Source organism: Rhizobium sp. F40D2 (genome assembly GCF_051810745.2).
Taxonomy (GTDB): domain Bacteria; phylum Pseudomonadota; class Alphaproteobacteria; order Rhizobiales; family Rhizobiaceae; genus Rhizobium.
On the sequence record NZ_CM131436.1, the window covers coordinates 4,327,639 to 4,439,044 of the forward strand.

Annotated in this window: 115 protein-coding genes and 9 pseudogenes (2 of these 124 running past the window's edge); 38 read left to right on the forward strand and 86 right to left on the reverse strand. The window is 60.1% G+C overall.

Going from position 1 to position 111,406, the window contains the following annotated elements:
* Window positions 1-377, forward strand: the 3' portion of a protein-coding gene (locus ACS4RS_RS21060; RefSeq protein ID WP_439009404.1) for a UvrD-helicase domain-containing protein. It extends 2,563 nt beyond the left edge of the window; only the last 377 of its 2,940 coding nucleotides appear in the window; its start codon lies off the left edge, out of view; the stop codon is at window positions 375-377.
* Window positions 378-425: 48 nt separating this feature from the next.
* Window positions 426-587 (forward strand): annotated as a pseudogene (locus ACS4RS_RS21065) (transposase domain-containing protein); the annotation flags it as partial.
* On the opposite strand, the gene ACS4RS_RS21070 reads toward ACS4RS_RS21065, so the two are convergent.
* The 3 genes from ACS4RS_RS21070 to ACS4RS_RS21080 form a co-directional block, all read right to left on the reverse strand.
* Complete coding sequence (locus tag ACS4RS_RS21070; protein ID WP_449313811.1) at window positions 526-1,497, reverse strand: recombinase family protein; 972 nt, start codon at window positions 1,495-1,497, stop codon at window positions 526-528. The pseudogene ACS4RS_RS21065 and the gene ACS4RS_RS21070 overlap by 62 nt on opposite strands.
* Window positions 1,498-1,715: 218 nt before the next feature.
* Window positions 1,716-4,121, reverse strand: a complete 2,406-nt coding sequence (locus ACS4RS_RS21075) for a hypothetical protein (RefSeq protein WP_449313812.1) — start codon at window positions 4,119-4,121, stop codon at window positions 1,716-1,718.
* Window positions 4,118-5,629, reverse strand: a complete 1,512-nt coding sequence (locus ACS4RS_RS21080) for a hypothetical protein (protein ID WP_439009399.1) — start codon at window positions 5,627-5,629, stop codon at window positions 4,118-4,120. The genes ACS4RS_RS21075 and ACS4RS_RS21080 overlap by 4 nt, the downstream gene beginning before the upstream one ends.
* A 744-nt stretch (window positions 5,630-6,373) precedes the next feature.
* On the opposite strand from ACS4RS_RS21080, the gene ACS4RS_RS21085 reads away from it, so the two are divergent.
* The 3 genes from ACS4RS_RS21085 (at window position 6,374) to ACS4RS_RS21095 (ending at window position 7,595) form a co-directional block, all read left to right on the forward strand.
* A complete protein-coding gene (locus tag ACS4RS_RS21085; protein WP_439009398.1) occupies window positions 6,374-6,523 on the forward strand; it encodes a hypothetical protein in 150 nt (49 codons plus the stop codon).
* A 221-nt stretch (window positions 6,524-6,744) separates the two neighbouring features.
* Entirely contained in the window at window positions 6,745-7,200 is a 456-nt protein-coding gene (locus ACS4RS_RS21090) for a hypothetical protein (protein WP_439009397.1), read from the forward strand.
* Window positions 7,176-7,595, forward strand: coding sequence for a hypothetical protein (locus ACS4RS_RS21095; RefSeq protein WP_439009396.1), 420 nt, complete (start codon window positions 7,176-7,178; stop codon window positions 7,593-7,595). The genes ACS4RS_RS21090 and ACS4RS_RS21095 overlap by 25 nt, the downstream gene beginning before the upstream one ends.
* Before the next feature lie 50 nt (window positions 7,596-7,645).
* Here the strand turns inward: ACS4RS_RS21095 and ACS4RS_RS21100 are convergent, their stop codons facing one another.
* The 3 genes from ACS4RS_RS21100 to ACS4RS_RS21110 form a co-directional block, all read right to left on the reverse strand.
* Window positions 7,646-8,077: a hypothetical protein gene (locus ACS4RS_RS21100; protein WP_439009395.1), complete on the reverse strand. Its 432-nt coding sequence runs from the start codon at window positions 8,075-8,077 to the stop codon at window positions 7,646-7,648.
* Window positions 8,078-9,245: 1,168 nt separating this feature from the next.
* Window positions 9,246-9,371 carry a hypothetical protein gene (locus ACS4RS_RS21105; RefSeq protein WP_439009394.1) on the reverse strand — a complete coding sequence of 42 codons (126 nt, stop codon included), beginning with the start codon at window positions 9,369-9,371 and terminating at the stop codon, window positions 9,246-9,248.
* Window positions 9,361-9,831 carry an N-6 DNA methylase gene (locus ACS4RS_RS21110; protein ID WP_439009393.1) on the reverse strand — a complete coding sequence of 157 codons (471 nt, stop codon included), beginning with the start codon at window positions 9,829-9,831 and terminating at the stop codon, window positions 9,361-9,363. Before ACS4RS_RS21110 ends, ACS4RS_RS21105 begins: the two co-directional genes overlap by 11 nt.
* A gap of 527 nt (window positions 9,832-10,358) precedes the next feature.
* On the opposite strand from ACS4RS_RS21110, the gene ACS4RS_RS21115 reads away from it, so the two are divergent.
* On the forward strand, window positions 10,359-10,484 hold the full coding sequence (locus tag ACS4RS_RS21115) for a hypothetical protein (RefSeq protein WP_439009392.1): 126 nt from the start codon (window positions 10,359-10,361) through the stop codon (window positions 10,482-10,484).
* A gap of 74 nt (window positions 10,485-10,558) precedes the next feature.
* Here ACS4RS_RS21115 and ACS4RS_RS21120 read toward each other — a convergent pair whose 3' ends face one another.
* The 3 genes from ACS4RS_RS21120 to ACS4RS_RS21130 form a co-directional block, all read right to left on the reverse strand.
* A complete protein-coding gene (locus ACS4RS_RS21120; protein ID WP_439009391.1) occupies window positions 10,559-10,687 on the reverse strand; it encodes a hypothetical protein in 129 nt (42 codons plus the stop codon).
* Window positions 10,688-11,031: 344 nt separating this feature from the next.
* Window positions 11,032-11,937, reverse strand: a complete 906-nt coding sequence (locus ACS4RS_RS21125) for a hypothetical protein (RefSeq protein WP_439009390.1) — start codon at window positions 11,935-11,937, stop codon at window positions 11,032-11,034.
* Window positions 11,938-11,968: 31 nt separating this feature from the next.
* Window positions 11,969-13,312, reverse strand: a complete 1,344-nt coding sequence (locus tag ACS4RS_RS21130) for a hypothetical protein (RefSeq protein WP_439009389.1) — start codon at window positions 13,310-13,312, stop codon at window positions 11,969-11,971.
* Between the two features lie 245 nt (window positions 13,313-13,557).
* On the opposite strand from ACS4RS_RS21130, the pseudogene ACS4RS_RS21135 reads away from it, so the two are divergent.
* Both ACS4RS_RS21135 and ACS4RS_RS21140 read left to right on the forward strand, forming a co-directional pair.
* Window positions 13,558-13,783: pseudogene (locus ACS4RS_RS21135) on the forward strand (hypothetical protein).
* Window positions 13,780-14,178, forward strand: a pseudogene (locus tag ACS4RS_RS21140) (TolC family protein); the annotation flags it as partial. The pseudogenes ACS4RS_RS21135 and ACS4RS_RS21140, both read left to right, overlap by 4 nt.
* Before the next feature lie 400 nt (window positions 14,179-14,578).
* Here ACS4RS_RS21140 and ACS4RS_RS21145 read toward each other — a convergent pair.
* From ACS4RS_RS21145 to ACS4RS_RS21155, 3 genes are all read right to left on the reverse strand, one after another.
* A complete protein-coding gene (locus tag ACS4RS_RS21145; protein ID WP_439009388.1) occupies window positions 14,579-15,034 on the reverse strand; it encodes a hypothetical protein in 456 nt (151 codons plus the stop codon).
* Window positions 15,035-15,148: 114 nt separating this feature from the next.
* Window positions 15,149-15,568 (reverse strand): hypothetical protein, encoded by a 420-nt coding sequence (locus ACS4RS_RS21150; RefSeq protein ID WP_439009387.1) that lies wholly within the window; start codon window positions 15,566-15,568, stop codon window positions 15,149-15,151.
* A 119-nt stretch (window positions 15,569-15,687) separates the two neighbouring features.
* Window positions 15,688-15,870: a hypothetical protein gene (locus ACS4RS_RS21155; protein ID WP_439009386.1), complete on the reverse strand. Its 183-nt coding sequence runs from the start codon at window positions 15,868-15,870 to the stop codon at window positions 15,688-15,690.
* Between the two features lie 106 nt (window positions 15,871-15,976).
* Between ACS4RS_RS21155 and ACS4RS_RS21160 the strand changes: the two genes are divergently transcribed.
* From ACS4RS_RS21160 to ACS4RS_RS21200, 9 genes are all read left to right on the forward strand, one after another.
* Window positions 15,977-16,567, forward strand: a complete 591-nt coding sequence (locus ACS4RS_RS21160) for a type II toxin-antitoxin system VapC family toxin (RefSeq protein ID WP_439009385.1) — start codon at window positions 15,977-15,979, stop codon at window positions 16,565-16,567.
* Window positions 16,568-16,795: 228 nt separating this feature from the next.
* A complete protein-coding gene (locus tag ACS4RS_RS21165) occupies window positions 16,796-17,467 on the forward strand; it encodes a hypothetical protein (RefSeq protein ID WP_439009384.1) in 672 nt (223 codons plus the stop codon).
* Window positions 17,468-18,263: 796 nt separating this feature from the next.
* Entirely contained in the window at window positions 18,264-18,629 is a 366-nt protein-coding gene (locus tag ACS4RS_RS21170) for a hypothetical protein (RefSeq protein ID WP_439009383.1), read from the forward strand.
* A 74-nt stretch (window positions 18,630-18,703) separates the two neighbouring features.
* Window positions 18,704-18,835: a hypothetical protein gene (locus ACS4RS_RS21175; RefSeq protein ID WP_439009382.1), complete on the forward strand. Its 132-nt coding sequence runs from the start codon at window positions 18,704-18,706 to the stop codon at window positions 18,833-18,835.
* 94 nt (window positions 18,836-18,929) lie between these two features.
* Window positions 18,930-19,598 carry a hypothetical protein gene (locus ACS4RS_RS21180; protein ID WP_439009381.1) on the forward strand — a complete coding sequence of 223 codons (669 nt, stop codon included), beginning with the start codon at window positions 18,930-18,932 and terminating at the stop codon, window positions 19,596-19,598.
* The gene (locus tag ACS4RS_RS21185) at window positions 19,595-21,898 is read left to right on the forward strand and encodes a transposase (RefSeq protein ID WP_439009380.1); all 2,304 of its coding nucleotides are present in this window, start codon (window positions 19,595-19,597) and stop codon (window positions 21,896-21,898) included. The genes ACS4RS_RS21180 and ACS4RS_RS21185 overlap by 4 nt, the downstream gene beginning before the upstream one ends.
* Window positions 21,895-22,956 carry a TniB family NTP-binding protein gene (locus tag ACS4RS_RS21190; protein WP_439009379.1) on the forward strand — a complete coding sequence of 354 codons (1,062 nt, stop codon included), beginning with the start codon at window positions 21,895-21,897 and terminating at the stop codon, window positions 22,954-22,956. The genes ACS4RS_RS21185 and ACS4RS_RS21190 overlap by 4 nt, the downstream gene beginning before the upstream one ends.
* Window positions 22,953-23,702 (forward strand): TniQ family protein, encoded by a 750-nt coding sequence (locus ACS4RS_RS21195; protein ID WP_439009378.1) that lies wholly within the window; start codon window positions 22,953-22,955, stop codon window positions 23,700-23,702. Before ACS4RS_RS21190 ends, ACS4RS_RS21195 begins: the two co-directional genes overlap by 4 nt.
* A complete protein-coding gene (locus ACS4RS_RS21200; protein WP_439009377.1) occupies window positions 23,593-24,741 on the forward strand; it encodes a helix-turn-helix domain-containing protein in 1,149 nt (382 codons plus the stop codon). Before ACS4RS_RS21195 ends, ACS4RS_RS21200 begins: the two co-directional genes overlap by 110 nt.
* 117 nt (window positions 24,742-24,858) lie before the next feature.
* On the opposite strand, the gene ACS4RS_RS21205 is transcribed toward ACS4RS_RS21200, so the two are convergent.
* Window positions 24,859-25,518 (reverse strand): hypothetical protein, encoded by a 660-nt coding sequence (locus ACS4RS_RS21205; RefSeq protein ID WP_439009376.1) that lies wholly within the window; start codon window positions 25,516-25,518, stop codon window positions 24,859-24,861.
* 117 nt (window positions 25,519-25,635) lie between these two features.
* Window positions 25,636-25,995 carry a nucleotidyltransferase domain-containing protein gene (locus tag ACS4RS_RS21210; protein WP_439009375.1) on the reverse strand — a complete coding sequence of 120 codons (360 nt, stop codon included), beginning with the start codon at window positions 25,993-25,995 and terminating at the stop codon, window positions 25,636-25,638.
* A 392-nt stretch (window positions 25,996-26,387) separates the two neighbouring features.
* On the opposite strand from ACS4RS_RS21210, the gene ACS4RS_RS21215 reads away from it, so the two are divergent.
* Window positions 26,388-26,921 (forward strand): histidine phosphatase family protein, encoded by a 534-nt coding sequence (locus tag ACS4RS_RS21215; protein WP_439009374.1) that lies wholly within the window; start codon window positions 26,388-26,390, stop codon window positions 26,919-26,921.
* Between the two features lie 281 nt (window positions 26,922-27,202).
* Here ACS4RS_RS21215 and ACS4RS_RS21220 read toward each other — a convergent pair.
* Window positions 27,203-28,470, reverse strand: a pseudogene (locus tag ACS4RS_RS21220) (patatin-like phospholipase family protein).
* Window positions 28,471-28,948: 478 nt separating this feature from the next.
* On the opposite strand from ACS4RS_RS21220, the gene ACS4RS_RS21225 reads away from it, so the two are divergent.
* Window positions 28,949-29,584, forward strand: a complete 636-nt coding sequence (locus ACS4RS_RS21225) for a hypothetical protein (protein WP_439009373.1) — start codon at window positions 28,949-28,951, stop codon at window positions 29,582-29,584.
* A 96-nt stretch (window positions 29,585-29,680) separates the two neighbouring features.
* On the opposite strand, the pseudogene ACS4RS_RS21230 reads toward ACS4RS_RS21225, so the two are convergent.
* Window positions 29,681-29,976: pseudogene (locus tag ACS4RS_RS21230) on the reverse strand (hypothetical protein); the annotation flags it as partial.
* A 192-nt stretch (window positions 29,977-30,168) separates the two neighbouring features.
* On the opposite strand from ACS4RS_RS21230, the gene ACS4RS_RS21235 reads away from it, so the two are divergent.
* Window positions 30,169-30,639, forward strand: a complete 471-nt coding sequence (locus ACS4RS_RS21235; protein ID WP_439009372.1) for an MEKHLA domain-containing protein — start codon at window positions 30,169-30,171, stop codon at window positions 30,637-30,639.
* Window positions 30,640-30,695: 56 nt separating this feature from the next.
* On the opposite strand, the gene maiA is transcribed toward ACS4RS_RS21235, so the two are convergent.
* From maiA to hppD, 4 genes are all read right to left on the reverse strand, one after another.
* A complete protein-coding gene (gene maiA / locus ACS4RS_RS21240; protein ID WP_439009371.1) occupies window positions 30,696-31,328 on the reverse strand; it encodes a maleylacetoacetate isomerase in 633 nt (210 codons plus the stop codon).
* Window positions 31,325-32,350, reverse strand: coding sequence for a fumarylacetoacetate hydrolase family protein (locus ACS4RS_RS21245; RefSeq protein ID WP_439009370.1), 1,026 nt, complete (start codon window positions 32,348-32,350; stop codon window positions 31,325-31,327). The genes maiA and ACS4RS_RS21245 overlap by 4 nt, the downstream gene beginning before the upstream one ends.
* Before the next feature lie 18 nt (window positions 32,351-32,368).
* On the reverse strand, window positions 32,369-33,730 hold the full coding sequence (gene hmgA, locus ACS4RS_RS21250) for a homogentisate 1,2-dioxygenase (RefSeq protein ID WP_439009369.1): 1,362 nt from the start codon (window positions 33,728-33,730) through the stop codon (window positions 32,369-32,371).
* A 64-nt stretch (window positions 33,731-33,794) separates the two neighbouring features.
* Window positions 33,795-34,904, reverse strand: coding sequence for a 4-hydroxyphenylpyruvate dioxygenase (gene hppD, locus ACS4RS_RS21255; protein ID WP_439009368.1), 1,110 nt, complete (start codon window positions 34,902-34,904; stop codon window positions 33,795-33,797).
* Window positions 34,905-35,033: 129 nt separating this feature from the next.
* Between hppD and ACS4RS_RS21260 the strand changes: the two genes are divergently transcribed.
* Entirely contained in the window at window positions 35,034-35,534 is a 501-nt protein-coding gene (locus ACS4RS_RS21260; protein ID WP_439009367.1) for an Lrp/AsnC ligand binding domain-containing protein, read from the forward strand.
* Window positions 35,535-35,569: 35 nt separating this feature from the next.
* Here the strand turns inward: ACS4RS_RS21260 and ACS4RS_RS21265 are convergent, their stop codons facing one another.
* Window positions 35,570-36,031 (reverse strand): Lrp/AsnC ligand binding domain-containing protein, encoded by a 462-nt coding sequence (locus ACS4RS_RS21265; protein WP_439009366.1) that lies wholly within the window; start codon window positions 36,029-36,031, stop codon window positions 35,570-35,572.
* A gap of 124 nt (window positions 36,032-36,155) precedes the next feature.
* Here ACS4RS_RS21265 and ACS4RS_RS21270 point away from each other — a divergent pair, with 124 nt between their 5' ends.
* Entirely contained in the window at window positions 36,156-36,947 is a 792-nt protein-coding gene (locus ACS4RS_RS21270) for a phenylalanine 4-monooxygenase (protein WP_003587114.1), read from the forward strand.
* A 47-nt stretch (window positions 36,948-36,994) separates the two neighbouring features.
* On the opposite strand, the pseudogene ACS4RS_RS21275 reads toward ACS4RS_RS21270, so the two are convergent.
* The 7 genes and pseudogenes from ACS4RS_RS21275 to ACS4RS_RS21305 all read right to left on the reverse strand — a co-directional run bounded on the left by ACS4RS_RS21275 (window position 36,995) and on the right by ACS4RS_RS21305 (window position 41,575).
* A pseudogene (locus ACS4RS_RS21275) lies at window positions 36,995-37,988 on the reverse strand (L,D-transpeptidase family protein).
* An 81-nt stretch (window positions 37,989-38,069) separates the two neighbouring features.
* Complete coding sequence (locus tag ACS4RS_RS21280) at window positions 38,070-38,951, reverse strand: hypothetical protein (protein ID WP_439009364.1); 882 nt, start codon at window positions 38,949-38,951, stop codon at window positions 38,070-38,072.
* Between the two features lie 109 nt (window positions 38,952-39,060).
* Window positions 39,061-39,375, reverse strand: coding sequence for a hypothetical protein (locus ACS4RS_RS21285; protein ID WP_439009363.1), 315 nt, complete (start codon window positions 39,373-39,375; stop codon window positions 39,061-39,063).
* Window positions 39,376-39,466: 91 nt separating this feature from the next.
* Window positions 39,467-40,048 (reverse strand): BA14K family protein, encoded by a 582-nt coding sequence (locus ACS4RS_RS21290; RefSeq protein ID WP_439009362.1) that lies wholly within the window; start codon window positions 40,046-40,048, stop codon window positions 39,467-39,469.
* Window positions 40,045-40,212, reverse strand: a complete 168-nt coding sequence (locus ACS4RS_RS21295) for a hypothetical protein (protein WP_439009361.1) — start codon at window positions 40,210-40,212, stop codon at window positions 40,045-40,047. Before ACS4RS_RS21295 ends, ACS4RS_RS21290 begins: the two co-directional genes overlap by 4 nt.
* 44 nt (window positions 40,213-40,256) lie before the next feature.
* Entirely contained in the window at window positions 40,257-41,066 is an 810-nt protein-coding gene (locus ACS4RS_RS21300) for a DUF1236 domain-containing protein (RefSeq protein ID WP_439009360.1), read from the reverse strand.
* A gap of 110 nt (window positions 41,067-41,176) precedes the next feature.
* Complete coding sequence (locus ACS4RS_RS21305) at window positions 41,177-41,575, reverse strand: DUF1236 domain-containing protein (protein WP_003587123.1); 399 nt, start codon at window positions 41,573-41,575, stop codon at window positions 41,177-41,179.
* Window positions 41,576-41,773: 198 nt separating this feature from the next.
* Between ACS4RS_RS21305 and ACS4RS_RS21310 the strand changes: the two genes are divergently transcribed.
* Window positions 41,774-42,055 carry a hypothetical protein gene (locus ACS4RS_RS21310; protein ID WP_439009359.1) on the forward strand — a complete coding sequence of 94 codons (282 nt, stop codon included), beginning with the start codon at window positions 41,774-41,776 and terminating at the stop codon, window positions 42,053-42,055.
* A gap of 64 nt (window positions 42,056-42,119) precedes the next feature.
* Here ACS4RS_RS21310 and ACS4RS_RS21315 read toward each other — a convergent pair whose 3' ends face one another.
* Window positions 42,120-42,971, reverse strand: coding sequence for a methyltransferase domain-containing protein (locus ACS4RS_RS21315; RefSeq protein WP_439009358.1), 852 nt, complete (start codon window positions 42,969-42,971; stop codon window positions 42,120-42,122).
* Between the two features lie 402 nt (window positions 42,972-43,373).
* On the opposite strand from ACS4RS_RS21315, the gene ACS4RS_RS21320 reads away from it, so the two are divergent.
* Both ACS4RS_RS21320 and ACS4RS_RS21325 read left to right on the forward strand, forming a co-directional pair.
* On the forward strand, window positions 43,374-44,762 hold the full coding sequence (locus tag ACS4RS_RS21320) for an ATP-binding protein (RefSeq protein ID WP_439009357.1): 1,389 nt from the start codon (window positions 43,374-43,376) through the stop codon (window positions 44,760-44,762).
* 2 nt (window positions 44,763-44,764) lie between these two features.
* The gene (locus tag ACS4RS_RS21325) at window positions 44,765-45,388 is read left to right on the forward strand and encodes a response regulator (RefSeq protein WP_439009356.1); all 624 of its coding nucleotides are present in this window, start codon (window positions 44,765-44,767) and stop codon (window positions 45,386-45,388) included.
* A gap of 28 nt (window positions 45,389-45,416) precedes the next feature.
* Here the strand turns inward: ACS4RS_RS21325 and ACS4RS_RS21330 are convergent, their stop codons facing one another.
* Window positions 45,417-45,929, reverse strand: coding sequence for a hypothetical protein (locus ACS4RS_RS21330; RefSeq protein WP_439009355.1), 513 nt, complete (start codon window positions 45,927-45,929; stop codon window positions 45,417-45,419).
* A 310-nt stretch (window positions 45,930-46,239) separates the two neighbouring features.
* Between ACS4RS_RS21330 and ACS4RS_RS21335 the strand changes: the two genes are divergently transcribed.
* The gene (locus ACS4RS_RS21335) at window positions 46,240-46,734 is read left to right on the forward strand and encodes a hypothetical protein (RefSeq protein ID WP_439009354.1); all 495 of its coding nucleotides are present in this window, start codon (window positions 46,240-46,242) and stop codon (window positions 46,732-46,734) included.
* Window positions 46,735-46,743: 9 nt separating this feature from the next.
* Window positions 46,744-47,535 carry an exodeoxyribonuclease III gene (gene xth / locus ACS4RS_RS21340; protein ID WP_439009353.1) on the forward strand — a complete coding sequence of 264 codons (792 nt, stop codon included), beginning with the start codon at window positions 46,744-46,746 and terminating at the stop codon, window positions 47,533-47,535.
* 14 nt (window positions 47,536-47,549) lie between these two features.
* Here the strand turns inward: xth and ACS4RS_RS21345 are convergent, their stop codons facing one another.
* The 12 genes from ACS4RS_RS21345 to ACS4RS_RS21400 all read right to left on the reverse strand — a co-directional run bounded on the left by ACS4RS_RS21345 (window position 47,550) and on the right by ACS4RS_RS21400 (window position 63,548).
* Entirely contained in the window at window positions 47,550-49,634 is a 2,085-nt protein-coding gene (locus ACS4RS_RS21345) for an FAD-binding protein (protein WP_439009352.1), read from the reverse strand.
* Between the two features lie 5 nt (window positions 49,635-49,639).
* Window positions 49,640-50,809 (reverse strand): Gfo/Idh/MocA family oxidoreductase, encoded by a 1,170-nt coding sequence (locus ACS4RS_RS21350; protein WP_439009351.1) that lies wholly within the window; start codon window positions 50,807-50,809, stop codon window positions 49,640-49,642.
* Between the two features lie 11 nt (window positions 50,810-50,820).
* Window positions 50,821-52,476, reverse strand: a complete 1,656-nt coding sequence (locus ACS4RS_RS21355; RefSeq protein WP_439009350.1) for a GMC family oxidoreductase N-terminal domain-containing protein — start codon at window positions 52,474-52,476, stop codon at window positions 50,821-50,823.
* Between the two features lie 9 nt (window positions 52,477-52,485).
* Entirely contained in the window at window positions 52,486-54,024 is a 1,539-nt protein-coding gene (locus ACS4RS_RS21360) for an FAD-dependent oxidoreductase (protein WP_439009349.1), read from the reverse strand.
* 15 nt (window positions 54,025-54,039) lie between these two features.
* On the reverse strand, window positions 54,040-55,155 hold the full coding sequence (locus ACS4RS_RS21365; RefSeq protein ID WP_439009348.1) for a sn-glycerol-3-phosphate ABC transporter ATP-binding protein UgpC: 1,116 nt from the start codon (window positions 55,153-55,155) through the stop codon (window positions 54,040-54,042).
* A gap of 3 nt (window positions 55,156-55,158) precedes the next feature.
* Complete coding sequence (locus tag ACS4RS_RS21370) at window positions 55,159-56,130, reverse strand: ABC transporter permease subunit (protein WP_439009347.1); 972 nt, start codon at window positions 56,128-56,130, stop codon at window positions 55,159-55,161.
* A complete protein-coding gene (locus ACS4RS_RS21375; RefSeq protein WP_179610742.1) occupies window positions 56,127-57,080 on the reverse strand; it encodes a carbohydrate ABC transporter permease in 954 nt (317 codons plus the stop codon). The genes ACS4RS_RS21370 and ACS4RS_RS21375 overlap by 4 nt, the downstream gene beginning before the upstream one ends.
* Window positions 57,081-57,212: 132 nt before the next feature.
* Entirely contained in the window at window positions 57,213-58,475 is a 1,263-nt protein-coding gene (locus tag ACS4RS_RS21380) for an extracellular solute-binding protein (RefSeq protein WP_439009346.1), read from the reverse strand.
* Between the two features lie 88 nt (window positions 58,476-58,563).
* On the reverse strand, window positions 58,564-60,084 hold the full coding sequence (locus tag ACS4RS_RS21385) for an aldehyde dehydrogenase family protein (RefSeq protein ID WP_439009345.1): 1,521 nt from the start codon (window positions 60,082-60,084) through the stop codon (window positions 58,564-58,566).
* Window positions 60,084-60,863, reverse strand: a complete 780-nt coding sequence (locus ACS4RS_RS21390) for an enoyl-CoA hydratase-related protein (protein WP_439009344.1) — start codon at window positions 60,861-60,863, stop codon at window positions 60,084-60,086. The genes ACS4RS_RS21385 and ACS4RS_RS21390 overlap by 1 nt, the downstream gene beginning before the upstream one ends.
* Window positions 60,856-62,469 carry a CoA-transferase gene (locus ACS4RS_RS21395; RefSeq protein ID WP_439011790.1) on the reverse strand — a complete coding sequence of 538 codons (1,614 nt, stop codon included), beginning with the start codon at window positions 62,467-62,469 and terminating at the stop codon, window positions 60,856-60,858. The genes ACS4RS_RS21390 and ACS4RS_RS21395 overlap by 8 nt, the downstream gene beginning before the upstream one ends.
* Before the next feature lie 5 nt (window positions 62,470-62,474).
* Window positions 62,475-63,548, reverse strand: coding sequence for a LacI family DNA-binding transcriptional regulator (locus tag ACS4RS_RS21400; RefSeq protein WP_449313813.1), 1,074 nt, complete (start codon window positions 63,546-63,548; stop codon window positions 62,475-62,477).
* A 288-nt stretch (window positions 63,549-63,836) separates the two neighbouring features.
* Between ACS4RS_RS21400 and ACS4RS_RS21405 the strand changes: the two genes are divergently transcribed.
* The 3 genes and pseudogenes from ACS4RS_RS21405 (at window position 63,837) to ACS4RS_RS21415 (ending at window position 66,525) form a co-directional block, all read left to right on the forward strand.
* Window positions 63,837-64,169, forward strand: coding sequence for an Imm6 family immunity protein (locus ACS4RS_RS21405; protein WP_439009343.1), 333 nt, complete (start codon window positions 63,837-63,839; stop codon window positions 64,167-64,169).
* A 134-nt stretch (window positions 64,170-64,303) separates the two neighbouring features.
* Window positions 64,304-65,838 (forward strand): annotated as a pseudogene (locus ACS4RS_RS21410) (PAS-domain containing protein).
* A gap of 63 nt (window positions 65,839-65,901) precedes the next feature.
* A complete protein-coding gene (locus tag ACS4RS_RS21415) occupies window positions 65,902-66,525 on the forward strand; it encodes a carboxymuconolactone decarboxylase family protein (RefSeq protein ID WP_439009342.1) in 624 nt (207 codons plus the stop codon).
* Between the two features lie 39 nt (window positions 66,526-66,564).
* Here ACS4RS_RS21415 and ACS4RS_RS21420 read toward each other — a convergent pair whose 3' ends face one another.
* Window positions 66,565-67,539 (reverse strand): alpha/beta hydrolase fold domain-containing protein, encoded by a 975-nt coding sequence (locus tag ACS4RS_RS21420; RefSeq protein ID WP_439011789.1) that lies wholly within the window; start codon window positions 67,537-67,539, stop codon window positions 66,565-66,567.
* A 170-nt stretch (window positions 67,540-67,709) separates the two neighbouring features.
* Window positions 67,710-68,597, reverse strand: a complete 888-nt coding sequence (locus ACS4RS_RS21425; protein ID WP_439009341.1) for a LysR substrate-binding domain-containing protein — start codon at window positions 68,595-68,597, stop codon at window positions 67,710-67,712.
* Between the two features lie 131 nt (window positions 68,598-68,728).
* On the opposite strand from ACS4RS_RS21425, the gene ACS4RS_RS21430 reads away from it, so the two are divergent.
* Entirely contained in the window at window positions 68,729-69,562 is an 834-nt protein-coding gene (locus ACS4RS_RS21430) for an oxidoreductase (RefSeq protein ID WP_439009340.1), read from the forward strand.
* 168 nt (window positions 69,563-69,730) lie between these two features.
* Window positions 69,731-70,735 carry a 2-dehydropantoate 2-reductase gene (locus tag ACS4RS_RS21435; protein WP_439009339.1) on the forward strand — a complete coding sequence of 335 codons (1,005 nt, stop codon included), beginning with the start codon at window positions 69,731-69,733 and terminating at the stop codon, window positions 70,733-70,735.
* Between the two features lie 45 nt (window positions 70,736-70,780).
* Here ACS4RS_RS21435 and ACS4RS_RS21440 read toward each other — a convergent pair whose 3' ends face one another.
* Window positions 70,781-71,722 (reverse strand): alpha/beta fold hydrolase, encoded by a 942-nt coding sequence (locus ACS4RS_RS21440; protein WP_439009338.1) that lies wholly within the window; start codon window positions 71,720-71,722, stop codon window positions 70,781-70,783.
* Between the two features lie 168 nt (window positions 71,723-71,890).
* Between ACS4RS_RS21440 and ACS4RS_RS21445 the strand changes: the two genes are divergently transcribed.
* A complete protein-coding gene (locus ACS4RS_RS21445; RefSeq protein WP_012557376.1) occupies window positions 71,891-72,202 on the forward strand; it encodes a DUF1883 domain-containing protein in 312 nt (103 codons plus the stop codon).
* Between the two features lie 4 nt (window positions 72,203-72,206).
* Here ACS4RS_RS21445 and ACS4RS_RS21450 read toward each other — a convergent pair whose 3' ends face one another.
* Window positions 72,207-73,523, reverse strand: coding sequence for a replication-associated recombination protein A (locus ACS4RS_RS21450; RefSeq protein WP_449313814.1), 1,317 nt, complete (start codon window positions 73,521-73,523; stop codon window positions 72,207-72,209).
* Window positions 73,520-74,923, reverse strand: a complete 1,404-nt coding sequence (locus tag ACS4RS_RS21455; protein WP_439009336.1) for a DegQ family serine endoprotease — start codon at window positions 74,921-74,923, stop codon at window positions 73,520-73,522. The genes ACS4RS_RS21450 and ACS4RS_RS21455 overlap by 4 nt, the downstream gene beginning before the upstream one ends.
* A gap of 259 nt (window positions 74,924-75,182) precedes the next feature.
* Here ACS4RS_RS21455 and ACS4RS_RS21460 point away from each other — a divergent pair, with 259 nt between their 5' ends.
* The gene (locus ACS4RS_RS21460) at window positions 75,183-75,563 is read left to right on the forward strand and encodes a DUF1232 domain-containing protein (protein ID WP_439009335.1); all 381 of its coding nucleotides are present in this window, start codon (window positions 75,183-75,185) and stop codon (window positions 75,561-75,563) included.
* Window positions 75,564-75,584: 21 nt separating this feature from the next.
* The gene (locus ACS4RS_RS21465; protein WP_439009334.1) at window positions 75,585-75,938 is read left to right on the forward strand and encodes a lysozyme inhibitor LprI family protein; all 354 of its coding nucleotides are present in this window, start codon (window positions 75,585-75,587) and stop codon (window positions 75,936-75,938) included.
* A 36-nt stretch (window positions 75,939-75,974) separates the two neighbouring features.
* On the opposite strand, the gene ilvD is transcribed toward ACS4RS_RS21465, so the two are convergent.
* Window positions 75,975-77,813: a dihydroxy-acid dehydratase gene (gene ilvD, locus ACS4RS_RS21470; protein WP_439009333.1), complete on the reverse strand. Its 1,839-nt coding sequence runs from the start codon at window positions 77,811-77,813 to the stop codon at window positions 75,975-75,977.
* A gap of 336 nt (window positions 77,814-78,149) precedes the next feature.
* Here ilvD and msrP point away from each other — a divergent pair, with 336 nt between their 5' ends.
* Window positions 78,150-79,097 (forward strand): protein-methionine-sulfoxide reductase catalytic subunit MsrP, encoded by a 948-nt coding sequence (gene msrP, locus ACS4RS_RS21475; protein ID WP_439009332.1) that lies wholly within the window; start codon window positions 78,150-78,152, stop codon window positions 79,095-79,097.
* On the forward strand, window positions 79,097-79,753 hold the full coding sequence (gene msrQ, locus ACS4RS_RS21480) for a protein-methionine-sulfoxide reductase heme-binding subunit MsrQ (RefSeq protein WP_439009331.1): 657 nt from the start codon (window positions 79,097-79,099) through the stop codon (window positions 79,751-79,753). The genes msrP and msrQ overlap by 1 nt, the downstream gene beginning before the upstream one ends.
* 10 nt (window positions 79,754-79,763) lie before the next feature.
* Here msrQ and ACS4RS_RS21485 read toward each other — a convergent pair.
* The 32 genes and pseudogenes from ACS4RS_RS21485 to rpsL form a co-directional block, all read right to left on the reverse strand.
* Window positions 79,764-80,185: pseudogene (locus tag ACS4RS_RS21485) on the reverse strand (ribosomal maturation YjgA family protein).
* A gap of 168 nt (window positions 80,186-80,353) precedes the next feature.
* Entirely contained in the window at window positions 80,354-80,776 is a 423-nt protein-coding gene (gene rplQ, locus ACS4RS_RS21490) for a 50S ribosomal protein L17 (protein ID WP_439009330.1), read from the reverse strand.
* A 123-nt stretch (window positions 80,777-80,899) separates the two neighbouring features.
* Window positions 80,900-81,910, reverse strand: coding sequence for a DNA-directed RNA polymerase subunit alpha (locus ACS4RS_RS21495; RefSeq protein WP_003547579.1), 1,011 nt, complete (start codon window positions 81,908-81,910; stop codon window positions 80,900-80,902).
* 97 nt (window positions 81,911-82,007) lie between these two features.
* On the reverse strand, window positions 82,008-82,397 hold the full coding sequence (gene rpsK / locus ACS4RS_RS21500) for a 30S ribosomal protein S11 (RefSeq protein ID WP_003547577.1): 390 nt from the start codon (window positions 82,395-82,397) through the stop codon (window positions 82,008-82,010).
* A 133-nt stretch (window positions 82,398-82,530) separates the two neighbouring features.
* A complete protein-coding gene (rpsM, locus tag ACS4RS_RS21505) occupies window positions 82,531-82,899 on the reverse strand; it encodes a 30S ribosomal protein S13 (RefSeq protein ID WP_003573772.1) in 369 nt (122 codons plus the stop codon).
* A gap of 221 nt (window positions 82,900-83,120) precedes the next feature.
* The gene (locus tag ACS4RS_RS21510; RefSeq protein ID WP_003587191.1) at window positions 83,121-83,771 is read right to left on the reverse strand and encodes an adenylate kinase; all 651 of its coding nucleotides are present in this window, start codon (window positions 83,769-83,771) and stop codon (window positions 83,121-83,123) included.
* Window positions 83,768-85,108 (reverse strand): preprotein translocase subunit SecY, encoded by a 1,341-nt coding sequence (secY, locus tag ACS4RS_RS21515; protein WP_012557367.1) that lies wholly within the window; start codon window positions 85,106-85,108, stop codon window positions 83,768-83,770. The genes ACS4RS_RS21510 and secY overlap by 4 nt, the downstream gene beginning before the upstream one ends.
* A 234-nt stretch (window positions 85,109-85,342) precedes the next feature.
* On the reverse strand, window positions 85,343-85,819 hold the full coding sequence (gene rplO / locus ACS4RS_RS21520) for a 50S ribosomal protein L15 (protein ID WP_012557366.1): 477 nt from the start codon (window positions 85,817-85,819) through the stop codon (window positions 85,343-85,345).
* Between the two features lie 16 nt (window positions 85,820-85,835).
* A complete protein-coding gene (rpmD, locus tag ACS4RS_RS21525; RefSeq protein WP_336069840.1) occupies window positions 85,836-86,045 on the reverse strand; it encodes a 50S ribosomal protein L30 in 210 nt (69 codons plus the stop codon).
* 14 nt (window positions 86,046-86,059) lie between these two features.
* The gene (rpsE, locus tag ACS4RS_RS21530) at window positions 86,060-86,629 is read right to left on the reverse strand and encodes a 30S ribosomal protein S5 (protein WP_003573784.1); all 570 of its coding nucleotides are present in this window, start codon (window positions 86,627-86,629) and stop codon (window positions 86,060-86,062) included.
* A 130-nt stretch (window positions 86,630-86,759) separates the two neighbouring features.
* Window positions 86,760-87,122, reverse strand: coding sequence for a 50S ribosomal protein L18 (rplR, locus tag ACS4RS_RS21535; RefSeq protein WP_003578671.1), 363 nt, complete (start codon window positions 87,120-87,122; stop codon window positions 86,760-86,762).
* Between the two features lie 12 nt (window positions 87,123-87,134).
* Window positions 87,135-87,668: a 50S ribosomal protein L6 gene (rplF, locus tag ACS4RS_RS21540; RefSeq protein WP_184693307.1), complete on the reverse strand. Its 534-nt coding sequence runs from the start codon at window positions 87,666-87,668 to the stop codon at window positions 87,135-87,137.
* Window positions 87,669-87,710: 42 nt separating this feature from the next.
* On the reverse strand, window positions 87,711-88,109 hold the full coding sequence (gene rpsH, locus ACS4RS_RS21545; RefSeq protein WP_003547562.1) for a 30S ribosomal protein S8: 399 nt from the start codon (window positions 88,107-88,109) through the stop codon (window positions 87,711-87,713).
* Window positions 88,110-88,121: 12 nt separating this feature from the next.
* Entirely contained in the window at window positions 88,122-88,427 is a 306-nt protein-coding gene (gene rpsN / locus ACS4RS_RS21550) for a 30S ribosomal protein S14 (RefSeq protein WP_003573787.1), read from the reverse strand.
* A gap of 32 nt (window positions 88,428-88,459) precedes the next feature.
* Window positions 88,460-89,017 carry a 50S ribosomal protein L5 gene (gene rplE / locus ACS4RS_RS21555; protein WP_003573788.1) on the reverse strand — a complete coding sequence of 186 codons (558 nt, stop codon included), beginning with the start codon at window positions 89,015-89,017 and terminating at the stop codon, window positions 88,460-88,462.
* Window positions 89,010-89,318, reverse strand: a complete 309-nt coding sequence (gene rplX / locus ACS4RS_RS21560; RefSeq protein ID WP_003587195.1) for a 50S ribosomal protein L24 — start codon at window positions 89,316-89,318, stop codon at window positions 89,010-89,012. The genes rplE and rplX overlap by 8 nt, the downstream gene beginning before the upstream one ends.
* 11 nt (window positions 89,319-89,329) lie before the next feature.
* Window positions 89,330-89,698 carry a 50S ribosomal protein L14 gene (gene rplN / locus ACS4RS_RS21565; protein ID WP_003573790.1) on the reverse strand — a complete coding sequence of 123 codons (369 nt, stop codon included), beginning with the start codon at window positions 89,696-89,698 and terminating at the stop codon, window positions 89,330-89,332.
* A gap of 259 nt (window positions 89,699-89,957) precedes the next feature.
* Window positions 89,958-90,197 (reverse strand): 30S ribosomal protein S17, encoded by a 240-nt coding sequence (gene rpsQ / locus ACS4RS_RS21570; protein WP_003573791.1) that lies wholly within the window; start codon window positions 90,195-90,197, stop codon window positions 89,958-89,960.
* A 12-nt stretch (window positions 90,198-90,209) separates the two neighbouring features.
* Entirely contained in the window at window positions 90,210-90,410 is a 201-nt protein-coding gene (rpmC, locus tag ACS4RS_RS21575; RefSeq protein WP_003547556.1) for a 50S ribosomal protein L29, read from the reverse strand.
* Window positions 90,411-90,422: 12 nt separating this feature from the next.
* Window positions 90,423-90,836 (reverse strand): 50S ribosomal protein L16, encoded by a 414-nt coding sequence (gene rplP, locus ACS4RS_RS21580; protein ID WP_003547555.1) that lies wholly within the window; start codon window positions 90,834-90,836, stop codon window positions 90,423-90,425.
* 36 nt (window positions 90,837-90,872) lie between these two features.
* Window positions 90,873-91,604 carry a 30S ribosomal protein S3 gene (gene rpsC / locus ACS4RS_RS21585; protein WP_003587196.1) on the reverse strand — a complete coding sequence of 244 codons (732 nt, stop codon included), beginning with the start codon at window positions 91,602-91,604 and terminating at the stop codon, window positions 90,873-90,875.
* Window positions 91,604-91,993: a 50S ribosomal protein L22 gene (rplV, locus tag ACS4RS_RS21590; RefSeq protein ID WP_003573794.1), complete on the reverse strand. Its 390-nt coding sequence runs from the start codon at window positions 91,991-91,993 to the stop codon at window positions 91,604-91,606. The genes rpsC and rplV overlap by 1 nt, the downstream gene beginning before the upstream one ends.
* 2 nt (window positions 91,994-91,995) lie before the next feature.
* Entirely contained in the window at window positions 91,996-92,274 is a 279-nt protein-coding gene (gene rpsS / locus ACS4RS_RS21595) for a 30S ribosomal protein S19 (RefSeq protein ID WP_003573797.1), read from the reverse strand.
* A 15-nt stretch (window positions 92,275-92,289) separates the two neighbouring features.
* Complete coding sequence (rplB, locus tag ACS4RS_RS21600; protein ID WP_003547551.1) at window positions 92,290-93,126, reverse strand: 50S ribosomal protein L2; 837 nt, start codon at window positions 93,124-93,126, stop codon at window positions 92,290-92,292.
* 11 nt (window positions 93,127-93,137) lie between these two features.
* Window positions 93,138-93,431, reverse strand: a complete 294-nt coding sequence (locus tag ACS4RS_RS21605) for a 50S ribosomal protein L23 (protein WP_003547550.1) — start codon at window positions 93,429-93,431, stop codon at window positions 93,138-93,140.
* The gene (gene rplD, locus ACS4RS_RS21610) at window positions 93,428-94,048 is read right to left on the reverse strand and encodes a 50S ribosomal protein L4 (RefSeq protein ID WP_003587197.1); all 621 of its coding nucleotides are present in this window, start codon (window positions 94,046-94,048) and stop codon (window positions 93,428-93,430) included. Before rplD ends, ACS4RS_RS21605 begins: the two co-directional genes overlap by 4 nt.
* A 13-nt stretch (window positions 94,049-94,061) precedes the next feature.
* Complete coding sequence (gene rplC / locus ACS4RS_RS21615; RefSeq protein ID WP_003587198.1) at window positions 94,062-94,703, reverse strand: 50S ribosomal protein L3; 642 nt, start codon at window positions 94,701-94,703, stop codon at window positions 94,062-94,064.
* A 39-nt stretch (window positions 94,704-94,742) separates the two neighbouring features.
* Window positions 94,743-95,051 carry a 30S ribosomal protein S10 gene (rpsJ, locus tag ACS4RS_RS21620; RefSeq protein ID WP_003547547.1) on the reverse strand — a complete coding sequence of 103 codons (309 nt, stop codon included), beginning with the start codon at window positions 95,049-95,051 and terminating at the stop codon, window positions 94,743-94,745.
* 154 nt (window positions 95,052-95,205) lie between these two features.
* A complete protein-coding gene (gene tuf / locus ACS4RS_RS21625) occupies window positions 95,206-96,381 on the reverse strand; it encodes an elongation factor Tu (protein WP_003573803.1) in 1,176 nt (391 codons plus the stop codon).
* A gap of 68 nt (window positions 96,382-96,449) precedes the next feature.
* Window positions 96,450-98,549: an elongation factor G gene (gene fusA, locus ACS4RS_RS21630; RefSeq protein ID WP_439009329.1), complete on the reverse strand. Its 2,100-nt coding sequence runs from the start codon at window positions 98,547-98,549 to the stop codon at window positions 96,450-96,452.
* 29 nt (window positions 98,550-98,578) lie between these two features.
* Window positions 98,579-99,049: a 30S ribosomal protein S7 gene (rpsG, locus tag ACS4RS_RS21635; protein WP_003578662.1), complete on the reverse strand. Its 471-nt coding sequence runs from the start codon at window positions 99,047-99,049 to the stop codon at window positions 98,579-98,581.
* Window positions 99,050-99,125: 76 nt separating this feature from the next.
* Window positions 99,126-99,497 (reverse strand): 30S ribosomal protein S12, encoded by a 372-nt coding sequence (rpsL, locus tag ACS4RS_RS21640; protein ID WP_003547537.1) that lies wholly within the window; start codon window positions 99,495-99,497, stop codon window positions 99,126-99,128.
* A 498-nt stretch (window positions 99,498-99,995) separates the two neighbouring features.
* Here rpsL and ACS4RS_RS21645 point away from each other — a divergent pair, with 498 nt between their 5' ends.
* Complete coding sequence (locus ACS4RS_RS21645) at window positions 99,996-100,289, forward strand: hypothetical protein (RefSeq protein ID WP_003587200.1); 294 nt, start codon at window positions 99,996-99,998, stop codon at window positions 100,287-100,289.
* A 164-nt stretch (window positions 100,290-100,453) separates the two neighbouring features.
* On the opposite strand, the gene rpoC is transcribed toward ACS4RS_RS21645, so the two are convergent.
* The 6 genes and pseudogenes from rpoC to rplK form a co-directional block, all read right to left on the reverse strand.
* The gene (gene rpoC, locus ACS4RS_RS21650; protein ID WP_097630069.1) at window positions 100,454-104,662 is read right to left on the reverse strand and encodes a DNA-directed RNA polymerase subunit beta'; all 4,209 of its coding nucleotides are present in this window, start codon (window positions 104,660-104,662) and stop codon (window positions 100,454-100,456) included.
* A gap of 190 nt (window positions 104,663-104,852) precedes the next feature.
* Window positions 104,853-108,991: pseudogene (rpoB, locus tag ACS4RS_RS21655) on the reverse strand (DNA-directed RNA polymerase subunit beta).
* A 261-nt stretch (window positions 108,992-109,252) separates the two neighbouring features.
* Complete coding sequence (rplL, locus tag ACS4RS_RS21660) at window positions 109,253-109,630, reverse strand: 50S ribosomal protein L7/L12 (protein ID WP_003578658.1); 378 nt, start codon at window positions 109,628-109,630, stop codon at window positions 109,253-109,255.
* A 58-nt stretch (window positions 109,631-109,688) separates the two neighbouring features.
* On the reverse strand, window positions 109,689-110,207 hold the full coding sequence (gene rplJ, locus ACS4RS_RS21665; RefSeq protein ID WP_003587203.1) for a 50S ribosomal protein L10: 519 nt from the start codon (window positions 110,205-110,207) through the stop codon (window positions 109,689-109,691).
* A gap of 328 nt (window positions 110,208-110,535) precedes the next feature.
* Window positions 110,536-111,237: a 50S ribosomal protein L1 gene (rplA, locus tag ACS4RS_RS21670; protein ID WP_439009328.1), complete on the reverse strand. Its 702-nt coding sequence runs from the start codon at window positions 111,235-111,237 to the stop codon at window positions 110,536-110,538.
* A 4-nt stretch (window positions 111,238-111,241) separates the two neighbouring features.
* Window positions 111,242-111,406, reverse strand: the 3' end of a protein-coding gene (gene rplK / locus ACS4RS_RS21675) for a 50S ribosomal protein L11 (RefSeq protein ID WP_003547518.1). Its footprint extends 267 nt past the window's final position; the window shows 165 of its 432 coding nt (coding positions 268-432); its start codon lies off the right edge, out of view; the stop codon is at window positions 111,242-111,244.

The following is a 111,406-nucleotide window of genomic DNA, read 5'->3' on the forward strand; positions in this document are numbered from 1 at the left end:
CATACGGACTTGGGGTGACGTCGTCGGGACCGGAGAAGACGAAAGAGTGCGGTGAGTGCGGTGGTCGGCTGCTTATCGCGCGAGGGGGTGATGATCGCATATGGTATCGCTGCGAGCACGCCCAGCACTGCGACAACGTGCTGCCAGCGTGCAAAGCATGCGGCACTGCCCTCCCTCGCCTGAACCTTGGGTCGGAGGAGGTTTTATGTGAATGTGGGGCGAGCTCTCCGAAATGTCCGAACTGCAAAGACGGCTGGTTCGTGGAGCGACTCGGGCGATATGGTCCTTTTCTGAGCTGCGTCCGTTACCCGTCTTGCGACGGAAAGGCTAGGAGCAACAGCTTAAAGCAAAAAACAAAGTCGGCTCACTCAACGTAGCCCTCGAGGAGGAGTTTCGTAACCGCTGTTCCACTCCCAAGTTGTCCTGGAGCGGAGAATTGGGCGACCATCGCATCGCTAGTTAAGACCTGTAAGCTCCACGCCGTCGATCCAGTTGGCTATCTGACCAGCACGCTAACGGCCCTCGCTAATGGCCATAAGCAGAGCCAAATTGCGCATCTCCTGCCTTGGAACTACCGGGTGGGTTAGACGGTCGGCCTAAGGGCGTTGTCCGGTGGCGAGGTAACGCTTGCCTCCGTTTTGCTTTTTTCCAGAGTGAGTCCGAGACAATGCGAAGCGTCGGAACCTCTTGAATGATATGCTGCTCTGGCGAGTCGAGCCGAGACACCCGGCGTTCGCTCACTGGGTTCTTTCGGTATACGAGCCTGTTGAACACCAGGCGACCGATGTACATCTGATTATTCAGAATCCCGCTACCTCTTCGCCGGTGTCCCCGGATCGCCGTTCCTCTCCAAGCCTGCCCGCGAGGGCCTGGTATACCCTGCCCATTGAGGATTTCTGCGATGGCGTCAGGGCTTAGGCCTTTCACGTATTGCTCAAATATCCACACTATCACGGCCGCCTCGTCCGCAATGATCTCCCTCAGGCCACGGATCGGTTCGCCGTCCGCTCCAATCATCTTTTTGATCGAGTAGCCATAACAAATGCCGCCGGGAACTCGGCCCGTCTTCGCTACGGTCTTCATGCCTTCCCTGGTTCGATATCGAACCTGCTCTAGCATCTCGCTATTCAGGACCGCCCTCAGGCCAAGCTCCATAGCTGACACTTGAGAACCGCCATGCACGGTCCAAAGTTCAATGTCGTGGAACTGGAGAAGCTTCAACACTTTTGCGCTGTGTTCTAGGTCTCGCGAGAGCCGGTCAAGCGTAAGGCAAAGTAGGACATCGTAGGCACCCACTCGCGCCCCTGTCAGCGCAGCCTGAAGGCCTGGGCGTGTTTCGAAACTAGCGCCGCTAATGCCAGCATCAACATATGTTCCGCTCAGCTTCCAACCGCGCTCCACAACAAACGAACCCCCCAGATCAAGCTGGGTTTCGATCGAAGCTGGGTTCTGTTGATCTGTTGAATACCGCGCGTAGATGACCGCTCTCTTGCACATATTAGCCTCCCGATAACAATGGCAGGCCAAGGTATCACGACGCAGATGTGCTCAAGTGTTTGTCGACCTCTGCAGTCGTCAAAAATTCGGTCTAGGTGTAAACGCGACTGCGCTTACGGAGTTTCGGGGTCCGAAGTTCCCCGATAGGTCGCTCAGAGCGTCGCAGACGATGGAAGCGACGTCGCGCGCATAGCGAGATCTACTACTCGGTGCGGTGTTCAGTTTCGATCGGCAGCCGGACTGCTTTCCGTTTTCGTCCCAGTCATGATCGCGGTCTGCGCTGCAAGCGGCAAGACGCCAACATCGACAAACAACTTCGCGCCGAGCGTTCTGTCCATTGCCTGCCGCAGATTGACTACGATGTCGCTGCCGAGTTCGACGGCAGTCAATCCAAGGACCTTCGTAACTTCAGCTCGTACGCGGAGAACGAACGGCAAGAACTTGTCGGCCTTCGGTGACGGAGGTAGCGCCGCCTCGATCGCGTCCAACGTCCAGAGGACGGTCGCCCAGCACTCGAGAAAGTCCGCCGGCATGGAAGTGTATTCGCGGGCGATCATCAGCCGTCTCACAGGAGGGCGCTTGCCGCAGAAAAAGGACGAGATGACCCTGAAAGCCATCCGGGGCCAGCCGCGTTCTTCGGTCGAGGCCTCCAGCCCGTTCGGCAGATACGCAGTCCGAGCTTTGTGAAGCAGCATCATCAGCCAAAAGCGAACCCGCAGCACGTCGGGCGCTCCCAACGGCTCCGTCCCCGCGGTCAATCGATCCACATAGAGAGCGACCATCTTTTCGAACTGTTTGGCATCGACCCAGATTTCCGGACAGGATTCACCTTCATCCTTACCGTTGTTGGCTTCGGCCCGCTGCGTCCCGACTTCCGTATGGGCGTCCTCGTTCTCGTCTCCGAGATCAAGCCAGCTATCGTCGCCTTCGGTCGCATCCTCTTCGAGCGGCGGCTTCGACTGGCCCACCAGGTCGTTCATGAACTGCCGGATCCTGTCGGAGTGCTTTCCAGACAAGGCGTTCTGCCGATGTTCAGATCGCTCGTCCGGGACACGCGTCTTCATGAACTCTTCGTAAGTAAGGAACCGCGTCTCTTGCTCTTTCGTCTCCGTCCGGGCGCTACGCGAGGCGCGGGGCGTCGAAGAAGATTGGTCGGTGATTTCGGTAAGGTCGGCCCTCGCGAGTTCGTCCGCGGCCTGATGCATCCAGAGCTCGAAGTCGGAATTCGCATCGAAGATCTCGATCGCCTTCGCGACGGAGCCGGTCGCGATTTCGCGACGCCGGTTCCTGAGAACCGAACGCTGGGTTACATACGCTCTGTTGGAAATGAAAGGTCCCGCCTCCACTGTCGCAAAGCTGACCGCGCTCCTCCGCTCGCCCGTGATGCGGAATGTCAGGCTGGATGACTGGGAACCGAGTTCGTACGCTATGGAATCAATGACATTCTGATCTCCATCCAGCAGTCTTATGAAGCCGCGATCCGGGATTCCGCGGGGAACCGTCCAGGTGAGTATGTCGCCGTCAAGCTCGAAGAAACCGGGTCTTCGAGACTTCAACTCCTCGAGAGGGATCGGAGGCGTCTCACCTGATAGGATCAGTTCCTCAGGGTCGAGCGGGTCCTGCGCAAGGCTCTCCCCAAGTCCAAGGGCTTCCGACGCCCTACCGGCCGGCAGCCTCCGATAGATGCAGGCCTCCGCGTTGCTATTTGACTGCCCCAAGGTTCCGAGCGCGGCCGCCGTGCAGTTTGCGCTTCCCACAAGCACGTGGTCATGCTCCTTTGTCGATGCGATGAAGATTTTCGCATGGGCGAAGCGGCCTGTCAGTCTGCGGGGCAGTTGTCTGAACTCAACTTCGGGCGGTCGCACCGCCTCGATCGGGAATCTGACGTTCTCCATATCCAGCAGGATGGAAATGCTCTCCGTCCGGAGCCGCTGTTGAAGGAAATGGAGAGCCGACAGGTTGTCGTCCCAATAGGGACTGACGACTACGAAGTCCTCCACCGGCGCGTCATCGATGAGATCGAGGAACTGCTGACCGATCCCTTCGGCCCCACCGTTTGTCAGGAATGCCATCACGGTGCCGTCGTCGAGCGTTACCGGGCGCGCTTCGCCCTTGTCGCGCAGCCAGGGGGCTCTGTCCTTGGTCCAGTTAATGGCGTCTGTCGCTGACCTTGACCTGTCCATCCCCAATGCTTCCAGATAGGACCAGGCAGACCGAACGATGTCGCCTTCCGGGCTAGGCTCGTCGCCACATTCGATCTCGATCACGGCTTCGGCGTTCCCGGCGAGACCGGCTGCCGTGACGTTAGCCGAGCCGACGAAAAGCCGTCCCCCTTTGCGCCCGAGCTGTAGAACGATCTTGGGATGAAAGAGACCGTCAGCGATTGGCGGAGAAGCCAAGGCATAGTCGCGTCCCAACCGCGACGGAAGGCGGGAGCCGTCGGATAGCGACATGGACACCATCCGCTCGTCGGCAATGACGAGGATGTTCGTTGCACCGCTGGCCATGAGCTGTGGCAACATGGCCTCTTCCAGGGCCGCGAATTCGATGGCAAACGTCGTCGAGATGGCGGAATGATATGGGCGTCCACCGCTCCGGCGCGCCATTCGATCGAGATACTTCACGCTGCTTCTCCGAGCAGCTCGCGCGCGCGCTCCGTAAGTCCTTCGTCATCCACAAGTCCAACGTCGACCAAGAACTGGATGGCGGGGTTCAGCCTAGGAGTGGTCGCAACCGGCACATAGCCGTTCCGTCGCAGGAGGCGTCCGTCACGCACCTCGAACAGGAACGTATAATCCTTCTGTCTCCGGAGCTTCTGCATTGCTACCCAACTATGCCGCAGAATAATTCGATCGACGACATACGCCGCGATGAGGTCGCGAACGGGCTCGCCGGCGTGATCTGCGAACCAATTCATCTCCGTGAGGATCGACCTCGCACTCCCTGCGCCAGGAAGTTCGCCGCCAATGACCTCGCCGAGGTCCTCGTTCCGCGCCACACGCTCGAACAATGCGGCAATCGTAGAAATTGCGTCCCAGGCCTTCTCCTCCGGAGTGCCACGCCGTCCAGTCAATCTTGACCACGCTTCCTGATAGTCGAACGTCTCTGGATCGATGCTCCGTTGGTACGTCGACCACTCGTCGTCGGCGCCTTCGCCCGAACCTAGCCGCTCCCAGACCTCGCCCCGTATTTCGGCAAGCGTGAGTCCGGCGTCCTGTTCTCCCATCAGAACTAGCGCCCACTCCAGCAGAGCCGCGGCCGCGATCTGCATGAAGTCGTGACAGTGGTAGGATTCCCACCGGACGCGCTGACGGTCCAGATCGTCGTCGCCGAACGTCCGCGACGAAAACAGGTGCCACCTGACTGACATCGGGTCTGGACGACTGGAGGACGCCTTGGCCGTCTCCAAAACCAGCTTGAGGGACGCTGTCCGGCTCAGGTCTCCGACCGTCGCATCGCGGCCTTCCGGATTGAGAAGAAGGTGCTCGTAAATGGCCAGTTCCTCGGAGCCTTCGGAGATTTGCGACGGGAGTATTGGCCAAAGCTCGTCCAGGAGCTGAGGCGTCACCTTGGCGGATTGAATGCATTCTATGAGAATGGCCTCGACTTCTTCGCCAATGGCCTCTCGAAAAGCTGCGGCTGTGGCCACTCCAAGCCCGTTGCTCGCCCGCTGGATGCCATGGTCCCCTTCGACGAACAGTCCGACCTCCACCATCTGCGAGTAGTAGGCGCCACCGAACACGCCGAGAGACTGCCGGAGATAGCGGGTCACGTTCGGATCGATTGAAGTTGCCTGCGCGAAGTCTATCTCCGGCTCCTCCAGAGAAAGTCTCCGGTCGGCCCATTCCACGCCACCGACTCCGCCCTCTCCTCCATGGTAAGAAGCTACGAGTGCGAAAAGAGCTTCGGCTCGCCGTACCCATGAACGCCACTCGGAAAAGTCGGTGGACGCTTTATTGCGCGCGTAGGCGTCACTGACCCAACAGTAGTACCCGTAGTAGCGTATCCGCAAAGTGACGTTACTGATGCCCGGAACAAGTGATTGGTAAAGTGCGACGCCGGCATTCTGCATTCCAAGAGGATCGAGTCCACGCTTGTCGACCCGTTCAGTCCACTCTGGTTCGGCGCTCATCAAAGTCTCGTCGATAACTAAATAAGAATCAGAATATACAACGCAAAGCTTCAAAAGCAACCACGAGATGCACCGCTCTTTTAGCCGGCGTATTGGCAGCATCGGTATCCAAGCTTAGGAGAATTACGGAAACGGTCAGTTGACCACTCAAAGAGTGTCTGAGCAGGAGACCGACCTAACAAGTCCCAAAGGCGGAGCGCATGACATCTCAACCAATCGAAAATCTCAAAGGCGATACGGATCCGGCTGCGCCGGGACTTCGTTCAGGTGCAAGGCGCACATGAGGGCAGCCGGAACGTTCATCTCGAAGTATGGGAGACCAAGCGCGGAAGTCGCGTAGTCGGCGCCGAATTCGATCACGCTAACCGCGTCAACCTGTGGCTGACAACCCTGGGGATGCCACGCGATCTTCCAGCCACGATCGAACGGACGCACAAGGAACCGCAGGGACGGGGATGGACCGATCAAAACGGCGACGGCGCCAACAGCAACCTGTCAGCATACAACCAGTTCGCGGGACGACCGATCGTCAGGCTCGAAGTCAGGACGCTCGAGGAAGCTGCACCGATCTTACAGCATCTATGCCGGTAGCGTCGGGCGCCAATCCAACGAGCGCCAGGCTGCGCCTGTCATTCCCTCGGTCAGCGAAACGACCTTCTCCACCTCGTCGTCGGCCAGATCATTCCGAAGGTATCGAAGGCACAACGATCTTCGGACGTAGGGGTCGGGAAGCGGGAGCGCCACGTGGCGATCGAGCCTGCCGGCCCTTCCGAGCGCAGAGTTCGTTCGGCAGGCGCCCGGCGTAACCTGCTCAAGGCGCAGATGAACCCCGACCTCCTGACTGAAGATCTGAAGAAGGCGCGGCCATCGAACCAGTCCTTCTGGCTGACATGACAGTAATAGTGCCGCCAATTATGCGAGGAAGGCGGTGCCAAGCAAATGTTCGATCGAACTGCACTTTGTTGGCACGGGTTTTGTAGACTTAATGCGGTCGAGATTGGTGAAGATGGTACCTAATTTTATACAGCGACATGTAATGGGATTGGTAAATTAGCTCGCCCGCCACCTGATTGAGTGCTAAATTACACCAAGCTCATAAGTTGAGGGAGCGAACTATGAGGTACGCGGCGCAGCCCATTTTTGCGGGCATATTTGCGATCACCCTTGTTTTGTCCAATGCCACCAGAACGCTCGCCGACGGATATGTCTCCTGGTGCATAGACCAAGAGATATCGAGAGTTAAAGAAGTGGCGATCAATAACGCGTCTGAAGGAAGCTGCTTTGTGACGATGCAGGAGCCGTTTGAGGGCTCGGAGCAGAAAGTTACAACTTATACCGGACAAGATTGGGAAACCTGCTTCAATAAGGGAGCCGAGCTGACTCAGGACATTATTGACGCCGCTGACGGATATAATTGCGGCGCCTGGAGTTGGGCCGGCAATGTTGCAATCTCTCACAAAAAGCTAATGGAGGGAGTTCTGAGCACAATTCAATCCTACAATGAGACAGTGCGTCAATGGAATGAAGGCGAAAAAAATACACGGATGTGGGGCTCAGGGAAGTTGCCCTAATCTTTCCAGCGGGCGATGAATTCTGGGCAGATGGCCAAGAACTGGATCTAGCAGATCTGTATTTACTCGCGACATACGGAAGATATGTTGAGGGGTTCAACTGGCCGCAGGTGTTTGCCAAGGCAATGAGAGCCGACGGGTTCGTCCCATACGATCCAGACGATCCGACCACCAATGAGACTGTTCTCGAGTTCGGGGATGTCGAGGACGGTGCTTGTCATGGCAACGACGGGAAGCACCTCACCACAGTGGATTACCAAAGTACTCTCATCGTGAATCTTTTGGAAGGGTATGAGGACTGCGAAGGCAGGCACAAGAGGAAAGTTTTAGAAACAGAGAAATACTTTTTGGAGCTCCAAGGTGAGGGAATTTGGGAACTGAAGAAATTGAACTAACGTTGTCGGTGTCGCTTAAAATTGGTTGACCAGTTTCACATCAGGACTTTCTATTCGCTTTCATTCCACAGTGGATGGGACTCCTCACAGACGAGGCTGCCCGCGGAAAACAGCTTTACCGTGTAGGTTCCCGTGCCAGTTTTGTCCCCGTCGAAAAACTCGATCGGGTCGAAGTCCTTGAAGAGTCGTTTGCCTCCTTCCAAGACTATCGTCTCGTTGAATTCATCGGATCTGGAGCCCCTTTCTGCCTCATATGAAACCTTCAACCTAGGTGACGCTATTGGAGAAGCCAGCGCTACACCGGCAAACTGGCTGTTGGCATTCCATTCGAGGAGTTCGAAAAACGAGCGCCTAAGAACGAATGCACCGCTGATCTCGTCTTCATATTCACTGACAGCGACGAGCCTGCCGGCACAATCCTGTCCTGCAACAACAACGCAGGTCAAAAGCCAAAAAGTAAGAGCCAACAGTAGCCGCATCATATCTTAACAAGCCTCCTGCGAGCAGTCGACCAGAACACGGTTCCTGTTCTTAATCGAGGAACGAACCTGTTCCGGCTTGAGTTCAGTCGCCACAAGCCCCAACGCGATTAGAATCTTCGCACAAGCACTCTCTAAAATCGGCTTCAAACCGATTGCAGATGGCTTTCGCCTTTTCAACCTCCCTCTTTGCAACACATCCCCAGTCGTTGTCGACAAATACTTGGCCTGAGGGACACCTGGCCCCACCAGAAGCTTCAAGGGGCACGAGAGTGCAGAAGCAGAGAAGTAGAATACATGCTTTCATCGCGGTCAGTGCCCCCAAAATGCCTGTCGATTTCTCTCGTACTGCTATCGCTTTCGAAGCATCAACGCTCGACGCCCTAACTCCCTCTTTCCCCGTGCTTCTTAGCGCGCAGACGCTCTCAGTGGAAAAGAGTCCTGGCGAGCAACAACGCCTTGCGGCTCGTACTCGCTTCCCGTCCACGTCCAGCGAATGGCTCTCGGAGCGGAACACGCTTCGCAGTCATCGGTGATATGGTCGAAAATAATCACGTCCCGCATCTCTCCAACGTCAGAACTATGATCATCTACGTAGGGCACGGCCCAAGACTCCACGCTGGGAACTGCTGTCCAGTACGGAGGCTTGTTTCGAATGATAAAATGGTAGTCACAAGCGTGATTGCTGCAGTGGGCCATTTGCACAACAATGAGGTCGTTGTCACCGTCGTTGTCCAAATCCACCCGTCCAACCTTGAGTCTTCGCGCCATGACACCGCCGGCGCCAGTGGCGACTTTGTCGCCGAGTATATTGGCCACAATTCCTTTCTCTCGGGAGGTCGCATCGTGGAGAGCCGGCCGCTCAGCGCACAAGCCTACGGAGGCCAAGGAAAACAGCGATGATACAAGGACGATCACTGCAGGGACGGGCTTCATCTTCCTCTCCGGAGCAAGCCACAGGCAGCAGAATATGGACTTTAGATTATACTTGGAAACCTAAATTAGCAACTCATTAATTCTTCCGAAAGTCTCGCCTATTCGAGGGGATGTAATGGTCGACTGCCGCCTTTCGTCCAGCGGCACGTGTGTTAACTGTCGCCAATCTTGGGTACCTCGGCTCTCGCAGTTTTACTGTTCTCCCATTCGCCAATTTTGTAGTGTTGCCACCGGCTCATGCTTCCAGCACCTCGGCCAAATTCGCCGCGATCACATCCTGCAAGCGTGCAGCCTCGGCGTTCAGTCCCTCCAGTTCTTCCTGCAATGCTTCCAGCCGCTCGCGGAAGTCCTCATCTTCCACCACTTCGCCAGGCGCGACGCCGACATAACGACCGGGGTTCAGGCTCCAGTCCTGCTCGGCGATCGCGGCGCGCGCCCGTTGCGACCTTGCACAGGCCGAGCATCCCTGTATCCCCCGTCCCCAAAGACCTAATGCATCTTCGGGCCGCTGCCCGCTTCCAATTCTTTCTCTTCACCGCGCCACAGCCGCACGATATCGCCAATGAACTCAATCTGGTCCGGCGTGAAATCGCGCTGAGCGCGGTTGACCTGGCGGAAGATTTGTCGCGCGTCGATGATAGCACCTCGTCCGCCCGACTGCCCTTCCGCTTGCCCCTATCAAGGAACCAGAGCGTTACTGGGGTGACCGTGAAAAACATGTTGGGCGAGGTGCTGACGATCACGTCCACTGCGCCAGTCTCGATGAGCTTTCGGCGCATTTCGCGCTCTGATCCGCTCTCATCGGATGCGGAATTGGCCATGACAAAGCCAGCCCGCCCCTTTCATAAAGGCGGTGGTAAACAGTCCGATCCACAGAGGCCGATGTGTTTGCGGCCTTACGAATCCTTTCCTCGACGGGGCCGAATCCTTGGGAAGGCAACGTCTAGTTTTTCACCCGGATCGATCGCAGGATTCGCAATGACTGCATGGAAAGACTATCAAGAGGAGGCAGCAGCGTTCTTTCGCTCCATTGGTCTCACCGCGGAGACCAAGAGGATCGCCGGCGTTCGAACGAACCATGACGTCGACGTATTCGTAAAATCGCACCATTACGGATTCGATGTCACCTGGATCGTCGAATGCAAGCAATGGAAGTCGCCTCGCAGCGATCCTATGCGGTCAAACGGCTCCGAGTCTGGGGGCAGTTGCTCCCTAATTGCGCAAAAGTCCGTCCAATGAGTCGTCGCAAGATTTCGTTGAAGGCATAGAAGGTCACAAGCTGCTGCGTGTCCTAAGACTTGAATTCCCCGTTCTGCACGGCCAGAAATCGAGAGGAGAAAGAGAATCAATGAAATCGCTGATAATGCTTGCAGTCGGAATGATGGCAGTCGATCAGGTCGAATATGTCTACGACTGGAAGAAGACGAGATCGGACCATTTGCAATGTGAGTTCGTCGAGTTCAGCCCGATCTAACGACTCGAAGGCTCTCAGGCCTACTGGCAGCCCGCTCTTGACCACGAGGCTTAGTCATAACGTCAGGGTGGCGGTCACTTCCAGCACTCGCTGCCGATGTGGCAATACATCTGGCCGGCTATCTGACCATCTGAAACATAGAAGACTTCGCCAGCGATGTTGTAGGTAAACCGTGCGCCCCAAACGTTGATTTCATTTCTCATGGGATCACCTCCATGGCGACGCTCAGCTTTGCTCGTATGTTGCCGAACCGTTCGTATCTTCCCCGCACCGCTCCAATTCTCGTTTCCTAAGTACGTTATGGTGTAGCACTGCCCCCTTCAATATCACCGATATTCCGCGAGAAATGAATACTGAAGAAAGGTTCCTTGTCACCATATTCCTGATTTAAGTACTTGGCCCAGGTATGCTCCTGGTTTGCCAATGGGCAATTGGGCCGCCCAGGATAAGTATAGGCAGTAGCATTCTCTACGAAGAAGGTAGGCAGGGCAACGACGGCCATCAACTTCCAGTATCGGGACATTCTCTCCTCCCCTACGTGGCAAAATTACAATTGCTTAGGCACGGCCACGGGTTCCTGCGGTATGGCAGGCGCCAGAGGTGTCGGCGGCGGATTGAAGGGCACCCTAGGGTGTGCAGCAGGTGGGTTAATTAGCGGGCCTATCTCCATGTTAGATGCCTGGTCTGTTTTTGTGGGTGGCAAATAGACTGTGGGCGATCCTGCCGGGGGCCCCGGCGGAAAAAGTGCCGGACCCGGAGGCAGAGGACCTCTGGCCCTGTCTCGCTCCAATTGAGCCTTTGCTGACGCATCGGAGGCAGCGTGCGCGCCCCGTAGCTTTTGCAGTTTCTCTTCAAGTCGTTTGGTCTCTGCGCGATCTTTCGCCCGCTGTTCTCGTAACACTAGACCCTCTGCTCTAATCTTCTGATAGAAGTCTTTGTTGAGTGACCCGCCGCGGATGATGTATCCATCGCTGTCGGAGTGGGCAGATACATAAATCCCCTCGAGGCGCGTGCCGGGCAATAAGGGATCTATCCGATCCTGCGTGCCGGGTGCGTCTTCGAGTGTGAAGGACTCCTTGATGGCATCAACGGTGGTCTTCCCGTGAGTCAAATATTGAAAGTCTCTCAATTCCACGACGTTGCCGTTCGCGTCCACCAAAGACTGAATGTAAAACAGATGCACCTCGCCTGGGGTTGGCTTTGCGCCGATCTCCTTGAGGTAGTCCCCAAGGCGGCCTTTTATTTTCTCCTCCCGAAGGTAGGTCGCGACCATATCGATGTTAAAGAACACGGCTTCAATCTTGTCACCGATGTCTTCGGCGCGCCCGGTAACGTCTACCCCTATTTTCGGGGCCGCAGATGGCATCGCGAACTTGCTTTCAGCCAGTGGGGATGCCACCGGACCAGCAATAATTGCCGCGAATGCATAAACCAAACTTCGCCAAGAGTTCATTGGCGCCCCCATGATCCAGGTGCTGACCTGTCTACTTCGGCTCCCACTCACGTTGCGGCCGCAAGAAATAAATCTTGTCGCGAGTGCTGGGTTCCAGCCGTAGAAACGGAAGGTCTCGAGATTCCGAAGAGGAAACCTCGTACTCGACGTTCCCGAAAAGCTTCACATTGATTACCTGGGACGCGTTCTCATGAACATCGAAGTGGGTTTCTGCCCCCCATCTCAACAGCGCAGTAGATGAAGTTTCAGAGAACGGTTCAGTTTTGACCTGGTATTGCTTTCCGAACACGTGGCAGACGGTCCGCGCGGCGTCCTCCTTGGCGCGAGTGTCCGCCGAAACCTGAATGGTCACGGACGTCGGCAAGACGTTCGTCATCACGCATTGGCCGTGATTGTAGCGATTGTCCTTCTGTCCCTTGTACCATCCGAGTTTCTCATCATAAACGGCGGAGACACTGTTCACATCAAACACATATCCGTCGTCCGGGACATAGGTGTGCGAAGGCTCACGGCTGTGGCCGCCGTCGCTAGGCGCGTTGACCGTGATTTTAGGGGAGTTGAAATCTACTTCCTCTCGCCGGTCGACCATCGTCTTGGTTGCCACGGAATAGGATCCAAGATTTTCCGGCAATACCGCGAACATCAGGGAATAGTGGGTGGGTTCGTATTCCTTGTGAAAGTAGGACACTACCCAGTTGCTAGTGTTCTGGTAGAGGGTCAGGTCGAAGGTGACATACTGAAGCTGGTGCGAAGAAATCGGAATGCTGTCTCTGGGAATGACGAAGGAGACCACATTGTCCGTGGCTCCGTCAGCAGTATATTCCTTCTGTTCAACCCGGAGGCTCGGTCGCGACGGACTCGCCGCGTCGTACAAATGAAAGCCCGAAACCTCAACAAGAACTGAGTCAGAAGCGCTGGCTGGAGAAATGTATGTTGGGGAGAATCTCGTCACTATCGGCCGTGACGATGAAATGGCCAGGTTGTTTATGACGACATTGAGGTCCTGCACAGTGCGCAGCCCCTCCTGAATGTCACCATGAACCCACCGTTGGTTCTGGTTGATCAAAACGCGAAGGTCATCGAAACCCTTCTTTTGCTGGCTGTCAAGCTGGCGGAAGGTGAGGTCAAGAGAATCCGAATATTGGGCAGCAAGGTTGCTTATCATGGCTTGGCTAAGCTGATAGCCATGTGTCATCGTCAACCGTGCCTCCCCGCCAGCCTGCTCGATTAAGCCGCCCATTGCCGCCTGAAGCTTCGCAATAATTTCCTTTACCTTGTCACCGTCGTCGAAAATTAAGGGCGTGCCCGCATTCAGCGGCGTTGAAAGGCTCATGAAGAAAATTAGCGCTAAACCGAAAAATCTTGATAGCATCACGACATCCCTCCATTGTCGCGGCCCCATTTGAAGGCACCGATGATGTTTATCACTTGGCGCTGCATTTAGAAATTAGTATAAACGTGTTAGTTGCACACCCATCCGTAGCATAGTTTCTACTGTGACCGTCTTTAAGTACTAGCGATTGACCGCAAGTGAATGGAAGTATTGAGGCGAACTGGGTGATAATTCGACGCGGAAGCGTGCGAGCGCCCCGTAGGCTATCTCTTTTCCGAAAACATCATATGAAAACCTCGCTTTTCGTAGTGGGGCCGCCGCTTTTCATCGGCGGCTGCGCATCCACACTTGCTCGCGACGTGGTGTCCTCCCACCCCATGGTCGAACAGCCATACGCGCGCCCAGCCGCATTCCAGTCGCCGATCTCTGGCTACTTCGCCAGGCAGCCCGTCGATCCCAAGCCATGGTGCAGACAGAATGATCTGCAGTCTTGCGAATGGAGACGCCTCGTGATCGACCCTAGAAAACTAACGACCGTGCTGGCATTCCCGCTGGTACTGAGCGGCTGCGTCACAGGCGCCAAGTATTCCAGCAAGGAGGCGGGGTTCATCGCCGTTGCCAACTAGACCGCCACTTTCACGGCGAACGAGACCGTCTGAATCCAAAACCAGAACCAGGCCCGGTCGGAGTCGGCTCAGGTCAAGAGCCTGCTTGCTCTAAAGAAGTCCCTCGACATCGAGACGGCGGTCAAGATCGGCCTCCTGAACAACAGAGGCCTGCAGGCTACCTACGCCGATCGTGGTGACAGCGCCGCCGACGCCTGGCAGTCGACGATGTTCATCAATATGGCCGTCTCCATCGGCACGACGAGAATGGGCACGCCGGAACTGGAGGCGTTCAAGACCGTCCGGTACGCTTCACCACCCGGCCATGGTGCACCTCGATCGTGGGACCAATTAGATCGCTGCGCAGTAACCGCAACCTCGCCAGGGTGCGGTCCTTGTCGGCGCTCGCAAGCCGTGGCTGTACCCGACCACGTCCGCGGCCAGGATTGCAGCCAGCTTTCGGTTCTCGCTCATGGCGCCGTCTCCCGACTTCCACGATAGCAGTGAGACAGAAGGCAAAGTGCGCCTCGACAATGGCTCGGTAAGCCCCTCTCAGTTGCGCCGTGAGAACTCAGCGTTTGCTGCACTTCCCCTTCACCGTTACAAGATGGTTGCTATCGGCGGCAAAGCTTTGGCTCACTCCTAAGAGAGAGCCGCTTATGGAGCAGGTGCCCGGCACTTGCTCCATAATGCCGGGCTTTTCTCAGCCGGCAGCCTTGATGCTGGTGTTGCAAAGGCTCCAATAGCCGCCGCCCTTCTGGATCCACTTCAGATCTCCGAGAGTGCCAGCGTCCTTGGCCGAATGATAGGCATCGACGCAGGTATGCAGCCGACCCTTTGCCAGTGTCTCGCTTGAGTACTTCTTGTCGATCGCTTTCGGGAATTTGATGCTCTTCGGCGCCGCGGCCGTCGGCTTTGCAGGCTCTTTGTCGGTTGTCTTTGCGACGTCCGCCTCGTCTTCCTTGTCGGCGGCGGCAGCGTCCGCGCCACATAATTTGGCGCGGAAATCATTCCACTTTATATCTTTGGCGGAGCCGTCAGCTTTGGCCGCCTGATATTTTGTGCTGCATTCCTTCATCGTCAGCGCGTGCGCCGGCGACGATATGACGAAAGCAGCAAGCAACGAGCTGGCAGCGGAGAGAAGCAATTTGTGCGACATGTGATTGGCCTCGGTCGATGATGTTGACGTTTCAATCTTCTCGTTCGCCTCTGCTGTGACGCCGAGGACGGAAGAGTTCCCTTGGGACTTGCCTAATCTAATGCCTTCAGACGGTTACACCTGCCCAATGAACCTCCGGTGAACAGCAGTTGCATTTGACCGGTCGCTTATGCCGGCACCGGCCTTCACAGATGATTCATCGTATTGACGTGAGCGATCGACGCCACATATCGGAACGTCGATCGCATGGAGTTGCGCATGTGCCGCTGCATCTACATTGATCAATTGTTTGACGCGATGGCGAATATTTTCACTGTCGCTGAGCGGGATGACGTCGACGATTTGGTCGATATTGAAGAATGCACGGAACTCAGCATGCCGCGGAAACGCCATCCAAGTGCAGCCGTTTTGGATCGCATGGTCCCACCGCCTGGCAAGTGCGCCCTGCGCCAACGCCGTACCTCTTCGGGGCAGCAGTTCAATCTCGCCTCTCTCCAAAGGGTCGAACAGGCCGGTCTCGACCAGACGTGTCATCGTTTATGTGGCCGTTCCGCCAAGTCCCAATGCGTCACTCCGCCTTCAGGTCGTTCACGGCCTGGCGGTATCTAGCTTGAAACGTGGTTAACGAATCCTTGCAATCCAGGCGCCGAAAACTAGCCTTTAGGACGTAGTTTTAGTAGGGATTCGGCTGGATCGGGCTTGCTGAAATCGTCCTCGATCTTGAGCACATAAATACCCGTCTCGTCGCGAATGCGCTGGGGCCCCGCTGTTCTCGCCTGTTCCAGCACTTGCGCAAGATTATCCTCAGCCTCCTTGGCCGTCCAAACTGCGCTCATCGTCGTTCCACCGCTTACAAAGACTCGTACGGTAACATTTTAACAGGCGCCGAACGGTTAGCATACATCTGGTTTGTAGGGACCAACAACAGAAAGCGGCGAGCCGGTGGGCCAGATCCTCGTTGATACCAACATAATCAGCGTGGCTTACCTTCCCGAGCCTCCGGACTGGATATGGGACTGGCTGGCAGAACTGCCACGCGGATCGCTTGCCGTCTCGTGGATCACGATCTACGAGACCGAATACGGCATCCGCAACGTCCAGCGGCACAACCCCCAAAAGGCAATAGAACTGCTCGCCTGGTTCGAGGAGTTTCTCGCCAGCCGGATGGTTCAGCCTGAAATGGACACCACCGCGGCCCGCGTGCTGGGCGCCATGGCCGCCCATCCTCCTCTCAAGCACTTCTTCTTCACTCCTGAGAGGAAGGACAGATACGGAAGGACGATCAAGCAGGACCGGGTGAACCTGGGGTGTGATCCGATGCTGGCGGCCCTCTCCATTGCCCACCACCTTCCGATCGCGACGCTCAACCCGGCCGACTTCTGCCTGATCCATCAACACTTTCCATTGCCCGGCGTCTACGACCCCCGAGCGGACGTCTGGCATGTCGAACCGCCAATCGGCTGGAATGTCGGCGAACCTGCGAACGACGACGTCCAGTCGCCGAGATGGCCAGTGCCAAACAGCCGATTGTAGCCGCGTGGAACGACCGACCCCGGTCGCCTTTGTACCTTGCGCGAGAAGAAGTGACGCTCAGTCACACGCTCATCCGGAGGGTATCCATGTCGATCAGGCTCATGAACGCACCGAACAACTATCCCTACACGCACGGGTGGGGAGTTCTATCCCCAGCTCCCGACCGACCTTGGGAAGCGCCGCCGCAGCGCGAGAAACCTCCTGGGCTTCCTCGCGGCCACGTCAGGCGTGAAGCCGAGCGACTGGCGGTTCGCCATCGGGATCCTTGAACTCGCGTTCCGGTCCGTCGCCGGGGAGAATTCACGTGACTGGTTCACGCTGGCGAACCATCTGGGCCAGCCATCAAGGGCGCTCGCGCACGAGATCCACGAGCACCTTCGACAATTGAGGGAACTTGAGCCGCGGTCGAAAGAAGCCGATCGGGTTCTCGGCCTCCTCGATGATCTCGCCCTTCCCGACATGCTCCAATACTTCCGGGAGACGACCTCCGAAGAGGACCCGCGTCCGACCGACATCCGCGAAGGCTGGTGCCATGTCCTATGGTCGCACGAGACGCCGGACCGCTTCCTGGTCGGCGCCGTCCACGGCACGCCGCTGGAAGTCGTATCCGTGCTGGACCGGCGGACGCCCGGAGCCTGTCACGGCGTGCTGGCAGCATGGCACGTTGATGATCCGGACTGGGCTGCCTCGCAGATCGTCCGGACGTTCGGAAGGTCGCTTGACCAGCTCGGACTGATGCAGCTCTCCGCTTCGGAAGGGATCCCCGCCATCAAGATGCTGACCGAAAACGCCATCTGGAAGACGATCGTCAAGTCACCGTGGCATGCCGAAGCCGTCGAACCATCCCAAGACGACCTCGCTACCGACGATAATTTTGCCGCCTCGGGCCCAGCGATGTGAGATACGAATCCTTGCTCTCTTTGGTTGAATCCTTGAAAGCTTAGGCTAGATCTCAAATGGGGACAGGACTCGAGCATTGTTGACATTTTGTTAGGCATGCCAGGTCGTAACAAACTGAAATTGCGCCATGTTTAAAGATTGACCTCAACGCGTCCTCGCAGCGGCCTTCACAAAATACACTTGCATTGCGTGTATTGTCGCACTATGGTGCGCCCAGCCGTAAGGTCCGTCATGTCGGCGGGTCGGCCATGAGGAGCATGCCATGACTGCAGTCATGTCGATAGTAGCCGGGCCCCTTGCCCGCTTTGCCATATAGGCGTCGACAGAGCTGCGCCGGGCCCGTGATGAGGGCTCAGCCGTCCCGAAGTTCTTTCCTTCACTTTTTTGGAATGAGGGTTCGAAATGTCTGGTTACGGGAATACGACCTTCTCGGCTTTCACTCGCAACGTTTCCCGGAATAGCGCGGAATTTCCGCAGATAGCCTGACGCGACCATCATCGTCGTTTCGTCTGTCGTTTCCGTCGTGTGCCATGAGGCCCGACGGCTCCTTCCGGAGATGCCTGTGAATATGCTGCTCCCGCGCGGTCCGAAGACCGCCCTCGCCGCAATCGTTTCGCTCGGACCCGTCTCGACGCCGATAGGCTGACGTCCGTGCGGCCGTAACGCGGCCAATTCCCCCTAGCAAGCCTACCGGGACTGCATCGCAGGCCGAGGAATCGTGCGCTCTTCGCGGCGTCGATCCGGCAGCGTCGTCCTGCCGAACCCGAAAGTTTCGTCGCAGCACAAGGAGTGAGTCATGCGCGACCTGATCGAATCCATCCTGCCCCGCACCTATCTTTCCGAACTCGACGAGGAGTACGGTGTCGTCGACGTCGAGGAGATCCTCGAAGCCCTTGACCTCGACGCCGACGAGCGTTGCTTCTCCGCGACCAGCATCGCGCTGCAGAAGAAGTACGCGATGATGCACGTCGAGGGCCCGATTGGCATCTTTGCGGCCTACTCCGAGATGCAGTCCGAGATCGAGGATCTCAACGACTGGCGTTCGGACGGCCACGAGCTGCGCCCCTGCTCCCTTCGCACGTTCTGCAATCGCATCGCCGCGCTCCAGGACCATGTGGACGACGTTGCAGGCTTCGACCCCCGCCTCGACGTAGCCGCGTAGGGCGCCTGGATCGCGACGGCGTGCCGGAGGACCTCTCCGTCACGTCTTTTCAGGATCAGTCATAAGGACGTACCATGATTGCCGACATCATTGAATCCATGCACCTGCGAGAACAGGGGTTCGACATCTTCGAGCGCGAGGTCGACCAGCGCACCAATTTCGCAGTCTCGACCGCACCTGCCATGGCAGGAGATTGGGAAATATGACGAGACGATCGGTACGTGGCGCGGCACGCCGCCGCAGCGCGCGGAAACGGATCGCGACGTCGCCCCCAAGGCGCACCCCGGCGAACGCGACGACGTGAGCGACTACGACTATGACTACGACGAGGAACACGTGATGACGACCTCGTCGAGCCGTGTCGCGACCGTCGATCCGGTGACGAACACCTATCACCGCATGGAGAGCGGGCTCGAGTCGGATCTGGTGACGATCCTTCTTGCTCGTCATGATACCCAGCGCATCAAGGCGCAGGACGGCCCGCATCCCTATGTGGTCGAAGGCAACAGACATGAACACATGATCGACGTGCTGTGGGGTGCCGACGACGGCTCGAGTACGCGCTTCGCAGTCAAGCCGAGCGGACGCACTGCCGAACGCACTCGGGGCGAGATGCAACTTCTCAATAACCAACTTCCTAAAGAGAGCCGTGACAGGTTCGTTTTGGTCACCGACGAGGAGATTACGAAAGGCCGCGTTAACCTGGCCCAGAACATTCTCCACACGCGCAAGGTGCTGAACGAATTTGACACCGCGCGAGTGCATGAAGCACTGCTGGCCATGGGTGGTCTCGCCCGTGTCTGGCAACTCTCCGAACGCCTACCCGACCTGTACCTCTCGGCCGTTTGCACCGCCGTCTGCGACCTCGTCGACAAAGGGCTCATCATCTACGACCACCCGAAGCCCGAGGATGTCATCTTCTCGACGGCGTCGTGGGTCCGTGCCGTCAGGAAGGGAATGAATCGATGACAGCCGCGTCCCCGAGAAAGCAGTTCTCGACGTTTGGCATCGGCCTCGAAGACCGCGTTCGTTTCGACAATCGCTACTGGTGCCTGAAGTCTCGGAGGAAGATCGAAGGTGGGGAGCCGGAGGCGCATGTGTGGGAACACGGCTACTTCTTCGTCACGTGCGACGATCTTGAGCCTCACAAGACCGAGGTGAAAACGTTCGAGCAGATCGAAGAGATGTTCAGATGGCGACTCCTGGAATGGGAAAAGGGATGGTTCAGCACCCGCAACGCCATCTATCGGCAGAAGCAGGCAATCAGAATCTTTGACTTGCCTTCGGCGACGATTTTCCGTGCGCGAATGGTCGCGGAATTTCTGGAGCTCGAACTCGACAGGTACGAAACCGGGGCGTTCATCACCCGGTCAGACGCGGGATACGCGAAGTTCATCGAGGATTTCAGGAAGGAGAACGAGTACCTCATCCCTCCGAAGAAGGGCAAGCGCGACGTCATTCCCGGACCGCGGCAATTCGGACGTCTGGTGAAGAGGTTCGAAGCAAACGAATACGATCCGCAGTCGCTGCTCCCCCGCCACCGCGGCGGCGTCGGGAGACGAACCAACTTCTCGCCCGAAGAGCTGGGCTTCCATATGGAGTTCGCCACTGCCTACCAGTCGAAGGACAGGCCGACCAAGCTCGACTGCTACGCGCAGATGGGAGAGGCCAACCGAGATCGGAAGGCCACCGGCAAGATCGAGATGAGAGTTCCTTCTCTCCGTACGTTTCAACGCATCATCGACGGCCTGGGCGACTACAAGAACGAACTGACCCGAGCCGGCGACCCCTCGAGGGTGACCCGGAAGTATTCCATCTCCCGCCGCGGCTACCAGCCACAGAGACCGTTGGAATACATCGAGATGGACGAGCACAAGATCGACGTGATCCGGATGCTCGTGAAGAACGGCATCTGGGAGTTTCTGCATCCTGAAGTTCGCGAAAAGATCGAGAAGAAGATGGATTCGACGAACGACGGGCGGGTCTGGCTTTCGATCGCGCTCGACGCATATTCGAGATCCGTTTGCGGCGCCAAGCTTCTCTGGGGCGCCCCCGATGGCGCCTCCGCAGTCGCAACACTCGCCATGGTCGCACGATCGAAGGAGTTCGAAACCCGACTGTACGGCACCATGACGCAGTGGCCACAAGGCGGCACGGCCGAGTACATCCACGTCGACGCGGGTTCCAGCTACACCTCGCATGAGTTTCAGCAGGCAGCCCTGTCGTACACCGGCCATGTAGCCGTACCCGCCTCCAAGCACCCACATCTACGTGGTCGTGTCGAACGGTTCTTCCGAACGATCAACCAACGCTACATTCACCTGCTTTCCGGGCAGACGTTCAGCAACGTTCTCCTACGTGACCGGTACGACGCCCAGAAGCATCGCCACATGACGGACGACCAACTCGCCGAGTTCCTCGTTCTGCTCATCGTGGACTGCTACCACAACACCAGGCATCGCGGCCTCATGGGCCTCACGCCGTTGCAGATGTGGTACCACGGGACCCAGAAGGGTAAGGGAACGGTCGAAGGCTATCCTAACCAGCGCACGTATGCAGAAGCCTTCAGCGTGGTCACCGAGTGCAAGGTCGGCAACAACGGTATCTCGATCCTGGGCCTGCCCTACTCCAACGAATGGCTGCAGTCCCGCCGCGAGACGCGCTACGATCTGGAGCTGTCGATCCGGTTCAACGAAATCGATATCTCCCGCATCCTGGTCAAAGATCCCTTCTCACCGGAATGGGTGGAAGTCGAATGCGCGTTCGACGGGTTGCAGAACTTCCGGGTCTTCGACTGGCTGGAGCAGCTCAAATACTTGAAGAAGCGCTTCGGAGCTTCCTCGACGATCAGTGCCGAGGTCGCTCGGGCCGCACTGGCGGAAGCACGCGCCCTCGCCCAGGCGAGCAAGTCTTCGGCAGGCATCGGCGCACCTACGACGACGCGCGCGATGCTCGATCACTGGAAAAGAGAGCTGGTCGGCAGCTTCAGGATCGCCAGGGAGGCTTCCACCGACTACGGCGACAGGAGTATCTTGGATTCCTTTGACGCCTCGGAAAGGCGGCCGGATCCGTTCGCGCCGGAAACGCTGGAGGCCCAGGTCAATCGGAATCTCGAAGACGACCCGGAGGCGGACATGGAAGTGGCATCGTCCTCGCCGCCCGCGACCCGCGTTGTACCGTCCGCGGCGCCATCGCCAGATGACCTTCAGCCACTTCCTAGTCGCGCGCGCACCATCAAGGTCGAAAGAATTAGAAAGGACGACAAATGACGGACCTTTCCGCTGACGACGAGATGCTCGCCCATATCCGCGCGACCGTTTCTCCGGACACCGAATATCGTTCGCGGCTTCTCAACGAGCTGAAGTCGATTCACATCGTCACGCCAGACGATGAGAAGCTCACGGCGGAACTTGACTTGATGGTCGCTAACATCCTGGCTGGGGATTCCAAAGGATATGCCCTCACTATTACCGGAAAGAGCGGCGCGGGGAAATCCGCCAGTCTGGATCGGTGCATCGACGCCCATCCCTCCTTCACCCCTTTCGAGGGGAAGTACAATCGGCTGTCGCTCAGCCTGCATGCGACGACGCCGCCTAGCACGACGCTAAAGACTCTCGGCAGAGAACTGCTCCAACAGAGCGGATACGACATCGCACTGTCTAACGACGAGGACGAAAACTGGCGGACCTTGATCCGCCGCATGAAGATCATGCAGACGAAGGTCCTCGTTCTCGACGAGTTTCAGCATGTGTTGGATGCGCCGACGAGCAAGAAATATATGCACCTCAGCAACAGCATCAAGAACCTCACCCAAACCGCCGAGTGGCCGATCTGGCTGATCATCTGTGGGGTTCCGGACATTAAGGACTTCATCTCTCGCGACACGAACGGCCAACTGGATCGACGGGCGCCTCTTTTGGAGTTTGTAGCCATGAAGGATGTCGAGGAGGATCGGGATCGTGTCGAAGACACGATTTACGAACTCGCGGAGAGCTGCAAGCTGACATTAGGCTTCGCCCTGACGCGGGATTTTCTGATGCGCCTCATGCACGGCGGCATCTGGCGGTTCGGCACGACAGTGCACATCGTCAGGAACGCAATCGAGAAAAGCCTCTGGGACAAGAGCTGGTCGAGAGACCGAGGCGGATTCCTGACGGTTGAGCATTTTGCACAAGGCTACAAACGCCTGGCGCGAAACTGCCCTGACGAGACGAATGTATTCAATTTGAAGGTCAAGGATTGGCATCTCATCCAGCGCGAGGTCGACGACAAGGGTCGTCTGGTTGATCCGTCGTCGGTAAAGAGGCGGAGGAGCCGCAGCGAATGAGGGGGCTCTTTCAAGTCCCATTGCTGAACGACGAACCGCTGACAAGCTTGATCGCCCGTCTAGCGCGTGCGAACGGCGCGCCAACGAGCAGGAAGTTCTGCCTGCACATGGGTCTGGATATGTCTGCGTTGAACCGCGGAGATGATCGCGAAGTAGGCAAGCTTGCGGGGCTTGCGCGTTACATACACGAAGATCTCATCGCCTCTGCGATCCGTGTAGATGAAGATCGAGGCGCGACGATCGGCGATTCATACTTTTCGAAACAGATGCTTCGCCGGTCGCGACTGAGGTTTTGCCCCCACTGCATTCTTGACGATGATATCGATGAACGCTTCGTCCCAGGGGCGCGAAGACACGCGCGAACTTACTGGATGTTTCCTCAGATTGCGACGTGCCTCACGCACTCGCGAAAACTCGTCGAAATCGAAGATACGCGGTTCGACCGGCATCGTGGTGACTTCATCACTCAACTGGATATCGTTCAAGACCACATGCCAATGTTCGTTGAACAGAGCACTGTGAGTCCAGTTTTCACCTTCGAACGCTACGTCCACGACCGACTTTCGAACAACAAAAGACACGGTGCGTTCCTAGAACTCGATCAACCTCGCTGCCGGTATCGTCGCGTGCGAACTGTTGGGCATTGCAGAAAACTATGGTCACGAAGCGAACCCGCGCTCAAAAAGCGCCAACGATTTGGCGCGTGCCCGCGACGCAGGATTCCATTCCCTCTCGAAGGGTTTTGAGGGCTTTCGCAACAGCCTCGACAGCATCATGTCCGACGACCCCCGTCGAAGCACCCGCGGCGGCAAAATTCTCTATGGTGGGCTTTATTCCGCTCTCGATCAGACCTACGAACATCCACAGTTCAATGTCCTACGCCGGGCCATTCGCGAACACACCTTGCAGACGGTTCCAATCCTAGATGGCGCGACCTTCTTCGGGCCGGTGACCGACAGCCCTTGGACTTCAGTGACCGCGATCGTCAGGGCGACTGGGCATTCTGATCAGACGGTCCGGCGCCTGCTCGTCGAACTGGGCCACCTTGAGACACTGAGAACGCCGAAAGAAGCGATCTTCATCAGAAAAGATGTCGCCTCTGACGTGATCGAACGCTTCAATAACACCGCAACGCTGGAGGAAGCATCCGAAATGCTCGGACTCACCACGAGCGTAGTTAGGAAATTGATTGACGCCGGATTTCTCTCCGCGGTCCGTGACGGCCAGACTGCTCCCGCTCGAACGTTCAAGATGAATGACAGATACGCGAGGGAAGATGTCTTGGAATTCCGAGCAAGAGCACTCGGGACTTTTGGAAGCACGGTTGAACCGGGCTGGCTGCCCCTCGGAGCCGTGGCGAAGAGGTGCAATATTCGGGTTATCGACGTCCTACAGTTAGTCCTCAGCGGACGCTTGGTAAATGTCGGTCGATTGGCGTGCGGACCGGATATTGGCGCCCTGCGATTCGACTGGGAGGAAGTTGACGCCACTCAACGGGCTCCAAAAAGCTCGCTGTTCGGTCGAACTGAAGTCTGTAAGAGACTAAGAATTGGAAACGACACGTTCGCGCTTCTCGTTCGAAATGGCCTTCTTCCCTCTACCCAGGTTCGGCTACGCGCCGGACGTGCTTTGTCCTATATGGTCACAGAACAGGCGATCGATGATTTCGACAAACGATTCGCCAGTTTCTCGCGGTTGACCGAAGAGACCGGGATCACCGGTAAGAGTCTCAGGAATCAAATTGCGGAAGGCAGGCGTCGTCTTGGTCTTCGCCGGCCAAACTAGAGATCGCATTGTTGAACGCTCTTCCCTGCCGGATTGGGTGCCGCACGTCTATAGTCAGACAGCTCGTCTCTAAACAATCCTTGTTCTGGGCGTGCCGGACATATGGCCTTCGAAATATCAAGGCCGCTCCTTTTTGATGTTGATGTCCAGGACGTTCTTTGCCCTCGCCTCCCTCAGCCTGTTCGCAACTTCCTGGCGGCGGTTACCGACAGGAGGAATTCCCCATCTCCGGCTCCCAGCATGGCAGTCGAGTATTCGCCCCGCAAAGCCCTCCATGGTGCGCGCAGGTAGCCCCTCTATACTGTTGGTGGACATGTAATCAGTCTCGTGCGCGGAGATGACCTTCACCCCCGTAGGTTCATACACCCACACGTACGACCCGACCTTCCCCGCGACCCTGCGCATTCGGTCTGCGGCGTCCTTGAGCTCCGCCCGCTTTATGTTTCGATCGTATTTCGCTTGAATAAAAATGCCTTTGTCAAACCCGTCCTTCCCGTCGAGTGAGACCGAGAGGAAGAGGTCTGCCCCTATTAGACGCTCCATGGAGTTCGGGCCTCTGTCGGGCAGAGACTGAGCAATTACTCGGAACCGGTAGTCGTCGCCCACCTCCTGATTATCGAGCCTATCTTCGATCCTTTGACACAAGCGGGATGTAATCTCTGCCTCCTGGACGGCACTGACGCCTCCTATGATCTCGGAATATAGGTCCGCGACTAGCTCGTCGACTGCATCGCCAAGAGTGCTTGCGATCTGGTCGCGGTTTCTGTCGCTAAGCATTCCGACCTCCTAGAAAATTGAAACCACAGCCAACCGCAGCCACCGAATGGATGTCGAACGCATTCGAGAAGTCTGTCTTGATTGCTCGCGGGGCCGTGCGGTGCACTGAGATGAAGCTCAATTGAGATTGAGAACTATGCCGTCATCCAGCATGTGGCTGGCAGCCGAGTTCGCGACCACCAAATCGGCGCGAAAGTCGGACAGGCGTGTGCAAGACACATCCGCGTATACACCAGACCCTTCCTGGATACGCCAGCCAAACATCGGTGAAAACACGCTTTCAGGAGCGTCGTCGGGAACAATAACTTTCAGATCCCAATCGCTCTGAGCAGTTGCTTCGCCCCTCGCTTGACTGCCGTAGAGAATGACATCGATCGGATTGTACGCTTCTTTGATGCGAGCAAGCAGCTTACCCAATGCAGGGAATTTCCCTGGGGAGGCGACACTTCCACCAAAACTTTCCGCAACGACGCTCACGGGTCTACTCCATCTAGAGTCATCGCAGTCATATAGCCGGTCTTATCGTTGTTTCCCATAAGCTCGCAACGGCTCGGGTTCAATCACCATTTGCCGAGCGGAAACCTACCCAGATGCACGAAAGGATTCTCTATACATTTCAACCGTTTGTGCTCGCCGTCAAAATCACATGGCTATCGCGACAAAATGGGATGGCCGGATGTCGAGGCAAGTGGTTGGAATTCCACGATCTGCTGCGTCATAATCATTGGCTGCCTATAATGCAATGCGGCGACCTGTGGAAAACCATAAGTTAGTCGTAATCGAAGGCGGAGGGCGCAAGCCCTCCGCCTGGATCTTCACGCTCCAGGAGTCAACACGAAACGAACCGACGACATCGGCCTCGCGATAAAATGACGCTCAACCCCATGCCGAAACACCGCCTCATCCTTCTGCGCCACGCCAAATCCGCCTGGCCCGGCGGTGTGGCCGACCGTGAACGGCCATTGGCGGGTCGCGGGCGCAAGGCAGCACTCGTCATCGGCACCTATATGGCGCGCGAAAAGCTGATCCCCGATCTCGCCCTCGTCTCGCCGGCCCGCCGGGCGCAGGAAACCTGGAAGCTCATCCGCCAGGCCCTTTCGAAAAAGGTCTCCGACCGCGAGGCGGCTGATATCTACGAGGTGTCGGCCGAGCGCATCCTCGATGTGATCCGGGCCGTCGAACCTGACATCCGCACGCTGCTCATCGTTGGCCACAATCCCGGCATGGAGAATGCGGCCTCGCTTATCGTGGCGGACGGCGATGCCGCTGCCGTGGGACGCATGCGGGAGAAGTTCCCGACGGCGGGACTCGCCGTCATCGACCTCGATCTCGACGGATGGGACGAGATTGCGGCTGGCACCGGTTATCTCGAGCGGTTCGTAACCCCGCGATCCTTGGGATAGTATGACACTGTCTGGTTTTGAATTTGATGGCCATGGTGCCCGGCCCTGATTCCACCCCGCGCCGGTTCCGAACGGGCTATTCACGGCAGAATGGTTCAACAACGCCGACTTGGCTGGAGAACCCGTTCTCGTCAACGAATTGGGATCGGTTCTACAAGGTAATCCATTGCGGGCATCTCTTCCCCTATATGGTGGCGGATTGCTACACGCCGGGCAGCCGCTTCCCTCACCCCGCCAGAGTTCCGCCTTCGGCTCTCCTTAGCCGGCACCTCCGGCCATTGTCAAAAGGGCAGAATGTCGAATAGGCGCTTGCTCGCCCTCGCCCTCCAAGACGGCTTCACCGCCCCGGCGGAGAACGGCGGTCCGGACGATGGAGCCAGGGGCGCTGGATAGAACCGGTTGAGCATCGCATCGCACACGTAGTGCCCCCAGTTCGTCAGATGCTCCGTTTCTCGCGCGCCGAGGAAATGGAGGTAGGTGCCGATCTCGGAGGGAACGACCGATGACGGCGGCGGGGTGTAAGAGGCATATGGCTTGAGCTCGGCGTCCTTGCTGTCGATCGACCAATAGACGCCGCGGGTTCTTGCGCGCAGAGCCGATTTCGAGAAATCGTCGAGACCGAGAGTCTCGGCTCGTTTTGCGGCCTTGAAGCCGGCGATCAGATCTCGCCGCCTTAACGACCGCACCTGATTGTCCATCGTATCGACCACGCGTTTGAGCTGGGAGAGATAGTTCCAGTATCCGCGGGTGGAAGTCCGCCAAGGCGCGCCGGCATCGCTGACAAGGAGGCAGTCGCAGCGTTTCAGCGCCGGCTCAATGCCGTGATTGTCGTAAACACCGCCATCGCTCAATATTGCCCTGCCCGGCGCAACGGGTTCGCCGACGGTGTCGTCGAGTTTTTCCCCCCCCATGAAAACTGCGACAGGTCCAATCGCAGCGGTGACAGCACGGGCGGGAATGCCGCCGAAGCTGCAACTGCGGTCGCGAGCGAAAGTGCGGGATGAAACGACACGCCGATCCGGTAGTCAGCGAGATAGCGGTTCGACATGCGAAAGAGCGAACCGGTGCTGAGATTGCTGGAGCAGAAGACAAACCAGGGCGATCCCGGAAGATCTTTCAGGCTTGGCGACTTTCCATCGAACAGATGCCGCTCATAGAGTTTGGCGGCCTCCTCCGCCGCACTCGAGAAGGGATTGAACACGCCCTTCAGGAAGCTCGGCCCATCGGCAAAGACCTGGCTGAAGGCCAGAATGCGATCGATATATTCGGTTCTGAAGTTGACGGCGACACCGTTCTCAAAGCTCAGCCTCGGCCACACATAGGCGAGCAGGCCGGAGGCGATCGATCCGCCTGAGACCGATGAGATCATATCGAGCTTCGCCAGAAGACCGGCCTCGTTCAGCCTCGCCAGCGATCCCGCATGGAAGAGCATGGCCCGATAGCCGCCGCCCGAAAGGCAGAGGCCGAGTTGATAGCGCTCCGCCGGCTTCTCGGGTTCGTCGGATCCCGGCAGGACGGAGTTCGATCGAGAATACTCGTTTTCTGACATGCTCCGTCGTATCACGTTAAGAAGGATGGCGACATTCGCTGTATATCAGATCGAGACCCGCGCGATGCCATGTCATAGCCGATTTGCCAAGAGATTGACGGCCGGCCTCTTTGCTCCACAGGCCGAGCCATCTGCAGGGCTGCACGATCCGTCTTGCAAAACATTCCTCGCAATGTTCAATAATACCAGCAAAGACGGGGGAATCGATGCGTCACATCGTGGCTGGGTTGTTGTTTCTATGCGCGTTTCCTCTGTCTGCCGCAGAGATCACGCGAGAGCCGTTGGAAGGGGACACCGACCTGATCTCCGTCACGGGCATCTTGAACGACGGTGACGAAATCGTCTTCAGAAACCTGGCCGCGGCCTCCAGCAAGGCCCTTGTTTTTCTGAACAGCGAGGGCGGGGTCTCAAAGCCGGGATCGAGATCGGGCGTGCCATCCGCCTTCGAGGCTTTGCCACGGCCACCCCGCCGGGGACCTTGTGCGCGTCGGCTTGCGCCCTCACCTGGCTTGCCGGGTCGCCGCGGTTTCTTCAGCCCGAATCCAATATCGGCTTCCATGCCGCCTATCGCGTTGTAGACGGCAAGGCCAGCGAGAGCGGCGTCGCCAATGCACTGGTCGGAGCCTACCTCAACCAGCTGGGATTGTCCGACACCGCCATCGCCTACGTGACGTCAGCACCGCCTGAAGGCATCGCGTGGCTGACGGCCGCCAAGGCGCAGGCCGTGGGCATTACCTACGACGCGGTTGACGAGGACGGACCTGATCCGGCGTCCGAGGCGGGCAAGACGTTTCCGCACGATCCCATGGGCACCGTGACGGCCTTCTACTCTGCGCTCGCAGCAGCCGATGGTGAAACCGCCTCGGCGCTGGTCATTCCGGAAAAGCGCGGCAAGGGCGCTTTCAACGAGGCGTCGATCCACGCCTTCTACGGCGCGATGTCACAGCCGCTCAAGCTCACCGGCACGGCGCTACGCGGCAATGACAACGTCCGGGTTTCTTACGAATACGTCGCCAATGACGGCCGTCGCTGCAAAGGCCGCGCCGATGTCCAGACCACCTATGTGTTTGGCAAGACCCTGGTCTCGAGGATCAAGGTGCTTGATGGCTGCTAGCCAGATGCCTTCGCTTTGAAGCAGTCACTGACCGCCCGCTCTTTCCCTCGGGCGGACTGCGACACCTGCGGTGACCGCCTGCGGGACCGGCGCTGCTTACTCGTCATATCTGCGGGAGTTGGCATCGCATTTGTGCCGTTTCATCTCCATGCCGGCTTCGTCCTTATGGCCATAGCACTAGTCGACGCGATCGAGCAGCGGACCGAGCTCGTCGCGCCGTTTGCACGCCCGTAGCGTCGCGGCGCCCTCGCGGTCGAGGCTACCGCGGCAGATGTCGTCCAGCCCTATCCACTGATCAATCAACCGACCCGGCGCCTTAGCTCCCTTGTCCGTGGCGAGCACCTTTCCGGTCTCGGACAGATCTGCAGAGAGGCCGTGTTCCACACGTAGTTGATAGCTACCCAGCAGCCTAAGATCAATGCACAACAGGCGATCTTCTGGCAAGCGTCACAATCAGAAGTGTTGAGACAAGGTAAATGCTGGCCCTCGCTGGAAAGCGTCTCGTTTCGCAAAGCATTATGGACCTGTGCAGTGAATATCGGCTATGCCGCCTGCACCGAAGCATTTGACCAGTGAGGCATTTCGTGACTACTCTCTATGAGAATCACGCCCTGGACCTGACTAGCGATCCCGATTTCTTCCTCCTCCTAACCGGAAGCTACCAGCGCATTGTCGGCCGCCGTCTTGTCCAGGACGGGCAAGGACCGGACTGGCTTTACAACGATGCGCCTTTCGTGGTCCTTGCCCACAATACCGAGCCCGACCCACGCTTCATCTACGCGAACAGAACCGCGCAGACACGCTTCGAATATGGCTGGGAAGAATTCATCTCGCTGCCGTCGCGGCTTTCGGCCGAGCAGCCCGATCGCGCCGAACGCCAGCGGCTGCTGGATAGCGTGACGCGCGACGGTTTTGTCGAGAATGGCCGCGGTATCAGGATCGCGAAATCGGGGCGCCGTTTCTGGATCGAGAAGGTGACCGTCTGGCAGCTCGTCGATGAAACGGGCAAGCGGTTGGGCCAGGCTGCGACATTCCCTTCGTGGCGAGACGCGTAAGTCTCTCCGCCCGGCCGCCGGGCCTCAGCCTGACCCCTTGTCCCCGGGCGGTGACATCACGGCTTTACGCGGTCGGGATGCGCCGCCTGGAAGGCCGGTAGTTCGGCGCACCGGGCATCGATATCCACTATGCGCTTTAAGTCGCTCAGATCGACGCCCCAGCGGCGGGCGTTGTAAACTTGGGGGATAAGGCAAAGGTCTGCCATCGTCGGCGCGTCGCCAAAGCTGAAGGCGCCGTCATGTCCCCCTATCATCGTCTCCAGTTTGCGGAGCCCGTCGGCGATGAAGTACTGCATCCATTCCTCGCGGACACCTTCCTTTTCCGTCACGGCCATGAGATGGGCCACGACATGCATATTGCAGATCGGATGGATGTCCATGGCGACCGCATAGGCCAGCGCGCGCACATGCTGGCGGTCGGCAATATCAGGTGGCAGCAATCCGCGTTCCGGCCGGAGTTCGGCCAGATATTCGATGATGGCAAGCGACTGCGTCAGGGGCCTTCCATCGATCATCAGGGTCGGCACCAGCCCCTGTGGGTTGAGCGCGAGATAGTCCGGCTTCCGATGCGCTCCCTCCAGCAGGTTGACCGGCACCGTCCTGTAGTCGATCTCCAGCAGGTTGAGCGCGATGCGGACGCGATAACTCGCGGACGATCGCCAGTAGTCGTAAAGAACGACCTCGCTCATTCCGCCCTCGCTCCGCCATAGCGTTCGACGGTCTGCTCGATCGCCCCGAAGATCGAATGGCCGGCGCGGTCCTTCATTTCGATGCGGACCTGATCGCCGAACTGCATGAACGGCGTTTTCGGCGCGCCGGTCTCGATCGTCTCGATCATCCGGATTTCGGCGATGCAGGAATAGCCGTCGCCGCCGTCTTCGACCGGCCGGCCCGGGCCGCCATCCAGCTTGTTGGAAACCGTTCCCGAGCCGATGATCGTTCCGGCCGCGAGACTGCGGGTTTTGGCGGCATGGGCGATCAGCTGGCCGAAATCGAACGTCATGTCGTTGCCGGCATTGGCGTTGCCGAACGGCCTGCCGTTCAGGCTGACGAGCAGCGGCAGATGCAGCTTGCCGCCATCCCACGCCTCCCCCAGCTCGTCCGGCGTCACCGCAACGGGCGAAAATGCCGATGCCGGCTTCGACTGGAAGAAACCAAATCCTTTGGCCAGCTCGTCGGGGATCAGGCCACGCAGCGATACGTCGTTGACGAGCATCACCAGGCGGATGGCGCCGCGCGCCGCTTCCGGGCTTGTCCCCATGGCAACGTCGCCGGTGATAACGGCGACCTCGCCTTCCATGTCGATCCCATAGGCTTCGTCGGCCACCGCGATCGGCTCGCGTGGCGCGAGGAAAGCATCCGAGCCGCCCTGATACATCAGTGGATCGGTCCAGAAGCTCGCCGGCATTTCGGCGCCGCGGGCTTTGCGCACCAGTTCGACATGGTTGACGTAAGCGGAACCGTCGGCCCATTGATAGGCCCGCGGTAGAGGTGACGTGGCGTCATGCTCGTGAAAGCGGATCGTCGGCTGGGCTCCGGTCTCGATGCCTTCGGCAATCAGCTGAAGTCTCGGCGCCACATGCTCCCAGTCATCGAGCGCTGCCTGCAGGGTGCGGGCGATATGGCCGACTTCCGAGCAGCGGGTCAGGTCGCGGGAAACGACGACGAGGCGGCCGTCCCTGGTGGAGTCCTTCAAGGTCGCAAGCTTCATGTTCCAATTCCGATGTTATCACTTGATACCGGGGGTACCGTCGAACTTGCGCTCCAACCCATCCCAGCATTCGAGATAATCGTCCTGCAGCGTTTCCAGCTCGGCCGCATATTTCGTCAGTTGCTGCGGGTATCGGGTCTCGAACATGAAGGCCATGGTGTGGTCGAGCTTCACAGGTTTCAGCTCGGCATTGGCTGCCTTTTCGAAGGCGAGCGCGTCCGGACCGTGGGGAAGCATCATATTATGAAGGCTCATGCCGCCCGGCACGAAGCCCTCTTCCTTGGCATCATACTGGCCATGGATCAGGCCCATGAACTCACTCATGATGTTGCGGTGATACCAGGGCGGACGGAATGTGTGCTCGGCGACCAGCCAACGCGGCGGAAAGATCACGAAATCGACATTCGCCGTCCCGGCATCCTCGGTCGGGGCGGTCAGAACCGAGAAAATCGACGGATCGGGGTGATCGAAGCGGATGGCGCCGACCGGAGAAAATGTCCTGAGGTCATATTTGAACGGGGCATAGTTGCCGTGCCAGGCCACCACGTCGAGCGGCGAGTGGCCGATCTCCGTCACATAGAATTTGCCGCACCATTTCACGTGCACGCGGCACGGCGTTTCCTTGTCCTCGAAGGCGGCGACGGGTGTCTTGAAGTCGCGCGGGTTCGCCAGGCAGTTGGCGCCGATCGGCCCACGGTCCGGCAGCGTGAATTTGGCGCCGTAGTTCTCGCAAATGTAGCCGCGCCAGACCGCCTGCTCGCCGGTCCTGAGGATCTTGAACATCATGCCGCGGGGGATGAGGCATATTTCCAGGGGCTCGACATCCATGATGCCCATTTCGGTGAACACCCGGATAGCGCCGAGCTGCGGCACGATCAGCAATTCGCCATCGGCATTGAAGAAGTAGTCGTCGACCATGTCCTCGTTGAAGACGTAGGCATGGGCTGACATGCCCACCTGGGTGGCGGCATCGCCTGCCGTCGTGACGGTCCGCATCCCTTCCAGAAAATTCAGTTTCTCCTCGGGTGCGGGGATGGGATCCCAGCGAAGCTGACCGAGAGGCAGCGAATGCTCGTCGAGGCAAGGCGCGGTTTTCCAGAGCGGATAGGAAGCGTTGGAGAAGCGGCGGGTGTGGCGCACGCTCGGGCGAATGCGGTAAAGCCACGACCTCTCATTCGTCCCGCGCGGCGCAGTGAAAGGCGAGCCGGAAAGCTGCTCGGCATAGAGACCGTAATTGCATTTCTGCGGGCTGTTCTGGCCCTGCGGCAAAGCGCCAGGAAGCGACTCGGTCTCGAAATCGTTGCCGAAGCCCGGCATATATTTCAGCGTGCTTGCCGTCGCAGCTTCACCGCCGGAAGCCTGGATCGATGTCTGGTCCATTGCTCAACTCCTCCCTCAATCCCTCCAGCGCCGCGCATCGTTCAGGGACGCGGCGCTCAGGTGTTTACTCCGCTGCCGTCCCGATGACACCACGCTTGATCTGATCGGCCTCGATCGACTCGAACAGCGCCCGGAAGTTGCCTTCGCCGAAACCCTCGTCACCCTTGCGCTGAATGAATTCGAAGAAGATCGGGCCGATGACGGTTTTGGAGAAGATTTGCAGCAGGATCTTTGTCATGCCGCCATTCACCACGCCCTCCCCGTCGATCAGGATGCCGTGCTTCTTCATGCGTTCGATGGGTTCGCTATGGCCGTTCACCCGTTCATAGGACATGTCGTAATAGGTCTCCGGTGGCCCCGGCATGAAACGCAACCCATTATCGGCAAGGCGGTCGGTCGCCCCATAAATATCCTCGGTGCCGACGGCGATATGCTGGATGCCCTCGCCCCGGTACTTCTTCAGATATTCCTCGATCTGGCTGGTGTCGTCCTTCGATTCATTTAGCGGAATGCGGATCTTGCCGCAGGGCGAGGTGATGGCGCGGCTGACCAGACCGGTGATGCGGCCGTCAATGTCGAAGAAGTGGATCTGCTTGAAGTTGAACAGCTCGCGGTAAAAATCCCACCATTTGTCCATGTTGCCGCGGAAGACGTTGTGGGTGAGATGGTCGAGATAATAGAAACCGATCCCCTCGGGTCGCGGATTGCGCTCACCCAGCCAATCGAACTCGGCCTCGTAAGCCGACCCCTTCGCCCCATAGGTCTCGACGAAATAGAGCAGCGAGCCGCCGATGCCTGTGATGGCGGGGACGTCGAGCATCTTGTCGTCGCCTTCATAGGGGACGGCGCCTTTCGAAACCGCATGGTCGAAAGCATGTTTGGCGTCGACGACACGCCAGGCCATCGACGCGGCGCAGGGACCATGTTGCTCGACAAAGCGGGCGGCATGGCTGCCGGGCTCGGCATTGACGACATAGTTGATGTCGCCCTGGCGCCAGACGGTGATGTCTTTTGTCTTGTGCCTGGCGACCCGGACGTAGCCCATGCGCGTGAAAAGTTCGCTGAGCTTTTCGGGTTCGGGATGCGCGAACTCGACGAATTCAAAACCGTCGGTGCCGGCTGGGTTGTCGGCGGTGATTTCGGATGGCGGCGCATCGTGCGGGAAAGGACCCATTTTCTCCTCCTGACGAGATGGAGTTTGACTGCGCAAAGTGTGGCGCAAAACACGCGCAAAATCCTTGCATTCTTCATGCCATGAGGAGATATTATGCACGGTTCGTGAGCATTATGGAGATTTTGTGCAATGGATGAACAGCTCGACAAATTGGACTTGCGCCTGCTCGATGAACTGCAAAAGGACGGCAGGTTGACGAATAACGAACTGGGGGATCGGATCGCGCTTTCACCGTCGCAATGCTCGCGCCGGCGCACGCGGCTGGAAGCCGAGGGCTATATTCGCAGCTACCGGGCCTATCTCGATCGGGAGAAGCTGGGTCTGGACATGCTGGTGGTCATTTCCGTGACGCTTGCGACCCACAATAGAGACAATGCCCGCAGATTTTCGCAGTTGATCAACGGGCTGCCGGAAGTTCTTGAAGCCTATGCTTTGACGGGTGAAATGGACTACCACCTGAAGGTGGCGGCCCGCGGCCTCGCCGACCTTTCAAAATTCGTCAACGACGTTCTCTTGCCACACGAGTCAGTCCAGCACGTGAAGACCTCGATCGTGCTCGACACGCTGAAGACATTCGAAGGCTTTCCTGTGCACATGCCGGGCAGCCGGCATGGCGACAGCATGCGATAAGTTTGAAGGCATCCCTGCACCGCCGGCGGCAGGCTTCACAGCGGCAATTCGGTCGAGAATTTCAGCTCGCGCAGCACGAAGCTCGAGACCACCGTGCGCACATGCGGGTTGCGCATGAGGTAGCGCGTCATGAAGGCTTCGTAGCTTTCGACGTCCCTCGCCCGGATCTTCAGCATATAGTCGAAGGCGCCCGACAAGGCGTAACACTCCATGATCTCCGGCCGCTCCAGCACCACCGAAGCGAAAGAGGCCACCGCCTCTTCGTGGTGATCTTCCAGCGTCACATGCGCGATCACGCAGAGCTTGAGATCGAGTTTGCCGGGATCGAGCAGCGTAACGCGCTTGCGGATGACGCCATCGGCTTCGAGTTCCTGGATCTTCCGCCAAGCCGAGCTCTGCGACATGCCGGCCTTCTCAGCCAGATCTGCCAGCGACAGGCTGCCGTCGGCCTGAATGAGCTGCAGAAGGTTTCGGCGAAAGTTCCCAGTTTCTTTCATTTATGGTCCAGAGGTCGGGAAAGTTTGCCACCATTATCGCAAAATCCAAGATGAAAGAAAAGAAAATCCGCCAAAGCTGGAGGATAATGGCAGCCATATCGTCATGTTCCGGGAGGATCTGCCTATGACCAAGGAAAGCAGCTACACCGCCAAACTACCCGGCCCGGACGGCCTTTATGACTACACAGCCGAGGAAGATGCGATCTGGGGCGAACTCTACCGGCGCCAGATGAAGATGCTGGCCGATACCGCCTGCCGCGAATATCTGGACGGCGTCACGCTGCTGGGGCTCAAGCCGGAGAAGGTGCCGCAGCTTCTCGATGTGAACAGACGCCTGAACGAGACCACCGGCTTCGGCGTCGAAGGCGTGCCGGCGCTCATCCCGCCCTCGCGCTTTTACGAGCTTCTGTCGCAAGGCAAATTCCCGCTGGCAACCTTCCTGCGCCGCCGCGAGCATATCGACTATATCGAGGAACCGGACCTGTTCCACGAGGTGTTCGGCCATTGCCCGCTGCTGACCAACCAGAGCTATGCCAATTTCGTCCGCCATTTCGGCGAAACTGCCGTCCGCCTCGGCAAAGGTTATTCCTGGCACCTGTTCCGGATCTTCTGGTTCACCGTCGAGTTCGGGCTGATCAACACGCCGCAGGGCCGCCGCTGCTTCGGCGCAGGCATCGTCTCATCACCAAGTGAAGCCAAGGCGGCAACCGAAGGCACAGCTTGCGAGTTTCGGCCGTTCGATCTGCTGAGCGTGCTGAGGACGCCTTACCGCATCGATATTCTCCAGCCGATCTACTACGTCATCGACAGCTTCGCCGATCTGGAGGCGATCGTGGAGCAGGATATCGAGGGCACGATCCTCAAGGCGAAATCGCTCGGTGATTTTGCCCCCGCTTTCGAAGCCAAGGCTTCGTAAACGCCGATGGGGCGAAACGAGGGTGGGGATTGACGATCTCTTCTCTCTCACTTCGGAGCGGCTGAACTTCGATTGGCGAAGTCGACCAGGACGCCCGGCTTGACCATGCCGGCCAGTTCTTCGGCGTCCCAGTTCGTCAGCCGCACGCAGCCATGCGAGCCGACTTTGTCGATCAGCTTTGGCTCAGGTGTCCCGTGTATGCCATAGGTCGGCTCGGTCAGATCGATCCATATGGTGCCGACCGGGCCGTTCGGCCCTTTCGGAATGGTCAGGACCTTGTCGTTCTTTCCCTGCTTGAAGTTGCGCTTCGGGTCATAGCGGTAGACCGGCATCCTCGCGACGCCCTTGACCTTATGCTTGCCCGACGGCGCCGGATTGTCCTCGCTGCCGATCGTCGCGGGATAGACTGCAAGCAGCGCTCCGTCCTCGGCATAGGCCAGCACCTGGCCCGTCATCCTGTCAGCTTCTATCCTCTTGACCTTGCCTTTCCGCGGGAGACCGGGGTTCACTACCCACACCGTATCCCCGGGCGCAAATTGCGAAGCCGGGTTGAGCGCATTGACGAGATCGATACCCATGTGGAACCGCTCGGACAGCTTTTCCGCAACACTGGTATATCCCAAGCTCTGCATCCTGGCCTTCTCGCCATAATCCTCGGGTATCCGATCGACGAGGCCCTTGGCATCGTCCGCCGAGACGACGTAGCTCTCGACGATCGGCGACATCGTCTTCCAAGCGGGAAACGACGTCCGGGTCCGGCTTGCCATCGATGGGGAGGTTGTTCATGGCCTCGAAACCGGCCACCGCCTTGTTGACGTTCTCGCCGGCGAGCCCGTCGATGACGCCAGGAGATGCGCCGACCCGGTCGAGAAGGACCTGAAGGCGGACGATTGCCGGGTCCGGATCCTCGGACGAGCGCTTTTCTGCTTTAGTGGAAGCAATCGAAGCGGCGTTGATTGCATCGGGTTTGAGTTCCGCCGCGATGCCATCGCCAACGGAGATGATCAAAGCGAGCAGCGACATCGACAGGGCTGTTTTCATAGACGACAAATGGCCATCGCCGAAACTTGTTCCATCGAGCAAAGATCCTCGGACTTTAGGCGTAGTCGCTTATGTCCTCCTTCAAATCACAGGCGTCTTCCCACGCCTCCTGGCTTCGCGCGATCTTGCCGCGCGGCGCGCCGGCCTCAGTTCCTCGATCGTCGGCAGCCACCACTCGGCACCTTGAACGACAAGCGTTTTCGCAGGCCAGGTGCGGACTAGTTCTTCGAGCGTGGGCGCCCGCCAATATCCCCAGACGTGATCCTCGGTCACGCCGGGATAAAAATCCGCGACGATATCCGGGTCGGCCAGTTCGCCGGTGATATAAGTAAAGATGACGATGCCGTAGGAGATGGCGACCGGTCTTCCCAGCGGCGGTAGATCGTTGCCGGGAAGCGGGTAGCGATGACGCTTTCGTTCCGCAGAGCGCAGCTTGCTGCGCATCTCCTGTTCCGTCCCTTTCCGCTCCTCGGCCCGGCGCCGTCTCTCTTCCGGCTCGTTTCTGCGAGCCGCCGCTTCGATATCCGGCCATCTGCGTCTGAGGTCCTCATAGGATCGGAAGGGAACGTGCCATATTCTGAGATCGCCGTCCCACCAGGAGAACGACACCTCGCGCAGTTCGTCGACGACGGTTTTCGAGTATGGCGTGCGGATTCGAAAACCTGCTTTGCCGAGTTGAAGATACGGGCTATCGATCGGATCGAAGGCGAAGGCATCGCGGCCCTTGGCATCCGCATGGGCGTCGGCTTCGGCCTCCAATTCGGCAAGCCATCGCCCGATGCGGCGCGGCGCCGTCCGGCCGGGAACGAACCAGGCCTTGCGGGCATCGCTCCAGCGGGCACGCGGGAAACGCTTTCGGAATTGCTCGACGGTCATCCTGTTATAGGGGAAAGATACGTCGGCGCCGGGCTTGGGGTCGTCATCGCCCGCCGGCGCTTTGTCACGATCTGCCGTTTCGGTCATGGACAGAGAACGCTTGCACGAAGGGATCGGTTTCAGGTGGGCGGCCGGAAGCGACCAAATTTTGCACTCGGAAAAACGAGACCGCAATAAGACCGCGGCCAATTCCTCTTCAATGAATTGTCTTCAATCGCGTTTCCGCATGTGAAACATCCTGCAGTGTCGCCATGAGCTTTTCAAACTCGTTCAGGACACGATTGAATTCGGCGTCCGGCATGCCGGTGATCTCCGCTATCGTCGAGGAAACGGAGGCAATGAGCCTGTCGATCCAGACACAGCGGTCGGCCGGCACATGGCCGAGAACATCATGCCGATGGGTCTGCAGCTCGCGCAGAATGCGGATGATAAGAGCGCCCCGATCCGCCCTGCTCAGGAACCGGAGCCTTGCCTGCGCCCTCTGAATTTCCGTTACCAGCGTCGTCGCCATCCCCTGATCTCCGACCCTCAATGCAACCGATATCACAACCGTAGCGTTTGCAACACGGACTTTGGTCCGACATGGAGCGGTGCGGCCACGATCAATTGCTCGTCGCCACGAGCACCGGCGCGTCGCAGTTGCGCCGTGGGCCGTCCCAAGGTTGATATGTATTGTCTTCACGCCGATACGACCTGTAGCGAGCGGCGCACCAGGCCGCCGCCTGTGCATTTACTGTCGTGCCCGCGCCTTCATCGGCCGCGGCGACATCAAGCTGGTGCGGTGAAGAGCAGGCGCGGATCTCACCGCTGTAGGATCGATAGCTGTTGGTCTCAGGATCGAAGGAGCGGTAACGTTGTGCGCACCAGGCAAGGTGCTCGGCCGAAAATTTTGGTTGCGGCGCCGGGGGTTCGGTTGACGGGCCGGTGGGATCCGACTTCGCCCTTGCCGTCATGACGACCGGCACCTCGGTGACATAGCTAGAATAGACGGGCGCGATCCGTTCATAGCGCTGCTGATGGGGCTCGACTTTGACCGCCCCCGTCGTCCAGAGATCGGGCTCGGCTAGGTTCTGCAAGGCATGCGGTTCGGAATCTGCCGCGACGTGGGAGGCAATGGATGCAGCGGCTATGCAGGCCCCGACCGAGCTGACGATGCCGAAGGCTACGGATGCGAGCCCGTTCATTGTCCCGCTCCCAGTTGCTGCACCTGTGGAACCCAGACACGGCCGGCCGTGCTGCCCTGTCGGCTGCCGGTAACGGCAAGCACGGCGAGGATACCGGCGATTGCCAGCAGGATGGCGATCAGCGGCAGAGCCAGGCCAGCGGATTTCTCTTCGGAATAGATCATGTTCCTCTCTCCTCCTGTCGGCGGGGGGCCGCCGGGTGCCGGCTCTATGCCGAAATGATGTAGACGATTGTCAACGCAGAGGGATCGACGATGACGATCCGGCCGTCGGCGAGGACGAAGAAACGATAGGCCTTGTACTGCGGAACGATTTCCACGATCCGCGGCGGCAGCGGCTCAAGCCTGATCTTCTTCGGGATAGCGGTACCAACCGAGACCGTGAAATCCGTCTCATGAACCGGCTCGACATGAACGTTCTTTACGACAGTCCGGATTTCCGTCTGCTGCTCGACCGAGATGTTGACGTTGGTCGTGTTGTTCGTCTCGGTCTTGGTGTTGCTGTCGACCGACGTGTTTTTGTTCTCGACGTTCGTCTTGCTGTTCGACTGGGTCTCGGTCGAACTGCCGGAAGACTTCGCGGCATCGCCGGATTTTTGGGTTTCGCCACCGGTCGAGGTGCCGGTGGATGTCTGGGAGTCCGGGCTGCCGGCAGGCTTCTGGCTTTCCGTCGAGGACTGTTTCGACTTGCGGGTCTCCGAGCTTCCGGAGCTTCCGGACTGCGTCTTCGCGCCCGGCTCGGTTGCCGTCTGATCGGAGGATCCTTCGGTGGGGGTCCCAGAGGATGCGCCCGACGAGCTTCCGTCAGAGCCTGAAGGCTGCTGCGTGCCCTGGCTTGTCGATGCGCCCGCACCGCCCGCTTCCGGCTGCTGCGCAGCACCACCGCTGGACTGGTCGTTCTGAGCCGCACCCTTCTTCGGAAGGATCGGCGCATCCTGCGCTGAGGCGGATATGATGGCGATTGGCGAGACGCCGATCGAGAGTGCCGTGATCAGGACGGCAAGTATCTTGGCCTTCATAACAATCTCACTGATTTTGTCCGCACGACGACGCTGCTACGCGCCGTGCGGCTGTTCTAAACGATGATTTCGGGAGTAAGCCGCGGCACGGGACCGCGGAGAGGATCAGGTCACTTGATAACCTGGATCACCTTGCGAGATGACGGTTCGACGATGACACGTTCATCATTGACCACCGCGTAGGCATATGTCGGATCATCCGGAATAGGCGTCACGACGACCGTTTCCGGCAGCGGCTGCCCGACGACAACCTTCTCCTTGACGACCACGCGCGCCGAAGGTGCCGGAGCTTCGCGGACATAGGTGACGACCTTCTGCGGCGGCGGATCGATCGCGGTGCCGACGATGGCGCCGGCAACACCGCCGACAGCAGCGCCAACGGGGCCACCGACAATCGCCCCGGTGACCGCACCACCGGCCGCACCATTGACGGTCGAGGACTGGGCGAATGCGACGCCGGACATGAGGGTCGCAGCAGTTGCCGCACAGACGATAAGCTTGGAGAGCATATTTTCCTCCTTCTGTTTTGAAGCGGCCTTGCTGACCGCTGCCAAACCAACCAGTTAGCGGCGTGGTCGTTCCACACCCCGGACCTCAGTCCGATCGAGCTCGGCCTTTGGTCCGGGTCCATTTCAATGTCCGTTGCCGGCACTACTTTCAGATCGAAAGGAACCGGTCTTTCCGGCATAGGCAGGAGACTGAAGGAGATGGCACGATCCAACCGCAGGGAGGCTGGGCGCAGACGCCTGGCGATGCGGCTGCCGGAGATGCGGAAGCTGATCATGGAAACCCGCGACCCATGGCAGCTCCAACTTTTCGAGGCCTATCAGATGGCCGTCGAAGCGCGCGACGCCGTTCGCAGGCGCGGGTTCGATTGGAAGCTGGTGCTGGAGTACGACGAGACCTGCTTCGAGATCGAAAAACACGTTAGCCGCGCCATACACGAACCTCCCCATGCGAACGAACAGAAGGCCGGCGAGCCGTCATAGCTTGCCGGATAGGCCTTTTAAGCACTGCGTGTGGAGGATGGATTGGCACGCAGCCCCTAGGGAACTACGAAACGCGGCCGGCGATCACCAACGCGCTCATGCCGCCGCTAGGGCAAGCTCCATGCCGCGCTTCCACTTGCTCGGCCACCTGGTCGACGATCTCGGACATGCGTTCCGGCGCCCGCCATTCGATCTCGCCCCGCAGAAGCGTGCCCTGGCAGAAGGCGGCTGCCACGTCGTGCGCGCTGGTCGCGACGGAGGTCAATTCGAGCCGGTCGCAGGTCACTGCCTCAAATCCTGCCGACGACATCTGCGCGTTGATGGTGCCGGGGTCGAAGTAGGAGTATGGCAAGCGCCGGAGAAAATCCGGGGGGTCGGATGGGAAGATGCCTGCCAGACATTCGTCCACACAGCTCGCGAAGTCGTTGGCCGAGAGGGAATCCCACGTCGAAAATAGAAAACGGCCTTTCCTGCGCAACACCCTTTCAGCCTCGCAATAGGCCTTCACCTTGTCGGGAAAGAACATTGCGCCGAACTGGCAGATGACGAGATCGAACATCTCAGGCGCGAAGGGGAGATTTTGCGCATCGGCCTGCATCCAGTGGGTACGCGACATCGTCACCGATGGCGCGCCGATGTCGATCATCGCCTGGCTAAGGTCGGTGGCAACGATTTCCGTTGGCGGATCAAGCATCGCGCGCAGAGCGCGCGTCAAGGCCCCCGTCCCCGCAGCGAGTTCGAGAACGCTGCCAGGTTTCGACTGGTCGGCGGCGACCGCCATCTCCGCCGCATAGGGATCGAAGAGGATCGGCACGAGAAGGGTCTGGTAAAGCTCGGCCACACCTTCATCGAATGGTGCGGGAGACGTAGCAAATGCGGCGCGAGCGCCGTTTTCGATGTCAGCAGAAATTGTCACTCGCAAATCTCCAGAACCCCGAACCATTCAGTGCTGAAATATGACTGAATCTGGTGACGTCCACGGGGGCCGGACCTAGGTCCGAGGCCTGTCAGACCGAAGTCCCGGTGTTGGAACGCGGACAGGACCGCGCCGTTTCGAAGGGGTGAAGGAGATCCTGAAATGGCTCAGACCAATAGATCCCGTGTCAATGACGCCTGTAACGTGTGCGTCGTCGCACTTGTTGTCGTTCTGGCTGCCCTTCTCTACGTTTTCGGTGCAGCCATGTCAGGCGATACGCTCCAATTGACGAAAAGCATAAGGGGCGCCGAAATCTTCGATACCAGGGATGTCCCCTAACGCTGTCTGGAAAAATTTCGAGGAAGCGATAGGTTAGTCGGCAAGTCTTTTACCGGTATCACAATGAATTGGCTTCGCCGCTGGAATGCCCGCTCACTCGCCTCCCAGTTCTTCATCGCGGGTGGGTTGATCTCGATTGCCGCCATGTTCCTGGTGGGCCTTCTCGTCACCCATCTCATCGAGGAGGCGGTCATCTACAATTCCGGAGCTGCGACAGCGCTCTATGTCGACAGCGTTGTCGCGCCGCTGCTTCCCGACATGCAAACGGCATCATTCCTGGATGAAGGCAGCGCCCAGGCTCTGGACGAAACGCTTGGTCAAGGCGCGCTCGGCCGGCGGCTTGTTTCGTTCAAGCTGTGGCGAAGCGATGGCACCATTCTCTACTCGAACGAAAAGGCGCTGGTCGGCAGCACGTTTCCGGTCAACGACAAGCTCCGAAAAGCCTTCGCAGGGTCTCTCGTTGCGCGCTACGAAATCGCCGACGATCCGGAAAGCGAGAAGGAGCGCGCACTTGGTAAGCCGCTGATGGAAATCTACAACCCTGTGCTCCAGCCATGGTCCGGACAGGCCGTCGCCGTCATCGAATTCTACGAGACCGCGCAAGGACTAGGCGACAGTCTGGCCAATGCCAGGCTCCGGAGTTGGGCCGCCGTCGCCGCTCTGACAGCAATCTTTTTCCTTGTTCTCGCCGTCCTAGTGTTTCGGGTCAGCCGGACGATCGAAGCGCAGCGGAAGGATCTCAAGGAACGGGTCAATGATCTGTCTGCGCTGCTGGCGGAAAACCGCGGGCTGCAGCGCCGGCTGCAGCGCGCCTCCCAGCGCGTGGCGGCGCTGAACGAAACATATCTGCGCAGCATTGGCGCCGATCTGCACGACGGCCCCGCCCAGCATATTGCCTATGCCTCATTGCGGCTGGACAGTGATATGTTGATCAATGCGTCGACCCCGCCCGAAGCGCGCGAAAAGGAGCTCGCGTGGATACGTTCGAGCCTTGCAGAGGCGATGACCGAGATCCGCAATATCTGCAGCGGGCTGGTGCTCCCGCAGATCGAGAAATCCTCGATCACCGAGATCGTGACGCGGGTGGTCGAAGCGCATCAGCACAAGACCGAAACCCGTGTCGAAACAATCATCGACGACGATGGACCCGAACCCGCGCCTGCCGTAAAGATCTGTATTTATCGCTTCGTTCAGGAAGCCTTGAATAATGCCTATCGCCACGGCGGCGGTATTCAGCAGACCGTAAGCGCTGTCTCGCACGATGGTCATGTACATGTCGAGGTCAGCGACCGTGGCGATGGCTTCGACCCGATGGAGGTGAGGCCAACGAGCCTCGGCCTGGTGGGGCTGCGCGAACGGATCGACAGCCTCGGAGGATCATTCGACGTCAAGACAGGCGAAGGAGGGACGACGGTGACCATGACCTTCGAGCCTATGGAAGTGGGAGATTAGACATGACATCCATCACGATCGGCGTCGTGGACGACCATCCGCTTTTTCGCGAGGGCGTAACCCGGAGCCTCTCCGAGATCAGCAACTTTGCCGTCGTTGGGGAAGGCGCCAGCAGCGATGACGCTGCGATGATCGCCGCGAACAACCGTCCCGACATCATGCTCCTCGATGTCTCGATGCCCGGCGGCGGGCTGTCGGCGATCAGCGACGTGCTGGCGCGGAGCCCGGCAACGAAAGTGCTGATGCTGACCGTATCCGAAGAGGTGGACACGCTGATGGCAGCCCTGCAGCGGGGCGCAATGGGCTATGTTCTCAAAGGTGTCGGCTCGCGCGGTCTCGCCGAAGCCATCCAGACTGTCCTGAGCGGATCACGCTTTATCTCGCCGACAATGTCGACAAAGGTCATGGAGAATTCGCTGAATGGCGGCGCCCCCGACAAGAACAGTCTGACGCCACGGGAACGCGAGGTGATGGATCTGGTCGCTCAAGGCTTGTCAAACAAGCATATCGGCTTGCGTCTCAGCCTACAGGAAAAGACGGTGAAGCATCATATGACACAGATTTTGAGCAAGCTCGGCGTCTCGAACCGGACGGAAGCGGCTCTTCAATGGCGCCAGCAGCGCTAGACCAGTTGTCATCCCCGCTTCGGGCTTGTTAGCGAAGGTAGCGGCCTAGCCGGCGGGCATCGTTTGCCGTCGCTTGCCGGCTTATGATCGTCCGGCCTTTTCCGTCCTTCATCACGTAGCGGCCACGCCGCAAGGTTTCGGTAATGCCGTTCGCATGGCGGACGTCGATCGAGCCATCGGACGCTTCGGTTGCTTTCGCGCCCGCGCCCTGCGAGGCTCCAGTCGCGGAGGAAGAAGCAGAGGATCCGGCACCATTGCTGGAGCCTCCGCCGGCGCTGTTGCCCGAACCGCTATTGCCGTTGCCGCCACTATTGCCGCTACCGCCACCTCCGCCGTTGCCGTTACCGCCGCCGTTGCCATTTCCTCCGCCGTTGCCGTTTCCATTGCCATTCCCGTTATTGCCGTCCTTTGCCTGGGCGCTTTTTACCGCCAAAACAGGAAGGGAGCCGTCGAGGTTGAATGTGGCCGGCGATGCGGCAGCGGCGAGAGCAATGGCCGCGCTGCCGCCCAATCTCAGAAAATCGCGTTTCGAGAGTGTCATGCCATAGCCTCGTCCGTTTTTCGCCGTCTGTTACGCAATTTAGACGCTCGCCAATTTTCGCCGTTCCGGCGAGCAAATGCAACCGGACCTAGGTACTAGATCAGGCCGGACTTTGGTCCCGCCCGCCGGATTGCAGAGGCCACGAGCGAGAAAAAGTTCGATCCAGTACCGCCGGCACTGGATTGCGCAGCGAAGCCATCGGCGATGTTCGCCTTCTCGTCAACACGTGGCCGCATAAGAGGATGCATTTTTCTGGAACTTCTTTCCCCGTCGCCGATTTGATTGTCGAAGAGCAACAGAGGAAACAGTGATGGCAAACCCGAACGAATCCCCCGCAGTCCAGTCCCTACGAAAAGAGCAGGCAGAGCAGCAAAGAAGGGCTCGAAAGGGTGAGCTCGACAGAGGCATCGAGGGCACCTTTCCGGCCTCCGACCCTGTGTCGGTCACCCATACCTCGATCCCTGTCGGCCGCAGCGATATCGAGGCGGCTGAGCGGGTGAAGCGGGAGCCCGATCCCACCAGGCGCGACGAGGCGTATCCGCTCGTCGACCAAGCCCTGCGCTCGACCGGCGAAACCGGCGGCGTCCACGAGGCCTCCGATGTCGATCGCGAAAGGCGCTTGCTTCAGAGAGAAGCCGGCCGGGTGGCGGAAACCGCTTCGGAGGTGGCTTCCGGGACGGCCCGCCTGGCGAAGGCGGAAGCGCGAAGCTTTGTCCAGGACGTCGAAGATCGGATACGCCAGCAGCCGTTGACGGCGATCGCGATCGTCGCCGGCATCGCCTTCGTGTTCGGAGCGACGCGTTGAGCAATCAGCGTGAAAATCGCAACCTATAACGTCAACGGGATCAATGGACGGCTGGCCATCCTGTTGCGCTGGCTCAAGGAGGACGCCCCCGATGTGGTCTGCCTCCAGGAACTGAAGACAGACGACGCCGGGTTTCCGCGAAAAGAGATCGAACGATCCGGCTACGGCGCCGTCTGGCACGGACAGAGATCGTGGAACGGGGTCGCCATATTGGCGAAAGGCAAGACGCCGATCCTGACACGGCGCGGTCTTCCCGGCGATCCCGATGACACCCACAGCCGCTATATCGAAGCCGTCATCGACGGCATCGTGGTCGGATGCCTCTATCTGCCGAACGGCAATCCGTTTCCAGGCGCCAAGTTCGACTATAAGCTCCACTGGTTCCGTCGCCTGCACGACTACGCCGCCGAACTGCTGGAACTCGAAGTGCCGTCGATCCTGGCCGGCGACTTCAATGTCATGCCGACGGAGATCGACGTCTATAAGCCGGAACGCTGGCTGGACGACGCGCTTTTCAGGCCGGAAGTTCGCAAGGCCTATGCCCATCTCGTTGGCCAGGGCTGGACCGACGCCGTCAGGCATCTGCATCCGGACGAGCGCATCTACACCTTCTGGAAATACTGGCGCAACAGCTTCGAGCGCGACGCGGGGCTACGGATCGACCACCTCCTGCTCAGCCCGGCCGTCGCGCCATGGCTTCGGTCGGCGACCGTCCGGAGAAAGCCGCGAGGCTGGGAGCATACGAGCGATCACGCACCCGTCATGATCGAACTCGACGTTCCCAGCGCTGCAGCCGTTTGAGCCGCGATGCCAGCTCATTCATCCGCCCCGAGATCATAGATGCGGCCTGTCAGCCAGGCTGGCCAGTCTCGCTCGAAGAAGGATTTGGCGTTTTCATCCAACGTGCGGTTTGCACGCGTCGAAAGTCTGATCTCATCGCCCTCGAGCCGAACGACGATCTGCTCACCCCGATGCGCCTCGCGTTCCCTCCGAAAGCGATATTCCTCCAATGGGCCTGCGTTCGCATGCGGAAGGGATTCGCCCTCGGCATCGCATATCGCCCGCGCTCCGCGGCTGCCGCCGCCATTACAGATGAAGAAGTCGAGTGCGCTGAGCACCGCTTCCGAGGCGAGCGCCATATGCCGCCATTGCACGCCCCGGACTGCCTCGGCTGCGCGGCCGTAGGCGATACCTTTAGCGCGAATGTCGGCATTCAGCTTACGCGCCTCGATCAAGGCCCGGCCGACGCTTTCCTGATCGCAGATAATGCCGGCCTTCTCGCTCATTCGCGCCTGCACTTCCGAGCGGATTGCCTTGACGGCCAGCGGGCTCTGGGTCCGGAGAGCGGCCAGCAGCGTTGTGATGCCTGCCTCTGCGATCGCTGAGATCTCGCCCGTGGCGGGCCGCTTTGCCATGCCGCTTGCGCTGATATGCTCGGCCGCCCGGGTGCCGAAGACTTGCCCGGCATTGAGTGCTGCGCCACCGGGCCGTGTCACGCCATGTGTGCCCGCGGCCTCGCCGACCGCGTAGCAGCCGGCAAGATTGCTGCGGCCCCATGTGTCGACCATCACGCCGCCGTTCATGTGCTGGTTGTTGACGGCGAATTCCAGCGGCTCGGCGGCGATGTCGATCTTGTAGCGGCGGTAGAGCTCGATCGCGAGCGGGTTCATGTGCTTCAATCGATCGATCGGCATGTCCTGGCCGGCGCCGGCCTTGCCGAGATAGAGGCGGACGTCTTCGTCAAGCCTCTCCAAGCTGAATGGCAAGTCGCCCGATACCGGCAGCGGATTGCGATTGAAGTCCATGAAGACACGCCGTCCCGCGGCCGTCTCGCAGTGGATGGCGAGGTCTACCAGGCTCGAGCCGAAATCGAGCATGCGGGTCGCATGAAACGGCCATTGATAGCCCTTGCGGAAGACGTTCGACGCCAATTCCCTCGTACTGCGGTAATATTGCGCCAGGAAGTGATGTTCGACGCCTTCGGCATCGACCGAGTAAATGTGCGGGATCGCCTGGACATAAGTGCCCGACAGATTCCACGGGAAGCCTTCCCTGCGCGTTCCGATGCCGAACTGGCTTTCGGTCAGGTTGACGAGCTCGACGCCTGCCTCGAGCGCCAGCCCGAGCGAGCCGAAGCAGCCGTTGGGATAGACGCTGTCGCGGTAAAGCTCGCCCGGCCCGCCGGCTGCGAGCACGATCACGTCACTCACGAAGAGCGCGATGCCCAGCGGGTTTTCTTCCGTGCGGTCGCCGGCGCGCATGGCGAGGATGCCGACGACATGGCGGCCCGCTCCCTCACCTTCCGTGAGGATTTTGACCGCGGTGGTCTGATTGTAGAAGGGCACGGCAAGCCGGATCGCCTCCTCGGCCAGCACCTTGACCATCAGGCGCGAGGTGCGCGGGCCGCAGCTGGTGGCGCGGCCGACCTCGTCGTGATCGGTCTGATATCTCAGCGTGCCCCCGAGCGGATCCTGCGGCAGCGGCAGGCCTAAGAACTGCAGTGACGCCATCATCCGCGACGAGCCAACGGCCTCGGCATAGGCCGTGTCTTCGTCCATTGCCCCGCCGCTGCGGATGGCGCGGGCCATCGCCCGGTAATTGTCGCCCTGGTCGGCCGTATTGGCCGTGTGCAGGGTCTGCTTGTCGGATCCCGAGCAGGCGGAGGTTCCGCCCCATGCGCTTTGGCTGATGATGACGACGTCGTCACCGCGCCGCTTCATTTCCACGGCTGCACGCAGACCTGCGGCACCCGATCCGACGACGACGCAGCCGGCTCGATAGACCGGCACCGCGATGCCGGCGAGCCGGGTCGAGCCCGAGGGGCCAGCCTCCGACGGGAGCTTGGGCATGTCGACATCGGTCAGCGCGTCGAGAATTTCCTGCGGAACAGCCGTTCTCATCGACTTCAGCCCAACGGGATGTCGACCCAGCGCTTCTGGCGGGAAGACTCCATGCATGCGTCGACGATCTGGCAGATATGGTGGCCGGTATCGAAGGTCGGCCACATCGGTGTGTTTGCAACGATCGAGCGGATCACCTCGGCCACCTCGATGATCTTGCTTTCGTTGTAGCCTATGCCGAAATTCGGCAGGGGAAGGAAAGCGCGGAAGGTGGGATTTTCCGGGCCTACATCGATCTCCCGGAAGCCGCGCCGCCCCGTGCGGTCGTCGTTGGAATAGAAGCGCAGCCGGTTTATCTCGTCATAGGTATAGGCAATGCTGCCTTTCGTTCCATAGACTTCATAAGTCTGCATGAACTTGCGGCCGGTCGCGACACGGCTGAAATCGACGATCCCGCCGGCGCCGTTGGCAAAGCGGCAGAGCAGGTTCGTTGCGTCGGGGTTGGTAATATCGGCCCAGGATTCGCTGCCTGTCAGTTTCACCTGCTCGCCATAATCAAGGCCCTCGACAACGGGCCGGCGCGGCGTGACAATCAGATTGTCGGCGATCAGGGAACTGACGCGGCCAACCAGGAAATCCATGAAACTGAAGATGTGCGAGCCGGTATCGCCGACGATTCCGGTCGGCGCCAGCTTGCCGTCGGCGCGCCACATGAAGGGGGCCATGGGATCACCATACATGTCGACGTGCTGGGAGCCGCGGAACAACTTGATCTCGCCGATTTCGCCGGATTCTATGATGTCTTTCGCCAGATCATGGACGGGATTACGGGGAAAGGCGTGTCCGACACGGGTGATCACACCCTTCTCTCTGGCGATGTCGGCAAGTTCCCGCGCCTCATCGGCGGTGTTGGCCAATGGCTTCTCGCAATAGACATGTTTGCCGGCCAGCAGAGCTGCCTTGGCCACAGGATAGTGAAGGTGATCGGGCAGGCAGATATCGATCAGATCGACGTCGGGATCGACGACCGCCAGCTTCCAATCCTGATAGATCCTGGCCCCCGGCGCCCTGTTGGCAATATCCTCGGCAGCGTCGGGATTGCCGTCGACCAGCGCGACGATCCGCGCCGTTCCGTGCGACACGCCGAAGAAATGCGGAAAGGTCTGATAGGCCATCGTGTGGACCTTTCCCATCCAGCCCGAGGCGCCAAGCACTGCAACTCTCACTTCAGACATTTCACTACTCCTTAGCGGATTTCGGCGCGGGCCCGAGGCCGGGTATCGTTGCGTTCATAGGCGAAGATAGCCGAGGGCAGCGCAGGCAAGCCCCTGATGAGATCCGATCCTTTTTCGCCGACCATGATCGTCGGCGCATTGGTATTGCAGGACGGCACGCGCGGCATGACCGAGGAATCGCATACCCTCAGGCCTTCAAGGCCGTGAACCTTGAGATCCAGCCCGACAACCGCGTCGGGTCCCGTTCCCATCTTGCAGGTGCCCACAGGATGATGATCGGTCTTTGCATTGGCGCAGCCATAGTCGAACAGCTGCTCGTCGGTCATGACCTTCGGCCCGGGAAGCCTTTCTGCCATAACAAAGGGTTTCAGCGCCGCCTGCTGCATGATCTCGCGGGCGATCTTGAGCCCTTCCAGGGACATTTTCCGGTCGTACGGATCGGACCAGTAGTTGGGGTCGATCAAGGGCGCTGCACCCGGGTCGGACGACGACAGCCGCACCGTCCCGCGCGAGCGCGGATGCAGATAGGCGGAATTGAGCGTCACGCCCGCATTTTTCAGCCGCTCGACGCCGGCTTCGATACCCGATCCGAGCCCGAGGTGAAACTGGATATCGGGAGACCTGGCATCGGGATCGGCATACCAGAAGCCACCGGTCTCGAAGAGCGACGAGGCCACCGGACCGGTGCGGAACAGGATATATTGAACCCCGGCCCAGAGCGTGCGGTGAAGCTTTGCGACGCCGTCATAGGTGTGATCGCCGGTGCATTCGGCGATGACGAAAAGATCCAGGTGATCCTGCAGGTTGCCGCCGACGCCAGGCAGATCGTGGTTCACCTTGACGCCCACCGATTTGAGGTGTTCGGCCGGCCCGATGCCGGACTGCAGGAGAAGCTTCGGCGATCCGATCGCGCCCGACGACACCAAGACTTCCCGTTCGGCGCGCACGATCTCCAAGCCGCCCGCGGTCGCGATCTCGACGCCTGTCGCACGGCCTCCTTCCACGATGATCCGCGTAACGCGCGCGCCTGTCCTGACCGTCAGGTTCTTCCGGTCCCTGATCGGCGAGAGATAGGCGAGCGATGCCGAGGAGCGGCGGCGATTGCGCTGCGTCAGCTGGTAAAATCCAACGCCCGCCTGCTGGCGGCCGTTGAAGTCGTGATTGTAGGGAATGCCGAGCTCCTGCCCTGCACGGATATAAGCATCGCAAATCGGCAGGGGTGCTGCCGGCATCGAGACACCCAATGGGCCCCCATAGGCGTGGTAGTCGTCGGCGAAGCGCTGATTGTCCTCGGCGCGTTTGAAATAAGGCAGGATCGAGCGATAGTCCCAGCCCTCGCAGCCGTCTTCACTGGCCCAGAGGTCATAATCGGCGGCGTTCCCGCGGGTGTAGAGCTGAGCGTTGATTGACGAGCCGCCGCCGATGACCTTCGCCTGGGTATAGCGAAGCACCCGGTCTTTCATGTGCTTCTGGGGAACGGTTTGCCATCCCCAGCTGGCCACGCCCTTGGTCATCTTGGCGAAGCCCGCCGGCATGTGAAAAAGAGGGTTCCAGTCGCCGCCGCCTGCTTCGAGCAGGAGGACGCGGATATCGGGATCTTCGCTCAGCCGGCTTGCAAGAACACAGCCTGCGGGACCGGCGCCTGTGATGATGTAATCGAAGCCCATTTTACCGTCCTATTTGTGCCCGGCACGCGCCAATGGATCTGATTTTGCCTGCAAGTCCTTCGACGCGATGTGATCGGCAACTCTGAGCGCCTGGCTGGCGACGGTGAGCGCAGGATTGACCGCGGCCGAGGTCGGCAGGAAACCGGCGTCGACGACGAAGAGGTTCTCGTGATCGTATGATCGGCAATAGGGATCGAGAGGCGCCGTCGCGGGATCGTTTCCGATGCGGACCGTTCCGCACTGATGGGAGGGCGTGCGCTTGTCGAAGGGTCGCGACAGCACGATCGGGAACCCGATCGACTTCAGGATCGCCTTCAGCCTGGCGACAAGTGCCAGATGCGCATCCCAGTTGGTTCGCTGCCATTGGAGAATGATCCGATCTCCATCGACGATGACGCGGCTTTCCGGGTTGGGAACGTCTTCGCTCATCGCATAGAAGTCGATGGCATGGTTGGTGATGAAACGCAGGAACCATTCCGGCGCCTGCGGCAGGGAACCCTTGAGTACCTTTTCGGAGATGCGACCCAGGAGCTGCACGTTGCCGAGTGGTGGCCCACCCTCCCCGTCGGAGAGGTAGAAGTCGTTGAAGGCAAAGGTCTTCTGATAGACGGAGGTGTTCTTAAACCGTGGAGAGACGCCGATGACGGCGGAGGCATTGTGGTTCATGAAGTTGCGGCCCACCTGGTCGGTGGCGTTCGCCAGCCCCCTTGGGAAGCGGTCGTTCTTCGAACGCAGTAACAGCACCGACGACTGGACCGCGCCGGCCGAAAGGATGACTATCTCAGGCGAAACCGTCAGCGTCTCACCGTTCCTCACATAGGTGACCCGGTCGATCCGGCTCCCGGCCCCGGTGTCGAGCCGCGTCACACGCGCATTGGTTTCGAGCCTGACGTTTTCATGCTTCAGCGCCACCGCAAGGGCTGCGGTCTCGGCGTCCATCTTGCCGTCCCGTGCGTTCGGATGCGCATCCCAGGGCGTCCGTGCCTTGGAAAGCCAGGCCTCGAGATCCATGCCGAGCGGCAGGGAAAAGGGATGCAGACCCTTCTGCTTGAGGCGCGCCCTGATGTCGGCGATCGGCGCCTCCTCGGGCACCGGCGGATACGCATAGCCAGCCGAGTGGTGCGGTTCCGTCGGATCTTCGCCCAAGCTGCCGCGAACCTGATACATCCGCTCCGCCTTCGAGTACCACGGCTCTAGCTCTTCATAGGGAAAGGGCCAGGCCGGCGACACGCCCTCCCGGTGCTGGATGACGCCGAAATCCTCTTTGCGGTAGCGCGACAAGACGGCGCCGTAAAACTTCGAATTGCCGCCGACATTGTAATAGTTGCCGGGATTGAAGCCCTTGCCGTTCGCCTCGTACCAGGTTTCCTTCGGTCGGAAATGCCCCCGCTGGAAGATCGCGCGCTGGTCACGATTGACGGGGAGATCGGCAATGTGATCGCCGGCTTCGAGGATCAATATCTCAGCGCCAGTCGCTGCCAGGCCGGCCGCGACGGTGGAGCCGCCGATGCCTGAACCGATGATGACGATGTCTGGTGAACTGCTCATATCAGCACCTGGCCGTCACACGATCCGCACCTGGCTCTGCGGATCGAAGAACACGGCCTTGTCGAGATTGAAGGCGAGGCGTGTGTTCTGTCCGGGAGCGATGCCGGCATCGGCGCGCAGGCGGGCGACGACGGATTTGCCGCCGAGCTTGGTGACGGCGAAGGTGTCGGAGCCGGCCGGTTCGACCACCTCGATCAGGCAGTCGTCCTCGGTCAGCGAGCGCGCCTTGCGGTCGGCGCCGTCGGGGTCGGTCAGCGCCTCTGGACGGATGCCGAAGATCACTTGGCGGCCGGCATAGGAAGACAGGCCGTTGTTGCCTGCGACGACCGGCAGTCGGAGCGGCGCGCCATTCGGTCGTTCGAGTGAGACGGCCAGCCCGCCGGCGCCGTTTTCGACGGTGGCGTTGAGCAGGTTCATCGCCGGCGATCCCATGAAGTCGGCGACGAAGAGATTGGCGGGGCTGTTATAGATCTCGGCCGGCGTTCCGAACTGCTGCAGCACCCCGTCTTTCAGCACGGCGATCTTGGTCGCCAGCGTCATCGCCTCGATCTGGTCATGGGTGACATAGACGAAAGTGGTGCCCATGCGCTGATGCAGCCGCTTGATCTCGGTGCGCATGTCGACGCGCAGCTTGGCGTCGAGATTGGACAAGGGTTCGTCGAACAGGAAGACCTGCGGATTGCGCACCAAGGCCCGGCCCATGGCGACGCGCTGGCGCTGGCCACCGGACAATTGCGACGGCTTGCGGTCGAGCAGATGGCCGATCTGCAGCATGTCGGAGACCTGCTTGATCGCCTTGGCGCGCTCTTCCTTGGGTACGCCGCGGATCTCCATGCCGAAGGCGATATTGCCTGCCACCGTCATGTTCGGATAGAGCGCATAGGACTGGAACACCATGGCGATGTCGCGCTTGGACGGGTGCAGGCCGTTGATGGCGCGCCCGTCGATGCGGATATCGCCGGAGGTGATCGTCTCCAGCCCGGCAATGGTGTTGAGCAGGGTCGACTTGCCGCAGCCGGACGGGCCGACCAGCACGAGAAAGCCGCCCTTTTCGAGTTCGAGGTCGATCCCCTTGAGAATGTCGACGGCGCCGAAACGCTTTCTGAGACCGGAGATTTCGAGGAAGGCCATGACTTACCCTTTGACTGCCCCCGCCATCAGACCGCGCACGAAGTAGCGGCCGGCGAGGATATAGACGATCAGTGTGGGAACGGCCGCGATCATCGCCGCAGCCATGTTGACATTGTATTCGACCACACCCGTCGAGGTGTTGACGACATTGTTCAAGGCCACCGTCATCGGCATGGAGTCGCCGGTGCCGGCATAGGCCGAGGCAAACAGGAAGTCGTTCCAGATATTGGTGAACTGGTAGATCACCGTGACGACGATGATCGGCAGCGAGTTCGGCAGCATGATGCGGCGGAAGATCTGGAAGAAGCTGGCCCCGTCGACCTGGGCGGCGCGGACCAGTTCGGTCGGGAAGGCCTCGTAGAAATTGCGGAAGAACAGCGTGGTGAAGCCGAGGCCATAGACGACATGGACGAAGACCAGGTTGACCGTCGGATTGCCGAAGCCGAAGTTAAAACCGGTGGCGTTCTGCAGCGTCACGCCGAAGCGGCCGAGCGAGCCGAGAATGGTCGCCATCGGCAGCAGCACCGACTGGAACGGGATGAAGCAGGCAAACAGCATCAGCCCGAACACCAGCGTATGGCCGGGGAACCGCCATTTGGTCAGGACATAACCGTTGAGCGCCCCCATGATGGTGGAGATCGCCACAGCCGGCACCACCATCTTGATCGAGTTCCAGAAGTAGCCCTTGATGCCGGCGCAGGTCAGGCCGACGCAGGTCTCGCCCCAGGCCTTGATCCAGGGATCGAAGGTCGGCGCCTGCGGCAGCGCCAGCATGTTGCCGCCCTGGATCTCGTCCATGGTCTTGAACGAGGTCACGAGCATGACGAAGAGCGGCATCAGGTAGAGGATGGCGAAGATCGTCAGCAGCCCGTAGATGGCGAGGCGGCCGATCCAGCGGGCGTTGTTGTTCCGGCTGTCGCTGCTTTGTGAGAGCGGTGCAGTCGAAGCTACGGTGGAGGTGGTGACGCTGCTCATCGGGCCTTCTCCTTCAGTTCGGAATAGAGATAGGGAACGATGATTGCCGAGATGGTCATCAGCATGATGATGGCGCTGGCCGAGCCGACGGCCATTTCGTTGCGCTTGAAGGTATATTCATACATGAAGTTGGACGGTAGCCAGGCCGAGCCACCCGGCCCGCCCGAGGTCAGCGCCACCACCAGGTCGTAGGATTTGATCGCCATATGGGCGAGCACGATGAAGGCCGACAGGAAGATCGGCCGCAGCAGCGGAATGACGATGCGGCGATAAAGCTGCAAGGGCGAGGCGCCATCGATCTGCGCCGCCTTCATGATCTCGCCGTCGATGCCGCGAAGGCCGGCCAGGAACATCGCCATGACGAAGCCCGACGCCTGCCAGACACCGGCGATGACGACGGTGTAGATGACGAAGTCCTTGTTCTTGATCCAGTCGAAGTGGAAGCTCGTCCAGCCGAAGTGGTGCAGCGTCTGCTCCAGCCCGAGGCCCGGATCGAGGAACCATTTCCAGGCAACGCCGGTGACGATGAAGGAGAGCGCCATCGGGTAGAGGAAGATCGGTCTGAGCAACCCCTCGCCGCGGATCTTCTGGTCGAGCAGGATCGCCAGGAACAGGCCGAGTGCCAAACAGATGCCGACATAGAGGAAGCCGAAGATCGCCATGTTGGTGATCGAGGTATACCAGGAGGACGGCGGATCGCTCTCGAAGGTCCAGCGCCACAGCCGCTGATAGGCGCGCGCCCCGGTCAGCGCATAAGACGGAAAGGTCTTGGAATTGGTAAAGGACAGATAGGCCGTCCAGACGATGAAGCCGTAGACGAAGACGAGCGTGATGACGAAGCTCGGCGCCAGCACGATCTTCGGCAGCGCATCCTGCAGCCGGCCTCTGAGCGAGATCGCCGTCGAATGCCGCGGCGTCAGAACCGGATCGGTGGTCGCAACTGTGCTCATGGTATCTTGTCTCCCTTCCCGCATGATCGGCCCTGCCCGATCGTCCCCGCCTGGTCGTGGCGATACTGATCGTCGCGGAGCCTGAAGCTTCCCCGCGTCATGCGCGGGGAAGCGTGTGCATCAACCAAGGTCTCAGCGGGCGTCGTCGATCGCCTGGACGAGCTGCTTGACGGCTTCGTCGGAGCTCTTGATCTGGCCGTGGACGAACTTCGAGACGACGTCCTTATAGGCATTGGCGATCGCCGGAGGCGCGCCATAGCCCTGGGCCAGCGAGCCGAACAGCGTGCCGCCCTCATTGGCCGCCTTCAGATCGGCGATGCCCTTCTTGCCGCAGGCGTCGAAGTCGGTGTCGGGAACGTCGGTGCGGGCCGGCACCGAACCCTTGACGACGTTGAAGGCCGACTGGAAGCTCTTCGACAGCGTCGCCGTGGCCAGCGCCACCTGGGCTGCCTTGCGGTCGTCGGGAACGTTGAACATGCCGAACATGTCGGAGTTGTAGATGACGCTGCCTTCGGTGCCGGGGAAGCGGTAGCAGAGGAAGTCGGTATCAGGCGTCTTCTTGGCGGCAACGAATTCGCCCTTGGCCCAATCGCCCATCACCTGCACCAGCGCATCACCCTTGATGACCATGGCGGTCGCCAGGTTCCAGTCGCGGCCGGAGAAGTTCGGATCGACATATTTGATGATCGTCGCCAGATTGTCGAAGGACTTCTTCATCGTGTCCGACTTCAGCGACTCCTCGTCGAGATCGTTGAAGGCCTTCTTGTAGAATTCCGGTCCGCCGGTCGACAGCACGATGGAATCGAACATCGTCGCTTCCTGCCAGTTCTGGCCGCCGAGCGCCAAGGGGATGACGCCTGCGGCCTTGGCCTTGTCGAGCAGCGCGATCAGATCGTCGAAGGTCTTCGGCTGGGTGCCGCCGATCTTGTCCATCACCGCCTTGTTGATCCACAGCCAGTTGACCGAGTGCACGTTGACCGGGGCTGCGACCCACTTGCCGTCATAGACCGAGAACTTCTGCAAGGCCGCCGGAACAGACTTGTCCCAGCCTTCCTTCTTTGCCGTCTCGGTCAGGTCGCCCATGACGCCGGCCTCAGCATAATCGAGCACGGTGTAACCGAGCATCTGCGAGGCGGTCGGATAAGTGCCGGCCGCAACCATCGCCTTCAGCGCCGTCATCGCCGCATCACCGCCGCCGCCGGCCACCGGAACGTCCTTCCAGGCAAAACCTTCCTTCGACAGATCCTGCTTCAGAACGTTCAAAGCCGCTGCCTCGCCGCCAGACGTCCACCAGTGCAGCATCTGAACTTCTTTCACGTCGGCGGCACGGGCGGACACATGCGCGCCGGCCAGAGCCAATGCGATCATCGCGGTCGTAGTCAAAAACCTATTCATCGAAGAACCTCCCAGTTCCCTCTTGGAAGATGCGGGACCATTCCCGCATCCGATCACCCGCCCTCCTCGGGCGTAGTTTCCTCGCCGGCTAAGCCGGCTTTTCCGTCTGCGGCATCCACCAGCCGGTACGTTTGCCGATATGCATGTTGAGCGTTTTGGTCTCGGTATAATCCTCCACCGCATGGCGGCCGAGCTCGCGGCCGAGGCCGCTCTGCTTGTAGCCGCCGAAGGGAAGCTCCGAGGCGCCGTCCATGAAGGTGTTCATCCAGACCGTGCCCGCCCGCACCGACCGGCCGATCGTCAGGCAGGTGTCGAAGTCGCGGCTCCAGACACCGGCCGACAGGCCATAGTCGATGGAATTGGCGATGCTGATCGCTTCGGCCGATGTTTCGAATGTCAGGACCGACAGCACCGGGCCAAAGACTTCTTCGCGCGCCACTGCCATATCGGGGGTAACCGCTTCGAGGATGGTCGGCGCCATGAACTGCCCCATGCCGAGGTCGAGCGTCTCGCCGCCATGGGCGACGCGGGCGCCGCTGCTCCTCGCGCCGGCGACATATCCTGAGATTTTCTCCAGATGCTGCGGCGTGATGATCGCACCGACCTGCGTCGAGGGATCAAGGGGATCGCCGACCTTCACTGCCTTCGACATTTCGGCAATCCGGTTGACGACATCGGAGGCGATCGAGTTGTGCAGGATCAGCCGCGACCCGGCATTGCAGCACTCGCCGGCATTGAAATAGGCGCCGAAGACCGCGGCATCGACGAAGGCGTCGAGATCGGCATCCGGGAAGACGATCTGCGGGTTCTTGCCGCCGAGTTCCAGCGAGACCTTCTTCAGCGTCTGCGCGGCATTCGTCATGGTCAGTTTTCCGACACCGGTCGAGCCGGTGAAGGAGACCATGTCGACATCGGGATTAGATGTCATGATCGCGCCGACCTCTGGTCCCGTACCGGTGACAATGTTGACGACGCCATCCGGAATGCCGGCCTGCTGGAGGATTTCTCCCAGCACGAGCGTCGATCCCGAGGTCAGCTCCGAAGGTTTGACGACGGCCGTGCAGCCGGCGGCGAGCGCGAAGGGCAGCTTCTGGCCGACGATCAGGAACGGGAAGTTCCAGGGCGTGATGATCGAGACCACGCCGATCGCTTCGCGCAGGACGACGCCAAGCGTGCCGTCGCCGAGCGTATTGTAACTCTCGCCATGGAGATCGCGCGCCAGGGCAGCCGCATAGCGCCAGATGTCGACCGAGCCGGCAATTTCACCCCGCACCTGGGTGATCGGTTTTCCGGCCTCGATGGCATCGAGAAATGCTAGCTCCTCGGCCCGCGCCGCGATCAGATCGGCAGCCTTGAGCAGGATGGCGGACCGTTCGGACGCGGTCATCCGCGGCCATGGCCCTTGGTCGAAAGCCTTGCGTGCAGCGGCAATGGCGCGCTCGGCATCATTCCTGCTGCCAGTCGGGAACCGGCTGACCACGACCCCATGGCTCGGTGCGACACGCTCGATCGGATCGGCGGCGCCGGCCTCCCATCTGCCGTCGATCAGCATCTTGAAATCACGCGCCTTGTAGTCGCTGAGCGCCGTGGGGTTGACGAGGACCGTCATTACCATTCTCCCTTGAACGTTGCCGGGCGCTTCTCGCTGAACGATGCGACGCCCTCTTTCAGATCGCCGGTCTTGGCGGCGAGGATCGAGCCCAGGGCTTCGACCGCGGTTCCGTTGTCTTCGCCATTCGCCGATGCGATCATCAGCTTGGCGATCTCGATGGCAGCCGGCCCCCTTGTGGCAATCCGCTGCGCATAATCCCGGGCGGCAGCGAGCGCGCTTCCCGAGGGAACGACGGCATCGACGATGCCGAGAAGGCGCGCCGCCTCGGCGGTGAAGATCTCGCCGCCCAAGGCCATGCGCCGGACGGCCTGCGCGCCGAACCGGCGCACGAGACGCTGGGTGCCGGACCAGCCCGGCACCATGCCAAGGCCGGTCTCCGGCAGGCCAATCTTGATGTGTTCCTCCGCGAGGCGAATGTCGGCAACGCCTGCCAGTTCGAGCCCTCCTCCGAGGGCGTGGCCGTTCAGGGCCGCTATCAGCGGCACCCGGAGCGTCGCCAGCCGTTCGAAGATCCGGTGACCGTGCCGAACCCAGGCATGGCCGAACTCCTGAGGCAGCATTCCGCCCCAGGCCTTGATATCGCCCCCGGCGGAAAAGCCCTTTCCTTCACCCGTCAGAACGGCAGCGCGCACATCCGGGTTTGCCTCCACCGTATCGGCGGCGTCCGCCAAGGCTTTCAGCATATCGAGATCGAGCGCGTTCAGCTTCTCCGGACGAGAAATCGTCAAGGTCGCAACATGTCCGTCGATATCGATCCTGACTGTTCCGCTAGCCATGGAAAGTGCCCTCCAGCGTCCGTGCGCTTTTGGCTGGAAGCGACAGGCCGATACCGGACTCACCGAAGAGTGCCGCATCCATGACCTTCAGGTCGGGTGCGACGATCAGTGGAAACTCGGACTGATCGAGGATCTGGGACTGAAGATCGATGCCCGGCGCGATCTCGGTCAGCACGATGCCTTCAGGCGTCAGTTTCATCACGCACCGCTCGGTGACATAGACGATATCCTGCCCCTGCTCGATCGCCCGCCTACCGCTGAAGGTGACGTGTTCGACCTCATTGACGAGCTTCTTGAGCTTGCCTTCTTTTTCAATGAGCAGAGCCCCGTCTGCGATCGAAAGCTTGGCTCCGGCATTGAACATGCCTGAAAAGACGATCTTCTTTGCCCGCGCCGTAATGTCGACGAAGCCGCCGGCGCCGGCCGTCACATGCGGCCGGAAGGAAAGTTTGGAGACGTTGACCGATCCGTCCTTGCCGATTTCGAGGAAGGAAAGAAGCGATGCATCGAAGCCCGCGCCCTGAAAGTAAGTGAACTGATAGGGGGAAGGCATATAGGCGTCGGCATTGGAGGCGCAGCCGAAGGCGAAATCGAGCAGTGGCACCCCACCGACCGCGCCTTGCTCGATGACCCACGTGACGGCGCCGTGGAGCCCCTCCTCCAGCAGAATGCGCGGCACGTTGGCCGAGATGCCGAAGCCGAGATTGACGCAGCTTCCCGCCTGCAACTCCTGCGCGACGCGGCGGGCGATGACCTTCTGAACATTGAATTCCGGAACGTGAAAACTATCGAGCGGGCGGAAGATCTCTCCCGAAATCGCCGGATCATACGCCGTCTGCGTCGTCTGCTTCTGATCGGGATCGACAATCACATAGTCGACCAGCATTCCCGGCACCCGGACGTCATGCGGTTTCAGCGAGCCTTCCTTGGTGATCCGCTTGACCTGGGCGATGACGATGCCGCCATTGTTGCGTACGGCGAGCGCCTGATCGAGGCCGCCGAGATAGGCGCCTTCATGTTCGTATGTCAGGTTGCCGCGCTCATCGGCAGTGGTGGCGCGAATGATGGCGACCTGAGGGACGATCGAGGGAAAGAACAGCCAGTCGTCGCCTTCGAAGCTGACGCGCTTGACTACCTTTTGTTCCGAAGCCAGATCGTTCATCGCGCAGCCCTGCCGCCGGGGGTCGACGAAGGTGTCGACGCCGACCTTGGTCAGCACGCCCGGCCGCTTGGCGGCGGCTTCGCGATGGATGTCGAACAGGATGCCGGAGGGAATGTTATAGGCCGGGATCTCGTTGTTGGTGATCATCTGCCAGATCAGCGGCGGCTCGGACGATGACGGCCCAGACGGATAGGAGCCACCGATGATGCACTTGAGCAAGCCTTTCCTCGCGATGTAATCGACGCCCTTGATGCCGCTCATGTCGCCGGCGGCGATCGGATGAAGGGTGGTGAGATCGCGGGGATGGCCGGTCGCCTCGAAACGCTCGCCAATCGCCTTCAGCATGAGGTCCGGGCAACCGAGACCGCTCGAAGACGATACCGTGACGACGGCGCCATCCGGGATGAGCGCGGCCGCTTCGGCTGGGGTGAGATGCTTCTTCATATGCATTACTCAGCGTCCTGTTTCGATTTTACGCTCTTGCCGGCCTTTGCCGGCGCGGTCTTGCCGGCGCCGCAGCTTTCGCGAACAACCAGCCGAACGGCTGTCGTCACCGTCTCCGCTTCGGCCTTGCCGGCACTGATCTGCTTGAGCAGCATCTGCGCGCCGCGGCGCCCGATGCCCTGCGGATCGACCGAGACAGTCGTCAGCGCCGGTACCGCCGCCTGAGCCTCGATCACATCGTCGAACCCCACCACGGCGAAGTCGGCGCCGGGCTCCAGGCGGCGCGCGCGCAAGCCGTCGCAAACGCCGAAGGCCACGGCATCGTTGAAGCAGACGGCCGCTGTCGGCCGCCGGCCGATCGCGATCGCCTTTCCGATCGCCTCCACCCCGCCGGCCCGCGACGGCGCCGATGAGATGACGAGTTCTTCGTGATAGTCGAGCCCGGCCGCCTCTACGCCGCTTCGATAACCGGCAAGCCTGTCGTCGAAGACGGCGGTGTCGGGAAAGCCGCCGAGAAAGGCGATGCGCTTGTGGCCGAGCCCGGCCAGATGCTTGACGGCCGACATCATGCCGGCCCGGTTGTCGGAGACGATGGACGAGACTTTGGCGCCGGGCAGGTTTCGAACGACGACCACGACCGGAATCCCGGCCGCAACGAGCGGCTTGAAGTCGGCGGCATCGGTGGCGCGGGCCGGCGAGACGATGAGGCCGGAAATGCCGTGCTCACGCATCGAGGCGACAACCTCACGCTGCCTGTCGATGCTCTCGCCGGTGTTCGACAGGAACTGCACGAAGCCGGCCGATTGGACGACCATATCGACGCCGACCGCCAGCTCGGCAAAGAAGCTGTTCGTCAGGTCGTTCACAACAACGCCGATAATCTTCGATTTGGCACCGGCTTGGCGAAGGTTGGCTGCGCCGCGATTATAGACATAGCCGAGTTCGCGCATCACGGCATTGACCTTGGAGCGCGTCCCCTCATTGACCAGAGAGGAGCCCTGCAGCACCAGCGACACCGTCGACTTGGAAACGCCGGCGGCCTTTGCGATGTCAATGACGGTCACCCGCGCTTTTGTCATTTCCCTCTCCGACCACGACGTCGATTGATGGATCAATATTTGGAACGTTCCAATTATGTCAAGGGAAATTTGGGGATCCGTTATGAATTTATTTATTTATATTAGGAATTCGGCTTTATTCGCCATCAACACCTCAATCAATAAATTGGAACGATCTAAATTCCGGTCACGGTTGAGAGGCGCGTGTGGACTCCCTCCGGCCTGCAAAGTCGTGGAAGATTCGGGCCTCATCCCCTTGTTGGCGAGACAATCAATGCGGCCACGATCAGCGGAGGGGATCACCGAGACATGACATTGCGCGCCGAACTGACTGCTCTGCCACCACGCGAACAGTCAAAGCGCCTGACAGCCGCCGCATCTCTGGTGGCGCAATTCAGGCGCACCGAACCCGACGCGGCTGAAGCCGAGGCCGCCTTGGCGGCAATCTGCGCCTGGTGCGATGGCGGATGCCTGACCGGCCGTTATTTCTCCGATCTTGTCTACAGCGATGAGGAGCGCGGGACGCTTCGTCGTCTTTCCGAGGCGGCAGGAAAGCCTAGCGAAGGCGGGTGGAATGCGCTGACGACGGCAACCATGTACATCGCCTGGCTTGTCTATCGGGAGACCGGCGAAGCCATCTAAGTGATGCAAAACCGCAGCGCACGGTTGCTTGAATTGCTCTCAATGAGCTCCCGCCGATAGGCTTTAGCGAAACTTTATCGTTTCTGACGAATGCTACGAATACGTGCAACGTGCCAGATCTGAAGCAGGGCCGGATGATGCCACACTCGTTTGAATCCATTCTGGAGAACCTGCCGCAGGGCATGGTTCTCCTTGATCCTGCCAATAGGGTGACGGCCTTCAATTCCCGCACGCTTGATATTCTCGGGCTGCCGGCTGGAGCCATCCGCAAAGGAATGAATATCGACGGACTGCCGGGCACCGCCGGTTGCCGCGCGGCCGCATGCCGGCAGTCGGCGACCGGCAGGCCGCACACGTCTCAGTTTGCGCTTTCCGACGGACGGATGGTCTCATTGACCTGCGCCCCATCAAGAGAGGGAGGCTTGATCCTCAGCTATGAGGACATCTCGACTCTGATCCGCGTCGAAGACAATCTGGCTGAGCAACATCACCGGTTCGACGCGGCCCTTAGCAACATGCCACATGGGCTGTGCATGTTCGATTCGGCAAAGAACCTAATCCTTTGCAACCCATCCTACGCACGGATGTACAATCTGCCGGATCTCCTGACGCAACCAGGGACGCCACTTGTCAATATCCTGGCCTATCGCAGCCGCGAGGAAATGGCCCAGCCGACACCGCTCGCTATTTCGATGTGGTAGTCGAAGCGGCGGCGCGCGGTGCGGTGGCCAGCCAGAATATCGTGCTCGCCGATGGCCGCGTTATCAAAATTACCCACAATCCGATGCAGAACGGTGGATACGTGGCCACCCACGAAGACGTCACCGAAACAGCGCGGCTGACGGAAGAGCTGCGCCGGCATCACGATCAGCTCGAATCGACGGTGCAGAGCCGTACGGCGGAGGTCGAGCGCCAGGCGCGGGAACTCGGGCGAATGCTTGCGCAGGAGCGGAACATCAACGAGTTGCAGCGGCAGTTCGTGGCAATGGCCTCCCATGAATTCCGAACCCCGCTGGCCATCATCGACGCTGCTGCCCAGCGTCTGATGCGTAAAAGAGGGGCAGTCGAGCCAGACTTTCTCAAGGACAAGGTCGATCAGATCCGCGCATCGGTGACCCGGATCGTCGATCTCATGGAGAGCATCCTGTCGGCCGGCCGCCTTGATACCGGCAAGATCGATATTAGCTACGAGGCCTGCCCCTTAAGGTCATTGATAAAAACCTGTTGCGAGCGGCAGTCGACGATCACCAAGACGCACAGCTTTGTGCTGGAGATTGACAGCCTGCCGGCGTTCATCGATGCCGACCCCCGAACTCTGGCGCAGGTCTTTACTAACCTGCTGTCCAATGCCGTCAAATACGCGCCCGGAACCTCGGAAATTCGCGTCACGGCATGGGAGGAGACGGGAAACGTCAAAGTCTCGATCAGCGATGACGGGGTGGGAATCGATCCCGAAGACGTGCCCCGGCTGTTCCAGCGCTATTTTCGTGCCGGGACGTCGACCGGAATTGCCGGGACGGGCATCGGCCTCAACCTGGTGAAGCAGATCGTCGAACTGCACCACGGCTCGATAGAGGTTCAAAGCGCAAGAGGGTGCGGATCGACGTTCACCGTAACCCTTCCGATCAAGCGAACTGGTAACGCTTCTGAGAGCAGCGACGCTGCCTGATGTTTCAGGATTGCTGTCCTCAATATCTACCCTATCCTTCTCGCTATAGAGGAGGACCATGCCATGGCTTTCATTCACACCCCCAATGCATCCGCCAGCGAGAAGACGACGTCGATGTATGCGTCGGCCGAGGCGAATTATGGTTATCTGCCGAACATGTACCGCGCCTTCGGACACCGACCGGAGGTCATGGAGAACTGGGCAGCGCTGCTTTCCAGCATTCGCGGACATATGAGCCTCAGGCGCTATGAGCTGGTGACGCTGGCAGCTGCCAAGGAGCTGAAATCCTCCTATTGCATGCTGGCGCACGGCTCGGTGCTGCTGCGCGAGGGTTTTACCAGCGACGGGCTGACGGCCGTCGTCAACGAGACGGAGAAAGCCCCGATCGATGCCGGCGAACGGGCAATCATGGCTTTTGCCGCCAAGGTGGCGCGCGACGCGACGTCGGTCACTCAGCAGGATATAGACGGGCTGAAGAAACACGGGCTGAGTGATGCCGAGGTCTTCGACGTCACGGCCGCGGCAGCGGCCCGGTGTTTCTTCTCGAAAATGCTGGATGCGCTGGGCGCCGCACCCGACCACGCCTATATCGAGCGGCTGGAGCCGAATGTCAGAAAGGCGCTCAGCGTCGGCCGGGAGGTCGAGCGGCCTCTGGCGCCGTCACCGTCGCGTGGCACATCGCAATGATGCGGACGGCAAGGACGAAAGGCCTCTGCCTTGCGGCCCCTACTCCTGCGGCTTGTCTGCGAAATGCCGGATCGCAAAATCGGCGATATTCTGGCTCGACCGATCGGCATCGTCGAGCAGCGACGGAAACAGCTGCCACTGATGCGGCATGCCCGGCCAGATCTCGGTGGTGACGTCCACGCCCGCCTGACGTGCCTTGTCGGCGAGCCGCAGCGTATCGTCCAGCAGCGCTTCGCCGGAGCCGACCTGCAGCAGCAGCGGCGGAAAGCCGGTCATGTCGGCATAAAGCGGCGATGCCTGGGGATCGCTCGGCGACCGGCTGCCGAGATAGGCCTTGCGCAAGGTTTCGATCGAGACCTTGCCCACCAGCGGGTCGCTATCGGCATTCGATGTCATCGATCCGCCGGTCGCGGCAAGATCGGTGATGGGGCTGAGCGCAATGACGGCCGCCGGCAGCGGCTTTGCCGCCTGCCTCTGCCGCAGCACCGTCTCCAGCGCGATATTGCCGCCGGCGCCGTCTCCTGCCACGACGACATTCTCGGCGCGATAGCCATTGTCGAGAAGCCAGCGATAGGCCGTCAGCGCGTCATTGATCTGGGCGGGATAGGTATATTCGGGCATCAGCCGATACTCGATCAGAAGCACGTCGCTGGATGCGGCCTTGGCGAGCGAGCCGGCAAGCAAGCTGTGCGTGCGGATGGAGCCGCCGGAAAAGCCGCCACCATGAATATAGAGAATCACCCTTTGGCCGATCGGGTGATGAAGGCGGGCGGGCCACATCAGCTCTGCATCGACGCCGTCGGCATCGACCTGCCGGACCTGGATGCGTGTCGGCCCAGGCGTCGTTTCCATCAGCGTCCGGAAGGCTGTCCGCCGCTGCTGCAGGCCATCGGCGCCGGTGAAATGATCCTTCCAGAGGCCGACGAGTTTTTCGACCTGATCGCGCGAGGCCTGGCTTTGCGGTCCAATGTCCTTTCCGACGGCCGCCGAGGCCAGCAGCATCACCGTGGCCAATGCGGGCAACAGACCGCCGAGCCGCTTTGATGCGCTTCGTTTGACAGTTGGCAAAATCCGACCGTTCATCAACCTCTCCCGATGATGCTGGCCATGGCGGCCATGGCAGCATCATTGGCCAGTTCACACGCAGGAGTCAAAAGGGTGAAGGGTGCAGATCCTGAGCTTTTTTACTCGGCTCTCATAGCATCGATGACCGCCCTGAAGCCCGCCGACATGTGGCGTCGGCTCGGATAGTAGAGATAGAGCGGCTCCTCCGGCTGGCACCAGTCGTCGAGCACCTGGATCAGTTCGCCGGCGGCAATCGCCTTCTCCACCCGCGGCTCCCAGATATAGGCAAGGCCGACGCCGCCGAGCGCTGCCTGCAGCATCAGTTCGTGATCGTCGAGCGACAGAGGTCCGGTCGGCTGAAAGCTGACCGTCTGGCCATCCTTCTCGAACTCCCAGGCATAACGTGCACCTGACGGAAACATGTTCTGAATGCACAGATGGCGCTTGAGATCGTGCGGCGTCGCCGGCTTCGGCCGGACCTCGAAATAGCCAGGCGAACCGACGACGACCAGGCGGATGCGCGGCTTGATGCGCAGCGCGATCATGCCCTCGGTGAGGCGCTCGCCGAAGCGGATGCCGGCATCGAAGCCCTCCTCGACGATATCGACCAGCCTGTCCGTCGCGTTGATCTCCAACTGCAGATTGGGATTGCGTTGGAGCAGCGGGGCGATGACGCGGCCGATGACGAAGGGGCCGATCGAATTCGGCACGTTGATCCTCACCTTGCCGAAGGGCGTGTCGCGGTATCGATTCAACGCATCGAGTGCTGCTGCCATCTCGCCGAAAGCCGGGTCGAGATGCGAGATCAGCAGTTCGCCGGCCTCGGTCAGCGAAACGCTGCGCGTCGTGCGGTTGAGCAGGCGAATGCCGATCCGATCTTCGAGATTGAGCACCGCATGGCTGACCGCTGAGGCGGTCACACCCCTCTCCTCGCCGGCCTTGCGAAAACTCTTATGCCGGGCAACGGCCGCAAAAGCCGCGAGTTCAGACAGTTCGGTGGCGCGCATTGCTGAATGTTGCTCATCATAGTTTTAAGAATAACAAATCTTATACATCAACGGATTTTCGGTCAAATTCAACCCGTCAGCACAAAGATGCGACGGCGAGACAACCAAATAGTCCTCGAAAGGAATTCGTCATGAAAGTCTGGTTCATCACTGGTGCATCCCGCGGCTTCGGCGCGCTGATGACCAAGGAAGCCCTTGCCGCTGGCGATGCCGTCATCGCCACCGCCCGCAACCCGAAGACCGTCACCGAGCAGTTCGGCGATCATCCGAACCTCCTCGCCGTCGCACTCGACGTCACCAACGAGGCCCAGGCAAAAGACGCTGCGGCTGCCGGCGTCGCTCGCTTCGGCCGCATCGACATACTCGCCAACAATGCCGGCTACGGCCTGCTCGGCGCCGTCGAGGAGGCCACGGCCGAAGAGATCGAAAAGCTCTATGCGACGAATATCTTCGGGCTTCTGAAGGTGACGCGCGCCGTGCTGCCCTATATGCGGCGCCAGCGCTCCGGCCATATCCTGAACTTCTCCTCGATCGGCGGTTACTTCGGCTATCCCGGCTGGGGCGTCTACGGCTCGACCAAATTCGCCGTCGAAGGCCTGTCGGAATCGATGGCCGCCGAACTCGAACCCTTCGGCATCAAGGTGACGATCGTCGAGCCCGGCTTCTTCCGCACCGACTTTCTCGCCGATACCTCGCTGGCGGTAAGCCCGGCCTCGATCGCCGATTACGAAGGCACGCCGGCCGGCAACATGCGCAATTTCGCAGCCGACGCCAATCATGCCCAGCCCGGCAACCCCGCCAAGCTCGCCGCCGGCATCATGACAATGGTCAATTCCGCCGACCCGCCGTTGCGCATGCCGTTCGGCAGCGACACCGTGGCGATGATCGAAGCGCAGCATGCCAGCGTTGAAAAGGAACTGGCCATCTGGCGCGAACTCGCGTTGTCTACGGATTTCCTTGAGTGAATACCTGTGGCCTAAAGGTCAAAAACCAAAGCCGCCGCTCCTCCCTTTCGGGATGTGGCGGCGGCACACCGTGACGACAGGAAAATGCGTGTCGCGTCAAATTGGCATTCGCCTCGCCTCGGGGTTGGCCTAGATTTAGGTCTGATCCTAACCGTGGAGAGGCAGTGCATGTCCATCAAGTCCATTTGTATCTACGGCGCCGGTGCACTCGGCGGTGCCATCGCCGCCAAACTCGCAAGCCGGGCCGATGACGACATCACTGTTTCCGTCGTCGCGCGCGGAGCACATGTTGAAGCCATCCGCAGCAATGGCCTCAGCCTGCGCGAAGCCGATGCGGAAACGCCGCTCAACGTTCATCTGACCGCAACCGACGATCCCGGGACGTTGCCGCCGCAGGATCTCGTCATTACCGGCCTCAAGGGTCATCAACTGGCGCCGGCCGCCGAGGGAATCGCTGGCCTCCTCAAGCAGGGCACCCGCGTCGTGATGATCCTCAACGGCATTCCATGGTGGTATTTCCATCGCGATACCAGGAGCGAGCATGCTGAGCTGCAGTTCGACGAACTCGACCCCGGCGGCCGGCTCTGGCGGCTGATCGGACCGAAGCGGGTCATCGGCTGCGTCGCCTATCAAGGCGCGGAAGTGGTCAACCCGGGCGAGATCCAGCTTTCCCACAAGGGCCGCTTCGTGGTCGGCGAGCCCTCCGGCGAGATCTCTGCCGATCTGGAGGCCATAGCAGCGGTGCTGACCGGCGTCGACCTCAGCATTACGATGACTTCCGATATCCGGAGCGAGATCTGGAGCAAGTTGATGGGCAATGCCGCCTTCAATCCGATCAGCGCTCTGACACGGGCGCTGATGACAGCCATTTTGGCGGATCCGGCGCTCATGGACATGGTGAGCAAGGTCATGAGGGAAGTGCATGATGTCGGCGATGCCCTCGGCGCGCATTTCGCCATGACGGTCGAGCAGCGACTCGAACAATCGCGCCATATTGGCGGCGTTCGGACATCGATGCTGCAGGACCTGCTCGGCGGCAAGGCGCTCGAAATCACACCGCTCGTCGGCATGCTGGTGGCGCTTGGACGCTTGACTGCGGTACCGACACCGGTATCGGAGACGATCCTGGCGTTAGTGACGCAGCTGGATCGGGAAAACCGACGCGGCAGCTGATTGCGAGAAAAGTGCGGCCGGGAGAAATCCGGCGGCCGCCTCACTTCATTTGCCGACTTGCTCGGCCCAGTTCGGCGCCTTGCCGCCGCCATCGAGGAAAGTCATCGCCATATTCGCCATGAGCGGCGAAGCGAAGGTCTCGTAGTGGGTGAGATCGGGCAGGATCGCCAGCCGGTTCCTGGACATGTTCTCCCGCATCCAGCCCGCATCGCGCAGGCCGCCGCCGAGCTTGTGATAGAAGTCGATCATATGTTCGGGACGGATCATATCGGCGTCGCCATAGATCAGCATGACCGGCATGATCAGCCTGGCGACGGCATCGCTATAATCCTTGGGCTCGCGCATCAGCGCACCCATGGCATCGAGCAGCTTCGGAAATTCGGATACGTCGGGCGCCACCGCCTTATAGGAGAGGAACATCGGCGTGTCCTTCATCATCTCGGCCATGCCGGCGCCGACGGCCGCCTGCTGCGGCAGCATCTCCGGGAAGAAGCCGTTCTGCGCATAGGGCGCCGAGAGGATCACCAGCCGGCGCACCTGGTCGGGCGCGTTCGCCGCCATGTTCAGCGCCACCCCGCCGCCGAAGGAATAACCGAAGACGTCGAGCTTGTCGTAACCGAGCTGCTTCACCAGGATCGCGAGATCGGCGCCGATTGCCGCAAGGTCGATCGGTCGATTGCCGAGCGGCGTGCGGCCATGGCCCTGCAGATCGACCGCGATCACCTGCCGGTGGTCGGCGAAAACAGGCATGACCGGCGCGAACATCTCGATCTGCCCGAGGCCGCCGTGCAACAGCAGCAGCGGTTCGCCCTCCCCGCGGATTTCGTAATAATAGTCGATACCGTTGACCGGTACGTTTCCCTTTTTGACGATCGGCGCGACCGCCTTATCCCCGCTCGCCGGCGCACCGCCGGCGCCCGCCATGTCGGCCGCGGCCAGGAATGCGGCAGCGGTTGCGATCATCGAAATCAGCCTCATCTTCGACATGTCCTTGCTCCGTTTTTGCATCGATACCGCAAGGACGGCGACGGCCAGGCTTTCCCGACACTACTCTTCGAAATTTCTCCGATCGGGCGTTGAGACCGATTTCCAACTTTTCCTTAACCGGCATGCTGGTAAAATCGCGTCGCAGAGACGTCAGACACAACGAGACCGATGCCGAAACCAAGCTTCCGCTTCACCCATTACGATCTTAAGGAACAACGCGCCGGAACGATCGTCGAGGTGTCGTTGAATGCGGTGAACAATGTCCGCCTGATGACGGCGCCGAATTTCCAGCGGTTCACCGAGGTTCTCGATTTCAAATATATCGGCGGCGTCGCGCGCAAATCGCCGATCAAAATCGCCGTTCCGGAAAGCGGCCACTGGCATATCGTCGTCGATATGGAAGGCCATCACGGGCTGGCGGAATCGTCCGTCAAGGTGATCGCCGCGCCGCCAAATCAGAAGGCGCCGCGCGCGTCTTGAAGGTTCAGCGCGGATTGCGCTCCCGGCGAAGTTTTTCCCACCATTCCAGCCGCTTGCGGATATCGCGTTCGAAGCCGCGCTCCGGCGGATCGTAGAAGGTCTGGCGGCCCATCTTCTCCGGGAAATAATCCTGGCCGGAAAAGGCGTCCGGTTCATCGTGATCGTAGCGGTAGCCCTCGCCGTAGCCTTCGCCCTTCATCAGCTTGGTCGGCGCGTTGAGGATATGCTTGGGCGGCAGCAGCGAACCGTTCTGCTTGGCGGCCTGGCTTGCCGCCTTGAAGGCGGTGTAGACGGCATTCGATTTCGGCGCGGTGGCGAGATAGACGCAGGCCTGCGCCAACGCCAGTTCGCCTTCCGGAGAGCCGAGATACTCATAAGCATCCTTGGCAGCGTTGCAGATCACCAGCGCCTGCGGATCGGCAAGGCCGATATCCTCCACCGCCATGCGCACCAACCGCCGGCCGAGATAAAGCGGATCCTCGCCGGCATCGAACATGCGGGCGAGATAATAGAGCGCGGCATCGGGATCCGAGCCGCGCACGGATTTGTGCAGCGCCGAGATCAGATTGTAATGGCCGTCCTGCGCCTTGTCGTAGACCGGAGCGCGGCGCTGGACGATCCGCGTCAGGCCTTCAGTGTCGAAACTCTCGCCCTCGCGGGCGGCCCGCCACACCTCTTCGGCAAGCGTCAGCACCGCGCGTCCGTCGCCGTCGGCCATGCGGATCAGGCTGAGACGCGCTTCCTCGGTCAACGGCAGCGGCTTCTGCTCGATCGTCTCGGCGCGCTTCAGCAATTCCTCCAGGCTCTCCTCGTCATGCGACTTGAAGGTCAGCACCCGGGCGCGCGACAGCAGAGCGGCATTGAGTTCGAAGGACGGGTTTTCGGTGGTGGCGCCGACGAGGATGACGGTGCCGTCCTCCATAACCGGCAGGAAACTGTCCTGCTGGGCGCGGTTGAAACGGTGGATCTCGTCGACGAAGAGCAGTGTCTGACGGCCGTCCATGCGGCGCAGGCGGGCCGTTTCGAACACCTTCTTCAGATCGGCGACACCGGAAAAGATCGCTGAAATCTGCTCGAAAGCCAACCCCGCCTCGCCCGACAGCAGCCGCGCCACCGTGGTCTTGCCGGTGCCGGGCGGGCCCCAGAAGATCATCGAGCCGAGCGAACCGCTTTCGATCATCCCTTTCAGCACGCCGTCGTCACCGGTCAGATGTTCCTGACCGGTGACATCGGCAAGCGTCTTCGGCCGCAGCCGGTCGGCAAGCGGCCGCCTGGCGGCAACCTCCTCCGGAACACGCGGCGCGAAGAGGTCATTGCTCATCGGAAGAACTGCCGGATGCGCTGGCCGTCGCGCTCGATTTCCACCCGCCAGAGGCCGGGGTCGCTATCGGCGATTTGGGACAGCTCGCTGGTCGATTTCACGTCGGTGCCGTTGATCGAGACGATGATATCCTTCGGCTCGAAACCAAGACGGGCGGCAGGCGAATCCTCCTTCACCTCGGATACGACGACGCCTGCCGATTCCGGCGGCATGCGCAGCTCGTCGGCGACCCGCGGCGAAAGGTTCTCGACGACAGCGCCGCTGAAGGGTGTACGCCCGCCGATGGTGCGCTGGTCACGCGGCGAGGTTTCCGGGGCGCGATCGAGCGTCAGCGGCAGCTGCTCCTCGCGGCCGTTCTCGACGACGGTGAGCTTGACCGACTTTCCGAGACCGGCCGTCGTCAGCCGGTAAAGCAGCGCATCCGGATGCTCGACCGAAATACCGTCGACGGCGGTGACGATTTCACCGGCCTTCAGCCCGGCCTTGGCGGCCGGGCCGCCTTCCGAAACCTTGACGACCAGCGCGCCGCGCGCCTTGTTCAGTCCAAGCGCTTCGGCGACTTCCGAGGTCACCGCATCGAAACTCGCGCCGACATAGGGCCGCTCGAAGGATTTGACGCCGGCATCGGCCGAAGCGAGGAAGACCTTGACCAGATTGGCGGGGATGGCAAAGCCGATACCGTTCGAGCCGCCGCCGCGCGAGAAGATCGCCGTGTTGATGCCGATCAGTTCACCCTTCATGTTCATCAAGGCGCCGCCGGAATTGCCGGGATTGATCGAGGCGTCGGTCTGGATGAAGAAGCCGAACTCGTTCTTGACAACCTGGTTGCGGGCAAGTGCGGAGACAATGCCGCTCGTCACAGTCTGGCCGACGCCGAAGGGGTTGCCGATTGCCAGCACGAGATCGCCGACCTCAACGGCATCGGAATTGCCGATCGGCAAAGTCGGAAAACTTTCCTTGGTGTCGATCTTCAGTACGGCAAGGTCGACACGATCGTCCCGCAGCACCACTTTGCAGGGGAACTCGCGTCCATCCGGCAGCGCCACCTTGATATCGTCGGCGCCTTCGACGACATGATTGTTAGTCACGACGGTGCCGTTCGCCTCGACGATGACGCCGGAGCCGAGCGATGACTGCTTCTCCGAACGGTTCGGCATCTGCTGACCGAAAAACTGCTCGAAGAAGGGGTCGCCGGCAAAGGGCGACTGCCGCCGGACGGTCTTTTCCGCATAGACATTGACGACGGCGCCCGATGTCTGTTTGACGAGCGGTGCGAAGGAGAGCTGCATCTGCATCTGGCTCTCGGGCACCGTCTTTGCCGTCTGCGCGTAAGCGGCAGCCGGCAGAAGGAGCGTCAGAGCGAGCAGCGAAACGGAGGCGTGTTTGAACAGGCCTTGCATGATTATCCCTTTTGAATCCTCTTGAGCAACGTTTTAGAGCATGATCCCGAAAAGTGTGAGCGGTTTTCGGACGACATCATGCTCTAACTATTTAGTTGCGAACAGGATTCAGATTTTAGGCCGAACCGGCCTAAAATCATCCTGTTCTGCGGCCCGACGCTAGAAAGGAAAGAGGGCGGAAGCATGGAAGAATAAGGCAGAGACAACCCCACGAGACCGCGCTTGAAGCCTTTACGAATCCGATTCAGAAAATTTGGCCATGCAACTGATATCCAAAGCCAAAATCTGGGCGAAGTCACTGAAGCGTGACATCGTCGCCCTGTGGCTTGCCGCCCGGGACCCGCGCGTGCCCTGGCATGCGAAAGCGGTCGCCGGCGCCGTTGCGGCCTATGCGCTGTCGCCCATCGATCTGATCCCCGATTTCATTCCCGTGCTCGGTTATCTCGACGATCTCCTCATCGTGCCGCTCGGCATCCTGCTGGCGACGCGGCTTATCCCGGCCGAGGTGATGAGCGCGCTTCGCGACGAGGCAGCAAGACGCATCGAGCACCCCTCCGGCCGGGCGGGACTGATCTTCATCCTTGCCGTCTGGCTTGCCTGCATCATCTTCCTGGCTCTGGCATTGCGCAAACTGGTTTGACCGGCAGCAACAGGAACAGGAATGATGACGGCAAGAGCGATGATGATGGGTTTTGGTTTTGCGATTTCGATCTTCGCATCGGATATGGCGCAGGCGGCAAGCTTCGACTGCGACGCGAAGGAATTGAAACCGGACGAAAAGACGATCTGCGACAACCGCGCGCTCAACGATGCCGACGTGAAGATGGTGACGACCTTCGACTTGCTCTCCGGTCTGCTGGCGATGGGCGCGCGCGGGACATTGCAGGACGAGCAGACCGCCTGGCTGAAGAAACGGCAGGAATGCGCGACGGATGCCGTCTGTATCAAGGCTGCCTATGATGAGCGGCTGAAGCAGCTCGGCGAAACCTATAAAAACATCAACCGGCCGCTTTGAAAGCGACCGGTCGAAAAGACTATCGATTGACGCGCGTTAGCGAGCGTTCAGATCCCGCACGGCGCCGCGGTCGGCGCTCGTCGCGAAGGCGGCATAGGCCTTCAGCGCCGTAGTGACGTTGCGCTTGCGCACTTCTGTGGGATGCCAGCCCTTGGCGTCCTGATCGGCGCGGCGGGCGGCGAGTTCGGCCTCGTCGACGCGCAGGCTGATCGTGCGGTTCGGGATGTCGATGTCGATCATGTCGCCTTCGCGCACCAGGCCGATCGTACCGCCATTGGCCGCTTCCGGTGAGGCGTGGCCGATCGAGAGGCCGGAGGTGCCGCCGGAGAAGCGTCCGTCGGTGATCAACGCGCAGGCCTTGCCGAGGCCTTTCGATTTCAGATAGCTCGTCGGATAGAGCATTTCCTGCATGCCGGGGCCACCCTTCGGGCCTTCGTAGCGGATGACGACGACATCGCCGGCCTTCACCTCGTTGGCGAGGATTGCCTTGACGGAGGCATCCTGGCTTTCGAAGACGCGGGCCGGGCCGGAAAACTTCAGGATCGATTCATCGACGCCGGCCGTCTTGACGATGCATCCGTCGACCGCGAGATTGCCCTTGAGCACGGCAAGACCACCATCCTTGGAGAAAGGATGTTCGACCGAGCGGATGACGCCGTTCTGGCGGTCGGTGTCGAGTTCGTCCCAGCGGGCCTCCTGGCTGAAGGCGACCTGGGTCGGGATGCCGCCGGGTGCGGCACGATAGAAGTTGCGGACGGTTTCGCTGGTGGTGCGGGTGATATCCCAGCGGTCGATCGCATCGCCCAGCGTCTCGGCATGCACTGTCGGGCAATTGCGGTTCAAGAGACCGCCCTTATCGAGCTCTCCGAGAATCGACATGATGCCGCCGGCGCGGTGCACGTCTTCCATATGAACATCGCTCTTGGCGGGCGCGACCTTTGACAGGCAGGGCACCCGGCGCGAGAGCGCGTCGATATCTGCCATGGTGAAATCGATCTCGCCTTCATGGGCGGCGGCAAGGATGTGCAGGACCGTATTGGTGGAGCCGCCCATGGCGATATCGAGCGCCATGGCATTCTCGAAGGCCTGCTTGGAGGCGATGGTGCGCGGCAGCGCCTTGATATCGTCCTGCTCGTAATAACGGCGGGCGAGATCGACGATCAGATGGCCGGCCTCGACGAAGAGGCGCTTGCGGTCGGCGTGGGTTGCAAGCGTCGAGCCGTTGCCGGGCAGCGACAGGCCGAGCGCCTCGGTCAGGCAGTTCATCGAATTGGCGGTAAACATGCCGGAGCAGGAGCCGCAGGTCGGACAGGCCGAGCGCTCGATGGTCTGAACGTCCTCGTCGCTGATCTTTTCATCGGCTGCGGCGACCATGGCATCCACGAGATCCAGCGCATGCGTCTTGCCGTGCAGCACGACCTTGCCCGCTTCCATCGGGCCGCCCGAGACGAAGACGGTCGGGATATTGAGGCGCAGCGACGCCATCAGCATGCCGGGGGTGATCTTGTCGCAGTTGGAGATGCAGACCATGGCGTCGGCGCAATGGGCATTGACCATGTATTCGACGCTGTCGGCGATGAGTTCGCGCGATGGCAGCGAATAGAGCATGCCGTCATGACCCATGGCGATGCCGTCGTCGACGGCGATCGTGTTGAATTCCTTGGCTACACCGCCGGCCGCCTCGATTTCGCGGGCAACGAGCTGGCCAAGGTCCTTCAGGTGCACGTGGCCGGGCACGAACTGAGTGAAAGAATTCACCACCGCGATAATCGGCTTGCCGAAATCCGAATCCTTCATGCCCGTGGCGCGCCAAAGGCCGCGCGCGCCTGCCATGTTTCGGCCGTGAGTCGTGGTTCTGGAACGGTAGGCTGGCATCGGTATCTTCCTCGACGTGTCGGAGATCATCAGGCGAAGCGGGGCGGCATTGAGCCTGCGGCCGGGCAACGCTGCTGTTTGGAATTGTCCTAATCCAATCGGCGGGGGCTGTCACTACCGGCAAGGCCAAATCCGGTACGCTGCCTGGAGAAGCGCCTTGAGCGCCATTGGTGATATACGGTTCGGCGCGCGATGCGGTTACAGCCTATTCCATCACAGCCGAACACAAAAAATTGGCTTCCCGTCGGTGATATTCAAGGCATAGACACTAATCCGAATATGCGGGCGGTTCGTTTAGGAACTATATTGAGGAAACCCGCCCTGGAGGTTTTCGACATGCCCAGCTATCGCCCACCGAAGATCGCGTCGTCGGAGATCACGCCGCACCAGCTCTATCTGCGCCGCCGTGAATTCCTCGGTGCTGCAGCACTCGGCGCCATGGCGCTCTATGGCGCCGGCACAGCGAGTGCGGCTGCGCTCTCCGCCGTCGAGAGCAAATACAAGGTCGACGAGAAGCCGACGCCGATCAAGGACGTCACGACCTACAACAATTTCTATGAATTCGGCCTCGACAAGGGCGATCCGGCGGCGAATTCCGGCGATTTCAAGCCGCTGCCGTGGACGATCAAGGTCGACGGCATGGTCAACAAACCTGGCACCTTCGACCTCGAGGCGCTGATCAAGGAATTCCCGATCGAGGAGCGCACCTACCGCATGCGCTGCGTCGAAGCCTGGTCGATGGTCATCCCGTGGGACGGCTTTCCGCTGGCATCGCTGCTCGACAAGGTGGAGCCGCTCGGAAGCGCCAAATATGTCGCCTTCGAAACCATCGTGCGGCCGGAGGAAATGCCGGGGCAGAAGGGCTTCTTCCAGTCGCTCGACTGGCCCTATGTCGAGGGTTTACGACTGGACGAAGCGCGTCATCCGCTGACGCTGCTTGCCGTTGGGCTTTATGGCGAGACGCTGCCGAACCAGAACGGCGCGCCGATCCGCCTCGTCGTGCCGTGGAAATACGGCTTCAAGGGCATCAAGTCGATCGTCAGGATCACGCTCACCGACCAGCAGCCGAAGAACACCTGGCAGGTGACCAATCCGCAGGAATACGGCTTTTACGCCAACGTCAATCCTGAAGTCGACCATCCGCGCTGGAGCCAGGCGAGCGAGCGGCGCATCGGCGAAAGCGGCTTCTTCGGCGCGAGCCGTCACCCCACCCTGCCCTTCAATGGCTATGCCGACGAGGTCGCGGGCCTTTATGCAGGCATGGATCTGAAGGCGAATTTCTGATGGCGGAATTGTCGCTCGCCATCCCGAAGCGGTGGCAGCCCGCTTCCGTCTGGCTGCTTTATGTCGCAGGCTTCATGCCTGCCGCCTGGACCTTCTATCTCGGCGCGACCGATCAGCTCGGCGCCGATCCGGTCAAGACCTTCGAACTCTTCCTCGGTATCTGGACGATCCGCTTCCTGATCGCAACCCTTGCCGTCTCCCCTGCCCGCGAACTCCTCGGCTGGAATTATCTGCGCTATCGCCGTGCGCTGGGCTTGCTGACATTCTATTACGCGCTGATGCATTTCACCGTCTACATGGTGCTCGACCAGGCGATGGATATCCACGCCGTCGTCAACGACGTGCTGAAGCGCCCCTTCATCATGTTCGGCATGGCCGGGCTTGCCATGCTTATTCCCCTGGCGGTGACATCCAACAATTTCTCGATTCGCCGCCTCGGCAAGAGCTGGATCTGGCTGCACCGCCTCGTCACCATCATCGCCGCCTGTGGAGCACTGCATTTCGCGCTCTCGACCAAGATCCTCGACCTCGAGCAATATATCTATGTCGGGCTGATCATCGCCCTCATCCTCTATCGCTCCTGGCGGCCGATCGTCCGCAGCCGGAAAAAAGGCCAGGGGCGGACACGCAATCGCGCTATGGCGTCGGCTTCGTGAGACCGTAGACCTATCGGCGAGGACCAACCGCCGTCCGACGGGCGGGATCGCAGGCGCAGGCCGCGGCGATCCCGATTGCGTAGGCCAGCATATTCCAGAGCGAAAAGACGCGGCCGAGCAGCAGCGCGCCTGCGGTCGTCAGCCGAAATGCGTCGAGCCAGGGCGTATGATAGAGCCGGAACAACTCCACTGCGATCGCCAGGAACAGCGCAATGACGGCAATGATTGCCGGTCTTGAACTTGCGACAAGGAGCGCCAGGAGCAGATAGACCATCGCCCCCAGAGCGCCGACCCGCCATATTTGACGACGATGAAGGGCAGATCGATCGCGTAGCCGAAGCGCCTGAGCGTCAGTCCGAGGAGGATGACGAGGAGCACAGCGGCGAGACGACGGACCTGCACACGGGAGCGGGCTTGAATGATTTCGTGCAATTCAGCTGTCCCTCACAATCTTAGCCGTTTGCACGGATTCTATACAGATACCGCATTGTCAGGCTCAGTGCCGCCGTCACATAGCGAAGGTTCGGCCCTCTGCTCTGAACAAGCAAAAACAGCCGGGCTTTGTGAGCCCGGCTGTTTAGTTTCCGACGGAGCGGAAGATTAAGTGGCGACGGCCTGCTCTTCGGCAGCGACGCGGGCCTTATCGGCTGCGCCCTTGGCGAAGGTGTCGCGGTCAACGAATTCGACAACGGCCATGGCGGCATTGTCGCCCTGGCGGAAGCCGGCCTTCATGATGCGCAGGTAGCCACCGTTGCGGGTGGCGTAACGCGTTGCGATCGTGTCGAACAGCTTCGAGACGACGGCGGCATCCCGGATCTGCGAGATCGCCTGACGGCGAGCATGCAAGTCGCCGCGCTTGCCGAGCGTGACAAGCTTCTCGACGATCGGACGGATTTCCTTGGCCTTCGGCAGGGTCGTGACGATCTGCTCGTGGGTAATCAGCGAAGCCGCCATGTTGGCGAACATCGCCTTGCGGTGGCTTGCAGTTCTATTCAGCTTGCGGCCGGCTTTACCATGGCGCATTGCTATTCTCCTTTGATGCAGGTGCCCTTACGTTACGTGGGCCTGCCGTTTCCTGGCACATGCAGGCGATCGGCCTGCTGTTTGACGGGGAAAGGCAGCCGAAAGAGCCTGCCTTTTGTTTTCTCAATACTGGTCTTCGTAACGCTTGGCGAGATCTTCGATGTTCTCGGGCGGCCATGCCGGCACTTCCATGCCGAGGTGCAGGCCCATGGAAGCGAGAACTTCCTTGATTTCGTTCAGCGACTTGCGACCAAAATTCGGTGTGCGGAGCATTTCTGCTTCGGTCTTCTGAATGAGGTCGCCGATGTAGACGATGTTGTCGTTCTTCAGGCAGTTTGCCGAACGGACCGACAGTTCGAGTTCGTCCACCTTCTTGAGGAGAGCCGGGTTGAAAGCCAGTTCGGTGACTGCTTCCTCTTCGGTTTCCTTCTGCGGCTCGTCGAAGTTGACGAAGACGCCAAGCTGATCCTGGAGAATGCGCGCCGCAAAAGCGACGGCGTCTTCGCCGGTGATCGAGCCATCGGTTTCGATGGTCATGTTCAGCTTGTCGTAGTCGAGAACCTGTCCTTCGCGGGTATTCTCAACCTTGTAGGACACCTTCTTGACCGGCGAATAGAGGCTGTCGACCGGGATGAGACCGATCGGAGCATCTTCCGCACGATTGCGCTCAGCCGGAACGTAGCCCTTGCCGTTGTTGACGGTGAACTCCATGCGGATTTCGGCGCCCTCGTCGAGCGTGCAGATGACATGCTCGGGGTTGAGGATTTCGATATCGCCGACCGTCTGGATGTCGCCAGCCGTGACAACACCCGGGCCCTGCTTGCGCACGACCATGCGCTTTGCGTCGTCGCCATCCATCTTGATGGCGATTTCCTTGATGTTGAGCACGATGTCCGTGACGTCTTCGCGGACGCCCGGAATCGAGGAGAATTCATGCAGCACGCCATCGATCTGCACCGCCGTGACGGCAGCGCCGCGCAGCGAGGAGAGCAGAACGCGGCGAAGCGCATTGCCGAGGGTGAGGCCGAAGCCGCGCTCCAGCGGTTCGGCAACAAGCGTCGCCCTGGTGCGCGAGCTCGAGGAGAACTCCACCTTGTTCGGCTTGATCAGTTCCTGCCAGTTCTTCTGAATCATGAGTTTGCCTTCCGTTCGTTGCCACCATCCAATCGTGGCAACCGAGCTTGAAAACCACCGGGAGCGCCAAGGCGCTCACCAGTGACGAGAGCGATGATCAGACGCGGCGCTTCTTGCGCGGGCGGCAGCCATTGTGCGGGATCGGGGTCACGTCGCGGATGGACGTGATCATGAAACCTGCAGCCTGGAGCGCGCGCAGAGCCGATTCACGACCCGAACCCGGACCGCAGACTTCGACTTCCAGCGACTTCATGCCGTGCTCCTGGGCCTTCTTGGCGCAGTCTTCAGCAGCGATCTGGGCAGCGAACGGGGTCGACTTGCGCGAGCCCTTGAAGCCCTTGGCGCCAGCCGACGACCAAGCGATCGCATTGCCCTGGGCATCGGTGATGGTGATCATCGTGTTGTTGAAGGTCGAGTTGACGTGAGCGACACCCGACGAGATGTTCTTGCGTTCACGACGGCGAACGCGGACGGCTTCCTTAGCCATGGTATTCCTTTCGTTGATCTCTTCACCGCCGTAATGCCAGCGGCTACACCGGAACGGCGCCTATATGGTCCCGCTCCAAACTCAAAAGAGGCCGGCGCAGACCGCCAGCCTCCCCACCCCGGTTTCCCGGAAATTACTTCTTCTTGCCAGCGATTGCCTTTGCCGGGCCCTTGCGGGTGCGGGCATTGGTATGCGTGCGCTGACCGCGGACCGGAAGGCCGCGGCGATGACGCAGGCCGCGGTAGCAGCCGAGGTCCATCAGGCGCTTGATGTTCATCGCGGTATCGCGACGAAGATCGCCTTCGACCTGATAGTCGCGGTCGATGGCTTCGCGGATCTGAAGGACTTCGGCGTCCGTCAGCTGATGCACACGACGTTCAGCCGGGATACCGACCTTCTCGACGATTTCCTGTGCGAATTTCGGACCGATCCCGTGAATGTAGGTCAACGCGATAACAACGCGCTTCGCAGTCGGGATGTTGACGCCAGCGATACGTGCCACGCCTGTTCTCCTTGCATTCCAGTTGCCATCCGGCAAGTGGGCTTCGTTATGCGGCCTTTGGAACCGCTCGTTCAGATTTACGTCCGTAACATGTCAAAACGACCGCACCCGGACTTCCCTGGGAAATCCGCGCCGATCGCTTGGAATGTCGCGAGTTGGCGCGGTGTTTAGCGGAATCACTGCTGAAAAGCAACCGTTCCGCCAAGTTTATTTTCAAAGCCTTAAAGCTTGGAAAGAATGTTTTCGACCTCGGCCGTCACCTGATCGATTTCCGCCATGCCGTCCACGGACCTGAGTTTGCCCTTGGCATGGTAATAGCCGATCAGCGGCGAGGTTTCCTTGTAATAGACCTGCAGCCGAGCCGTCATGGTCTCCGGATTGTCGTCGGGACGGCGCTTGAAGTGCGTGGAACCGCACTTGTCGCAGACGCCTTCGGCGGCCGGAACCTTATCGGTATCGTGATAGACGCTGCCGCACTGGGCGCAGGAGTAGCGGCCGGCGACGCGGCGGACCAGTTCGTCATCGTCGACACGGAATTCGATGACGACGGAGAGGCCAAGACCCTTCGCTCTCAGCATCGCTTCGGTGGCATCCGCCTGGACGAGCGTCCTCGGGAAACCGTCGAGAATGAAGCCGTTGGCGCAATCCGGCTGATCGATTCGCTCGGAGACGATGGCGATAACGATCTCATCCGAGACAAGTTTGCCGGCATCCATCACCGCCTTGGCGCGCTTGCCGACATCGGTGCCGGCGTTTACCGCTGCGCGCAGCATGTCCCCCGTGGAAAGCTGCGGAATGCCGTGCTTTTCCACGATCCGCTGGGCCTGGGTTCCCTTACCCGCACCCGGCGGCCCTAAAAGGATAAGTCTCATCGCCCCCTCTTTCCTCCACGCAACTTCGATTTCTTGATCAGGCCTTCATATTGCTGCGCGATCAGGTGACCCTGGATCTGTGCAACCGTATCAAGAGTTACGCTAACCACGATCAAAAGCGAAGTCCCACCAAGGGATAATGGGATGCCGGTTTGCGACACCAAGATCTCCGGAAGGATGCAGACGAAGACGAGATAGATTGCGCCGATCACCGTGATTCGGGTCAGCACGTAGTCGATATATTCGGCGGTGCGCTCACCCGGGCGGATGCCGGGAATGAAGCCGCCATGCTTCTTCAGATTGTCGGCCGTGTCCTTCGGATTGAAGACGATGGCCGTATAGAAGAAGGCGAAGAAGGCGATCAGCGCCGCATAGAGCACCATGTAGAGCGGCTGGCCATGGCCGAGGGCCGCGACGATCGATGTCGCCCAGGAGGGCATTGCCGTGGTGTTGGCAAAGCCTGCAAGCGTTGCCGGCAGCAGCAGCAGCGACGAGGCGAAGATCGCCGGGATGACGCCCGAGGTGTTGAGCTTCAGCGGCAGATGCGAGGTATCGCCCTGGAACATCCGGTTGCCGACCTGGCGCTTCGGATACTGGATCAAAAGCCGGCGCTGCGCGCGCTCGACGAAGACGATGACCCCGATGACGCCGATCGCGACGATGATGACCAGCAGAATGAGGAAGGTCGACAGCGCACCGGTGCGGCCAAGCTCGAGCGTGCCGGCAAGGGCGGTCGGAAGACCGGCGGCGATGCCGGCGAAGATGATCAGCGAGATGCCGTTGCCGATACCACGCGAGGTGATCTGCTCGCCGAGCCACATCAGGAACATCGTGCCGCCGAGCAGCGTCAGAACGGTGGAAACACGGAAGAACAAGCCCGGATCGACAACGAGGCCCTGGCCGCTCTCGAGACCGGCGGCAATGCCGTAGGCCTGGAGCGCACCGAGGATGACCGTACCATAACGGGTATACTGGTTGATGATCTTACGGCCCTGCTCGCCCTCCTTCTTGAGGTTTTCGAGCGCCGGCACGACCGATGTCATGAGCTGCACGATGATCGAAGCAGAGATATAGGGCATGATGCCGAGCGCGAAGATCGCCATGCGCTGAACGGCGCCGCCCGAAAACATGTTGAAAAGGCCGAGAATGCCGCCTGCCTGGCCGCGGAAAGCCTGGGCATAGGCTTCGGGATTGAGGCCCGGAAGCGGAATATGGGTACCGAGCCTGTAAACGAGGAGAGCTGCCAGTGTGAACCACAGGCGCTTCTTCAAATCCTCGGCTTTGGCAAAGGTCGAAAAATTGAGGTTGGATGCCAATTGTTCCGCTGCAGAAGCCATGCGTTTCTCCGCGCTACCAATTCCGGCGTCTCTGGGGGATAGGCCGGCCCCGGAATCAGTATGAAATTATTCAAAACCGGGTTCAGTACGGATTGCAGCGCAACCCCATGCCTCACCCTTGTTTTCCAGTCTTACCGGCATGACGCGGGCGCGCCAGCCAACATTTTGTGAGGCCCACATATGGGAGCAAAATCGCCCGGTGTGAAGCACCCCGGGCGATATATCATCAGATTATTATTCGGCTGCAGCCGGAGCCGAAAGCAGCGTCACGGTGCCGCCGGCCTTTTCGATCTTCTCGACGGCAGGCTTGGAGGCGCCGGCAACGACGATAGTGATCTTGGCCTTCAGCTCGCCGTCGGCGAGAACGCGAACGCCGTCCTTGGTGCGGCGGATCACGCCGGCGGCCTTGAGGGCAGCTGCGTCAACGGTCGCCTTGGCATCGAGCTTGCCGGCGTCGATCGCCGCCTGGATGCGAGCCAACGACACAACAACAAAATCGGAAGCGAAAATGTTATTGAAGCCGCGCTTCGGCAGGCGACGATAGATCGGCATCTGGCCGCCTTCGAAGCCGTTGATGGCGACGCCCGAACGGGACTTCTGACCCTTCACACCGCGACCACCGGTCTTGCCGGAGCCCGAGCCGATACCGCGGCCGAGGCGCTTGCGGCTGTGGGTCGAGCCTTCGTTGTCTTTAATTTCATTGAGTTTCATGAGCGTTTCCTCCGTCTCACTTCTCGTCGACGACGCGAACGAGATGCTGGACAGCACGGATCATGCCACGAACCGAAGGAGTATCCTCCAGCGTGCGGCGACGGTGCATCTTGTTCAGTCCGAGACCGATCAGCGTGCGCTGCTGAACATCCGGACGGCAGATCGGGCTGCCGATCTGTTCGATCGTGACAGTCTTCGCTTCAGCCTTCTTGGTAGCTTTGGCCATCTATCAAACTCCTCTTATTCTTCAGAGGCGTTGCCGGAGGCGCTACGACGAGCCTGCAGCGTTGCATACTTGATGCCGCGCTGAGCTGCGATGTCCTTCGGGTGAACCTGGTGCTTCAGAGCGTCGAAGGTGGCGCGAACCATGTTGTAGGGGTTCGACGAACCAGTCGACTTGGCGACGACGTCGTGCATGCCGAGCGTTTCGAATACGGCGCGCATCGGACCGCCGGCGATGATGCCGGTACCGACCTTGGCCGAGCGCAGCAGAACCTTGCCGGCGCCGTGGCGGCCGTGAACGTCGTGGTGCAGCGTACGGCCGTCACGCAGCGGTACGAAGATCAGTTCGCGCTTGGCGGCTTCGGTTGCCTTGCGGATGGCTTCCGGCACTTCGCGTGCCTTGCCATGGCCGAAGCCGACGCGGCCCTTCTGGTCGCCGACGACGACGAGTGCTGCGAAACCGAAACGACGGCCGCCCTTGACGACCTTGGCGACGCGGTTGATCGCGACCAGCTTGTCGACGAATTCGCTATCGCGCTCTTCACGGCTCTGGCGGTCTTCCCGCTGCGGCCTTCTTTCCTGTGCCATTGTCCTCTTCCTTTTTCTTTTCCGGGTGCAATCGGCAAATACATGTGGACCGCATCAGCCTCCCCTTTCGGAGAGTGCCTGCGGTCCGGCGAAAATCCGGCCGGCGCCAAAGCGTCCGGCCGGAAACTGATCAGAAGGTGAGACCGCCTTCGCGGGCTGCATCGGCGAGAGCCTTGATGCGGCCGTGATAGATGAAGGCGCCACGGTCGAATACGACGTCGGTGACACCCGCCTTCGAAGCGCGCTCTGCAACGAGCTTGCCGACGAGGGCAGCTGCTGCGGTGTCAGCACCGGTCTTCAGAGAACCGCGCAGATCCTTATCGAGGGTCGATGCAGCGGCAAGTGTCTTGCCGGCAACATCGTCGATAACCTGAGCGTAGATGTTCTTCGAGGAGCGATGAACCGACAGGCGCGGACGGCCGTTGGCCACCGACTTGAGATGACGGCGCACGCGGTTGGCACGACGTGCAAGTGCTTCTTTCCTGCTAGCCATTTCGCGTGATCCTTACTTCTTCTTGCCTTCTTTGCGGACGATCCGCTCGTCAGCGTACTTGACGCCCTTGCCCTTGTAGGGCTCAGGACCGCGATATTCGCGGATTTCGGCGGCGACCTGACCGACCTGCTGCTTATTGATGCCGGAGACAACAATTTCAGTCGGCTTCGGAACGGCGATCGTGATGCCGACCGGCGGCTCATAGATCACGTCGTGGCTGAAGCCGAGGGCCAGCTGCAGGTTCTTGCCCTGCAGGGAGGCGCGGTAACCGACGCCGTTGATTTCGAGCTTGCGCTCGAAGCCGTCCTTGACGCCCTTGAAGATGCCTTCGATCATCGTGCGGGACATGCCCCACTTCGAACGTGCATCCTTGGTCTGGTTCACGGGCGTCACGACGACCGTGTTGTTTTCGAGCTTGAGGCTGATTTCGTCGTTAGCAACGAAAAACAGCTCGCCCTTCGGGCCCTTTGCAGTGACCTTCTGGCCATCGACCGTAGCCGTGATCCCAGCAGGCACCTGAACGGGCTTTTTACCGATACGAGACATGTTTCAATCCTGTCTGTTCGCTATGGAGATCCCTGCCCGATCTTAGAAGACCGAGCAAAGAACCTCGCCGCCAACGTTCTGTTCGCGAGCCTGGTGATCGGCCATCACACCCTTCGGAGTCGAAAGGATGGTGATGCCGAGGCCGTTCGCGACCTGCGGAATGGACTTGACCGAGACATAAACCCGGCGGCCCGGCTTGGACACACGGCCGATCTCACGGATCACCGATGCGCCTTCATAATATTTCAGCTCGATGCTGAGTTCCGACTTGCCATTGCCGAAATCGACAACGGAATAGCCACGGATGTAGCCTTCGGACTGCAGGACATCGAGAACACGTGCACGGAGCTTGGACGCAGGCGTCGAAACCGACGACTTGCGGCGGGAAGCGCCGTTACGGATACGGGTGAGCATATCGCCCAACGGATCAGTCATTGTCATGTAACCTGCTCCTTACCAGCTCGACTTGACGATGCCCGGCACCTTGCCGAGATTGCCCAGTTCACGCAGCGCAATACGCGACATGCGCAGTTTGCGGTAATATGCGCGCGGACGCCCCGAAACTTCGCAACGGTTGCGAATACGGGTCTTCGATCCATCACGCGGCAGGGATGCCAGCTTGATCGAGGCCTTGAACCGCTCTTCGATCGGAAGAGCCTGGTTCATGATGATCGCCTTCAACGCAGCCCGCTTAGCGGCCTGGTTGGCGACCGTAGTACGGCGGCGCTTGTTCTTTTCAACTGCGCTTGTCTTCGCCATGTCAGGTTCCTTTTCTACGCTCGTCGTTACGGTTATTGACGGAACGGGAAGCTGAACTCTTTCAGAAGAGCCCGTGCTTCGTCGTCGGTCGTCGCCGTCGTGCAAACGATGATGTCCATGCCCCACATCTGATCAACCTTGTCGTAGTTGATCTCAGGGAACACAATGTGCTCCTTGATGCCCATGGCGAAGTTGCCACGGCCGTCAAAGCTTTTCGGGTTCAGGCCGCGGAAGTCGCGAACGCGCGGAAGCGCGATGTTGACCAGGCGATCCAGGAACTCGTACATGCGGGCGCCGCGCAGGGTGACCTTCGCGCCGATCGGCATCTGTTCGCGGACCTTGAAGCCTGCGATGGAGTTGCGGGCGCGGGTGATGACCGGCTTCTGGCCGGCGATCGCTGCGAGGTCGGCGGCAGCTACCGTCGGCTTCTTCGAGTCAGCGGTTGCTTCGCCGACACCCATGTTGATCACGATCTTGTCGAGCTTCGGGATCATCATCTCGTTGGCGTAGGAGAACTGCTCCTGCATCGCCTTGCGGATGCGCTCGACATATTCCTTCTTGAGCCGCGGCTCGTATTTTGCCTCAGCCATCGATCACTTCTCCAGAACGCTTGGCCACACGGACCTTTTTGCCGTCAACAACCTTGAAACCGACGCGGGTCGGCTTGCCGTCCTTGTCGACGATTGCAACGTTCGACAGGTGAACGGAGGCTTCCTTGTTGATGATGCCGGCTTCCTGGGTCTGCGTCTGGCGCTGGTGGCGCTTGACGACGTTGACGCCACGAACAACGGCACGATCTTCCTTCGGCATGACCTGGACAACTTCGCCGGTACGGCCCTTGTCCTTGCCAGCGAGCATGACGACCTTGTCGCCCTTACGAATCTTCTGCATCGCTTTGCTCCTTACAGTACTTCGGGAGCCAGCGAGATGATCTTCATGTGGTTCTTGGCGCGAAGTTCGCGCGGAACCGGTCCGAAGATACGGGTGCCGATCGGCTCTTTCTTGTTGTCGATGAGGACTGCTGCGTTGGTGTCGAAACGGATGACGGAGCCATCCGGACGGCGGATGTCCTTGGCGGTGCGAACGACAACCGCCTTCATCACGTCACCCTTCTTCACGCGGCCGCGCGGGATCGCTTCCTTGATCGAAACGACGATGACGTCGCCGATCGAGGCATACTTGCGCTTCGAGCCGCCCAGCACCTTGATGCACATGACACGACGTGCGCCGGAATTATCCGCGACGTCGAGGTTTGTTTGCATCTGAATCATATCAGGTCGCCTTCTTGGTTTACCGGAATGGTTGGGCTAGCCCCCTACTCCGGCTTATGAAAATTTTCGCCGGCCGAACTGCCGTAACGGCAGCACAGACGCGGCAATAGCTGAATAGCGCGGGATCGATCGTGCCAGGGTGGTTTCCCGAACGGGACCTTCCGTGCGCTCAAAGCAAAAGAACGCCCGGCATTCGAGCGTTCTGACGCTGCTTCATACAGATATTTCGGCGAGACGCAAGGCCTCGCACAAAATTCTGTTACTGGCCCTGGGCGGAAATCACCGTCCAGCGCTTGTCCTTGGAGATCGGCGCGCATTCCTCGATGGATACGGTATCGCCAATCTTGTACTGGTTGTTCTCGTCGTGGGCCTTGTACTTCTTGGAACGACGAACGGTCTTCTGGAGCAGCGGGTGAGCGAAACGACGCTCGACGCGAACCACTACCGTCTTCTCGTTCTTGTCGCCAACGACGACGCCCTGCAGGATGCGCTTCGGCATATTTTTCTTCCTTTAGGCCTTAACTTCTGCCGCCTTCTGGCGGGCAATGGTTTTCACGCGGGCGATGTCCTTGCGGACTTCGTTGATGCGCGAGGACTTTTCGAGCTGGCCGGTCGCCTTCTGGAAGCGCAGGTTGAACTGCTCCTTCTTCAGCTTGGCAAGCTCGTCCTTGAGTTGGTCGGCGGTGAACCCGCGAACATCTGAGGCTTTCATGAGCTCAATCCCTTACTCTGCAATGCGCTGAACGAAGCGCGTCTTGACCGAGAGCTTGGCAGAGCCGAGACGAAGCGCCTCACGGGCGATTTCTTCGCTGACACCGTCGATCTCGAACATCATACGGCCGGGCTTGACCTTGCACGCCCAGTATTCAACGGAGCCCTTACCCTTACCCATGCGGACTTCGGTCGGCTTTTTGGTTACCGGAACGTCCGGGAACACGCGGATCCATACACGGCCGGCGCGCTTCATATAACGCGTGATCGCGCGGCGGGCCGCCTCGATCTCGCGCGCGTTGACGCGGTTGGGTTCCTGAGCCTTCAGGCCGAATTCGCCGAATGCCAGGTCAGAACCGCCCTTGGCGACGCCCTTGATGCGGCCCTTGAACTGCTTGCGGTACTTGGTACGCTTTGGCTGCAACATTTTCTTATTCTCCGAACTTCTCTGCCACGCGCGCTATCAAGCGTTGTCGCGGCGACGGTCTCTGTCGCGGTCACGATCACGGCTTGCCGGACCCTGGGCGTCACCTTCCATCGCACGGCGCTCGGAAGCCATCGGATCGTGCTCAAGGATTTCGCCCTTGAAGATCCAGACCTTGATGCCGCAGATGCCGAACGCGGTTTCTGCTTCAGCCGTGCCGTAGTCGATGTCGGCGCGCAGCGTGTGCAGCGGCACACGACCTTCGCGGTACCATTCCGTACGGGCGATTTCAGCGCCACCGAGACGGCCGGCGCAGGTGATCTTGATGCCTTCGGCGCCAAGACGCATCGCGGACTGAACGGCGCGCTTCATGGCGCGGCGGAAAGCCACGCGGCGCTCGAGCTGCTGGGCGATCGACTGAGCGACCAGCGTTGCGTCGACTTCGGGCTTGCGCACTTCGACGATGTTGAGGTGCGTTTCCGAGTTGGTCATATCCGACAGCTTCTTGCGGAGCTTGTCGATGTCGGCGCCCTTGCGGCCGATGATCAGGCCCGGACGTGCCGAGTGGATCGTGACGCGGCACTTCTTGTGCGGACGCTCGATGACCACCTTGGAGATCCCGGCCTGCTTGAGTTCGCTCATGACGAACTTGCGCATCTTCAGGTCTTCGTGCAGCAGCTGGCCGTACTCAGCATTGTCCGCGAACCAGCGGCTATCCCAGGTACGGTTGATGCCAAGACGGAAACCGATTGGATTGATTTTCTGACCCATTATGCGGCCTCCTCAACTGCCTGCACTTCACGAACGACGATCGTCAGGTGCGCGAAAGGCTTTTCGATGCGCGACGCGCGACCGCGACCACGAGCGTGGAAACGCTTCATGACGATCGACTTGCCGACATAGGCCTCGGCGACGACAAGAGCGTCGACGTCGAGATCGTGGTTGTTCTCAGCGTTGGCGATCGCAGATTCGAGCGTCTTCTTGACGGCACCTGCGATACGCTTGCGGGAGAACTCCAGCTCAGCGAGTGCGCGCTCGACCTTCTTGCCACGGATAGCCGCAGCAACCAGATTGAGCTTCTGGGGGCTGACGCGGAGCGTGCGGGCGACTGCTTGCGCCTCGTTGTCCTTCAGCCGGCGTTCGGCTTTTGCCTTGCCCATTGTTACTTCCTCTTCGCCTTCTTGTCCGCGCCGTGACCGTAGTAGGTGCGGGTCGGAGAGAATTCACCGAATTTGTGGCCGACCATGTCTTCATTGACGCTGACCGGGATATGCTTGCTGCCGTTGTAGACGCCGAAGGTAAGACCGACGAACTGCGGCAGGATCGTGGAGCGACGGCTCCAGATCTTGATCACTTCTGCACGTCCGCCTTCACGAACCTTCTCAGCCTTCTTGAGAAGATAGCCGTCAACGAACGGACCTTTCCATACTGAACGAGCCATTGGAGACTTCCTCTCTTACTTCTTACGCTGATGACGCGAGCGCATGATCATCTTGTCGGTCGACTTGTTCGACCGGGTGCGCTTGCCCTTTGTCGGCTTGCCCCATGGTGTCACCGGATGGCGACCACCGGAGGTGCGGCCTTCACCACCGCCGTGCGGATGGTCGACCGGGTTCATGACGACACCGCGGTTATGCGGACGCTTTCCGCGCCAAACGGTACGACCGGCCTTGCCGTCGTTGATGTTGGCGTGGTCGGGGTTGGAGACGGCGCCGATCGAAGCAAGGCAGGAGCCATGCACGAGACGCTGTTCACCCGAGTTCAGGCGAAGGATCGCCATGCCCTGGTCACGGCCGACGAGCTGTGCGTAGCCACCGGCGGAACGAGCGATCTGACCGCCCTTGCCCGGCTTCATTTCCACGTTGTGGATGATGGAGCCGACCGGGATGAACTGCAGCGGCATGGTGTTGCCGGGCTTGACGTCGACGGCCTTCTCGGAAGCGATGACCTTGTCACCGGCAGCGAGACGCTGAGGAGCCAGGATATAAGCCTTTTCGCCGTCAGCATAGTTGACCAGCGCGATGAACGCCGTGCGGTTCGGATCGTATTCGATACGCTCGACCGTGCCTTCGACGTCGAACTTGCGACGCTTGAAGTCGATCAGGCGATAGGTACGCTTGTGACCGCCGCCGATGAAGCGGGCGGTGATGCGACCGAGGTTGTTACGACCGCCGCTCTTGGTCAGGCCTTCCGTCAGCGCCTTGACCGGCTTGCCCTTGTAGAGGGCCGAACGGTCGACGATGACCAGCTGGCGCTGGCTCGGGGTGATCGGATTGAATGTTTTCAATGCCATTTTCTTATACCTCAGAGACCGGTGGAGACGTCGATCGTCTGGCCTTCAGCCAGGGTCACAACAGCCTTCTTCACGTCCTTCTGCTTGCCGACGAAACCGCGGAACCGCTTGGTCTTGCCCTTGCGCAGCAGAGTGTTGACGGCCGTAACCTTGACGCCGAACAGCGCCTCGACAGCAGCCTTGATTTCCGGCTTCGTCGCCTGCTTGGCGACATTGAAAACAACCTGGTTGTTTTCGGATACCAGCGTGGACTTTTCGGTGATCGCCGGAGAGACGATCACATCGTAGTGGCGAAGATCGGTCACTTGAATCGCTCCTCTAGCGCTTCAACCGCAGCCTTGGAAAGCACGAGCTTGCCGCGGCGCACGATGTCATAAACGTTGATGCCCTGGATCGGCAGAACATCGATGTTCGGGATGTTCTGTGCTGCGAGCTTGAAGTTGCCGTCAAGTTCTGCGCCGCCGATGAAGAGGGCGTTGGTCAGGCCGAGCGTCTCGAATACGGACGCGAGAGCCTTGGTCTTGGCTTCAGCGGCAACCAGGTTGTCGATGACGATGACGTCATCGGCCTTGATCTTGGCCGAAAGAGCGAGGCGCAGGCCAAGTGCACGAACCTTCTTCGGAAGGTCATGCTCGTGGCTGCGGACGACCGGGCCGTGAGCCTTGCCGCCGCCGCGGAACTGCGGAGCGCGAGCCGAATGGTGGCGAGCGCGGCCCGTACCCTTCTGCTTGTACATCTTGGCGCCGGTGCGCGAAACTTCAGCGCGGCCCTTTGCCTTGTGGGTGCCCTGCTGCTTCTTGGCAAGCTGCCAGCGGATGACGCGGGCGAGAATGTCTTCGCGGGGCTCGAGGCCGAAAATCGCGTCCGAAAGGGAAACCTTCCCGGCGTCTTTTCCCTCGAGGGTTTTGACGTTGAATTCCATTGATCTGGCTCCCTTACTTCGCGGCCGACTTGACGGCGTCGCGCACGATGATCCAGGCACCCTTGGAACCGGGAACAGCACCCTTGATCAGGATCAGACCACGATCTTCGTCGGTCGAAACCACTTCCAGGTTCTGCGTCGTGACGCGCGTCTGGCCCATGTGACCAGCCATCTTCTTGTTCTTGAAAACCTTGCCCGGATCCTGGCGCGAGCCGGTCGAACCGTGCGAGCGGTGCGAAACCGAGACACCGTGCGTGGCGCGAAGACCGCCGAAACCGTGGCGCTTCATGGCGCCGGCAAAACCCTTACCGATCGTCGTGCCCGTCACGTCGACGAGCTGACCGGCTGCGAAGTGACCTGCCTTGATCTCCGTGCCGATCTCAAGCAGCTGGTCTTCCGACACGCGGAATTCAGCAACCTTGGCCTTCGGCTCGACGTTGGCAACGGCAAAGTTGCCGCGCATCGCCTTGGAGGTGTTCTTCACCTTCGCCTGGCCGGCACCGAGCTGAACTGCGGTATAGCCATTCTTTTCGACAGTGCGCGTGGCGACGACCTGGCAGCCGTCCATACGCAGTACCGTTACCGGGACATGCTCACCGGCGTCGTTATAGACGCGGGTCATTCCCACCTTCTGTGCAATCACACCTGAACGCATCGGTTCAATCCTTCTCACTCAGCCCGAAGACCCGAGGTCTCAGAGCTTGATCTCAACATCGACACCGGCGGCGAGATCGAGCTTCATCAGCGCGTCTACCGTCTGCGGGGTCGGGTCAACGATATCGAGAAGGCGCTTGTGCGTGCGCATCTCGAACTGTTCACGGCTCTTCTTGTCGATGTGCGGGGACCGGTTGACCGTAAACTTCTCGATGCGGGTCGGAAGCGGAACGGGGCCCCGGACGCTTGCACCGGTGCGCTTAGCCGTCGATACGATCTCGCGCGTGGAGGCATCGAGAATCCGGTGATCGAACGCCTTCAGGCGGATGCGGATATTCTGGCCGTTCATTCGACTTTATCCTTGTGTCTGTTATCCGCGTGTCACCATTCAGGGACACGACTTACCTTCAGTTACGTTAGCGGGCCACCGGTTTCAAAGATCGAGAGGGACACCGAGATCGGCGTCCCTATCCTTTCCTTGGGCCTGGTGGCCCAGCCGCTAATTACTCGACGATCGAAGCGACGATACCGGCGCCGACGGTGCGGCCGCCTTCGCGGATTGCGAAGCGCAGCTTTTCTTCCATCGCGATCGGAACGATCAGCTCGACGGCAACCGTGACGTTGTCGCCCGGCATGACCATCTCGGTGCCCTCAGGCAGCGTCACGATGCCGGTAACGTCGGTCGTGCGGAAGTAGAACTGCGGACGGTAGTTGGTGAAGAACGGCGTATGACGGCCACCCTCTTCCTTCGTCAGGATGTAGGCTTCCGCCATGAACTTCTTGTGCGGCTTGACAGAGCCCGGCTTGCACAGGATCTGGCCACGCTCGACGCCGTCACGGTTCACACCGCGAACCAGTGCGCCGATGTTGTCGCCAGCCTGGCCCTGATCGAGCAGCTTGCGGAACATTTCAACGCCGGTCACCGTCGTCTTCGAGGTCGCGCGGATGCCGACGATCTCGACTTCTTCGCCAACCTTGACAATGCCACGCTCGACGCGGCCGGTCACAACCGTGCCGCGGCCGGAGATCGAGAACACGTCTTCGATCGGCATCAGGAACGGCTGGTCGATCGGACGCTCAGGCGTCGGGATGTAGGCGTCAACCGCAGCCATCAGCTCGCGGATCGCATCTTCGCCGATCTTCTTGTCAGAATCTTCAAGAGCAGCCAGCGCCGAACCCTTGACGACCGGGATATCGTCGCCCGGGAAGTCGTAGGACGACAGAAGTTCGCGAACTTCGAGCTCGACCAGTTCGAGAAGCTCGGCGTCGTCAACCTGGTCGACCTTGTTCAGGAACACAACGATCGCCGGAACGCCGACCTGGCGGGCGAGCAGGATGTGTTCGCGCGTCTGCGGCATCGGGCCGTCAGCGGCCGAGCACACCAGGATCGCGCCGTCCATCTGGGCAGCACCGGTGATCATGTTCTTGACGTAGTCGGCGTGGCCGGGGCAGTCGACGTGGGCGTAGTGGCGGGCCGGCGTCTCATATTCGACGTGCGCCGTCGAAATGGTGATGCCGCGGGCCTTTTCTTCCGGAGCAGCGTCGATCTGGTCGTACGCCTTGAACTCACCGAAGTACTTCGTGATCGCTGCCGTCAGAGACGTCTTGCCGTGGTCAACGTGGCCGATCGTGCCAATGTTGACGTGCGGCTTGTTGCGCTCAAACTTACTCTTTGCCATTTTCGGCTCTCCGTTTTGCTAGTCCCCGAGGGGATCTAATTCTTGTTATCGGTCAATTGGTATTCCGGTCACTTCTGACCGGAATACTTTGCCTGGATTTCGGTTGCGACGTTCGACGGGACCGGCGAATAGTGATCGAAGGTCATCGTGTACTGAGCGCGGCCCTGGGACATGGAGCGCAGGTTGTCGACGTACTTGAACATGTTCGCGAGCGGGACGTTCGCGTTGATGACGACGGCGATACCACGGCTCTCCTGGCCCTGGATCTGGCCGCGACGGGAGTTCAGGTCGCCGATGACGTCGCCGACATAATCTTCCGGGGTGACGACTTCGACCTTCATCATCGGCTCGAGCAGCTGAGCGCCGGCCTTCTTGGCTGCTTCACGGAAGCAGGCACGTGATGCGATTTCGAAGGCGAGAACCGACGAGTCGACGTCGTGGAAGGCGCCGTCGATGAGGGTCGCCTTGACGCCGAGCATCGGGAAGCCTGCGAGCGGACCCGAAGACAGGACGCTTTCGATGCCCTTCTGGACGCCGGGGATGTATTCCTTCGGAACGGAACCGCCGACGATCTTGGATTCGAACTTGAAGTCGTCGCCTTCCGGGTTCGGTTCGAAAACGATCTTGACGCGCGCGAACTGGCCGGTACCACCGGACTGCTTCTTGTGCGTGTAGTCTTCTTCGTGCTGGCGCGTGATGGTTTCGCGGTAGGCAACCTGCGGCGCGCCGACAGTTGCTTCAACCTTGAATTCACGACGCATGCGGTCGACGATGATGTCGAGATGCAGTTCGCCCATGCCGGCAATGATGGTCTGGCCGGATTCCTGGTCGGTCTTGACGCGGAAAGACGGATCTTCTGCAGCCAGGCGGTTGAGCGCGAGGCCCATCTTTTCCTGGTCGCCCTTGGTCTTCGGCTCGATGGCGATCTGGATGACCGGCTCGGGGAATTCCATGCGCTCGAGGATAACCGGCTTCAGCGGATCGCAGAGCGTATCACCCGTCGTGGTTTCCTTGAGGCCGGCGAGAGCAACGATGTCGCCTGCAAAGGCTTCTTCGATGTCTTCACGCGAGTTGGAGTGCATCTGCAGCATGCGGCCGACGCGCTCGCGCTTGTCCTTGACCGTGTTCATGACCGACGCGCCCTTTTCGAGCTTGCCGGAGTAGATGCGGGCGAAGGTCAGCGAACCGACGAAGGGGTCGTTCATGATCTTGAAGGCCAGCATGGAGAGCGGCTCGCTGTCATCGGCATGACGCTCGATGTCGGCTTCCGTCTTGAAGTCGATGCCCTTGATGGCCGGGATGTCCATCGGCGACGGCAGATAGTCGACGACGGCGTCGAGCAGCGGCTGCACGCCCTTGTTCTTGAAGGCGGTACCGCAGAACATCGGGTGGAACTTGACGTCGATCGTGCCGCGGCGAACGAGTTCGCGGATCTTGTCGTTGTCGGGCAGAATGCCTTCGAGATAGGCTTCCATCGCGGCTTCGTCGATGTCGACGACCGTCTCAATCAGCTTTTCGCGATATTCTTCGGCCTTGGCCTTCATGTCCTCGGGGATCTCGACGACATCCCACTGGGCGCCGAGCGATTCGTCGCGCCAGATGAGAGCGTTCATCTCGATCAGGTCGATGACGCCCTTGAATTCGGTTTCAGCACCGATCGGCAGCTGCATGACGACAGCCGTTGCACCGAGACGGGTCTTGATCATCTCGACGGAGCGGTAGAAGTCGGCGCCGGTCTTGTCCATCTTGTTGCAGAAGATCATCCGCGGGACATTGTACTTCTCGGCCTGGCGCCAGACGGTTTCCGTCTGCGGCTCGACGCCGGCGTTGGCATCGAGCAGCGCGATGGCGCCGTCGAGAACACGCAGCGAACGCTCGACTTCGATGGTGAAGTCGACGTGGCCGGGAGTGTCGATGATGTTGAAGCGGCGCATCTTGCCGTCACGGCCCTTCCAGAAGGTCGTGGTAGCAGCGGAGGTGATCGTGATGCCACGCTCCTGCTCCTGCTCCATCCAGTCCATGGTGGCTGCGCCGTCGTGGACTTCGCCGATCTTGTGCGACTTGCCGGTGTAATAAAGAATACGCTCGGTGGTCGTGGTCTTGCCGGCGTCGATATGCGCCATGATACCGAAATTGCGGTAGTCTTCGATTTTATATTCGCGAGCCATTGTGGACTGCCTTTCGATACCGTTCGGAATTACCAGCGATAGTGCGAGAATGCACGGTTGGCATCAGCCATCTTGTGCGTGTCTTCGCGCTTCTTGACGGCGGAGCCGCGGTTGTTGGACGCATCGAGCAGTTCGCCGGAAAGGCGGTCAACCATAGTCGTTTCATTGCGCTTGCGGGCAGCAGCGATCAGCCAGCGAATGGCGAGAGCCTGGCGGCGCTCCGGACGAACATCGACCGGGACCTGATAGGTCGCACCACCGACGCGGCGCGAGCGAACTTCAACGTGCGGGGCAATATTGTCGAGCGCAGAATGGAAAACCGTGAGCGGCTCCTGCTTGGACTTGCCCTGGACGACGTCGAATGCGCCGTAAACGATGTTTTCAGCAACGGACTTCTTGCCGTCGAGCATGATGGCATTCATGAACTTGGTGACGACGAGATCGCCGAACTTCGGGTCCGGATTGATCTCGCGCTTTTCTGCTTTATGACGTCTGGACATATTCTCGTCTCTTCAACCGTTAAGGCGCTTCACCACGCGGAGGACCTCGCGCAGCGCCGGATTATTCAAAACCGAATTACTTCGGACGCTTCGCACCGTACTTGGAGCGGCGCTGCTTGCGGTTCTTGACACCCTGGGTATCGAGAACGCCGCGGATGATGTGATAACGGACACCCGGAAGGTCCTTGACGCGGCCGCCACGGATCATGACGACGGAGTGTTCCTGAAGGTTGTGACCTTCGCCGGGGATGTAACCAATGACTTCGAAGCCGTTGGTCAGGCGGATCTTTGCGACCTTACGCAGAGCCGAGTTCGGCTTCTTCGGCGTCGTCGTATAGACGCGCGTGCAAACGCCGCGCTTCTGCGGGTTCTCCTGGAGTGCGGGAACCTTGTTACGCTTTACGTTCGCCTGGCGAGGCTTGCGGATCAGCTGGTTTACGGTAGGCATTCAACCATCCCTTACGTTTTATCTCAGTACCCTTGCGGGCTTGAACTCGCGCCGTCTCCGGCAGTGACGCATGCTTTCCGTCAATGCGCAAAATATGGCCCGATCCGCTTCCGCAGATGGACCACAAGGAGCAGAGGACGCATAAAATATGCGTCGTGCGTGCAGCATCATGACTTCAACGTGCGTTTAGAACCTTGTTTGAGGTGAACTTCAGGGCGCGTCGCCCCGAACAGCCAAGCCTCACATGGGATCTGATGGGCGGGGTACTACTGGTTTCCACCCCTCTCGTCAAGGCCGGTTAAGAAATAAACTCGCCGTATCGCCTTGATCTCTGGGCCTAACGCCCTGATTTCACCCTTCTAGACGAAATGGCGGCCGTGCACCAAGATAAAAACTTGGGCATCGCGGCAAAAGCAGTTAAGGAATCAGCAATTGCGGCGTGCGGCCCTCACAGCAGGATTCGAGCGACCGAATCGTCAAAGAGCCGAAGGACAGGCGATGATTACGACACCTGATAACGACAATAATTTCGACGGGCCGATGGTCTTCATCATCATCGGCAAAGGCTACGAGTCCGACGATAGCGAAGGTATCGACCTGCACATCATGCTGAAGGCGCCCGACGACGACACAGCCGTGCGCGAGGCCCTGAACGCCCTTGCCGAGGAAGGCTTCATCGAGGCCGATCTCGACCAGATCGGCATGCTGACCGAGGTGCCCGCCGAGGAGCCGCACGCCTCTGCCTATCAGGGTGCCGTCGACGGCGAGGTCGCCATCATCCGCTTCAACTGAAGCGAGCCGCCGCTGACGCTGCGGGTCGCAAAGGCAGCATCAAGCGGAAGCAGCACCTTCCCTCCCCCAACCGACCAATGCAGGTAAAAAACGAAAACCGCCCGGATCGCTCCGGGCGGTTTTTCAATTCGCGTGCCACCTGAGTGGTGGTCTTCGGCTGCGGATTATTCCGCAGCCGGAGCTTTTTCGGCCATGTCCTGCAGCATCGGCGTGGCAACGGCAGCACCCGTGCCCTTGCGGCGCTCTTCGAGGATCAACTCGTCGCGCGACGTGGCGATACGGCGGATCTGGGTCATGGTGCCGCCGGTGCCGGCCGGGATGAGACGGCCGACGATGACGTTTTCCTTCAGACCCTGCAGGCCGTCGGTCTTGCCGGCGATCGCAGCTTCCGTCAGCACCTTGGTCGTTTCCTGGAAGGATGCGGCCGAGATGAAGGACGGGGTCTGCAGCGACGCCTTGGTGATGCCGAGAAGAACCGGATCGCCGTAGGCCGGCTTCTTGCCCTGCTCGATCAGGTGATCGTTGACGTCTTCGAGCTCGATCCGGTCGACATTGTCGCCGACGATATAGGTCGAGTCGCCTGCATCGGTGATCTCCACCTTCTGCAGCATCTGACGGACAATCACCTCGATGTGCTTGTCGTTGATGACAACGCCCTGCAAGCGGTAGACTTCCTGGATCTCATTGACGAGGTAGGAGGCCAAAGCCTCGACGCCCTTGATCGCCAGGATGTCGTGCGGAGCCGGGTTACCGTCGAGGATGTAGTCACCCTTTTCGATATAGTCGCCTTCCTGAAGGTGGAAGGGCTTACCCTTCGGGATCAGGTATTCGACAGGCTCGACACCGTCTTCCGCCGGCTCGATGATGACGCGGCGCTTGTTCTTGTAGTCGCGGCCGAGGCGGATCGTACCATCGATCTCTGCGATGATGGCGTGGTCCTTCGGACGGCGGGCTTCGAAGAGCTCGGCAACACGCGGCAGACCGCCGGTGATGTCCTTGGTCTTGGCGCTTTCCAGCGGCGAACGCGCGAGAACGTCACCCTGGGAAACCTTGGTGCCCGGCTCGACCGACAGAATAGCGTCGACCGAGAGCAGGAAGCGGGCGTCACCGCCACGCGAGAGCTTCGCGACATTGCCGCTGGCATCCTTGATAACGATCGCCGGCTTGAGGTCCGAACCGCGCGGGGTCGAACGCCAGTCGATGACCTGACGCTTGGTGATGCCGGTGGATTCGTCGGTGGCTTCCAGAACAGAGAGACCATCGACCAGGTCTTCGAACTGAACGGTACCAGCCACTTCGGTCATCATCGGACGGGTGTAAGGATCCCACTCGGCCAGACGCTGGCCGCGCTTGACCTTGTCGCCTTCGTCGACATGCAGCTTCGAACCGTAGGCCACACGCTGCGAAGACCGTTCCACGCCACGCTCGTCCAGGATCTGGACGGTCATGTTGCGGCCCATGGCAACGAGGTTGCCATCGGAGTTGCGCAGGATGTTACGGTTCTTGATCTGCACCGTACCTTCGTAAGAGGCTTCCAGGAACGACTGGTCGACCACGGTTGCCGTACCGCCAAGGTGGAAGGTACGCATGGTGAGCTGGGTGCCCGGTTCACCGATCGACTGAGCGGCGATGACGCCGACGGCTTCGCCCATGTTGACCGGCGTACCACGGGCCAAGTCGCGGCCGTAGCAGACCGAGCAGACGCCCGTCTGGATTTCGCAGGTCAGCGCCGAGCGGATGCGGATCGACTGGATACCGGCCTTCTCGATCTCGATGACATCGGGCTCGAGGATCATCTTGCCGGCATCGACGATCCGCTCGCCCGTGACCGGGTGATCGATATCGTCGAGCGCCGTGCGGCCGAGGATGCGGGCGCCGAGCGAGGCGACGACCTGACCGGCATCGACGATGGCGGTCATGGTGAGGCCGGTTTCGGTGCCGCAATCGACGTGCGTGACGATGCAATCCTGCGCGACGTCGACGAGACGGCGGGTCAGGTAACCGGAGTTGGCGGTCTTCAAGGCGGTGTCTGCCAGACCCTTGCGGGCGCCGTGGGTCGAGTTGAAATACTCGTTGACGGTCAGGCCTTCCTTGAAGTTCGAGATGATCGGCGTCTCGATGATTTCACCCGACGGCTTGGCCATGAGGCCGCGCATGCCGCCCAACTGACGCATCTGGTTCGGAGAACCGCGGGCGCCGGAATGGCTCATCATGTAGATCGAGTTCATCGGCTTCTGACGGCCGGTGTTCTCGTCGAATTCGACGGCCTTAATGCGGGCCATCATCTCTTCGGCGACCTTTTCGGTGGCCTTGCCCCAGGCGTCGACAACCTTGTTGTACTTTTCGCCCTGGGTGATCAGGCCGTCATTGTACTGCTGCTCGTATTCCTTCACCAGGCTTTCGGTGTCGGCAACGATCTTGGCCTTGGCATCCGGAATGACCATGTCGTCCTTGCCGAACGAGATGCCGGCGCGGCAGGCATGGGAGAAGCCGAGCTGCATGATGCGGTCGCAGAAGATGACCGTGTCCTTCTGGCCGCAATGGCGGTAGACCGTGTCGATCATCTTGGAGATGTTCTTCTTGGTCATTTCCTGGTTGCAGATGTCGAAGGGCACCTTGCCGTTCTTCGGCAGCAGTTCGCCGATGAGCAGACGGCCAGGCGTCGTCTCATAGATCTTCGAGTAGGGCTTGCCATCCTCGTCGACCGACTTGAAACGGCCGCGGATCTTGGTGTGCAACGTCACGACCTTGCTTTCAAGAGCATGATGCAGCTCGCCGAGATCGGAGAAGGCCATGCCTTCGCCCGGTTCGTTCTGGTTCAGGATCGACAGGTAATAGAGGCCGAGAACCATGTCCTGCGAGGGAACGATGATCGGCGCGCCGTTGGCCGGATGCAGGATGTTGTTGGTCGACATCATCAGCACGCGGGCTTCGAGCTGGGCTTCGAGCGACAGCGGCACGTGAACGGCCATCTGGTCGCCGTCGAAGTCGGCGTTGAAGGCCGTGCAGACGAGCGGATGCAGTTGGATCGCCTTGCCTTCGACCAGGGTGGGTTCGAAGGCCTGGATGCCCAGGCGGTGCAGCGTCGGTGCGCGGTTCAGGAGAACCGGATGCTCGCGGATGACCTCGTCGAGGATATCCCAGACTTCAGGCTTTTCCTTTTCGACCAGCTTCTTGGCCTGCTTGACGGTCGAGGAGTAACCCTTGGCGTCGAGGCGGGCGTAGATGAACGGCTTGAAGAGCTCGAGCGCCATCTTCTTCGGCAGGCCGCACTGGTGCAGCTTCAGCTCCGGACCGGTGACGATGACCGAACGGCCGGAATAGTCGACGCGCTTGCCGAGCAGGTTCTGGCGGAAGCGGCCCTGCTTGCCCTTCAGCATGTCGGACAGCGACTTCAGCGGACGCTTGTTGGCGCCGGTGATAACGCGGCCGCGACGGCCGTTGTCGAACAGCGCGTCAACCGATTCCTGCAGCATGCGCTTTTCGTTGCGGATGATGATGCCGGGCGCACGAAGCTCAATGAGGCGCTTCAGACGGTTGTTGCGGTTGATGACGCGGCGGTAGAGATCGTTCAGATCCGACGTCGCGAAACGGCCGCCGTCGAGCGGAACCAGCGGACGCAGATCCGGCGGGATGACCGGAACGACCTTCATGATCATCCATTCCGGACGGTTGCCCGATTCCATGAAGTTCTCGACGATCTTCAGGCGCTTCATCAGCTTCTTCTGCTTGAGATCCGACGTGGTGTCGGCAAGCTCGGAGCGCAGGTCGCCAGCGATCTTTTCGAGGTTCATCGAGGCCAGCATCTCGTAGATCGCCTCAGCGCCGATCATCGCGGTGAACTGGTCTTCGCCGTATTCGTCAACGGCCAGCATGTACTCTTCTTCCGAGAGGAGCTGGTGCTCCTTCAGAGCAGTCAGGCCAGGCTCGGTGACGATGTAGTTTTCGAAATAGAGGACGCGCTCGACATCCTTCAGCGTCATGTCGAGCAGCGTCGAAATGCGTGACGGCAGCGACTTCAGGAACCAGATATGGGCAACGGGAGCGGCGAGCTCGATATGGCCCATGCGCTCACGGCGAACACGCGACAGCGTGACTTCGACGCCGCACTTTTCGCAGATGATGCCCTTGTACTTCATACGCTTGTACTTGCCGCACAGGCATTCGTAGTCCTTGATCGGCCCGAAGATGCGTGCGCAGAACAGACCGTCGCGTTCCGGCTTGAACGTGCGGTAGTTGATGGTTTCCGGCTTCTTGATCTCACCGTAAGACCAGGAGAGGATCTTCTCCGGAGACGCGATCGAAATACGAATGGAATCGAAATTCTGTGCAGGCACCTGCGGATTGAAAAGATTCATGACCTCTTGGTTCATGCCTGTCTCCTTCATGGGCTAAAGCGCCCTCAAAATGCGATGGCCGGCGGCAAATTCCCGGGAGCCGCCTCCCTCGCTTAAACGAGAATAACCGCAAGATGCGGCGAAACTTCCCTGCAGGACCGATACGGATACGGCGCCCGGCGGGACCGGCGTGCGCCGCATTGGCAGCGCACGCCCTATCAGGTGCTTACTCGGCCGCGTCGGGCAGCTGTGCTGCCTGCGCCTCGTCAAGCTTGGTGTTTTCGAGCTCGACGCTGAGGCCCAGCGAGCGCATTTCCTTGACGAGAACGTTGAAGCTTTCCGGAATACCGGCTTCGAACGTGTCGTCTCCGCGGACGATGGCTTCGTAGACCTTGGTGCGGCCGGCGACGTCGTCCGACTTCACCGTCAGCATTTCCTGCAGCGTGTAGGCCGCGCCGTAAGCTTCGAGCGCCCAGACTTCCATTTCGCCGAAGCGCTGACCGCCGAACTGCGCCTTGCCGCCCAGCGGCTGCTGGGTCACGAGCGAGTAAGGTCCGATCGAACGGGCATGGATCTTGTCGTCGACCAGGTGGTTGAGCTTCAGCATGTAGATGTAGCCCACGGTCACCTGGCGGTCGAACTGCTCGCCGGTACGGCCGTCATAGAGTGTCGACTGGCCAGTGTCCTTGAGACCTGCCAGACGCAGCATATCGTTGACGTCGGCTTCGTTGGCGCCGTCGAAAACGGGCGTCGCAATCGAAACGCCGCGCTTCCACTGGTCGGCGAGACGCAGAACCGAGTCGTCGTCGAAATCCTGGACCTGTTCGGCCTTCGGACCGTCACCGACGACATCGCCGATGGTCTTGCGCAGCGGCTCGATGTTGCCATTGGCCTTGTATGCTTCGATCAGTTCGCCGATCTGGCGACCCATGCCGGCGCAAGCCCAACCCAGGTGGGTTTCGAGGATCTGGCCGACGTTCATGCGCGAGGGAACGCCGAGCGGGTTCAGAACGACGTCGACATGCGTGCCGTCTTCGAGGAACGGCATGTCCTCGACAGGCACAATGCGCGAAACGACGCCCTTGTTCCCGTGGCGGCCGGCCATCTTGTCGCCCGGCTGGATCTTGCGCTTCACGGCGACGAAGACCTTGACCATCTTCATGACGCCAGGAGGCATTTCATCGCCGCGCTGGACCTTCTCGACCTTGTCCATGAAGCGCTGTTCAAGGCGCGACTTGGATTCGTCGTACTGGCCGCGGAGCGCTTCGAGCTCGCTCTGAACCTTCTCGTCCTCGACGGCGAACATCCACCACTGCGAGCGGGGATATTCGGAGACGACGGCGTTCGAAAGCTCGGTGCCCTTCTTGAAGCCCTTCGGGCCGGCGATGGACGCCTGGCCGCGCAGCATTTCGATCAGACGGCCGTAGACGTTACGGTCGAGAATCGCCTGCTCGTCATCGCGGTCCTTCGCAAGACGTTCGATCTCTTCGCGCTCGATCGCCATCGCGCGCTCGTCCTTCTCGACGCCATGGCGGTTGAAGACGCGGACTTCGACGATCGTGCCGTAGGTGCCGGGCGGCATGCGCATGGAGGTATCGCGCACGTCGGAGGCCTTTTCGCCGAAGATGGCGCGCAGAAGCTTTTCTTCCGGCGTCATCGGGCTTTCGCCCTTCGGCGTGATCTTGCCGACGAGGATATCGCCCGGCTGAACTTCGGCGCCGATATAGACGATGCCGGCTTCGTCGAGGTTCTTCAGCGCTTCTTCCGAAACATTCGGAATGTCGCGGGTGATTTCCTCAGGGCCAAGCTTGGTGTCGCGCGCCATCACTTCGAATTCCTCGATGTGGATGGAGGTGAACACGTCGTCGGCAACGATACGCTCGGAGAGCAGGATCGAGTCTTCGTAGTTGTAGCCGTTCCAGGGCATGAACGCGACGAGCGCGTTGCGGCCGAGCGCCAGGTCGCCGAGGTCGGTCGACGGGCCGTCGGCGAGGATGTCGCCGCGGTTGACCTCGTCACCGACGGTGACCAGCGGGCGCTGGTTGACGCAGGTGTTCTGGTTGGAACGCTGGAACTTCTGCAGGCGGTAGATATCGACGCCGGATTTGCCGGCTTCGAGGTCTTCGGTGGCGCGGATAACGATACGCGTCGCGTCGACCTGGTCGACCACGCCGCCGCGGCGGGCGCCGATGGCAGCGCCGGGTCACGGGCAACGACCGGCTCCATGCCGGTCCCGACGAACGGGGCTTCGGCACGCAGCAGCGGCACGGCCTGACGCTGCATGTTCGAACCCATGAGCGCGCGGTTGGCGTCGTCGTTTTCCAGGAACGGGATGAGCGCGGCTGCGACCGAAACGACCTGCTTCGGCGAAACGTCCATCAGGTTCATGCTGTCGCGGGGTGCGAGCATGACTTCGCCGGCATGACGGCAGACGACGAACTCGTCGACGAAGGAGCCGTCGGCGTTCATTTCGGCGTTGGCCTGGGCGACGTAGTACTTCGCCTCTTCCATGGCGGAGAGGTAGAGCACGTCGCTCGTCACCTTGCCGTCGACGATGCGACGGTACGGGCTTTCGATGAAGCCGTACTTGTTGACGCGGGCAAAGGTCGCAAGCGAGTTGATCAGACCGATGTTCGGACCCTCAGGCGTTTCGATCGGGCAAATGCGGCCGTAGTGGGTCGGATGCACGTCGCGGACTTCGAAGCCGGCGCGCTCACGGGTCAGACCACCCGGGCCAAGAGCCGAAAGACGGCGCTTGTGGGTGATTTCCGAGAGCGGGTTGACCTGGTCCATGAACTGCGACAGCTGCGAGGAACCGAAGAATTCGCGCACGGCGGCAGCCGCCGGCTTGGCGTTGATCAGATCCTGCGGCATCACCGTGTCGATCTCGATCGAGGACATGCGCTCCTTGATCGCGCGCTCCATGCGGAGCAGGCCGAGACGGTACTGGTTTTCCATCAGCTCGCCGACCGAGCGGACGCGGCGGTTGCCGAGGTTGTCGATGTCGTCGATCTCGCCCTTGCCGTCGCGCAGTTCGACCAGCATCCTGACCACGGCCAGGATGTCGTCCTTGCGCAGGATGCGGACGGTGTCTTCAACGGTCAGGTCGAGACGCATGTTCATCTTGACGCGGCCGACGGCGGAGAGGTCGTAACGCTCCGCATCGAAGAACAGCGAGTTGAACATCGCTTCGGCCGATTCCATGGTCGGCGGCTCGCCCGGACGCATGACGCGGTAGATGTCGAACAGAGCGTCCTGACGGTTCTCGTTCTTGTCGGCCGAAAGCGTGTTGCGGATATAGGCGCCGACATTGATGTGGTCGATGCCGAGAACCGGGATCTCGTCGAAGCCGTTCGCCAGGATGATGCCGAGGGTCTTCTCGTCGATTTCGTCGCCGGCTTCGAGGTAGATTTCACCGGTCGAGTAGTTGACGATGTCGCCGGCGAGATAGTTGCCATAGAGATCGTCGTCAGCGGCCTTCAGCGCTTTCAGGCCCTTGTCGGACAGCTGGCGCAGCAGGCGCGGGGTCAGCTTCTTGCCGGCTTCGACGACGACTTCGCCGGTATCGGCGTCGACCATCTCGGTGATCGCTTTGGCGCCCTTCAGCGTTTCCGGCTTGAAGGGAATGCGCCAGCCTTCGCCGTCGCGCTTGTAGAGCGATTTCGTGTAGAAGGTGTCGAGGATTTCCTCGCCATCCATGCCGAGCGCCATCAGCAGCGACGTGACAGGGATCTTACGGCGACGGTCGATACGGGCGTAGACGATATCCTTGGCATCGAATTCGATATCGAGCCAGGAGCCGCGATAGGGGATGACGCGGGCAGCAAACAGCAGCTTGCCGGAAGAATGGCTCTTGCCCTTGTCGTGGTCGAAGAAGACGCCCGGCGAACGGTGCATCTGCGAAACGATGACGCGCTCGGTGCCGTTGACGATGAACGTGCCGTTGTTGGTCATGAGCGGCATGTCGCCCATGTAGACGGACTGTTCCTTGATGTCCTTGATCGACTTTGCGCCCGTATCCTCGTCGATATCGAACACGATCAGGCGCAGCGTCACCTTCAGCGGCGCAGCATAGGTCAGGTCGCGCTGACGGCATTCGTCAACGTCGAACTTCGGCGGCTCGAACTCGTAGGATACGAATTCCAGCATGGAAGCGCCGGAAAAATCGGTGATCGGGAAAACCGACTTGAAAACGGCCTGAAGGCCCTCGTCGGGCCGGCCGCCTTTCGGCTCTTCAACCATCAAAAACTGGTCGTAGGACGCCTTCTGAACCTCGATGAGGTTCGGCATTTCTGCGACTTCGGGGATCTTACCAAAAAACTTGCGTACGCGCCTACGACCGTTGAACGAAAGGGTCTGAGCCATCGTCGCTCCTTCAAAATCTTGCACCCGGGCCTGCAACGGACGGGAACCGATGGCCAGTCGATCCCGTCTATCAATGAGTAGTTCAATCTCGTCCGACACCCGAAAACGCTCAGCTCGGATTGCTGTGCTGCCCTCGGTGCGAGACTATCCTTTTGAAGAACCCATTACCCAAAAGCCGGTTTGACGCGGCTTTTGGGTAATTCGTTCAGAAAAACGGCAAATGGGAGGCAGCAGAGACTGCCTCCCAAAAGCGTTTCAAGATTACTTGACGTCGGCCTTGGCGCCAGCGTCTTCAAGCTTCTTCTTGATGTCAGCGGCTTCAGCCTTGTTGACGCCTTCCTTGACAGCCTTCGGAGCGCCTTCAACGAGGTCCTTGGCTTCCTTGAGGCCGAGACCGGTGATGGCGCGGACTTCCTTGATGACGTTGATCTTGTTGGCACCGGCTTCGACGAGGATGACGTCGAATTCGGTCTTTTCTTCTTCAACGACAGCCGGGCCAGCACCACCAGCAGCGGCAGCAACAGCTACCGGAGCAGCAGCGGAAACGCCCCACTTTTCTTCGAGAAGCTTCGACAGTTCTGCAGCTTCCAGAACGGTCAGCGAGGAGAGGTCGTCAACGATCTTTGCGAGATCAGCCATTTTACTAGTTCCTTTTGTTCGGTTCGAACCGGTTGATTATAAACAGCGAAAAACCGCCTTAAGCGGCTTCGTCCTTCTTGGCGTAGGCCGCGAACACGCGGGCAAGCTGGCTTGCCGGTGCTGCAACAACCCCAGCGATGCGGGTAGCCGGTGTCTGGATCATGCCCAGCAGCTTCGCACGCAACTCATCGAGCGAAGGCAGGGTCGCAAGCGACTTGACTGCATCGGCGTTGAGCGTGGTTGTTCCCATGGCGCCACCCAGAACAACGATCTTGTCGTTGGTCTTGGCGAAATCCATGACGACCTTCGGAGCGGTGATCGGATCGGTGCTGTATGCAATCAGCGTCTGACCCTTGAAGAGATCGGTGATCCCTTCCGCTTCCGTACCCTGAAGGGCAATTTTGGCCAGGCGGTTCTTCGCGACTTTGACGGTACCGCCAGCTGCACGCATCTTGGAACGAAAGTCGTTCATCTGCGCGACTGTGGCACCAGCATAGTGGGCCACGACAACTGAGCCCGAAGCCTTGAAGACTTCGTTCAGTTCCGTGACGAATTCGCGTTTTTCCGCTCTTTCCACTGCCTATCTCCAGTTGGCGGGACCGAAAACGGGCCCGCCGGTTGCCTTTTGCCTCCCGGGATCATGTGAGATCCCAAGCGACGCTTGAGGATCCTGTCCCCCCGCGCTCTCGCGCCAATCAAGGCTAAAGAGGCACAAGGCATCCAAGGCTCGAACCGATTTCCTAGAAGCGAACTTCATGCAATTCGGGTCTTACCCGTCTCATGCAGGCGAAGTGATTAAGGGAAAACCACCTGCAATCTCGGACAGGATTCCGGATTTCTCCGGAATATTCCGGCCCCTTGCGAGGCCGGAATTTCAGTGGCCGGACCGAGGTCCGGCAATCAACTTATGCAGTCTGAGCTGCGGTGACCGAGCCGACTTCGATCTTGACGCCCGGGCCCATGGTCGAGGAAATCGCCACGCGCTTGACGTAGTTGCCCTTGGCGCCAGCCGGCTTCGCCTTGATGACGGCGTCAGCAAAGGCGCGGATGTTTTCTTCCAGAGCCTTGGCGTCGAAAGAGGCCTTGCCGATGCCGGCATGGACGATACCAGCCTTCTCGACGCGGAACTCGACAGCGCCGCCCTTGGACGCCTTGACGGCTCCGGCGACATCCATGGTGACGGTGCCGACCTTCGGGTTCGGCATCATGCCGCGGGGGCCGAGAACCTTACCGAGACGGCCGACGAGCGGCATCATGTCGGGGGTGGCGATGCAGCGATCGAATTCGATCTTGCCGCCCTGGACGATTTCGACGAGGTCTTCAGCGCCGACGATATCGGCACCGGCAGCCTTGGCTTCATCGGCCTTGACGCCACGAGCGAAGACGGCGACGCGAACCGTGCGGCCCGTGCCGTTCGGCAGGTTGACGACGCCGCGAACCATCTGGTCCGCATGACGCGGGTCGACGCCGAGGTTCATCGAGACTTCGATGGTTTCGTCGAACTTGGCGACAGCCCGTTCCTTGACCATGCCGATGGCCAGGCTCAGAGCGTAGAGCTTGGTGGGATCCACACCTTCGTTGATCTTCTGCGTGCGCTTACCAGCCATGATCTTAACCCACCACTTCCAGGCCCATGGCGCGGGCAGAGCCCTCGATCATCGCCATTGCACCTTCGATATCCGCTGCGTTCAGATCCTTCATCTTGGCTTCTGCGATCGACTTGATCTGAGCCTTGGTGAGGGAACCGGCCTTGGCGCCCTTGCCGGGCGTCTTGGA

Bases quoted from the DNA above. Each gene is read 5' to 3' on its own strand.
- ACS4RS_RS21070 (WP_449313811.1), bottom strand. From the start codon at position 1,497: ATGTGCAAGAGAGCGGTCATCTACGCGCGGTATTCAACAGATCAACAG.
- ACS4RS_RS21080 (WP_439009399.1), bottom strand. From the start codon at position 5,629: ATGAGCGCCGAACCAGAGTGGACTGAACGGGTCGACAAGCGTGGACTC.
- ACS4RS_RS21090 (WP_439009397.1), top strand. From the start codon at position 6,745: ATGAGGTACGCGGCGCAGCCCATTTTTGCGGGCATATTTGCGATCACC.
- ACS4RS_RS21100 (WP_439009395.1), bottom strand. From the start codon at position 8,077: ATGATGCGGCTACTGTTGGCTCTTACTTTTTGGCTTTTGACCTGCGTT.
- ACS4RS_RS21110 (WP_439009393.1), bottom strand. From the start codon at position 9,831: ATGGCCAATTCCGCATCCGATGAGAGCGGATCAGAGCGCGAAATGCGC.
- ACS4RS_RS21115 (WP_439009392.1), top strand. From the start codon at position 10,359: ATGAAATCGCTGATAATGCTTGCAGTCGGAATGATGGCAGTCGATCAG.
- ACS4RS_RS21120 (WP_439009391.1), bottom strand. From the start codon at position 10,687: ATGAGAAATGAAATCAACGTTTGGGGCGCACGGTTTACCTACAACATC.
- ACS4RS_RS21125 (WP_439009390.1), bottom strand. From the start codon at position 11,937: ATGAACTCTTGGCGAAGTTTGGTTTATGCATTCGCGGCAATTATTGCT.
- ACS4RS_RS21145 (WP_439009388.1), bottom strand. From the start codon at position 15,034: ATGTCGCACAAATTGCTTCTCTCCGCTGCCAGCTCGTTGCTTGCTGCT.
- ACS4RS_RS21150 (WP_439009387.1), bottom strand. From the start codon at position 15,568: ATGACACGTCTGGTCGAGACCGGCCTGTTCGACCCTTTGGAGAGAGGC.
- ACS4RS_RS21155 (WP_439009386.1), bottom strand. From the start codon at position 15,870: ATGAGCGCAGTTTGGACGGCCAAGGAGGCTGAGGATAATCTTGCGCAA.
- ACS4RS_RS21170 (WP_439009383.1), top strand. From the start codon at position 18,264: ATGCGCGACCTGATCGAATCCATCCTGCCCCGCACCTATCTTTCCGAA.
- ACS4RS_RS21175 (WP_439009382.1), top strand. From the start codon at position 18,704: ATGATTGCCGACATCATTGAATCCATGCACCTGCGAGAACAGGGGTTC.
- ACS4RS_RS21185 (WP_439009380.1), top strand. From the start codon at position 19,595: ATGACAGCCGCGTCCCCGAGAAAGCAGTTCTCGACGTTTGGCATCGGC.
- ACS4RS_RS21190 (WP_439009379.1), top strand. From the start codon at position 21,895: ATGACGGACCTTTCCGCTGACGACGAGATGCTCGCCCATATCCGCGCG.
- ACS4RS_RS21195 (WP_439009378.1), top strand. From the start codon at position 22,953: ATGAGGGGGCTCTTTCAAGTCCCATTGCTGAACGACGAACCGCTGACA.
- ACS4RS_RS21205 (WP_439009376.1), bottom strand. From the start codon at position 25,518: ATGCTTAGCGACAGAAACCGCGACCAGATCGCAAGCACTCTTGGCGAT.
- ACS4RS_RS21215 (WP_439009374.1), top strand. From the start codon at position 26,388: ATGACGCTCAACCCCATGCCGAAACACCGCCTCATCCTTCTGCGCCAC.
- maiA (WP_439009371.1), bottom strand. From the start codon at position 31,328: ATGAGCGAGGTCGTTCTTTACGACTACTGGCGATCGTCCGCGAGTTAT.
- ACS4RS_RS21245 (WP_439009370.1), bottom strand. From the start codon at position 32,350: ATGAAGCTTGCGACCTTGAAGGACTCCACCAGGGACGGCCGCCTCGTC.
- hmgA (WP_439009369.1), bottom strand. From the start codon at position 33,730: ATGGACCAGACATCGATCCAGGCTTCCGGCGGTGAAGCTGCGACGGCA.
- hppD (WP_439009368.1), bottom strand. From the start codon at position 34,904: ATGGGTCCTTTCCCGCACGATGCGCCGCCATCCGAAATCACCGCCGAC.
- ACS4RS_RS21260 (WP_439009367.1), top strand. From the start codon at position 35,034: ATGGATGAACAGCTCGACAAATTGGACTTGCGCCTGCTCGATGAACTG.
- ACS4RS_RS21265 (WP_439009366.1), bottom strand. From the start codon at position 36,031: ATGAAAGAAACTGGGAACTTTCGCCGAAACCTTCTGCAGCTCATTCAG.
- ACS4RS_RS21270 (WP_003587114.1), top strand. From the start codon at position 36,156: ATGACCAAGGAAAGCAGCTACACCGCCAAACTACCCGGCCCGGACGGC.
- ACS4RS_RS21280 (WP_439009364.1), bottom strand. From the start codon at position 38,951: ATGACCGAAACGGCAGATCGTGACAAAGCGCCGGCGGGCGATGACGAC.
- ACS4RS_RS21285 (WP_439009363.1), bottom strand. From the start codon at position 39,375: ATGGCGACGACGCTGGTAACGGAAATTCAGAGGGCGCAGGCAAGGCTC.
- ACS4RS_RS21290 (WP_439009362.1), bottom strand. From the start codon at position 40,048: ATGAACGGGCTCGCATCCGTAGCCTTCGGCATCGTCAGCTCGGTCGGG.
- ACS4RS_RS21295 (WP_439009361.1), bottom strand. From the start codon at position 40,212: ATGATCTATTCCGAAGAGAAATCCGCTGGCCTGGCTCTGCCGCTGATC.
- ACS4RS_RS21300 (WP_439009360.1), bottom strand. From the start codon at position 41,066: ATGAAGGCCAAGATACTTGCCGTCCTGATCACGGCACTCTCGATCGGC.
- ACS4RS_RS21305 (WP_003587123.1), bottom strand. From the start codon at position 41,575: ATGCTCTCCAAGCTTATCGTCTGTGCGGCAACTGCTGCGACCCTCATG.
- ACS4RS_RS21310 (WP_439009359.1), top strand. From the start codon at position 41,774: ATGGCACGATCCAACCGCAGGGAGGCTGGGCGCAGACGCCTGGCGATG.
- ACS4RS_RS21320 (WP_439009357.1), top strand. From the start codon at position 43,374: ATGAATTGGCTTCGCCGCTGGAATGCCCGCTCACTCGCCTCCCAGTTC.
- ACS4RS_RS21325 (WP_439009356.1), top strand. From the start codon at position 44,765: ATGACATCCATCACGATCGGCGTCGTGGACGACCATCCGCTTTTTCGC.
- ACS4RS_RS21330 (WP_439009355.1), bottom strand. From the start codon at position 45,929: ATGACACTCTCGAAACGCGATTTTCTGAGATTGGGCGGCAGCGCGGCC.
- ACS4RS_RS21335 (WP_439009354.1), top strand. From the start codon at position 46,240: ATGGCAAACCCGAACGAATCCCCCGCAGTCCAGTCCCTACGAAAAGAG.
- ACS4RS_RS21345 (WP_439009352.1), bottom strand. From the start codon at position 49,634: ATGAGAACGGCTGTTCCGCAGGAAATTCTCGACGCGCTGACCGATGTC.
- ACS4RS_RS21350 (WP_439009351.1), bottom strand. From the start codon at position 50,809: ATGTCTGAAGTGAGAGTTGCAGTGCTTGGCGCCTCGGGCTGGATGGGA.
- ACS4RS_RS21355 (WP_439009350.1), bottom strand. From the start codon at position 52,476: ATGGGCTTCGATTACATCATCACAGGCGCCGGTCCCGCAGGCTGTGTT.
- ACS4RS_RS21360 (WP_439009349.1), bottom strand. From the start codon at position 54,024: ATGAGCAGTTCACCAGACATCGTCATCATCGGTTCAGGCATCGGCGGC.
- ACS4RS_RS21365 (WP_439009348.1), bottom strand. From the start codon at position 55,155: ATGGCCTTCCTCGAAATCTCCGGTCTCAGAAAGCGTTTCGGCGCCGTC.
- ACS4RS_RS21370 (WP_439009347.1), bottom strand. From the start codon at position 56,130: ATGAGCAGCGTCACCACCTCCACCGTAGCTTCGACTGCACCGCTCTCA.
- ACS4RS_RS21375 (WP_179610742.1), bottom strand. From the start codon at position 57,080: ATGAGCACAGTTGCGACCACCGATCCGGTTCTGACGCCGCGGCATTCG.
- ACS4RS_RS21380 (WP_439009346.1), bottom strand. From the start codon at position 58,475: ATGAATAGGTTTTTGACTACGACCGCGATGATCGCATTGGCTCTGGCC.
- ACS4RS_RS21385 (WP_439009345.1), bottom strand. From the start codon at position 60,084: ATGACGGTCCTCGTCAACCCCACGGCGCTCAGCGACTACAAGGCGCGT.
- ACS4RS_RS21390 (WP_439009344.1), bottom strand. From the start codon at position 60,863: ATGGCTAGCGGAACAGTCAGGATCGATATCGACGGACATGTTGCGACC.
- ACS4RS_RS21395 (WP_439011790.1), bottom strand. From the start codon at position 62,469: ATGAAGAAGCATCTCACCCCAGCCGAAGCGGCCGCGCTCATCCCGGAT.
- ACS4RS_RS21400 (WP_449313813.1), bottom strand. From the start codon at position 63,548: ATGACAAAAGCGCGGGTGACCGTCATTGACATCGCAAAGGCCGCCGGC.
- ACS4RS_RS21405 (WP_439009343.1), top strand. From the start codon at position 63,837: ATGACATTGCGCGCCGAACTGACTGCTCTGCCACCACGCGAACAGTCA.
- ACS4RS_RS21415 (WP_439009342.1), top strand. From the start codon at position 65,902: ATGGCTTTCATTCACACCCCCAATGCATCCGCCAGCGAGAAGACGACG.
- ACS4RS_RS21425 (WP_439009341.1), bottom strand. From the start codon at position 68,597: ATGCGCGCCACCGAACTGTCTGAACTCGCGGCTTTTGCGGCCGTTGCC.
- ACS4RS_RS21430 (WP_439009340.1), top strand. From the start codon at position 68,729: ATGAAAGTCTGGTTCATCACTGGTGCATCCCGCGGCTTCGGCGCGCTG.
- ACS4RS_RS21435 (WP_439009339.1), top strand. From the start codon at position 69,731: ATGTCCATCAAGTCCATTTGTATCTACGGCGCCGGTGCACTCGGCGGT.
- ACS4RS_RS21440 (WP_439009338.1), bottom strand. From the start codon at position 71,722: ATGTCGAAGATGAGGCTGATTTCGATGATCGCAACCGCTGCCGCATTC.
- ACS4RS_RS21445 (WP_012557376.1), top strand. From the start codon at position 71,891: ATGCCGAAACCAAGCTTCCGCTTCACCCATTACGATCTTAAGGAACAA.
- ACS4RS_RS21450 (WP_449313814.1), bottom strand. From the start codon at position 73,523: ATGAGCAATGACCTCTTCGCGCCGCGTGTTCCGGAGGAGGTTGCCGCC.
- ACS4RS_RS21455 (WP_439009336.1), bottom strand. From the start codon at position 74,923: ATGCAAGGCCTGTTCAAACACGCCTCCGTTTCGCTGCTCGCTCTGACG.
- ACS4RS_RS21460 (WP_439009335.1), top strand. From the start codon at position 75,183: ATGCAACTGATATCCAAAGCCAAAATCTGGGCGAAGTCACTGAAGCGT.
- ACS4RS_RS21465 (WP_439009334.1), top strand. From the start codon at position 75,585: ATGATGACGGCAAGAGCGATGATGATGGGTTTTGGTTTTGCGATTTCG.
- ilvD (WP_439009333.1), bottom strand. From the start codon at position 77,813: ATGCCAGCCTACCGTTCCAGAACCACGACTCACGGCCGAAACATGGCA.
- msrP (WP_439009332.1), top strand. From the start codon at position 78,150: ATGCCCAGCTATCGCCCACCGAAGATCGCGTCGTCGGAGATCACGCCG.
- msrQ (WP_439009331.1), top strand. From the start codon at position 79,097: ATGGCGGAATTGTCGCTCGCCATCCCGAAGCGGTGGCAGCCCGCTTCC.
- rplQ (WP_439009330.1), bottom strand. From the start codon at position 80,776: ATGCGCCATGGTAAAGCCGGCCGCAAGCTGAATAGAACTGCAAGCCAC.
- ACS4RS_RS21495 (WP_003547579.1), bottom strand. From the start codon at position 81,910: ATGATTCAGAAGAACTGGCAGGAACTGATCAAGCCGAACAAGGTGGAG.
- rpsK (WP_003547577.1), bottom strand. From the start codon at position 82,397: ATGGCTAAGGAAGCCGTCCGCGTTCGCCGTCGTGAACGCAAGAACATC.
- ACS4RS_RS21510 (WP_003587191.1), bottom strand. From the start codon at position 83,771: ATGAGACTTATCCTTTTAGGGCCGCCGGGTGCGGGTAAGGGAACCCAG.
- secY (WP_012557367.1), bottom strand. From the start codon at position 85,108: ATGGCTTCTGCAGCGGAACAATTGGCATCCAACCTCAATTTTTCGACC.
- rplO (WP_012557366.1), bottom strand. From the start codon at position 85,819: ATGAAACTCAATGAAATTAAAGACAACGAAGGCTCGACCCACAGCCGC.
- rpmD (WP_336069840.1), bottom strand. From the start codon at position 86,045: ATGGCCAAAGCTACCAAGAAGGCTGAAGCGAAGACTGTCACGATCGAA.
- rpsE (WP_003573784.1), bottom strand. From the start codon at position 86,629: ATGGCACAGGAAAGAAGGCCGCAGCGGGAAGACCGCCAGAGCCGTGAA.
- rplR (WP_003578671.1), bottom strand. From the start codon at position 87,122: ATGGCTAGCAGGAAAGAAGCACTTGCACGTCGTGCCAACCGCGTGCGC.
- rplF (WP_184693307.1), bottom strand. From the start codon at position 87,668: ATGTCTCGTATCGGTAAAAAGCCCGTTCAGGTGCCTGCTGGGATCACG.
- rpsH (WP_003547562.1), bottom strand. From the start codon at position 88,109: ATGACAATGACTGATCCGTTGGGCGATATGCTCACCCGTATCCGTAAC.
- rpsN (WP_003573787.1), bottom strand. From the start codon at position 88,427: ATGGCGAAGACAAGCGCAGTTGAAAAGAACAAGCGCCGCCGTACTACG.
- rplE (WP_003573788.1), bottom strand. From the start codon at position 89,017: ATGGCTGAGGCAAAATACGAGCCGCGGCTCAAGAAGGAATATGTCGAG.
- rplX (WP_003587195.1), bottom strand. From the start codon at position 89,318: ATGCAGAAGATTCGTAAGGGCGACAAGGTCGTCATGCTCGCTGGCAAG.
- rplN (WP_003573790.1), bottom strand. From the start codon at position 89,698: ATGATTCAGATGCAAACAAACCTCGACGTCGCGGATAATTCCGGCGCA.
- rpsQ (WP_003573791.1), bottom strand. From the start codon at position 90,197: ATGCCGAAGCGCATCCTGCAGGGCGTCGTCGTTGGCGACAAGAACGAG.
- rpmC (WP_003547556.1), bottom strand. From the start codon at position 90,410: ATGAAAGCCTCAGATGTTCGCGGGTTCACCGCCGACCAACTCAAGGAC.
- rplP (WP_003547555.1), bottom strand. From the start codon at position 90,836: ATGTTGCAGCCAAAGCGTACCAAGTACCGCAAGCAGTTCAAGGGCCGC.
- rpsC (WP_003587196.1), bottom strand. From the start codon at position 91,604: ATGGGTCAGAAAATCAATCCAATCGGTTTCCGTCTTGGCATCAACCGT.
- rplV (WP_003573794.1), bottom strand. From the start codon at position 91,993: ATGGGCAAGGCAAAAGCCGAACGCCGGCTGAAGGACAACGAGGCGCAA.
- rpsS (WP_003573797.1), bottom strand. From the start codon at position 92,274: ATGGCTCGTTCAGTATGGAAAGGTCCGTTCGTTGACGGCTATCTTCTC.
- rplB (WP_003547551.1), bottom strand. From the start codon at position 93,126: ATGGCATTGAAAACATTCAATCCGATCACCCCGAGCCAGCGCCAGCTG.
- rplD (WP_003587197.1), bottom strand. From the start codon at position 94,048: ATGGAATTCAACGTCAAAACCCTCGAGGGAAAAGACGCCGGGAAGGTT.
- rplC (WP_003587198.1), bottom strand. From the start codon at position 94,703: ATGCGTTCAGGTGTGATTGCACAGAAGGTGGGAATGACCCGCGTCTAT.
- rpsJ (WP_003547547.1), bottom strand. From the start codon at position 95,051: ATGAACGGCCAGAATATCCGCATCCGCCTGAAGGCGTTCGATCACCGG.
- tuf (WP_003573803.1), bottom strand. From the start codon at position 96,381: ATGGCAAAGAGTAAGTTTGAGCGCAACAAGCCGCACGTCAACATTGGC.
- fusA (WP_439009329.1), bottom strand. From the start codon at position 98,549: ATGGCTCGCGAATATAAAATCGAAGACTACCGCAATTTCGGTATCATG.
- rpsG (WP_003578662.1), bottom strand. From the start codon at position 99,049: ATGTCCAGACGTCATAAAGCAGAAAAGCGCGAGATCAATCCGGACCCG.
- rpsL (WP_003547537.1), bottom strand. From the start codon at position 99,497: ATGCCTACCGTAAACCAGCTGATCCGCAAGCCTCGCCAGGCGAACGTA.
- ACS4RS_RS21645 (WP_003587200.1), top strand. From the start codon at position 99,996: ATGATTACGACACCTGATAACGACAATAATTTCGACGGGCCGATGGTC.
- rpoC (WP_097630069.1), bottom strand. From the start codon at position 104,662: ATGAACCAAGAGGTCATGAATCTTTTCAATCCGCAGGTGCCTGCACAG.
- rplL (WP_003578658.1), bottom strand. From the start codon at position 109,630: ATGGCTGATCTCGCAAAGATCGTTGACGACCTCTCCTCGCTGACCGTT.
- rplA (WP_439009328.1), bottom strand. From the start codon at position 111,237: ATGGCTGGTAAGCGCACGCAGAAGATCAACGAAGGTGTGGATCCCACC.